This window comes from Phenylobacterium kunshanense (assembly GCF_003254525.1).
Lineage (GTDB): Bacteria > Pseudomonadota > Alphaproteobacteria > Caulobacterales > Caulobacteraceae > Phenylobacterium > Phenylobacterium kunshanense.
Genome location: NZ_QFYS01000002.1, coordinates 491,453 through 600,692, shown reverse-complemented (window position 1 = coordinate 600,692; position 109,240 = coordinate 491,453). Strand labels below are relative to the sequence as shown.

Annotated in this window: 115 protein-coding genes and 1 other RNA gene (2 of these 116 cut by a window edge); 49 read left to right on the top strand and 67 right to left on the bottom strand. The window is 70.5% G+C overall.

What is annotated here, in order from left to right:
• Both DJ019_RS07320 and DJ019_RS07315 read left to right on the top strand, forming a co-directional pair.
• Positions 1–22, top strand: partial view of a M28 family metallopeptidase gene (locus DJ019_RS07320; protein WP_111275314.1) — the 3' end only. Its footprint begins 1,631 nt before the window's first position; 22 of the gene's 1,653 nt are visible here — the last part of the coding sequence; its start codon lies beyond the left edge, outside the window; its stop codon occupies positions 20–22.
• Between the two features lie 240 nt (positions 23–262).
• Positions 263–1,087 carry a DUF72 domain-containing protein gene (locus DJ019_RS07315; RefSeq protein ID WP_111275313.1) on the top strand — a complete coding sequence of 275 codons (825 nt, stop codon included), beginning with the start codon at positions 263–265 and terminating at the stop codon, positions 1,085–1,087.
• A gap of 6 nt (positions 1,088–1,093) precedes the next feature.
• Here DJ019_RS07315 and DJ019_RS07310 read toward each other — a convergent pair whose 3' ends face one another.
• The gene (locus tag DJ019_RS07310) at positions 1,094–2,575 is read right to left on the bottom strand and encodes a sensor histidine kinase (RefSeq protein WP_111275312.1); all 1,482 of its coding nucleotides are present in this window, start codon (positions 2,573–2,575) and stop codon (positions 1,094–1,096) included.
• A 185-nt stretch (positions 2,576–2,760) separates the two neighbouring features.
• Positions 2,761–3,069 carry an energy transducer TonB family protein gene (locus DJ019_RS07305; RefSeq protein WP_111275311.1) on the bottom strand — a complete coding sequence of 103 codons (309 nt, stop codon included), beginning with the start codon at positions 3,067–3,069 and terminating at the stop codon, positions 2,761–2,763.
• Positions 3,070–3,241: 172 nt separating this feature from the next.
• Between DJ019_RS07305 and DJ019_RS07300 the strand changes: the two genes are divergently transcribed.
• From DJ019_RS07300 to DJ019_RS07250, 11 genes are all read left to right on the top strand, one after another.
• Positions 3,242–5,197 (top strand): methyl-accepting chemotaxis protein, encoded by a 1,956-nt coding sequence (locus tag DJ019_RS07300; protein WP_111275310.1) that lies wholly within the window; start codon positions 3,242–3,244, stop codon positions 5,195–5,197.
• 161 nt (positions 5,198–5,358) lie between these two features.
• Positions 5,359–5,982 carry a TetR/AcrR family transcriptional regulator gene (locus DJ019_RS07295; protein WP_111275309.1) on the top strand — a complete coding sequence of 208 codons (624 nt, stop codon included), beginning with the start codon at positions 5,359–5,361 and terminating at the stop codon, positions 5,980–5,982.
• Positions 5,982–7,025: an alpha/beta hydrolase gene (locus DJ019_RS07290; protein ID WP_111275308.1), complete on the top strand. Its 1,044-nt coding sequence runs from the start codon at positions 5,982–5,984 to the stop codon at positions 7,023–7,025. Before DJ019_RS07295 ends, DJ019_RS07290 begins: the two co-directional genes overlap by 1 nt.
• On the top strand, positions 7,022–8,002 hold the full coding sequence (locus DJ019_RS07285; RefSeq protein WP_111275307.1) for an NADPH:quinone oxidoreductase family protein: 981 nt from the start codon (positions 7,022–7,024) through the stop codon (positions 8,000–8,002). The genes DJ019_RS07290 and DJ019_RS07285 overlap by 4 nt, the downstream gene beginning before the upstream one ends.
• Positions 8,002–8,493: a GNAT family N-acetyltransferase gene (locus DJ019_RS07280; RefSeq protein WP_111275306.1), complete on the top strand. Its 492-nt coding sequence runs from the start codon at positions 8,002–8,004 to the stop codon at positions 8,491–8,493. The genes DJ019_RS07285 and DJ019_RS07280 overlap by 1 nt, the downstream gene beginning before the upstream one ends.
• Positions 8,490–9,242, top strand: a complete 753-nt coding sequence (gene map, locus DJ019_RS07275) for a type I methionyl aminopeptidase (RefSeq protein WP_111275305.1) — start codon at positions 8,490–8,492, stop codon at positions 9,240–9,242. The genes DJ019_RS07280 and map overlap by 4 nt, the downstream gene beginning before the upstream one ends.
• Positions 9,243–9,321: 79 nt before the next feature.
• Entirely contained in the window at positions 9,322–9,456 is a 135-nt protein-coding gene (rpmH, locus tag DJ019_RS07270; protein ID WP_068877158.1) for a 50S ribosomal protein L34, read from the top strand.
• Between the two features lie 22 nt (positions 9,457–9,478).
• The gene (gene rnpA, locus DJ019_RS07265) at positions 9,479–9,847 is read left to right on the top strand and encodes a ribonuclease P protein component (protein WP_111275304.1); all 369 of its coding nucleotides are present in this window, start codon (positions 9,479–9,481) and stop codon (positions 9,845–9,847) included.
• 41 nt (positions 9,848–9,888) lie between these two features.
• Entirely contained in the window at positions 9,889–11,679 is a 1,791-nt protein-coding gene (yidC, locus tag DJ019_RS07260) for a membrane protein insertase YidC (protein WP_111275303.1), read from the top strand.
• A gap of 59 nt (positions 11,680–11,738) precedes the next feature.
• Positions 11,739–12,335, top strand: a complete 597-nt coding sequence (gene yihA / locus DJ019_RS07255; RefSeq protein ID WP_240606413.1) for a ribosome biogenesis GTP-binding protein YihA/YsxC — start codon at positions 11,739–11,741, stop codon at positions 12,333–12,335.
• Between the two features lie 107 nt (positions 12,336–12,442).
• Positions 12,443–13,585 (top strand): acyl-CoA dehydrogenase family protein, encoded by a 1,143-nt coding sequence (locus DJ019_RS07250; protein ID WP_111275301.1) that lies wholly within the window; start codon positions 12,443–12,445, stop codon positions 13,583–13,585.
• Between the two features lie 27 nt (positions 13,586–13,612).
• Here DJ019_RS07250 and DJ019_RS07245 read toward each other — a convergent pair whose 3' ends face one another.
• Positions 13,613–14,884 (bottom strand): Xaa-Pro dipeptidase, encoded by a 1,272-nt coding sequence (locus tag DJ019_RS07245; RefSeq protein ID WP_111275300.1) that lies wholly within the window; start codon positions 14,882–14,884, stop codon positions 13,613–13,615.
• 108 nt (positions 14,885–14,992) lie between these two features.
• On the opposite strand from DJ019_RS07245, the gene argB reads away from it, so the two are divergent.
• From argB to dapD, 3 genes are all read left to right on the top strand, one after another.
• Positions 14,993–15,907 carry an acetylglutamate kinase gene (argB, locus tag DJ019_RS07240; RefSeq protein WP_111275299.1) on the top strand — a complete coding sequence of 305 codons (915 nt, stop codon included), beginning with the start codon at positions 14,993–14,995 and terminating at the stop codon, positions 15,905–15,907.
• A gap of 163 nt (positions 15,908–16,070) precedes the next feature.
• Positions 16,071–16,733, top strand: coding sequence for a pyrimidine 5'-nucleotidase (locus DJ019_RS07235; RefSeq protein ID WP_111275298.1), 663 nt, complete (start codon positions 16,071–16,073; stop codon positions 16,731–16,733).
• A 1-nt stretch (position 16,734) separates the two neighbouring features.
• Positions 16,735–17,565 (top strand): 2,3,4,5-tetrahydropyridine-2,6-dicarboxylate N-succinyltransferase, encoded by an 831-nt coding sequence (gene dapD, locus DJ019_RS07230; protein ID WP_111275297.1) that lies wholly within the window; start codon positions 16,735–16,737, stop codon positions 17,563–17,565.
• Positions 17,566–17,609: 44 nt separating this feature from the next.
• On the opposite strand, the gene DJ019_RS07225 is transcribed toward dapD, so the two are convergent.
• Together DJ019_RS07225 and DJ019_RS07220 are read right to left on the bottom strand one after the other, a co-directional pair.
• The gene (locus DJ019_RS07225; protein WP_111275296.1) at positions 17,610–18,068 is read right to left on the bottom strand and encodes a cupin domain-containing protein; all 459 of its coding nucleotides are present in this window, start codon (positions 18,066–18,068) and stop codon (positions 17,610–17,612) included.
• A 7-nt stretch (positions 18,069–18,075) separates the two neighbouring features.
• Complete coding sequence (locus DJ019_RS07220) at positions 18,076–18,552, bottom strand: cupin domain-containing protein (RefSeq protein WP_111275295.1); 477 nt, start codon at positions 18,550–18,552, stop codon at positions 18,076–18,078.
• A gap of 42 nt (positions 18,553–18,594) precedes the next feature.
• Here DJ019_RS07220 and dapE point away from each other — a divergent pair, with 42 nt between their 5' ends.
• The gene (gene dapE, locus DJ019_RS07215; protein WP_111275294.1) at positions 18,595–19,740 is read left to right on the top strand and encodes a succinyl-diaminopimelate desuccinylase; all 1,146 of its coding nucleotides are present in this window, start codon (positions 18,595–18,597) and stop codon (positions 19,738–19,740) included.
• 9 nt (positions 19,741–19,749) lie between these two features.
• On the opposite strand, the gene DJ019_RS07210 is transcribed toward dapE, so the two are convergent.
• Positions 19,750–20,580, bottom strand: a complete 831-nt coding sequence (locus tag DJ019_RS07210) for a TIGR00266 family protein (RefSeq protein WP_111275293.1) — start codon at positions 20,578–20,580, stop codon at positions 19,750–19,752.
• A gap of 129 nt (positions 20,581–20,709) precedes the next feature.
• On the opposite strand from DJ019_RS07210, the gene ftsY reads away from it, so the two are divergent.
• Both ftsY and DJ019_RS07200 read left to right on the top strand, forming a co-directional pair.
• Positions 20,710–21,654, top strand: a complete 945-nt coding sequence (gene ftsY, locus DJ019_RS07205; protein WP_111275292.1) for a signal recognition particle-docking protein FtsY — start codon at positions 20,710–20,712, stop codon at positions 21,652–21,654.
• On the top strand, positions 21,651–22,232 hold the full coding sequence (locus DJ019_RS07200; protein WP_111275291.1) for an inner membrane-spanning protein YciB: 582 nt from the start codon (positions 21,651–21,653) through the stop codon (positions 22,230–22,232). The genes ftsY and DJ019_RS07200 overlap by 4 nt, the downstream gene beginning before the upstream one ends.
• A 4-nt stretch (positions 22,233–22,236) precedes the next feature.
• Here DJ019_RS07200 and DJ019_RS07195 read toward each other — a convergent pair whose 3' ends face one another.
• The 6 genes from DJ019_RS07195 to DJ019_RS07170 all read right to left on the bottom strand — a co-directional run bounded on the left by DJ019_RS07195 (position 22,237) and on the right by DJ019_RS07170 (position 24,912).
• Positions 22,237–22,425, bottom strand: a complete 189-nt coding sequence (locus tag DJ019_RS07195) for a hypothetical protein (RefSeq protein ID WP_133255258.1) — start codon at positions 22,423–22,425, stop codon at positions 22,237–22,239.
• Positions 22,426–22,533: 108 nt separating this feature from the next.
• Positions 22,534–22,788 carry a hypothetical protein gene (locus DJ019_RS07190; protein WP_133255257.1) on the bottom strand — a complete coding sequence of 85 codons (255 nt, stop codon included), beginning with the start codon at positions 22,786–22,788 and terminating at the stop codon, positions 22,534–22,536.
• 61 nt (positions 22,789–22,849) lie between these two features.
• Positions 22,850–23,365 carry a DsbE family thiol:disulfide interchange protein gene (locus DJ019_RS07185; RefSeq protein ID WP_111275288.1) on the bottom strand — a complete coding sequence of 172 codons (516 nt, stop codon included), beginning with the start codon at positions 23,363–23,365 and terminating at the stop codon, positions 22,850–22,852.
• Entirely contained in the window at positions 23,362–23,514 is a 153-nt protein-coding gene (gene ccmD, locus DJ019_RS07180; RefSeq protein WP_111275287.1) for a heme exporter protein CcmD, read from the bottom strand. The genes DJ019_RS07185 and ccmD overlap by 4 nt, the downstream gene beginning before the upstream one ends.
• A 2-nt stretch (positions 23,515–23,516) precedes the next feature.
• Positions 23,517–24,245 (bottom strand): heme ABC transporter permease CcmC, encoded by a 729-nt coding sequence (gene ccmC / locus DJ019_RS07175; protein ID WP_111275286.1) that lies wholly within the window; start codon positions 24,243–24,245, stop codon positions 23,517–23,519.
• 37 nt (positions 24,246–24,282) lie between these two features.
• The gene (locus tag DJ019_RS07170) at positions 24,283–24,912 is read right to left on the bottom strand and encodes a Spy/CpxP family protein refolding chaperone (protein ID WP_111275285.1); all 630 of its coding nucleotides are present in this window, start codon (positions 24,910–24,912) and stop codon (positions 24,283–24,285) included.
• A gap of 151 nt (positions 24,913–25,063) precedes the next feature.
• Between DJ019_RS07170 and DJ019_RS07165 the strand changes: the two genes are divergently transcribed.
• Positions 25,064–25,510 carry a nuclear transport factor 2 family protein gene (locus DJ019_RS07165; RefSeq protein WP_111275284.1) on the top strand — a complete coding sequence of 149 codons (447 nt, stop codon included), beginning with the start codon at positions 25,064–25,066 and terminating at the stop codon, positions 25,508–25,510.
• On the opposite strand, the gene ccmB is transcribed toward DJ019_RS07165, so the two are convergent.
• The gene (ccmB, locus tag DJ019_RS07160; protein WP_111275283.1) at positions 25,507–26,172 is read right to left on the bottom strand and encodes a heme exporter protein CcmB; all 666 of its coding nucleotides are present in this window, start codon (positions 26,170–26,172) and stop codon (positions 25,507–25,509) included. The genes DJ019_RS07165 and ccmB overlap by 4 nt on opposite strands.
• Positions 26,169–26,771, bottom strand: coding sequence for a heme ABC exporter ATP-binding protein CcmA (ccmA, locus tag DJ019_RS07155; protein ID WP_111275282.1), 603 nt, complete (start codon positions 26,769–26,771; stop codon positions 26,169–26,171). The genes ccmB and ccmA overlap by 4 nt, the downstream gene beginning before the upstream one ends.
• Positions 26,772–26,969: 198 nt before the next feature.
• On the opposite strand from ccmA, the gene acnA reads away from it, so the two are divergent.
• The 3 genes from acnA (at position 26,970) to DJ019_RS07140 (ending at position 31,101) form a co-directional block, all read left to right on the top strand.
• Positions 26,970–29,660 (top strand): aconitate hydratase AcnA, encoded by a 2,691-nt coding sequence (acnA, locus tag DJ019_RS07150; protein ID WP_111275281.1) that lies wholly within the window; start codon positions 26,970–26,972, stop codon positions 29,658–29,660.
• Positions 29,661–29,792: 132 nt separating this feature from the next.
• A complete protein-coding gene (locus DJ019_RS07145; RefSeq protein WP_111275280.1) occupies positions 29,793–30,488 on the top strand; it encodes a DUF1223 domain-containing protein in 696 nt (231 codons plus the stop codon).
• A 277-nt stretch (positions 30,489–30,765) separates the two neighbouring features.
• Entirely contained in the window at positions 30,766–31,101 is a 336-nt protein-coding gene (locus DJ019_RS07140; RefSeq protein WP_111275279.1) for a DUF2794 domain-containing protein, read from the top strand.
• 65 nt (positions 31,102–31,166) lie between these two features.
• Here DJ019_RS07140 and DJ019_RS07135 read toward each other — a convergent pair whose 3' ends face one another.
• Positions 31,167–31,913 (bottom strand): Bax inhibitor-1/YccA family protein, encoded by a 747-nt coding sequence (locus tag DJ019_RS07135; protein WP_111275278.1) that lies wholly within the window; start codon positions 31,911–31,913, stop codon positions 31,167–31,169.
• A 114-nt stretch (positions 31,914–32,027) separates the two neighbouring features.
• Between DJ019_RS07135 and thpR the strand changes: the two genes are divergently transcribed.
• Positions 32,028–32,561: an RNA 2',3'-cyclic phosphodiesterase gene (gene thpR / locus DJ019_RS07130; protein WP_111275277.1), complete on the top strand. Its 534-nt coding sequence runs from the start codon at positions 32,028–32,030 to the stop codon at positions 32,559–32,561.
• Here the strand turns inward: thpR and DJ019_RS07125 are convergent.
• Positions 32,558–32,950 (bottom strand): DUF2237 family protein, encoded by a 393-nt coding sequence (locus DJ019_RS07125; protein ID WP_111275276.1) that lies wholly within the window; start codon positions 32,948–32,950, stop codon positions 32,558–32,560. The genes thpR and DJ019_RS07125 overlap by 4 nt on opposite strands.
• A gap of 60 nt (positions 32,951–33,010) precedes the next feature.
• Here DJ019_RS07125 and DJ019_RS07120 point away from each other — a divergent pair, with 60 nt between their 5' ends.
• Both DJ019_RS07120 and DJ019_RS07115 read left to right on the top strand, forming a co-directional pair.
• On the top strand, positions 33,011–33,877 hold the full coding sequence (locus DJ019_RS07120) for an HpcH/HpaI aldolase/citrate lyase family protein (protein ID WP_111275275.1): 867 nt from the start codon (positions 33,011–33,013) through the stop codon (positions 33,875–33,877).
• Positions 33,874–34,440 (top strand): hypothetical protein, encoded by a 567-nt coding sequence (locus DJ019_RS07115; protein ID WP_111275274.1) that lies wholly within the window; start codon positions 33,874–33,876, stop codon positions 34,438–34,440. The genes DJ019_RS07120 and DJ019_RS07115 overlap by 4 nt, the downstream gene beginning before the upstream one ends.
• On the opposite strand, the gene DJ019_RS07110 is transcribed toward DJ019_RS07115, so the two are convergent.
• A complete protein-coding gene (locus tag DJ019_RS07110; RefSeq protein ID WP_111275273.1) occupies positions 34,418–35,200 on the bottom strand; it encodes a dienelactone hydrolase family protein in 783 nt (260 codons plus the stop codon). The genes DJ019_RS07115 and DJ019_RS07110 overlap by 23 nt on opposite strands.
• A 41-nt stretch (positions 35,201–35,241) precedes the next feature.
• Entirely contained in the window at positions 35,242–35,778 is a 537-nt protein-coding gene (locus DJ019_RS07105) for a DUF2939 domain-containing protein (protein WP_338066070.1), read from the bottom strand.
• A 155-nt stretch (positions 35,779–35,933) separates the two neighbouring features.
• Between DJ019_RS07105 and DJ019_RS07100 the strand changes: the two genes are divergently transcribed.
• Positions 35,934–37,100, top strand: coding sequence for a pyridoxal phosphate-dependent aminotransferase (locus DJ019_RS07100; protein ID WP_205854101.1), 1,167 nt, complete (start codon positions 35,934–35,936; stop codon positions 37,098–37,100).
• Positions 37,101–37,166: 66 nt separating this feature from the next.
• Here the strand turns inward: DJ019_RS07100 and infB are convergent, their stop codons facing one another.
• The 6 genes from infB to DJ019_RS07070 all read right to left on the bottom strand — a co-directional run bounded on the left by infB (position 37,167) and on the right by DJ019_RS07070 (position 45,942).
• Positions 37,167–40,154 (bottom strand): translation initiation factor IF-2, encoded by a 2,988-nt coding sequence (gene infB, locus DJ019_RS07095; RefSeq protein WP_111275272.1) that lies wholly within the window; start codon positions 40,152–40,154, stop codon positions 37,167–37,169.
• A 67-nt stretch (positions 40,155–40,221) separates the two neighbouring features.
• On the bottom strand, positions 40,222–40,887 hold the full coding sequence (locus DJ019_RS07090) for an RNA-binding protein (RefSeq protein WP_111275271.1): 666 nt from the start codon (positions 40,885–40,887) through the stop codon (positions 40,222–40,224).
• Positions 40,888–40,908: 21 nt separating this feature from the next.
• Positions 40,909–42,594 (bottom strand): transcription termination factor NusA, encoded by a 1,686-nt coding sequence (gene nusA, locus DJ019_RS07085; RefSeq protein WP_111275270.1) that lies wholly within the window; start codon positions 42,592–42,594, stop codon positions 40,909–40,911.
• Positions 42,595–42,605: 11 nt separating this feature from the next.
• Positions 42,606–43,151 carry a ribosome maturation factor RimP gene (rimP, locus tag DJ019_RS07080; protein WP_111275269.1) on the bottom strand — a complete coding sequence of 182 codons (546 nt, stop codon included), beginning with the start codon at positions 43,149–43,151 and terminating at the stop codon, positions 42,606–42,608.
• 182 nt (positions 43,152–43,333) lie between these two features.
• The gene (locus DJ019_RS07075) at positions 43,334–45,427 is read right to left on the bottom strand and encodes a TonB-dependent receptor (protein WP_111275268.1); all 2,094 of its coding nucleotides are present in this window, start codon (positions 45,425–45,427) and stop codon (positions 43,334–43,336) included.
• Between the two features lie 110 nt (positions 45,428–45,537).
• Positions 45,538–45,942 carry a DUF2946 family protein gene (locus tag DJ019_RS07070; RefSeq protein WP_111275267.1) on the bottom strand — a complete coding sequence of 135 codons (405 nt, stop codon included), beginning with the start codon at positions 45,940–45,942 and terminating at the stop codon, positions 45,538–45,540.
• Between the two features lie 184 nt (positions 45,943–46,126).
• On the opposite strand from DJ019_RS07070, the gene ppa reads away from it, so the two are divergent.
• On the top strand, positions 46,127–46,663 hold the full coding sequence (gene ppa / locus DJ019_RS07065; RefSeq protein WP_111275266.1) for an inorganic diphosphatase: 537 nt from the start codon (positions 46,127–46,129) through the stop codon (positions 46,661–46,663).
• 28 nt (positions 46,664–46,691) lie between these two features.
• On the opposite strand, the gene trmB is transcribed toward ppa, so the two are convergent.
• The 7 genes from trmB to miaB form a co-directional block, all read right to left on the bottom strand.
• Positions 46,692–47,366, bottom strand: a complete 675-nt coding sequence (gene trmB, locus DJ019_RS07060) for a tRNA (guanosine(46)-N7)-methyltransferase TrmB (RefSeq protein WP_111275265.1) — start codon at positions 47,364–47,366, stop codon at positions 46,692–46,694.
• 107 nt (positions 47,367–47,473) lie between these two features.
• Positions 47,474–48,694 carry a methionine adenosyltransferase gene (gene metK / locus DJ019_RS07055; protein ID WP_111275264.1) on the bottom strand — a complete coding sequence of 407 codons (1,221 nt, stop codon included), beginning with the start codon at positions 48,692–48,694 and terminating at the stop codon, positions 47,474–47,476.
• An 89-nt stretch (positions 48,695–48,783) separates the two neighbouring features.
• Positions 48,784–50,358, bottom strand: a complete 1,575-nt coding sequence (gene lnt / locus DJ019_RS07050; RefSeq protein WP_111275263.1) for an apolipoprotein N-acyltransferase — start codon at positions 50,356–50,358, stop codon at positions 48,784–48,786.
• A complete protein-coding gene (locus tag DJ019_RS07045; RefSeq protein ID WP_240606390.1) occupies positions 50,359–51,201 on the bottom strand; it encodes a hemolysin family protein in 843 nt (280 codons plus the stop codon).
• 43 nt (positions 51,202–51,244) lie between these two features.
• A complete protein-coding gene (ybeY, locus tag DJ019_RS07040) occupies positions 51,245–51,658 on the bottom strand; it encodes an rRNA maturation RNase YbeY (protein ID WP_111275515.1) in 414 nt (137 codons plus the stop codon).
• A gap of 53 nt (positions 51,659–51,711) precedes the next feature.
• Positions 51,712–52,671 (bottom strand): PhoH family protein, encoded by a 960-nt coding sequence (locus tag DJ019_RS07035; RefSeq protein WP_111275261.1) that lies wholly within the window; start codon positions 52,669–52,671, stop codon positions 51,712–51,714.
• Positions 52,668–53,999, bottom strand: coding sequence for a tRNA (N6-isopentenyl adenosine(37)-C2)-methylthiotransferase MiaB (gene miaB, locus DJ019_RS07030; RefSeq protein ID WP_111275260.1), 1,332 nt, complete (start codon positions 53,997–53,999; stop codon positions 52,668–52,670). Before miaB ends, DJ019_RS07035 begins: the two co-directional genes overlap by 4 nt.
• A 98-nt stretch (positions 54,000–54,097) precedes the next feature.
• Between miaB and DJ019_RS07025 the strand changes: the two genes are divergently transcribed.
• Positions 54,098–55,306 (top strand): MFS transporter, encoded by a 1,209-nt coding sequence (locus DJ019_RS07025; protein ID WP_111275259.1) that lies wholly within the window; start codon positions 54,098–54,100, stop codon positions 55,304–55,306.
• Between the two features lie 7 nt (positions 55,307–55,313).
• Here the strand turns inward: DJ019_RS07025 and DJ019_RS07020 are convergent, their stop codons facing one another.
• From DJ019_RS07020 to mutS, 10 genes are all read right to left on the bottom strand, one after another.
• Complete coding sequence (locus DJ019_RS07020) at positions 55,314–55,685, bottom strand: Fur family transcriptional regulator (RefSeq protein ID WP_111275514.1); 372 nt, start codon at positions 55,683–55,685, stop codon at positions 55,314–55,316.
• A 72-nt stretch (positions 55,686–55,757) separates the two neighbouring features.
• Positions 55,758–56,213, bottom strand: a complete 456-nt coding sequence (locus tag DJ019_RS07015; protein ID WP_111275258.1) for a GNAT family N-acetyltransferase — start codon at positions 56,211–56,213, stop codon at positions 55,758–55,760.
• Positions 56,210–56,848, bottom strand: coding sequence for a tRNA (adenosine(37)-N6)-threonylcarbamoyltransferase complex dimerization subunit type 1 TsaB (gene tsaB / locus DJ019_RS07010; RefSeq protein ID WP_240606412.1), 639 nt, complete (start codon positions 56,846–56,848; stop codon positions 56,210–56,212). Before tsaB ends, DJ019_RS07015 begins: the two co-directional genes overlap by 4 nt.
• A gap of 34 nt (positions 56,849–56,882) precedes the next feature.
• Positions 56,883–57,455 (bottom strand): NifU family protein, encoded by a 573-nt coding sequence (locus DJ019_RS07005; RefSeq protein WP_111275256.1) that lies wholly within the window; start codon positions 57,453–57,455, stop codon positions 56,883–56,885.
• Between the two features lie 46 nt (positions 57,456–57,501).
• The gene (locus DJ019_RS07000) at positions 57,502–57,978 is read right to left on the bottom strand and encodes a universal stress protein (RefSeq protein WP_111275255.1); all 477 of its coding nucleotides are present in this window, start codon (positions 57,976–57,978) and stop codon (positions 57,502–57,504) included.
• A gap of 55 nt (positions 57,979–58,033) precedes the next feature.
• Positions 58,034–59,068, bottom strand: a complete 1,035-nt coding sequence (gene trpS, locus DJ019_RS06995; protein ID WP_111275254.1) for a tryptophan--tRNA ligase — start codon at positions 59,066–59,068, stop codon at positions 58,034–58,036.
• A 126-nt stretch (positions 59,069–59,194) separates the two neighbouring features.
• Complete coding sequence (gene murJ / locus DJ019_RS06990) at positions 59,195–60,841, bottom strand: murein biosynthesis integral membrane protein MurJ (protein WP_111275513.1); 1,647 nt, start codon at positions 60,839–60,841, stop codon at positions 59,195–59,197.
• 85 nt (positions 60,842–60,926) lie between these two features.
• The gene (locus tag DJ019_RS06985) at positions 60,927–63,746 is read right to left on the bottom strand and encodes a [protein-PII] uridylyltransferase (RefSeq protein WP_111275253.1); all 2,820 of its coding nucleotides are present in this window, start codon (positions 63,744–63,746) and stop codon (positions 60,927–60,929) included.
• 150 nt (positions 63,747–63,896) lie between these two features.
• Positions 63,897–64,484, bottom strand: a complete 588-nt coding sequence (locus DJ019_RS06980; protein WP_111275252.1) for a chloramphenicol phosphotransferase CPT family protein — start codon at positions 64,482–64,484, stop codon at positions 63,897–63,899.
• A 4-nt stretch (positions 64,485–64,488) separates the two neighbouring features.
• Positions 64,489–67,173 carry a DNA mismatch repair protein MutS gene (gene mutS / locus DJ019_RS06975; RefSeq protein WP_111275251.1) on the bottom strand — a complete coding sequence of 895 codons (2,685 nt, stop codon included), beginning with the start codon at positions 67,171–67,173 and terminating at the stop codon, positions 64,489–64,491.
• Positions 67,174–67,252: 79 nt separating this feature from the next.
• Between mutS and DJ019_RS06970 the strand changes: the two genes are divergently transcribed.
• Positions 67,253–67,801: a GNAT family N-acetyltransferase gene (locus DJ019_RS06970; RefSeq protein ID WP_165843917.1), complete on the top strand. Its 549-nt coding sequence runs from the start codon at positions 67,253–67,255 to the stop codon at positions 67,799–67,801.
• 22 nt (positions 67,802–67,823) lie between these two features.
• Here the strand turns inward: DJ019_RS06970 and truA are convergent, their stop codons facing one another.
• Entirely contained in the window at positions 67,824–68,564 is a 741-nt protein-coding gene (truA, locus tag DJ019_RS06965; protein WP_111275249.1) for a tRNA pseudouridine(38-40) synthase TruA, read from the bottom strand.
• On the bottom strand, positions 68,564–69,490 hold the full coding sequence (gene fmt / locus DJ019_RS06960) for a methionyl-tRNA formyltransferase (protein WP_111275248.1): 927 nt from the start codon (positions 69,488–69,490) through the stop codon (positions 68,564–68,566). The genes truA and fmt overlap by 1 nt, the downstream gene beginning before the upstream one ends.
• Positions 69,491–69,593: 103 nt before the next feature.
• Between fmt and DJ019_RS06955 the strand changes: the two genes are divergently transcribed.
• Positions 69,594–69,884 carry a hypothetical protein gene (locus tag DJ019_RS06955; protein WP_111275247.1) on the top strand — a complete coding sequence of 97 codons (291 nt, stop codon included), beginning with the start codon at positions 69,594–69,596 and terminating at the stop codon, positions 69,882–69,884.
• 3 nt (positions 69,885–69,887) lie between these two features.
• Here the strand turns inward: DJ019_RS06955 and DJ019_RS06950 are convergent, their stop codons facing one another.
• The 5 genes from DJ019_RS06950 to DJ019_RS06930 form a co-directional block, all read right to left on the bottom strand.
• A complete protein-coding gene (locus DJ019_RS06950; protein WP_111275246.1) occupies positions 69,888–70,397 on the bottom strand; it encodes a peptide deformylase in 510 nt (169 codons plus the stop codon).
• A gap of 76 nt (positions 70,398–70,473) precedes the next feature.
• Entirely contained in the window at positions 70,474–71,685 is a 1,212-nt protein-coding gene (locus DJ019_RS06945) for a DNA recombination protein RmuC (protein ID WP_111275245.1), read from the bottom strand.
• 32 nt (positions 71,686–71,717) lie between these two features.
• Positions 71,718–72,320 (bottom strand): recombination mediator RecR, encoded by a 603-nt coding sequence (recR, locus tag DJ019_RS06940; RefSeq protein ID WP_111275244.1) that lies wholly within the window; start codon positions 72,318–72,320, stop codon positions 71,718–71,720.
• A gap of 2 nt (positions 72,321–72,322) precedes the next feature.
• Complete coding sequence (locus tag DJ019_RS06935) at positions 72,323–72,649, bottom strand: YbaB/EbfC family nucleoid-associated protein (protein WP_111275243.1); 327 nt, start codon at positions 72,647–72,649, stop codon at positions 72,323–72,325.
• A 147-nt stretch (positions 72,650–72,796) separates the two neighbouring features.
• Positions 72,797–74,605, bottom strand: coding sequence for a DNA polymerase III subunit gamma/tau (locus DJ019_RS06930; protein WP_111275242.1), 1,809 nt, complete (start codon positions 74,603–74,605; stop codon positions 72,797–72,799).
• Positions 74,606–74,824: 219 nt separating this feature from the next.
• Between DJ019_RS06930 and DJ019_RS06925 the strand changes: the two genes are divergently transcribed.
• Complete coding sequence (locus DJ019_RS06925; protein WP_111275241.1) at positions 74,825–75,355, top strand: FxDxF family PEP-CTERM protein; 531 nt, start codon at positions 74,825–74,827, stop codon at positions 75,353–75,355.
• A gap of 85 nt (positions 75,356–75,440) precedes the next feature.
• On the opposite strand, the gene ffs is transcribed toward DJ019_RS06925, so the two are convergent.
• Positions 75,441–75,539: signal recognition particle sRNA small type (ffs, locus tag DJ019_RS06920), an RNA gene on the bottom strand.
• Between the two features lie 152 nt (positions 75,540–75,691).
• Here ffs and DJ019_RS06915 point away from each other — a divergent pair.
• Positions 75,692–75,955 (top strand): hypothetical protein, encoded by a 264-nt coding sequence (locus tag DJ019_RS06915; RefSeq protein WP_111275240.1) that lies wholly within the window; start codon positions 75,692–75,694, stop codon positions 75,953–75,955.
• Positions 75,956–75,984: 29 nt separating this feature from the next.
• Here DJ019_RS06915 and infA read toward each other — a convergent pair whose 3' ends face one another.
• A complete protein-coding gene (gene infA / locus DJ019_RS06910) occupies positions 75,985–76,254 on the bottom strand; it encodes a translation initiation factor IF-1 (protein WP_111275239.1) in 270 nt (89 codons plus the stop codon).
• Positions 76,255–76,346: 92 nt separating this feature from the next.
• Positions 76,347–76,556: a cold-shock protein gene (locus DJ019_RS06905; RefSeq protein WP_111275238.1), complete on the bottom strand. Its 210-nt coding sequence runs from the start codon at positions 76,554–76,556 to the stop codon at positions 76,347–76,349.
• Between the two features lie 251 nt (positions 76,557–76,807).
• Here DJ019_RS06905 and DJ019_RS06900 point away from each other — a divergent pair, with 251 nt between their 5' ends.
• On the top strand, positions 76,808–76,996 hold the full coding sequence (locus tag DJ019_RS06900; protein ID WP_111275237.1) for a hypothetical protein: 189 nt from the start codon (positions 76,808–76,810) through the stop codon (positions 76,994–76,996).
• Between the two features lie 13 nt (positions 76,997–77,009).
• On the opposite strand, the gene yghU is transcribed toward DJ019_RS06900, so the two are convergent.
• Complete coding sequence (gene yghU, locus DJ019_RS06895) at positions 77,010–77,888, bottom strand: glutathione-dependent disulfide-bond oxidoreductase (protein WP_111275236.1); 879 nt, start codon at positions 77,886–77,888, stop codon at positions 77,010–77,012.
• A 132-nt stretch (positions 77,889–78,020) separates the two neighbouring features.
• Here yghU and nudC point away from each other — a divergent pair, with 132 nt between their 5' ends.
• On the top strand, positions 78,021–78,947 hold the full coding sequence (gene nudC, locus DJ019_RS06890; RefSeq protein WP_111275235.1) for an NAD(+) diphosphatase: 927 nt from the start codon (positions 78,021–78,023) through the stop codon (positions 78,945–78,947).
• 4 nt (positions 78,948–78,951) lie between these two features.
• On the opposite strand, the gene DJ019_RS06885 is transcribed toward nudC, so the two are convergent.
• Together DJ019_RS06885 and DJ019_RS06880 are read right to left on the bottom strand one after the other, a co-directional pair.
• On the bottom strand, positions 78,952–79,794 hold the full coding sequence (locus tag DJ019_RS06885) for a prephenate dehydratase (RefSeq protein WP_111275234.1): 843 nt from the start codon (positions 79,792–79,794) through the stop codon (positions 78,952–78,954).
• Positions 79,791–80,537 carry a 3-deoxy-manno-octulosonate cytidylyltransferase gene (locus tag DJ019_RS06880; RefSeq protein WP_111275512.1) on the bottom strand — a complete coding sequence of 249 codons (747 nt, stop codon included), beginning with the start codon at positions 80,535–80,537 and terminating at the stop codon, positions 79,791–79,793. Before DJ019_RS06880 ends, DJ019_RS06885 begins: the two co-directional genes overlap by 4 nt.
• A 127-nt stretch (positions 80,538–80,664) precedes the next feature.
• Between DJ019_RS06880 and DJ019_RS06875 the strand changes: the two genes are divergently transcribed.
• A complete protein-coding gene (locus DJ019_RS06875; RefSeq protein ID WP_111275233.1) occupies positions 80,665–81,393 on the top strand; it encodes a c-type cytochrome in 729 nt (242 codons plus the stop codon).
• A gap of 61 nt (positions 81,394–81,454) precedes the next feature.
• Here the strand turns inward: DJ019_RS06875 and DJ019_RS06870 are convergent, their stop codons facing one another.
• From DJ019_RS06870 to DJ019_RS06840, 7 genes are all read right to left on the bottom strand, one after another.
• A complete protein-coding gene (locus DJ019_RS06870; RefSeq protein WP_111275232.1) occupies positions 81,455–82,291 on the bottom strand; it encodes a C40 family peptidase in 837 nt (278 codons plus the stop codon).
• The gene (locus tag DJ019_RS06865) at positions 82,288–83,664 is read right to left on the bottom strand and encodes a leucyl aminopeptidase family protein (RefSeq protein WP_111275231.1); all 1,377 of its coding nucleotides are present in this window, start codon (positions 83,662–83,664) and stop codon (positions 82,288–82,290) included. Before DJ019_RS06865 ends, DJ019_RS06870 begins: the two co-directional genes overlap by 4 nt.
• A 50-nt stretch (positions 83,665–83,714) precedes the next feature.
• On the bottom strand, positions 83,715–84,230 hold the full coding sequence (locus DJ019_RS06860; protein ID WP_111275230.1) for an A24 family peptidase: 516 nt from the start codon (positions 84,228–84,230) through the stop codon (positions 83,715–83,717).
• A gap of 123 nt (positions 84,231–84,353) precedes the next feature.
• Positions 84,354–84,539 carry a Flp family type IVb pilin gene (locus DJ019_RS06855; RefSeq protein ID WP_111275229.1) on the bottom strand — a complete coding sequence of 62 codons (186 nt, stop codon included), beginning with the start codon at positions 84,537–84,539 and terminating at the stop codon, positions 84,354–84,356.
• Between the two features lie 208 nt (positions 84,540–84,747).
• Positions 84,748–86,211: an MFS transporter gene (locus DJ019_RS06850; RefSeq protein ID WP_240606389.1), complete on the bottom strand. Its 1,464-nt coding sequence runs from the start codon at positions 86,209–86,211 to the stop codon at positions 84,748–84,750.
• 73 nt (positions 86,212–86,284) lie between these two features.
• On the bottom strand, positions 86,285–87,472 hold the full coding sequence (locus tag DJ019_RS06845; RefSeq protein WP_111275228.1) for a pyridoxal-phosphate-dependent aminotransferase family protein: 1,188 nt from the start codon (positions 87,470–87,472) through the stop codon (positions 86,285–86,287).
• Between the two features lie 16 nt (positions 87,473–87,488).
• Positions 87,489–88,262, bottom strand: a complete 774-nt coding sequence (locus DJ019_RS06840; protein ID WP_111275227.1) for a tyrosine-protein phosphatase — start codon at positions 88,260–88,262, stop codon at positions 87,489–87,491.
• Positions 88,263–88,382: 120 nt separating this feature from the next.
• On the opposite strand from DJ019_RS06840, the gene DJ019_RS06835 reads away from it, so the two are divergent.
• Entirely contained in the window at positions 88,383–89,732 is a 1,350-nt protein-coding gene (locus DJ019_RS06835) for a M24 family metallopeptidase (protein ID WP_205854100.1), read from the top strand.
• Between the two features lie 3 nt (positions 89,733–89,735).
• On the opposite strand, the gene DJ019_RS06830 is transcribed toward DJ019_RS06835, so the two are convergent.
• Positions 89,736–91,181 (bottom strand): AMP nucleosidase, encoded by a 1,446-nt coding sequence (locus DJ019_RS06830; RefSeq protein ID WP_111275226.1) that lies wholly within the window; start codon positions 91,179–91,181, stop codon positions 89,736–89,738.
• A 102-nt stretch (positions 91,182–91,283) separates the two neighbouring features.
• Between DJ019_RS06830 and DJ019_RS06825 the strand changes: the two genes are divergently transcribed.
• The 8 genes from DJ019_RS06825 (at position 91,284) to DJ019_RS06790 (ending at position 99,122) form a co-directional block, all read left to right on the top strand.
• Complete coding sequence (locus DJ019_RS06825) at positions 91,284–92,531, top strand: dicarboxylate/amino acid:cation symporter (protein ID WP_111275225.1); 1,248 nt, start codon at positions 91,284–91,286, stop codon at positions 92,529–92,531.
• Positions 92,532–92,768: 237 nt separating this feature from the next.
• Positions 92,769–93,821: an aspartate-semialdehyde dehydrogenase gene (locus DJ019_RS06820; RefSeq protein WP_111275224.1), complete on the top strand. Its 1,053-nt coding sequence runs from the start codon at positions 92,769–92,771 to the stop codon at positions 93,819–93,821.
• 32 nt (positions 93,822–93,853) lie between these two features.
• A complete protein-coding gene (gene rlmH, locus DJ019_RS06815; RefSeq protein WP_111275223.1) occupies positions 93,854–94,318 on the top strand; it encodes a 23S rRNA (pseudouridine(1915)-N(3))-methyltransferase RlmH in 465 nt (154 codons plus the stop codon).
• Positions 94,318–95,160 (top strand): murein hydrolase activator EnvC family protein, encoded by an 843-nt coding sequence (locus tag DJ019_RS06810; protein WP_111275222.1) that lies wholly within the window; start codon positions 94,318–94,320, stop codon positions 95,158–95,160. The genes rlmH and DJ019_RS06810 overlap by 1 nt, the downstream gene beginning before the upstream one ends.
• Before the next feature lie 73 nt (positions 95,161–95,233).
• The gene (locus DJ019_RS06805) at positions 95,234–96,625 is read left to right on the top strand and encodes a S41 family peptidase (RefSeq protein ID WP_111275221.1); all 1,392 of its coding nucleotides are present in this window, start codon (positions 95,234–95,236) and stop codon (positions 96,623–96,625) included.
• 132 nt (positions 96,626–96,757) lie between these two features.
• The gene (locus DJ019_RS06800) at positions 96,758–97,885 is read left to right on the top strand and encodes a divergent polysaccharide deacetylase family protein (RefSeq protein ID WP_240606388.1); all 1,128 of its coding nucleotides are present in this window, start codon (positions 96,758–96,760) and stop codon (positions 97,883–97,885) included.
• Positions 97,882–98,370, top strand: coding sequence for an RNA pyrophosphohydrolase (locus DJ019_RS06795; RefSeq protein WP_111275220.1), 489 nt, complete (start codon positions 97,882–97,884; stop codon positions 98,368–98,370). The genes DJ019_RS06800 and DJ019_RS06795 overlap by 4 nt, the downstream gene beginning before the upstream one ends.
• On the top strand, positions 98,370–99,122 hold the full coding sequence (locus DJ019_RS06790; RefSeq protein WP_111275219.1) for an alpha/beta fold hydrolase: 753 nt from the start codon (positions 98,370–98,372) through the stop codon (positions 99,120–99,122). The genes DJ019_RS06795 and DJ019_RS06790 overlap by 1 nt, the downstream gene beginning before the upstream one ends.
• A 6-nt stretch (positions 99,123–99,128) precedes the next feature.
• On the opposite strand, the gene DJ019_RS06785 is transcribed toward DJ019_RS06790, so the two are convergent.
• The 3 genes from DJ019_RS06785 to DJ019_RS06775 are packed head-to-tail and all read right to left on the bottom strand — an operon-like array spanning position 99,129 to position 100,436.
• On the bottom strand, positions 99,129–99,557 hold the full coding sequence (locus DJ019_RS06785) for a Dps family protein (RefSeq protein WP_111275218.1): 429 nt from the start codon (positions 99,555–99,557) through the stop codon (positions 99,129–99,131).
• 20 nt (positions 99,558–99,577) lie between these two features.
• Positions 99,578–99,769 (bottom strand): DUF2061 domain-containing protein, encoded by a 192-nt coding sequence (locus tag DJ019_RS06780; RefSeq protein WP_111275217.1) that lies wholly within the window; start codon positions 99,767–99,769, stop codon positions 99,578–99,580.
• A gap of 52 nt (positions 99,770–99,821) precedes the next feature.
• The gene (locus tag DJ019_RS06775; protein WP_111275216.1) at positions 99,822–100,436 is read right to left on the bottom strand and encodes an SAM-dependent methyltransferase; all 615 of its coding nucleotides are present in this window, start codon (positions 100,434–100,436) and stop codon (positions 99,822–99,824) included.
• A gap of 168 nt (positions 100,437–100,604) precedes the next feature.
• Here DJ019_RS06775 and DJ019_RS06770 point away from each other — a divergent pair, with 168 nt between their 5' ends.
• Together DJ019_RS06770 and DJ019_RS06765 are read left to right on the top strand one after the other, a co-directional pair.
• Positions 100,605–100,955: a hypothetical protein gene (locus tag DJ019_RS06770; protein WP_111275215.1), complete on the top strand. Its 351-nt coding sequence runs from the start codon at positions 100,605–100,607 to the stop codon at positions 100,953–100,955.
• Positions 100,956–101,033: 78 nt separating this feature from the next.
• Positions 101,034–101,594: an alpha-ketoglutarate-dependent dioxygenase AlkB gene (locus DJ019_RS06765; RefSeq protein ID WP_111275214.1), complete on the top strand. Its 561-nt coding sequence runs from the start codon at positions 101,034–101,036 to the stop codon at positions 101,592–101,594.
• Between the two features lie 153 nt (positions 101,595–101,747).
• Here the strand turns inward: DJ019_RS06765 and DJ019_RS06760 are convergent, their stop codons facing one another.
• Both DJ019_RS06760 and DJ019_RS06755 read right to left on the bottom strand, forming a co-directional pair.
• Positions 101,748–102,953 carry an acetyl-CoA C-acyltransferase gene (locus tag DJ019_RS06760; protein ID WP_111275213.1) on the bottom strand — a complete coding sequence of 402 codons (1,206 nt, stop codon included), beginning with the start codon at positions 102,951–102,953 and terminating at the stop codon, positions 101,748–101,750.
• 90 nt (positions 102,954–103,043) lie between these two features.
• Positions 103,044–105,125 (bottom strand): 3-hydroxyacyl-CoA dehydrogenase NAD-binding domain-containing protein, encoded by a 2,082-nt coding sequence (locus tag DJ019_RS06755; protein ID WP_111275212.1) that lies wholly within the window; start codon positions 105,123–105,125, stop codon positions 103,044–103,046.
• Between the two features lie 164 nt (positions 105,126–105,289).
• Here DJ019_RS06755 and DJ019_RS06750 point away from each other — a divergent pair, with 164 nt between their 5' ends.
• Positions 105,290–106,066 carry an SDR family oxidoreductase gene (locus DJ019_RS06750; protein ID WP_111275211.1) on the top strand — a complete coding sequence of 259 codons (777 nt, stop codon included), beginning with the start codon at positions 105,290–105,292 and terminating at the stop codon, positions 106,064–106,066.
• A 199-nt stretch (positions 106,067–106,265) separates the two neighbouring features.
• On the top strand, positions 106,266–109,240 hold the 5' portion of the coding sequence (locus tag DJ019_RS06745) for an intermembrane phospholipid transport protein YdbH family protein (RefSeq protein WP_111275210.1). Its footprint extends 1 nt past the window's final position; only the first 2,975 of its 2,976 coding nucleotides appear in the window; its start codon is at positions 106,266–106,268; the stop codon is cut by the window's right edge — 2 of its three bases fall inside, at positions 109,239–109,240.

The following is a 109,240-nucleotide window of genomic DNA, read 5'->3' as shown; positions in this document are numbered from 1 at the left end:
GACCGCCGCCCAGCGGAAATAGGCGGCGGTCAAGGTAGCAGCGAAAACAAGTTCGCCTTCCACGGTAGCGCTGGGAACCGGCGGCAAGCTTCGCCGCTTGGGAGGGCGGCGGGCTTAGTTCCCTGTCCCTCGATGCCCGCCCGGACGCCCCCGGCCGACACGTCACCACGGCCGGGGGCGCCCGCAACCCGCGCTCCAGAACATCTTGAGAACGCGCATCATCGCCGCTAGCCTCCGCGCGGAAAGCGTCGAGGAGACGAGCATGGCCGAAGCGGGCCGGATCCGGTGCGGGATCGGGGGATGGACGTTCGAGCCCTGGCGGGGCGTCTTCTACCCGCCGAAGTGGCCGCATGCGCGCGAGCTGGAGTACGCCAGCCGCCGGCTGACGGCGATCGAGATCAACGGCACCTACTATTCCAGCTTCAAGCCCGAGAGCTGGGCAAAGTGGCGCGCGGCCACGCCGGACGGGTTCAGGTTCTCGGTGAAGGCCAGCCGGTTCTGCACGAACCGCAAGGTGCTGGCGGACGGCAGGGACTCCATGGCGATCTTCCTGGGCCAGGGGCTCACCGAACTGGGCGACCGGCTGGGACCGATCCTCTGGCAGTTCATGCCGACCAAGAAGTTCGACTATGACGATTTCGCCGGCTTCCTCGACCTGTTGCCGGAGAAGGTCGGGGACATGACCGCGCAGCATGTGGTCGAAGTGCGGAACGGCACATTCAACGACCCGAAATTCATCGGCCTCTGCCGCGATCGCAACGTCGCGATCTGCAATTCCGAGAACGAGAACTACCCGTTCATTCCCGACATCACCGCCGACTTCGTCTACCTGCGCCTGCTGTCGGCCGACGACGAGATTCCCACCGGTTACGACGAGGCCGACCTCGACCTCTGGGCCGATCGGTTCAAGGCCTATGCCGAGGGCCGCGTGCCGGGCGACTTCACGCCCATCGACCGCACGGGGCCGCCCGAGACCCCGCACGAGGTCTACGCCTTCGTCATCCACGAGGGGAAGGTGCGGGCGCCGGCGGCGGCCCAGGCGTTCATCCGCCGGGTCGACCCGGAATTCCGGCCGCCCGCCGACTGACCGGCCTCAATGGGCGCCCACCCCGTGGGCGGCGTCGGCGCCCGGCTGCGGGACGGCCGGCTCCTCAGGCTCCAGGTCCAGTGGCGCGCGGATGTGGCAGCAGACGCCCGCGGGGTCGAACCGGATCTGCACCTCGCCGCCCAGCTCGTGGGCGAGCCCCCGCTCCAGCAGGCGTGAACCGAAGCCCCGGCGCGCCGGCGGCGTCACCCGCGGCCCATCCGCCTCGCGCCAGTCGAGGACGAGTCGCGGCGGCTGCGAGCGTGAGTCCACCCGCCACCTGATCTCCACCTGTCCGCCGTCCACCGAGAGCGCACCGTACTTGACCGCATTGGTCGCCAGCTCGTGCGCGCCCATCGCCAGGGCCAGCGCCATCTTCGGCGAAATCCGCAGATCGGGCCCGCCCAGGGTGACGCGGCCGCGGCCGTGCGGCGCCATCGTCCGCTCCAGGATGGTGCGCAGCGACGCCCCCGCCCAATGCTCGCGGGTCAGGATGTCGTGCGTCCAGGCCAGCGCCATCAGGCGCTCCTCGAAATCGGCCAGCGAGGCGGGGTCCGCGGCCCGGCCCAGGCTCTGTCGCGCCACGGACTGCACCGTGGCCAGCATGTTCTTCACCCGGTGGTTCAACTCGTGGATCAGCAGCTTCTGGCGCTGCTCGGCCCGGCGGCGCTCGTCCACCTCGCGCTGAAGCTTGGCCGCGGAGACCTTCTGGTGGGTGACGTCGAGGGTGACGCCCACCACCCGCACGGGCGCCCCGTCCGCGCGGCGTTCCACCACCGCGGCGCTGGTCCGCAGCCAGCGATGGCCGCCGTCGGCGGCGGCGACCCGGAACTCGGCCTCGGCCCGTCCCGCCGCCGGCAGGGTCTCGAGCGCCGCGATGATCACGGGCAGATCGTCCTCGACCACGAAGCTGCGCCAGTCGGCCAGGACCTCGTCGTCGGTCACCGTCGGCGGAAGTCCGATCAGCGCCCGCGCGGCGCCCACGTCGAGCCAGCGGAGGTTGCGCGGAATCCGCCATTCCCAGGTCGCGGCGCGGGCGGACTGGTGCGCCAGGCGCAGGCTGTCGTTGGCGGCCCGTAACCGGTGCTCCTTGCGTCGCAGCGAGCGCTCGCTGCGCTCACGCGATGTGACGTCGCGCAGCAGGAATGCCATGCCGCCCGAGGTGCGCAGGCCGCGAACCTCGACCCATTCATCGTCGGCGGCGGGCCTCGCCACCACGAACTCCACGGAGGCCCCGTCACGCAGGGCGCTACGGAACCGCAGTTCCAGCGTCTTGTCCCCGAGTGGCTGGAGCAGTTCGCAAAGATCGCGGCCGAGGAACTTTTTCCGGCCCAGGTGAAGGAATGCGGTCGCGGGGGCGTCGCAAAAGACGATCCGGCCGGCCGGATCGCACGCGATCACGCCGTCGCCGCCGGTGTCCGCCAGCAGCGCCTCGCCGATCCATTGGGCGAGCAGGCGCTGATCAGCCTCCTCGCGCGTCGTGGCCGCCATCCGATCCCTCGCCGCGGCCCCCCTCGCAGCGCAGCATGCCGCAAAGCGCCGCCTTGCGGGGGTGGCGGAATGTCGCAGGGCCGCTTGTCCGCCAGATTCATGGGCCCCGACGAAGAGTCGCCGGCAAAAGAAAAGGCGCCCCACAGAGCAGGGCGCCTTCGCTGTGTTGGGTTGTTTGGCGGGGCTTACGCGCCGCCCGGGAACCGCATCGGGATCTTCACGTCGCCCGACTTGTCACCGATCGGCATGGCTTCGGCGACGCACAGGGCGGCCTTGTCGAAACCCTTGCCCGGGGCGCTGTCGGAAACCACCGAGCAGCCCGCGAGCTTGCCGCCGGCCGCCGTGCACTGAAGCATGACAGTCGCGGAATCGCGGGTGTTGGCGTTCTTGGTCAGGCACTTGGCCATGCTTTCCTGGAACGACGCGGCGCCCGCAGCGCCGGTAAGCGCAAAGCTCAGAGCAATACCACCAATAAGAGAGATCGCTTTCTGCATCCCCACCTCCTGTTAGAGAAACAATGATTGGGGGAAATACCGGGCAGCGGTTAACGAAGCCTGATCTCCCAAAAAATTCGCTTAGGTGAGAATCCGTTAGGGACCTTCGTTCAGCATGCACATGCTAACGGGGGTCTGCCCCCCAAGCAGAGGAACTCGGGGGACGGCTTTAATGAAGCGTTTTAGACTCGATGACTTGCCGTTGATGGTAAAGGTGGGCTTCGCGCCCGTCCTTGCCCTCGTGATGCTGGCGGTCCTGGCCACCACTGCGGTGGTCCTGCAACAGAACCAGATGCGCGAGTTGGACCAGGTCGTGAAGACCGACATGCCCAACAGCCTGCGCATGCAGCGCATTTCCGAGCGCATCACCAATGTTCATGGCGAGCTCTACTTCCTGCTGACCCACCAGGCGGCGCAGATCGAAGCTGAGAAGATCCCTGAACAGAGCAAGGCCCTGATGGCGGAAGTCGACGCCATCACCAAGGAAGTCGGCGTCGCCCGTGCGGCCGCCACGCCGGCCCAGCGCCCCGCCTACGACAAGCTGATCAAGGACCTGAAGGAGACGCGCGACGCGCTCGACATCATCATGTCGATGATGAGCGTCGACTTCGCCTCGGCCGCCGGCTTCGCCGCGCCGTTCGAAGATCAGTACAAGAAGATGAACACCAACCTGAAGTCGATCGTGACCGCGACCCAGAAGGCCACCGACGAACAGGCCGCCGCCGCGGGCGAACGCTCGAAGGCCGCCCAGTCGATGACCATCGTGGCCTCGCTGGCCACCCTGGCCCTGACCGCGGCGATCGCCGCCTTCCTGGTGCTGAACCTGCGTCGGGCCGTGCAGCGCATCGCCGGCGCCACCGAGCGCCTGTCGCGCGGCGAGAACGACATCGACCTCGACAAGCTGGAACGTCGGGACGAGCTGGGCGCCATCGTGAAGTCGCTCACGGTGTTCCGAGACAACCAGCTCCACCTGGAGCAGATGCGCCGGGATCAGGAAGAGCAGCGCGCCGCCGCCGAGGCCAGCCGCCGCGAATCCGCCGCCCTGGCCGAGGCTTCGGCCGAGGAGCAGGCCCGCGTGGTCACCTCGCTGGCCGGCGCCCTGGAACGCGTCGCCGCGGGGGACCTCACGGTCCGCCTCTGCGAAGCCTTCCCGGGCGGCTACGAGAAGCTGCGCAACGACTTCAACGACGCCTTGGCCAAGCTGGAAGTGGCCCTGGCCGCGATCGCCGGCGCCACCTCGGGCATCCGCTCGGGCGGCAACGAGATCGCCCAGGCCACCGACGACCTGTCGCGCCGCACGGAGCAGCAGGCCGCCACCCTGGAGCAGACCGCCGCGGCGCTCGACGAGATCACCGCCACTGTCCAGCGCTCGGCCACGGGCGCCAACCTGAGCCGCGAGGCCGTCGCCGCCGCCAAGACGGAAGCGGAGCGCTCGGGCGAGGTGGTGAGCCGCGCCGTCGCCTCGATGAACGAGATCGAGAAGTCGGCCAAGGAGATCAGCCAGATCATCGGTGTGGTCGACGAGATCGCCTTCCAGACCAACCTGCTGGCGCTGAACGCCGGCGTCGAGGCCGCACGGGCCGGCGACGCGGGCAAGGGCTTCGCGGTCGTGGCCTCGGAAGTCCGGGCCCTGGCCCAGCGCTCGGCGGAATCCGCCAAGCAGATCAAGAGCCTGATCTCGACCTCCAGCTCGCAGGTGGCCGAAGGCGTGAACCTGGTCGGCGAGACCGGCCAGGCGCTGCACCGGATCATCACCCACGTGGACGAGGTCTCGAAGCTGGTCAGCGAGATCGCCGCCTCCGCCAAGGAGGAAGCGACCGGGATCGCCGAGGTGAACACCGCGGTGAACCAGATGGACCAGGTCACCCAGCAGAACGCGGCCATGGTGGAAGAGACCACCGCGGCCAGCCGCATGCTGGCGGGCCAGACCGAAGAACTGTTCGGCCTCGTGTCGCGCTTCCAGGTCAACGAGACCGCGACGGCGGCTCCGACCGTCACGGCCCGCGCCCCCGTGTTCGCCTCGTCCGCCGAGGCGGAGCCGGAACCGCGCGCCAAGGTGGCCGCCCCGGCGTTCCGCACCGCGGGCGCCACGGCTCTGGCCGCCGACGACGACTGGACCGAGTTCTAAGGTCCAGCCGACACCCCGTTCCTCGAAGGGCCGGAGCCACCCCGCTCCGGCCCTTTTCTTTTTGGCTCCGGCTTTGGTTCTGGCGTTTGCGGAATGTCAGTTGGCGACCGGACCAAAGGCTCTAATATGACGCCCGTCAGTTTTGGGGCGCCGAGAGTCGTATGTCGCAAGTCGCTTATCTTCCCGTGGGCAAGCGGGAGCAGACAAAGGTCCAGAATCGCCAGGCGATCCTGGACGCGGCCCGGGAGGTCTTCGGAGAGCTGGGCTACGAGTCGGCGACGGTCCGCGACATCATCCGACGCACCGGCCTCGCCGCCGGCACCTTCTACAATTACTACCGCTCCAAGGAGGAGGTGTTCACCGCCCTCGCCGATGATGGCGCCCGGCGTTTCGCCCCGATCCTCAAAGGGCTGCGCAGCAAGGGCTATCCGCTGGAGGCGTTCGTCCGCGAAGCCATCGTCGCCTACTTCGGGTTCATGGCCGACGAGCACGTGAGCTGGGCGGCCCGGCGGCCCGCCGGCGAGCAGCATCCGCACATCCAGGGCGAGACGCCCGAGATGGCCGCCGTCTACGCCGAGGTGAAGGACGCCATCGAGGGCGCCATCGCCGAGGGCAGCAGCCCGCTGGCCGACGCCGACTACATGGCCGCGTCCTGCATCGCCGTGGCCCGCGAGGTCTGCGACCGCATGCTGATGCGCCGGCCCATCGACACCGCCTCCGCCGCCGACTTCGCGGTTTCCATGATCCTCAACGGCATAGGCGGCCTGCCCGGGGCCCGCGCCTGATGGCTTCCGCCGCCGTCCAGCGCTTCGTCGCCCGCACGATCCTGTCCCTCCCCTCACCGCTGCTGCGGCTGATGAGCGGCGGCGCCGCCGTCTACAGGGCCGGGCGCACGCTCGATCCGCGCCTCCAGTTCCTGGCCCACCAGGCGCGCAACCAGCCGCCGATGGACACCCTGTCCCCTGAGGAGGCCCGCCGCGGCGAGACCCAGGCGATCAGCGCCGTCACGGGCGACCTGGAGCCCGGCGTGCGCTGGGAGCCGCTGAACGTGCCCGGCCAGGTCAGCGACGTGCCGGCCCGCCTCTACCGGCCCGAGCCGCAGGACCCGTCCGCGCCGATGATGGTCTGGGCGCACATGGGCGGCGGGGTGATCGGCAGCCTGGACACCAGCCACTGCTTCGCCGCCCTGCTGGCGCGCATCACCCGCGGACCGGTGCTGTCGGTGGACTATCGCCTGGCGCCCGAGCACCGCTTCCCGGCCGGCTTCGAGGACGTGCTGGGCGCCTACCGCTGGGCGCGCAACAGCGCCGAGCACTACGGGGCGACCGGCGTCGCCATCGGCGGCGATTCCATGGGAGGCAACTTCGCGGCCATCCTCTGCCAGGAGCTGAAGCGCCTGGGCGAGCCGCAGCCGCGCATGCAGCTCCTCGTCTATCCCTGCACGGACGTGGCCTCCGAGAGCGAGTCCATGACCGTCTTCGGTGACGCCTTCCCGCTGAACCGGGCGATGATGGACTGGTTCATGGGCCACTACCTGGGCCCCGACGACGATCCGGCCAGCCCGCGCCTCTCGCCGCTGCGGGAGAAGGACCTCACCGGCCTAGCGCCCGCGGTGATCGCCACCGCCGGCTTCGACCCGCTGGTCGACCAGGGCGAGGCCTACGCCAAGGCGCTGAAGGCCGCTGGCGTGACGGTGCGGTACCGTTGCTACGACAGCCTCACGCATGCGTTCGCGGCCTTCACCGGCGCGATCCCGGCGGCCGACGCGGCCTGTCGCGAGATCGCCGGCCTGGTGCGCGACACCTACGAGGAGACGCGCCCCGCATGAGAGCCCTGGTCGTCGAGGAACTCCTGCCGGACTACGCCGGCGTCCATGTGAGGGAGATCCCGACGCCGGAGCCGGGCCCGGGCGAGGTCCGGGTGAAGATCCTGGCCGCGGCGGTGAACTTCCCCGACCTGATGCAGACCCGCGGCGAGCACCAGCACAAGCCGGCGCTGCCGTTCATCGGCGGCATGGAGATGGCCGGCGTGGTCGACGCCGTCGGCGAGGGCGTCACCGCCTTCAGCCCCGGCGACGAGGTCTGCTCGGGCGGGCGCGGCGTCTTCGCCGAATATGCCGTGTTCCCCGCCGCAGCGCTGCAGAAGAAGCCCAAGGGCCTGACCTTCGCCCAGGCGGCCGGCTATCCGGTGGCCTACCTTACCGCCTACGTCGCCCTGAAACGCTGCGCGGACGCGAAGGCCGGCGAATGGGTGCTGGTGCACGGCGCGGCCGGCGGCGTCGGACTCGCAGCGGTCGACTACGCCAAGGTGCTGGGCTGCAAGGTGATCGCCGCCTCGGCCTCGGACGAGAAGCTGGCGGTGATCCAGCGCGAGTACGACGTGGACGCCACCGTGAACGTCACCGGCGGCTTCCGCGAGCGGGTGAAGGAGATCACCGGCGGCCGGGGCGCGGACGTGATCTACGACCCCGTCGGCGGCGATGTCTTCGACGAGTCGATCCGCTGCATCGCCTTCGGCGGTCGCATCCTGTCGATCGGCTTCACCTCGGGCCGGCTGCCCACGCTGCCGGTCAACATCGCCCTCATCAAGGGCTTCTCGGTCCACGGCGTCCGCGCCGGCGAATACGGCCGCCAGTTCCCCGAGAAGGGCCGCGAGAACACCGCCGCCATCTGGAAACTGGCCGAGGACGGCCTGGTGAAGCCCCGCGTCGACCACGAGTACGCCCTCGCCGACTGGCGCGAGGCCTACGAGACGCTGGCCCAGCGCAAGGTGGTCGGCAAGACGATCATCCGGCCGGATCTGTGATGCGAATCCGCGACGCCGCCCCAGAGGACGTCGCGGACATTGTGATCCTCGCCGAGGCGCGACGACGGCAGTACGAATGCTGGCAGCCGGTCTTCTGGAAGAAGGCGGAGAACTCCGCCGACGTGAGCGCCGCCTTCCTCGGCCAGCTCGTCGTCAATCCGGCGGTGGTCACCCGCGTCGCGGTACAGGACGGTCGGCTGGACGGCTTCCTCATCGCGTGGAAGACGCCCTCGCCGCCAGTGTACGCGCCCGGCGGCGACACCTTCACCGTCGATGACTTCTGCGTCCGCACGCCTGAACTCTGGCCCACGGTGGGGCGGGCGTTGTGGAACGACTGCATGGCGATCGCCCGGGCGGCCGGTTGGCGGCAGGTCGTGGTGGTGAGCGGTCACCTCGACGCCGCCAAGAACGCCATGCTCAGCCAGACCGGCCTGACAATCGCCTCGAACTGGTGGACTCTGCCGATCGATCCGGAGAGTGGTGAAGCATGACCATCGGCAGCGAAGAAGAACTGGAACAGCTCAAGGCCGCGGGCCGCGTCGTAGCGCGGACGCTGAAGGCCATGGGCGAGGCGCTGGAGCCCGGCATCACCACCCGCGAGTTGGACGAGATCGGGCGGAAGATGCTGGAGGACGCCGGCGCGCGCTCGGCGCCGCAGCTCACCTATGACTTCCCGGGCGCCACCTGCATCTCGGTGGGCCCCGACGTGGCGCACGGCATCCCGGGCGACCGCGTGGTCCAGGCCGGCGACCTGATCAATATCGACGTCTCGGCCGAACTCGACGGCTTCTTCGGCGACACCGGGGCCTCGTTCGCCGTGCCGCCGGTCAGCAAGCGCGTGGAGCGCCTGTGCCGCGACGGCCGCCGGGCGCTCTGGACCGGCATCAGGGCCGTGCGCCCCGGCGCCTCGCTGGGCGAGCCCGGCCGCCAGATCGAGGCCTTCGCCCGGAAGAACGGCTACAGCCTGGTCCGCAACCTCGCCAGCCACGGCGTCGGCGCCTCGCTGCACGAGGAGCCCACCGAGATCCCCACCTGGCACGAGCGCCGCGAACGCCGCCAGATCACCGAGGGCCTGGTCTTCACCCTGGAGCCCTTCCTGTCGCTCGGCGCCGACTGGGTGGAAGACGCCAATGACGACGGCTGGACCCTGCGGCCGCCGGGCGGCGAGGCCACCGTTCAGTACGAGCACACGCTGGTGGCCACGCGGAACGGGCCGATCGTGGTGACGCTGGCGGACTGAACCGACCCCACGGTGGTTGACAGCAACCCGCCCATCCACTATCCACCGCGCCTCGATTTTCGACCCCGGAGCTTTCGTCGTGAAGCGCACTTTCCAACCGTCTCGCCTCGTGCGCGCGCGCCGTCATGGCTTCCGTCTGCGCATGTCCACGAAGAACGGCCAGAAGATCCTGGCGCGCCGCCGCGCCAAGGGCCGCAAGCGCCTCAGCGCCTAGGACCGCCCTGTAAGGTGTCCGCATGGCGGACGCCGGGACCACCCTTGAACGATTGAAGAAGCGCAGCGAGTTCCTCGCCTGCGCCCAGGCCCCCTCCTGCGCGAAGGGGGCCGTCGTCGTGCAGGCCAGGCCGCGCGGCGACGACGACCCGAAGGTGCGGGTCGGTTTCACCGCCACCAAGCGCATCGGCGGCGCCGTGCAGCGCAACCGCGCGAAGCGGCGCATGCGCGAAGCCGCGCGGCGCATTGTGCCCGAGCTGGGCCAGCCCGGCGTCGACTATGTGTTCATCGCCCGGGGCGGGGTCATCACCCGTCCCTGGCCCCGTTTGCTTGACGACGTGAAAAGCGCGCTGATAAGGCTCGCCGCCGACGGCGCGCGCCCCCAAGTGTAGACGGCCCCGCCTTTCCCCTTCGACGGACCGCGTCCCCCGATATGCCAGACCAGAACAACCGCAACACGATCATCTTCGTCGTGTGCGCGTTCCTGATCCTCATGATCTACCAGTTCGCCGTCATCGAGCCGGCGAACAAGAAGCGCGCCGAGGCCGCGCGGCAGCAGGCGCCCGCAGGGGCGACCCTGGCGAAGCCGGGGGCGCCGCTGGCTGCGCCGGTGGTGACCCGGGAGGCCGCCGTGGCCGCCGCGCCACGGGTGCCGATCGCCACGCCGTCGGTGAAGGGCTCGCTGTCCCTGCGCGGCGCGCGGATCGACGACCTCTTCCTCACCCAGTACCGCGAGAAGCTGGACAGCCCGGCGCCGGTCGAACTGCTGCGGCCTGAGGGCACGCGCTATGCCCAGTTCACCGAGATCGGCTGGACCGGCGCCAACGTGCCCGGGCTGCCGAACGCCAATACGGTGTGGACCCTGGCCAGCGGCTCGACCCTGGCGCCCGGCCAGCCGGTGACCCTGACCTACACGAACGGCCAGGGCCTCACGTTCACGCGCGTCATCTCGGTCGACGACAAGTTCATGTTCACGGTCACCGACACGGTGGCCAACCGCGGCCCTGTCCCGATCACCCTGGCGCCCTACGGCTCGGTCCAGCGTCAGGGCGTGCCGGCGACCCTCGGCCGGAACTCGGTCGTGCACGAAGGCGGGATCGGCTGGCTCAAGGAGCGCCGGAACCTCAAGTACGGCAAGTGGCAGAAGGACGGCTCCAGCCCGTCCTACGCCTCCACCGGCGGCTGGATCGGCATGACCGACCACTACTGGCTCACCGCCATGATCCCGGCCCAGAACGAGCAGATCGAGGGCCAGTACCGCCTGACGAAGGTGGGCAGCACCAACCTGCTCGACGCCAACTTCATCGGCCAGCCGCGCACCATCGCGCCCGGGACCCAGGTCTCGGCCACCACCCGCGTCTTCGCCGGCGCCAAGGCCGCGCCGGTCCTGGAGAGCTACCAGGACAAGCTGGGCGTGGCCCACCTGGACGAGGCGATCGACTGGGGCATGCTCTGGTTCCTGACCCGCCCGATCCACACCTTCCTGAGCTTCATCCATGGCCACGTCGGCAACATGGGCGTCGCGATCCTGCTGCTGACCGTCGTGGTCCGCCTCGTCTTCTTCCCGCTTGCCAACAAGCAGTACGAGTCGATGACCAAGATGAAGAAGGTGCAGCCGGCGATGGAGGAGCTGCGCAAGAAGTTCAAGGACGACCCGCAGAAGCAGCAGCAGGAGCTGCTGGCTCTCTATCAGCGCGAGAAGGTGAATCCGCTGGCCGGGTGCCTGCCGATCTTCCTGCAGATTCCGGTCTTCTTCGCCCTCTTCAAGGTCCTGACGGTCAGCCTGGACATGCGCCACGCGCCGTTCATCGGCTACATCCGCGACCTGTCCGCGCCCGATCCGACGACGGTGTTCAACCTGTTCGGCCTGATCCCCTGGGATCCGGGTACGATGCCGATGATCGGCAGCCTGTTCGCCTACGGCACGCCCCCCGGCTTCCTGCACATCGGCGCCCTGCCGATCCTCTACGGGATCACCACCTGGCTCACGACGGCGATGAACCCGCCGGCGCCGGATCCGATCCAGCAGCGGATCTTCCAGCTCATGCCGCTGATCTTCACCTTCATCATGGCGCAGTTCGCGATCGGCCTGCTGGTCTACTACACGTGGTCCAACATCCTGACCGCCCTGCAGCAGTACGTGATCATGCGCCGGTTCAAGGTGGACAATCCGATCGACCAGCTGATCGGCAAGATCACCGGCAAGTCCAAGGCCGTCGGGTGACCGAGCCCCCCCAGGCGGCCGAAGGGCCCTTCGACGCCGAGGCGCTGGAGCGCGCGCGGGTGTTCTTCGCCCACCCGGTGCGCTTCCTGATGGGGGCGGTCCAGATGACCGGCCTGCCCCCGGACGACCTGCCGGAGGTCGCCTTCGCCGGCCGCTCGAACGTGGGCAAGTCCTCGCTGATCAACGCGGTGACCGGCCGGACCCACCTGGCCCGCGCCTCCACCGCGCCGGGCCGCACGCGCGAGATCAACTTCTTCGTCTGCGACGAGCAGCTCCGGCTGGTCGACCTGCCCGGCTACGGCTTCGCCAAGGTCAGCCGCGGCGAGAAGAACAAGTTCCAGAACCTGGGCCGGGCCTATCTGCGCGGCAGGCCCAATCTGAAGCGCGCCTACCTGCTCATCGACAGCCGTCACGGGCTGAAGGACGTCGACCTGGAGGCCATGGAGGCGTTCGACCTGGCGGCCGTCAGCTACCAGATCGTCCTGACCAAGACCGACAAGCTCAACGCCCGCGACGTCGCCCAGGTCACCGCCGAGACCCTGCGCAAGATCCAGAAGCGCCCCGCCGCCTTCCCGCGCGTGGTCGCCACCTCGTCGGAAAAGGGAACCGGCATCCCTGAACTCCGCGCCGAGATCCTCGAGGCCTGCGCGATCTAGGTTCGTCCACGAACCACGCGAACCACACGAACCCGGCTCTGCCCCACCCGCTAGGCGGACGCTGCGTCAGGGCGCTAACTGGCGGCGGCTCAATCCAGGGAACCGCCATGCTCCAGACCGACAACCGCGCCGTCTACGACGAGGACATGAACCTCTTCCGCGACCAGGTCCGGAAGTTCTTCGACAAGGCGCTGACGCCCCACCTCGACCGCTGGGAGGAAGAGGGGCTGGTGGACCGGGCGTTCTGGCGCGCCTGCGGCGAGGCCGGCCTGCTCTGCCCGACCGTGCCGGCCGAGTACGGCGGCCTCGGCCTCGACTTCCGCTACAACGCCGTGATCGACGAGGAACTGGCCTATGCGGGCTCGTCGGCCGGCATCACCCTGCAGTCCGACATCGTCGCCGAATACATCGTCGAGTACGGCTCGGAAGAGCAGAAGCTGGAATGGCTGCCCAAGATGGTCTCGGGCGAGGCGATCACCGCCATCGCCATGACCGAGCCGGGCACGGGCTCCGACCTGCAGGGCGTCCGCACCACGGCCAAGCGCGACGGTAATGAGTACGTGATCAACGGCTCGAAGATCTACATCACCAACGGCCAGAACGCCGACCTGGTGATCGTGGTGGCCAAGACCAACCCGGACGCCGGCTCGAAGGGCATCTCCCTGATCCTGGTCGAGGCCACCCGCGCCGGCTTCAAGCGCGGCCGCAACCTGGACAAGATCGGCCAGAACAGCGCCGACACCTCCGAGCTCTTCTTCGAGGACGTGCGCGTCCCGATCACCAACTGCCTGGGCGAGGAGGGCAAGGGCTTCGTCTACCTGATGAGCCAGCTGCCGCAGGAACGCCTCGGCATCGCCGTGTCGGGCCAGGCCGGGGCCCAGCGCGCCTTCGACGAGGCGGTGAAGTTCACCAAGGAGCGGAAGGCCTTCGGCCAGACCGTGTTCGACTTCCAGAACACCCGCTTCACCCTGGCGGGCCTGAAGGCCAAGCTGCAGGCCGGCTGGGCGCATCTCGACTGGGCCATCGCCCGCCACCTGGAAGGCAAGCTGACCGCCGCCGAGGCGTCCGCCGCCAAGCTCTTCCACACCGAGCTGCAGTGGGAGATCTGCGACGCCGCGCTCCAGCTCCATGGCGGCGCCGGCTACATGAACGAGTATCCGATCGCCCGCCTCTGGCGCGACGCCCGCGTCCAGCGGATCTACGGCGGCACGTCCGAGATCATGAAGGAAGTGGTCGCGCGGACCATCTGACCGCGCGACGTCCGTGACGCGGCGGCCTCAGGGCTGCCGCTTCACTACCTCGCCGCCCTTCATCACGAACACCGGCTTCTCCAGCACGGTGACGTCGGCCAGCGGGTCGCCCTTCACGCCGACCATGTCGCCAAAGCGGCCGGGCGCGACCTGGCCGACCTCGTTCGCCTTGCCCAGGGCCTCGGCGGCGTTGACCGTGGCGGCCTGGATCGCCTGCAGCGGCGTCGCCCCGTAGCGCACCATCACCGCCAGTTGCTTGGCGTTATCGCCGTGCGGGTAGATCCCGGCGTCGGTGGCGAACACGTGGCGCACGCCGGCCTTCAGGCTCTTGCGGAAGCCCTCGCGCTGGACCTCGCCCACCTCGCGGTCCTTGGCGAGGTTCGCCTCCAGCACGCCGTTCTTCTTGCCCTCGGCCTGGGTGTAGTCGGTGTTGTAGATGTCCATGGCGAACCAGGTCCCCCGCTCCTTGGCGAGGCGGATGCCTTCGTCGTCCACCAGGCTGACGTGCTCGATGGTGTCGATCCCGGCGCGGATCGCGTCCTTGATCCCGGCGGCGCCGTGGGCGTGAGCGGCGACCTTCATGCCGGCCATGTGCGCTTCATCCGCAACCGCCTTCATCTCGTCGAGCGTGAGCTGCTGGGCGCCCACCGAGACGCCGCGCGAGAACACCCCGCCCGTCGCGCAGATCTTGATCACCTGGGCGCCGAACTTCTTGGCCTGCCGCACCTTGGCGCGGGCCTCGTCGGGGCTGTCGATGGTGTAGGGGCTCTTCTCGGCCATCGACGGCGGGAAGAAGGTGGAGTCGCAGTGGCCGCCCGTGGCGCCCAGCGCATAGGCCGCGCTGACGATCCGCGGGCCCGGGATGTAGCCGCCGTCGATCGCCTCACGCAGGCCCACGTCGGCGTAGAACTCGGACCCCACGTTGCGAACGGTGGTGAAGCCGGCCTCCAGCGTGTCCTTGGCGTGGCGGGTGGCGACGGCGGTCCAGAAGGCGTCGGAATATTCGAGGTAGTTGTAGCCGCCGATGCTGGCCACGCTGGTCAGGTGGACGTGCATGTCGATCAGGCCAGGGAGCAGGGTCACGCCGGGCAGGTCCACCCGCTCCGCGCCGGCCGGCGGCGCGTCGCCCGCCTTGCCGACCGAGGCGACCTTGCCGTCGACGATCACCACCATGGGCTGGTCGACGTAGCGCCCGCTCGCCGGATCCAGCAGCCGGTCGGCGGTGACCGCCACCGTCTTCGCGTCTGCAACGCCTGCCAGCAGCGCCGCACTCAGCGCCAGACCCCAAACTCGCCGCATCCTGATACTCCGTCCGATTGTCGCGATACCGCTTAGCACGCGCCCCGCTTGATGACAGAGGGGCGAGCCTCCGCTATCGGGTCCGGCGCGAGTTTCGAGGACGGTGCATTGAGCGAAGACACGGAAGCGCAGGGCTGGGCGACGGCGAAGACGCTGGCCGAGGCGCTGCCCTACATCCAGATCTACGACCGCGAGACCGTGGTCATCAAATACGGCGGCCACGCCATGGGCCAGGAAGAGGTCGCCAAGCTCTTCGCCGCCGACGTGGTGCTGCTCAAGATGCTGGGCCTGCACCCGGTGGTCGTGCACGGCGGCGGCCCGCAGATCAGCCGGATGCTGGAGCGCGCTGGGGTGAAGTCCACCTTCATCGACGGCCTGCGCGTCACCGACGAGGCGACCATGGAGGTGGCCGAGATGGTCCTGTCGGGCGCCATCAACAAGGAGATCGCCAACTGGATCACCCTGGCCGGCGCCGAGGCCGAGGTCCGCGGCGTGGGCCTGTCGGGCAAGGACGGCCGCCTCATCACCGTCGAGAAGGCGGTGCGGACCAAGAAGGACCCGGACAGCGAGATCGAGAAGGTCGTCGACCTGGGCTTCGTGGGTGAGCCGAAGGTGATCGACACCACCCTCATCGAGGCCCTGATCGGCGCCGAGGAGGACTACATCCCCGTGATCGCGCCCATCGGCGTGTCGGTGGAAGGCCAGACCTACAACATCAACGCCGACACCGTGGCCGGGGCCATGGCGGGAGCGCTGGAAGCCAAGCGCATGCTGCTGCTGACCGACGTGGCCGGCGTGCTCGACAAGGACGGCCAGCTCATCCGCCAGATGACCGTGGCCGAGGCCCGGGCCGCCATCGAGTCCGGCGTCGCCACCGGTGGCATGATCCCGAAGCTGGAAACCGCCATCGACGCGGTCGAGGCCGGGGTGGAAGCCGTGGTCATCCTGGACGGCCGCCGCCCGCACGCCATGCTGGTCGAGCTGTTCACCGAGCACGGCTCGGGCACGCTGATCTGCCGATGACGGGCCACCGCCCCCTCCACCCCTTCGGGGTCCCCCTCCCCCGCGTCGCAGGGGAGGTTTGCGGCCTCGATGGCTCTGTAACCTCCCCCATTCATGGGGGAGGGGGACCGCGGAGCGGTGGAGGGGGCGGTGTAGCCGCCCGGAGGATCGGAGCCCGCTCGCGATGATCGCCGACCTGCGCCATGTCGACACCTGGCTGTTCGACCTGGACAACACCCTCTACCCGGCCGAGTCCGGGTTCATGGCGGCGATCGTCGACCGGATGACCGACTTCGTGGAGCGGGTCACCGGCCTGCCCCGCGACGAGGCCTTCCGGCTGCAGAAGACCTACCTCGCCGAGCACGGCCTGACGCTGAAGGGCATGATGCTGAACCACGGCGTCGATCCCGCTGAGTTCCACGCGATCTTCCATGACATGTCGCTCGAGGCCCTGGCGCACGACGCCGACCTGCTGGCGGCGCTGCAGCGCCTGCCGGGGCGCCGGCTGATCTTCACCAACGCCGACGACGTCCACGCCCAGCGGGTGCTGAAGCATCTGGGGCTGGACGCCCTGTTCGACGATGTCTTCCACATCGGCTCGGCCGGCTATGAGCCCAAGCCCAGCCCGGCGGCCTTCGCGAAGATGGGCGAACTGCACGGCATCGACCCCGGCGTCACCGCCTTCTTCGAGGACTCCGAGCGCAATCTCGCGCCCGCCGCCGACCTGGGCATGACCACCGTGCTCGTCGGGCCGCACGCCCCGACCTGCGCCGCCCCGTTCGTCCACCATCGCACCGAAAAGCTCGCGCCGTTCCTGAGCGGCGCCCACCTGAGAGAGGTCGCCTGACATGATCGACGCCCTGAAGCCCGTGATCGAGGAAGCCTGGGCGGCCCGCGACACGATCACCACCTCCACCACGGGCCACTTCCGCGACGCCGTGTTCGAGACGCTCGACGCGCTGGACAGCGGCAAGCTGCGCGTGGCCGAGCGCGGCGCGGACGGGACCTGGACGGTCCATCAGTGGGCCAAGCAGGCGATCCTGCTGTCGTTCCGCCTGTCGCCGAACCGGCTGATGGAAGCCGACGTCCCGGGCCCCTTCTGGGACAAGGTGCCGGGCAAGTTCCAGGGCTGGACGCCCGCCCACTTCGAGGCCGCCGGCTTCCGCGCCGTCCCCGGCTGCGTGGTCCGCAAGGGCGCCTTCATCAACAAGGGCGTCGTGCTGATGCCGTCGTTCGTCAACATCGGCGCCTACGTCGACGAGGGGACGATGGTCGACACCTGGGCGACCGTCGGCTCGTGCGCCCAGATCGGCAAGAACGTGCACATCTCCGGCGGCGCCGGCATCGGCGGCGTGCTGGAGCCGCTCCAGGCCAATCCGACCATCGTCGAGGACAACTGCTTCATCGGCGCCCGCGCCGAGGTGGCGGAGGGCGTGATCGTCCGCGAAGGATCGGTGCTGTCCATGGGCACCTTCATCACCTCCACCACCCCGATCATCGACCGCCGCACGGGCGAGACCTTCCTGGGCGAGGTGCCGCCCTACTCCGTGGTCATCCCGGGCTCGCGGCCGAACGCCCACGACCCGTCGCTGCCCTCCACCTACTGCGCGGTCATCATGAAGCGCGTGGACGAGCGCACTCGCAGCAAGACCAGCATCAACGAGCTGCTTCGGGACTGACAGGGAAGACGGTTCACCCCTCAGGGGGCAACCAGGCGCCGCTCCTATGCTCTCGGATACGGCGTCCCGTCGCGGTGATGGTAGCCCTCGGGCCCCGTCACCATGTCGATGTCCGGATAGTCGCAGTCGTCGTTGTCGGGCTTGCGCGAGCCCACTTCCAGATAGACCGCATCCCGCGCCGAACGGTTCTGCAGATGGTGGCCGTTCGGAACGCCGGCCTTCCAGGCGGCGCAGTCGCCGGCCCGCAGGACGGTTTCGCCCTCGTCCTCCACCAGCACCACCTCGCCCTCCACGATCCACACGAACTCGTCCTCGTGCGTGTGCCAATGGCGCTGGCTCGACCAGCCGCCGGGCGCCAGTCGGGTGAGGTTCACGCCGAAGTCGGTCAGGCCCGCGGCGTCTCCCAGCTTGCGCCAGGACTGCAGCAGGCAGGCCTCGCGGAACGGTTCCGGATAGCTGCTGCCGCTCCGCGCCTCGACGGCGTCGATGTCGATCTTGGGCATGGGTCCCTCAGCGTTTTCGGCCGTCTTCGTCGGCGTAGGGCGTGCCGTCCCGGTGGCGATAGATGTCGTCGGGGCCGACGATCATGTCGAGCCCCGGATAGTCGCAGGCGTCGACGCCCGGCCGCCTGGACCCGACCTCGAGCAGCACCGCCTCGGCGTCCGACCGGTTCTGGATGCAATGCCCGTTGGCCACGCCGCCCTTGAAGCCCGCGCAGTCGCCGGCGCGCAGGACGGTCTCGCCCCCGTCCTCCACCAGTACGACCTCCCCCGACACGACCCTGACGAACTCGTCCTCGACCGTGTGCCAGTGCCGCTGTGCGGTCCACACGCCGGGCGCCAGCCGGATCAGGTTCACCCCGAAATCCGTCAGCCCGGCCGCGTCGCCCAGTTTCCAGCGGCGCCGTTCCCGGCACGGCGCGTCGAACGGCGGCGGATAGGCGCTGCCGAACCGTGTCGGCGCCGTCTCGCTGTCTATCTTCGGCATGATCCCCTCGCCTCTCCCGTCATTGCTAGGTAAGGCGAACGCATGCCCGCCGCCATAGACGCCGTCGAACTCACCCGCGACCTGATCCGCCGCCCGTCCGTCACGCCCGCCGACGCCGGCGCCATGGCGATCGTCGAGGAGGTCCTCTCCGGCCTCGGCTTCCGCTGCCGGCGGATGAAGTTCGGCGAGATCGAGAACCTCTACGCCCGCTACGGCGCGGCCGGCCCGAACCTCTGCTTCGCCGGCCACACCGACGTGGTGCCGGTGGGCGACTCCGCCGCCTGGTCGAAGGACGCCTTCGCCGCCGAGGTGGTGGACGGGCTGCTGATCGGCCGCGGCTCCGTGGACATGAAGAGCGCCATCGCCGCCTTCGCCGCCGCCGCCGCCGACGCCATCGCCGCGGGCAGGGTGACGGGCTCGATCTCGTTCCTGATCACCGGCGACGAGGAGGGCGTGGCCACCGACGGCACCGTCAAGGTGGTCGAGGCCCTGGCGGCCGAGGGCGAGGTGATCGACCACTGCATCGTCGGCGAGCCGACCTCGGCCGAGACCTTCGGCGACATGGTCAAGGTCGGCCGGCGCGGCTCGATCAACGCCGAGATCGTGGTCGAGGGCGTGCAGGGCCACGTGGCCTATCCGCACCGCGCCGCCAACCCGGCCCGGCCGCTGATCAAGATGCTCACCGCCCTGCAGGAGCGGAAGCTGGACGACGGCTATCCCGAGTTCCAGCCCTCGAACCTGGAAGTCACCATGATCGAGATGCCGAACACGGCCACCAACGTCATTCCCGGCGTGGCGCGGGCGCGGCTGAACATCCGCTTCAACCCGAACCACACGGGCCGCCAGCTCGCCGACTGGTTCGACCTGGAGGCGTGGCGCGCCTCGGTGGACTTCCCCGGCAAGATCACCGTCACCTCGTCCATCAGCGGCGAGGCGTTCCTGACCGAGCGCGGCGCCTTCACCGACCTGGTCGCCGCCGCCGTGGCCGACGTCACCGGCCGTGAGCCAGAGCTGAGCACCAGCGGCGGCACGTCGGACGCCCGCTTCATCCGCGCCCTGTGCCCCGTCATCGAGGTCGGCTTGGTCGGCAAGACCATGCACCAGGTGGACGAGCGCGCGCCGGTGGCCGAGATCCGCACGCTGCAGCAGGTCTACGCGCGGATCATCGACCGGTACTTCGCGGCCTGACGGTCCGGGCTAGTTGTTGCCGCCGATCAGGTCGCCCAGCCCGCCGAGGACCGAGCCCTCGCCGCGGTTGCCGCCCGTGCCGCCCGCTGCGGCCAGCATCCGGCCCGCGAGGCGCGAGAACGGCAGCGACTGGATCCAGACCTTCCCCGGACCGCGCAGGCGGGCGAAGAACAGGCCCTCGCCCCCGAAGAAGACGCTCTTCACGCCGCCGGCCATGACGAGATCGAAGTCGACCGTCGGGGTGTAGGCGGCGAGGCAACCGGTATCCACATGGATCTCCTCACCTGCCTTCAGCTCGCGCTCGACCACCGTCCCGCCCATCTGGACGAACACCCAGCCGTCGCCGTCCAGCTTCTGCATGATGAAGCCTTCGCCGCCGAACAGGCCGGTCATGACCCGGCGCTGGAAGGCGATGCCGATCTGGACGCCCTTGGCCGCGGCGAGGAAGCTGTCCTTCTGGCAGATCAGCGTGCCGCCCACCTGCGCCAGGTTCAGCGGCAGGATCGCCCCCGGCGTCGGCGAGGCGAAGGCGACCTTCGCCTTGCCCTGGCCCTGGTGGGTGAAGACGGTGGTGAACAGGCTCTCGCCGGTGATCAGCCGCTTGCCGGCGCCCAGCAGCTTGCCCATGAAGCCACCGCCCCCGCCATCGGAGCCGTCGCCGAACACCGTGGTCATCTGGACCGTGGAGTCCTTCCAGACCAGGGCGCCGGCCTCGGCCACGGCGCTCTCGCCGGGGTCCAGCTCGATCTCGACGAACTGGAGTTCCTGGCCCTTGATCTCGAAGTCGATGTCGTCGGCGACGCCGGCCTGGCGGTGGTGAACCCACGGGCTCTGGGACATTTTGGAGAAGCTCCTTGCTGAGTCGGCTCTATCTAGCGCCAGGATCTGGCGGCGGCAGCCGCAATCCGCTTCTGCGGGCTGGCTCCGCCCCCATTTCCACAGGCTCCGTCACCCTCTAGAACCCCGTTCATGTCAGAACCCAAACGCGGCTGGTTCCAGCGGCTTACCCAGGGCCTCACCAAGTCCTCGAAACAGATGGGCGACCAGATCGCCCAGGTCTTCGTCGCCAAGGCGCCGCTCGACCAGGCCAAGCTGGACGAGCTGGAGGAGATGCTGATCGAGGCCGACCTTGGTCCGCATTCCGCCGCCCGCATCACCGAGCGCTTCGCGGCCGAGAAGTTCGGCAAGGACGTGGACGAGCGCGAGATCCGCGAGGCGCTGTCGGCGGCGATCGGCGACGAGCTGTCGGGCCGCCAGGGCGAGTTCGATCCGCTGTCCGGCCCGCGCCCCTACATCGTCCTGTTCATCGGCGTGAACGGATCGGGCAAGACCACCACCCTGGGGAAGATCGCCACCGACCTGCGCCGCCGCGGCGCCAAGGTGCTGGTGGTGGCCGGCGACACCTTCCGCGCCGCCGCCGTCGAGCAGCTCAAGGTCTGGGCCGAACGGGCCGGCGCCGACTTCATGGGGCGGCCGACCGGATCCGACGCCGCGGGCCTCGCGTTCGACGCGGTGCAGAAGGCCCGGGACGAAGGCTACGACGTCGTGCTGATCGACACGGCCGGGCGCCTGCAGAACAAGGCCGGCCTGATGGAGGAACTGCTCAAGATCATCCGCGTGGTGAAGAAGATCGATCCCGAGGCGCCGCACGAGACGCTGCTGGTCCTGGACGCGACCGTGGGGCGTAACGCCCTGGCCCAGGAAAACATCTTCGGCAACCAGATCGGCGTCTCGGGCATCGTCATGACCAAGCTGGACGGCACCGCCCGCGGCGGGGTGCTGGTGCCGGTGGCCCAGGCGTCGGACAGCCCCATCAAGCTGGTCGGCGTCGGAGAGGGCGTCGACGACCTGCAACCCTTCGACGCGCGCGCCTTCGCCCGCACGCTCGTCGGCCTCGAGGAGTCCGCGCGATGAGCGCCGAAAGCCGCCGCCACTGGGTCCGCTGGTTCGTGGACTACGCGCCTCTGGTGGCGTTCCTGGCCGCCTATCTGGTCCTGCGCGACCTGCAACAGGCCACCTGGGCCCTGGTGATCGGCTCGGCCGCCGCCCTGGCCGTGGGCTTCGCGGTTGAGAAGCGCATCGCGCCGCTGCCGCTGATCGCGGGCGGCGCGGGGCTCGCCTTTGGCGCCGCATCGATCTTCTTCCACGACCCGCGCATCCTCAAGATCAAGCCGACGATCATGAACGGGGCCTTCGGCCTGATCATGCTGGTGGGCCTGCTGATGCGGAAGCATCCGCTGAAGCTGGTGCTGGGCGAGGCGTTCCAGATGCCGGAGACGGCCTGGCGGACCCTGACCATCAACTACATGCTGCTGTTCTTCGGCCTCGCGATCCTGAACGAGTTCGTCTGGCGCACGCAGCCCGACGCGGTGTGGGTGCTCTTCCGCTTCCCCGGACTGATGATCCTGACCGTGGTCTTCACCCTGACCCAGGTGCCGATGTTGATGCGCTACGCGAAGCCCGAGGACCTGCCCCCGCCGCCGACGGAATAGGCGGCTATTTGGGAAGCACCACGTTGGCCGGGCGGAGGTGCGGGGTGTTCAGACGCCGATAGTCGGGGTCCGGAAGGCCGCCGACGATCAGGCCTAGAATTCCCGGCCCATCCAGCGCGGCCGGTGGAGGTTCGCCGTAGAGCTCGCGCCAGAGAGCGGCGGCCTCTTCGTAGATGCGCTTATCCCGTCCCATGGTGTTCGCCCTGGCGGTCATGACGGTAAAACCGCTGAGCGCTTACGGCGTTCCCCTATAAATTGTAGTTAACTTCGGAACTTAGGGCGGCGACTTGGCGAAAAGGCTTCAGACACGGATGTCGATCAGCGATCCGGGGCGCAGGATCTTCTGCGGCTGGTCGGCCGGCGCGGCGGCTACGGACGCGGCGCGCTGGACCTGGGCGGCCTGAGGCGCGGCTGCGGCGGCTGGCGCCGCGGCGCCCTGGGCCTGGCTGAGCGCCGCCTGGAAGAACGCCCGCTGCGCCGCCGCCTTGCCGGTATCCTGGCGCTCGCCGCCCGTCAGGGTGGAGAGGGGCAGCATGTTGGGGCGGATCGGGTTCACGGGGCGCGCAACATGGTTAACGAGGTTGAGGCCAACCTGCCCCGGCTTGTTCAACGCAAGGTTAACGCGCGAGCTTCGCCAGACGCTCTGCGTCGGCCTCGGTCAGGGGGCCGGTGTGTTTGGCCAGCACCTGGCCGTCGCGGCCGACCACATAGGTCTCGGGGACACCGGTGACGCCGAACTCGACGCCGGCCCGTCCGTCCCGGTCCACCAGGGCGACGCCGAACGGATCGCCGAGGCGCGTCAGGAACGCCTGGCTATTCGGGGGCGCGTCCTTGTAGGCCACGCCGACGATCCGCACGCCCCGGCCCTTCAGCCCCATCAGCACCGGGTGCTCGATCTCGCAGGGCGCGCACCAGGAGGCGAAGAAGTTGACGATCATCGGCCCCTCCGCCGCCAGGGCGCGAATGGCCACCGGCTTGCCCTCCCTGAGGGTCGGCAACGTGAGGTCGGGAACAGTCTTTCCGACCAGCGCCTGAGGCTGGACCTGGGGATCCCGCTTCAGGGCGTAGAAGTAGAACAGCCCGCCCAGCGCCAGCAGGGCGACCAGCGGCAGGATGGCGAGCCAGCGGCTCAAGCCTCCTCGCTCCCCTGGCGGCTCAGTTCCTCGAAGCGCCGACGCCAGCGGCGGGCGTGACTGAGCGAAAGACCGACCATGGCCGCGAACACCACAGCGGTGATCACGAACGAGGGGACGATGAATTCGGCGTACTTGAAGTCGAACATGCTCAGCCCCGCGCCGCCCGCACGGCCGCCGCCTCGGCCCGGCGTCGCCAGACCTCGCCACGGATACGCACCAGCCAAAGCGAGCCGAACGCCGACATGTAGGCCAGGCCCATGATCAGCAGCGGCCAGAGGAAGACCGGGGCAAGGGTCGGGCCGTCCCCGCGGAACACGGAAGCGCCCTGGTGCAGGGTGTTCCACCAGTCGACGCTGAACTTGACGATCGGCAGGTTGATCGCGCCCACCAGCGCCAGGATCGCCGCCGCCCGCGCGGCCTTGGCCTCGTCATCCAGCGACGCCCTGAGGGCGATGTAGGCCAGGTAGAGCAGGAACAGCACCAGCACCGACGTCAGGCGCGCGTCCCACACCCAGTAGGCGCCCCACATCGGGCGGCCCCACAGGGCGCCGGTCACCAGGGCCAGGAAGGTGAAGGCCGCGCCAAGCGGCGCCGCGGCCTGCGCCGCGCAGTCGGCCAGCACATGCCGGAAGATCAGCGACAGGAAGCTCGCCACCGCCAGGCAGACGTAGACGAACATCGACAGCCACGCGGCCGGCACGTGGATGTACATGATCCGGACCGTCTGGCCCTGCTGATAGTCGTCGGGCGCGGTGAACCCGAGCCACAGGCCGATCACCGCCAGCACGACCGCGATGACGCCGAACATCGGCGCGGCCCATCGCGAGAAGGCCATGAAGCGTTCAGGATTGGACAGGAAGGCGGGCGCCCAGCTCATGCCAAGGCCATAGAGTCCACGCGCCCGCCGGGCAAGGTCAGAGGCCGTCGCGCGGTGGCTTCGGAGGCTCGGGCGGTTGCGGCGGCTCGGGCGGCAGGGGCATGCGGTGCGCCACCTTCATCGGGTGGGGCAGCATCATGGGCCCCATGCTGGGTCCCACCATCATCAGCATCGGCAGGGCGTCGAACGCCTTCTTCTGCTTGGCGTCGAGCTGGCCATAGAACGTGCGGATGGCCGCGATCCTGCGGCTGGCCGCCGCCTGCTGTTCGGCGAGCCTCGCCTGCATGTCGTCGAGCCGCTGCAAGGTCGTCCGCGTCTCGTCCCGGTCGAATTTCACCATGTGGTCGCGGTGTGCGCCCTCGGCCGGCTTCGTCGCGTCGATGAACGCCTTCAGCGCCGGCTCCTGGTCGGGGCGGAGTTGCAGGATGTCCTTGAGGTGCTCGGCGTGGCCGCCGCGGCCGACGTAGACATGCCGCCCGTGGCCGTCGCCGCGGTAGATGCGGACCTCCCGGCGTTCTTTTCGCTCGGCGTCGTCCGACCGCTTCGCAGCGGCCTGGCTGTCCGCCGTGGCCTCGCGTTCGGCTTCGGCGGGGCCAGCGGCGATCGCGGCGCCGGCGGAGAGGATGAGGGCGGCTCCGGCCAGGAGCCAGGTCTTGGGCTTCGACATCTGTCGCTCGTCTCCCGTGTCTCGAGTTCCCTTCGAGCGCCAAGCTCAAGCTCAGCATGGGGCGGAAAAACGGCGCTCGGGATTAAGCTTTCTTCATGTGCCTCCGACCGCCGGACACGTCATAGGGCGCAGCTTCGAGGAGACCCGAAACATGCTCGCAGCTCTGTTCGCCGCCGCGGCCGTCGCCGCCGCGCCGGCCCCCGCAACGACCCCCATGGACCCGGCCGCCGTGAAGGCCATCGAGTCCGCCGCCTACGACTACGTGGACGGCCAGCTTGAGGGCGATCCGGCGCGCGTCGCCCGCAGCCTGCACCCGGACCTGGCAAAGCGCGCGGTCCGCACGGGCGGCGACGCCGACGAGACCCTGGCCCTGCGCCGAATGACCAAGGACGAGCTGGTCGACCTGACCAAACAGGGGGTCCTCAAGACGCCGCGGGACCAGTGGAGCCGGTCGGTGCGCGTCCTGGACATCACCGGGAACGCGGCCGTCGCCCGGGTCGAGACGCCCTGGTTCGTCGACTACTTCCACCTCGGCCGCTTCGGCGAGCGCTGGGTGATCGTCAACGCGCTCTGGTACCCGAAACCCCGGGAGCGCTAGCTCAGCGCGTTCCGGCACGCCGCCGCCATCGCGATCGGCCCGAAGGCGACCGCCGCGGCGGCATAGGCGCCCAGCAGGGCGAAGCCGCTGGTCCACGTGAGGCCGCTGGCGAAGGCGTCGAGGGCTCCGCCGCCGAAGATCACGGGCGGCACGAACAGCGGCAGGACGATCACGGCGGTGAGCAGCCCGCCACGCCGTGCGCCCAGACTGAGCGCCGCGCCGATCCCGCCGACGAAGGCGAAGGCGATTCCCCCCAGCAGCGCGCAGGCGAAGACCAGCGGCGCCATGGAAGGGTCGGCCCCGAGTCCGATCGCCGCGATGGGGGCGGCCAGCGCCAGTGGCGCGCCGGTGGCCAGCCACTGGCCCAGGCACTTCACGAAGCAGGTCAGCTCCAGCGGCGTCGGCGAGAGCAGCAGCAGGTCCAGCGCGCCGTCCTCGTAGTCGCGCTCGAACAGACGCTCCAGCGACAGCAGCGAGGCGAGCGCCAGGGCGACCCAGGCCGCGCCTGGGGCGATGGCGGCGAGGCGTTCGGGTTCCGGCCCGATCGCGAGGGGCAGGAAGGTGGCGACGCCGGCATAGAACCCGACGGCCACGAGCGGTCCTCCGCCGCGGCCCCAGGCCAGGGCGACCTCGCGGGACAGCAGCGCGCGCAGCCGGCTCATGGCGCGAGCTCCAGGCTGAAGGTGGGCAGGGGCAGCGGATCGTGCACCGCCGCGAGGATCAGGCCGCCGCCGTCGATGTGCCGGCGCATCAGCCCCCCGAACGCCTCGCGCCAGCGGGCGTCCAGCGGGCTCAGGGGCTCGTCCAGCAGCCACAGCGGGCGCGGCGCCGCCAGGAGCCGCGCCATGGCGAGTCGGCGACGCTGCCCGGCGGAGAGCCTGCGGACCTCGAGATCGAGGAGCGGCATGAGCTCCAGTTCCTGGGCGGCGTCCTTTGCCGAAGCCGCCGTGCCGCCGCACCACCCCGTCCAGAAGTCGAGCTCCTCCCGCGCCGTCCGGGCGGGCTTCAGGCCGTCGGCGTGGCCGACGAAGTGCAGTCCCTCTCCCCGCACCTCCAGCGGATCGACGCCGCCGAAGCCGATCTCGCCGGCCTCCAGACGCACCAGCCCGGCCACAGCGCGCAGCAGGCTGGTCTTGCCCGAACCGTTCGGGCCGGTCAGGGCGCAGGCCTGCCCGGCCTCCAGCGCAAGCGAGACGCCCTCGAACAGCAGCCGTCCGCCCCGGCGGATCGCCGCATCCCTGATCAGAAGCTCGCGGATCACCCCTTCACCCAAGCTTTTGAGAAGCCGCGCCGTCCCGCGCATGGACGGAGCCGTAGCCGGGAGCTATGAAGCGGCGGCCGCCGCCCCCGGAGGGGACCAACGCCGCGCGGGGACGAACGCTGTGTGTCCGTCTCTGATTGAGCGCGCGAACCGTCCAGGGTGTGTGAGCGGCAGGGAACAGAGAAAGGATCTCCCCTCATGGCGTCTGTCGACAGCCTGAAGACCCGCCGCCTGCTGACGGTGGGTGACAGGACCTACGCTTACTACAGCCTCCCGGCCGCCGAGGAAGCCGGTCTTTCCGGCATTTCGCGTCTGCCGATCTCGATGAAGGTCCTGCTGGAGAACCTTCTCCGCAACGAGGACGACGACACGGTCAAGGCCGAGGACCTGAAGGCCGTCGCCGCCTGGCTGCAGAACAAGGGCTCGGTCGAGCACGAGATCAGCTTCCGCCCGGCGCGGGTGCTGATGCAGGACTTCACCGGCGTTCCGGCCGTGGTCGACCTCGCCGCCATGCGCGACGCCATGACCAAGCTCGGCGCCGACCCCGAGAAGATCAACCCGCTGAACCCGGTCGACCTCGTCATCGACCACTCGGTGATGATCGACTACTTCGGCACTCCCAAGGCGTTCGGCCAGAACGTCGAGCGGGAGTACGAGCGCAACATGGAGCGCTACAACTTCCTGCGCTGGGGTTCGTCGGCCTTCAACAACTTCCGCGTCGTGCCGCCCGGCACCGGAATTTGTCACCAGGTCAATCTTGAGTATCTCGCTCAAACCGTGTGGACCAACGCCGACGAAGGCCAGGAAGTGGCCTATCCGGACACCGTGGTCGGCACCGACAGCCACACCACCATGATCAACGGCCTGGCCGTGCTGGGCTGGGGCGTCGGCGGCATCGAGGCCGAGGCGGCCATGCTGGGCCAGCCGATCCCGATGCTGATCCCCGAGGTCATCGGCTTCAAGCTGGACGGCGTGCTCTCGGAAGGCGTCACCGCCACCGACCTGGTGCTGACCGTCACCCAGATGCTCCGCAAGAAGGGCGTGGTCGGCAAGTTCGTCGAGTTCTACGGCCCCGGCCTGGCGCACATGACGCTGGAAGACCAGGCGACGATCGCCAACATGGCCCCGGAATACGGCGCCACCTGCGGCTTCTTCCCGGTCACCCGCGCGACCATCGACTACCTGGCGGCCACCAACCGCGACCCGGCCCGCGTCGAGCTGGTCGAGGCCTACGCCAAGGCCCAGGGCATGTGGCGCGAGCCGACCGATCCGGAACCGGTCTTCACCGACACCCTGGTGCTGGACCTCGGCACGGTCACCGCCTCGCTGGCCGGCCCGAAGCGTCCGCAGGACCGCGTGCTGCTGACCGACGCCTCGTCCGAGTTCAAGACCGCCCTGGCGAACGACTTCGGCAAGGCCGACACGGTCACGGAGCGCTACAAGGTCGAGGGCGAGAACTACGACCTGGGCAACGGTGACGTGGTCATCGCCTCGATCACGTCGTGCACCAACACCTCGAACCCCAGCGTGCTGATCGCCGCCGGCCTCGTCGCCAAGAAGGCGGTCGAGAAGGGTCTGAAGGTCAAGCCGTGGGTGAAGACCTCGCTGGCGCCCGGCTCGCAGGTGGTCACCGACTATCTGAAGGCCGCGAAGCTGGACAAGAGCCTCGACGCCCTGGGCTTCAACCTGGTCGGCTACGGCTGCACCACCTGCATCGGCAACTCGGGCCCGCTGCCCGAGCCGGTGTCGGAAACGATCCAGAAGAACGACCTGGTCGCCGTCTCGGTGCTGTCGGGCAACCGCAACTTCGAAGGCCGCGTGAACCCGGACGTTCGCGCCAACTACCTCGCCTCGCCGCCGCTGGTGGTGGCCTACGCCCTGGCCGGCTCGATGCAGATCGACCTCGCCAACGACCCGCTGGGCGAAGGCAAGGACGGCAAGCCCGTCTACCTGCGCGACATCTGGCCGTCCTCGGAAGAGGTGGCGACGCTGCAGCGCAAGCACGTGACGAACAAGATGTTCGCCACCCGCTACGCCGACGTCTTCAAGGGCGACAAGAACTGGCAAGGCATCAAGATCAAGGGCGGCCAGACCTACAACTGGGACATGGGCTCGACCTACGTCGCCAACCCGCCCTACTTCGACGGCCTGGAGATGGAGCCCAAGCCCGTGACCGACATCGTCGAGTCGCGGATCCTCGCCGTCTTCGGCGACTCCATCACCACCGACCACATCTCGCCGGCCGGCTCGATCAAGGCCACCTCTCCGGCGGGCGTGTACCTGCGTGAGCGCCAGGTGCCGCAGTCCGAGTTCAACTCGTACGGCGCGCGTCGCGGCAACCACGAAGTGATGATGCGCGGCACCTTCGCCAACATCCGCATCCGCAACCGGATCACGCCCGAGATCGAAGGCGGCGTGACGAAGCACTTCCCGTCCGGCGACGAGATGTCGATCTACGACGCGGCCATGCGCTACCAGGGCGAAGGCCGTCCGCTGGTGGTGTTCGCCGGCAAGGAATACGGCACCGGCTCGTCGCGCGACTGGGCGGCCAAGGGCACGAAGCTGCTGGGCGTCCGCGCCGTGGTGGCCGAGAGCTTCGAGCGCATCCACCGCTCGAACCTGGTCGGCATGGGCGTGCTGCCGCTGCAGTTCCTGCAGGAAGGCTGGCACAAGCTGGGCCTGACCGGCGAGGAGATCGTCACCATCCGCGGCCTGACGGAGCTCGCGCCGCGCAAGCAGCTGATCGTGGAGATGTACCGTCCGAGCGATGGCCGCATCGCCCGCTTCCCGGTCCGCTGCCGGATCGATACCCCGACCGAGCTGGAATACTTCAAGCACGGCGGCGTCCTGAACTACGTCCTGCGCAGCCTGGCCAAGCCGGCCGCGTAAGGCGTCCCGAGACGGATGCGAGGGGCGGCCGCAGCGATGCGGCCGCCCTTTTCGTTTCGGCGTCGCAACGTCGCGCGCAACTCACGCCTTCTTGAGATTTACAGCCCCCGGAACACGCCCTAAGTCGGGGCGATGCGGAAGGCCGCGCTTATCAGCCTGATCCTGCTCGCCTGGCCGGCGGGCGCGGCGGCGGCCCGGCCTCCGGTGCTCGTGGAGCTGTTCACGGCCCAGGGCTGCGGGGCCTGCGCCGAGGCCAACGCCTATGTGGCCAAGCTCGCCGAGCGGCCCGGCGTGGTCGCGCTGACCTTCTCCGTCGACTACTGGGACTACCTGGGCTGGACCGACACCTTCGCCAGCCCCGGATTCGCCAAGCGCCAGCAGGCCTATGTGGCCCGTCTGAAACTGCGCGAACCCTACACCCCACAGGTCGTCGTCGACGGGCATGAGCAGGCGCAGGGCCAGAAGGCCGCGGAAGTCGACCGACTGATCCGGGCCGCGGTCGCCGCGCCCCGCAATCCGCCGGACATGCGCTTCATCGGATCCCGCCGCGCCGACGTCGGATCCGGCCGCGCGCCGCGCGGCGGCGCCGAAGTCTGGATGATCCGGTACGATCCCCGCACGCAGGAGGTCACCCCGAAGGCGGGCGAGAACCGTGGAGAGGCTGTGACGCACCGGAACGTGGTGCGCCAGATCGAGCGGCTCGGAACCTGGCGCGGCCGGCCTCAGGCCTATCGGCTGCCGGCGATGTCCGAAGAGGGGCTGAAGACCCTCGTCGTGGTCCAGGCCCCGCGCGGCGGCCGCGTCCTGGGGCTCCTGCAGCAGCCCTGACAGGCAACGACCCGCGCAGTCGGGGACGTCTGCGCGGGCCTCGCATTGGGGATATGGAGAGAGTGTCGGTTGGCCGGAACGCCGATCCAGGGGGGCTGGGGGGGCTGTTCAGGATCCGGGACCAGCGACCTTTCGGGCCAACCGACCCTGCCAATATCGGAGCGGCTTCTGGCCGCCGATGGACGGAAATGAGGTCATTTCGCGGCGCGTGCCCCTCCGGGGTACGCCTGCAATTCGCTCTGGTCCGACGCAGAAATTTCATACAGGCTCTTCGCCGATGGCACTCGACCCGAGCCACTCGGTCCCGCGTCAGGCGGGCGTCTTCTTCGAACGGCGCGAGCTGGAGCGCCTCCTCCGCCTCTATGGACGGATGGTCGCCGCGGGCGAGTGGCGCGACTACGGCATGGACAGCCTGCGCGACTGCGCCGTCTTCTCGGTCTTCCGGCGGACGTCGGAGGCGCCCCTCTATCGCATCGAGAAGCGCCCGGCCCTGGCCCGCAAGCAGGGCGCCTGGGCGGTGGTCGGCGAGGGCGGGCACATCCTGCGCCGCGGCCATGAGCTGGACCAAGTGCTGCGCTTCTTCGACAAGGGCCGCTTCTCGGTCGTGGAATAGGACCGTGAAATAGAAAAGGGCCCCGGATCGCTCCGGGGCCCTTCCTGTTTCGATCCGCGATCAGATCAGCGACGATCGCCGAAGAGCTGCAGCAGGAATTGGAACAGGTTGATGAAGTTGATGTAGAGGCTCAGCGCGCCGAAGTTCGTCGCCACGCCCATCGCGGCCTGGTCGCCGCCAAGGTCGTAGTAGGTCATCTTCAGGCGCTGGGTGTCGAAGGCGATCAGGCCAGCGAAGATGAACACGCCCACCACGCTGATCAGGAACTGCATCATCGAGTTCTGGAGGAACAGGTTCACCAGCGACGCGATGACGAGGCCGATCAGGCCGATGAACAGGAAGCTGCCGAAGCCGGTCAGGTCCTTCTTCGTCGTGTAGCCGAACAGGCTGAGACCGCCGAAGGCCGTGGCCGTGATCAGGAACGTCGAGGCGATCGACTGGCCCGTGTAGACGAGCGTCAGCCCGCCCAGGCCGGCGCCGATCAGCGCCACGATCGTCCAATAGTAGATGCCCGAGCTGCGCGGGGTCGCGTTGCGCAGCGCGAACATGCCGAAGAGGATCACGCCCAGCGGAGCGAAGGCGACGATCATGCCCAGCATGGTCATGCCCCAGCCGCGCGCGGTCTGGACGTACAACAGGTCGCGGACGGGCGGGAACTGGCCGGTCAGGTACGCGAGGGCGGCCGACAGGACCAGGCCCAGCGCCACCTTGTTGTAGACTCCCAGCATGAAGCTGCGGAGGCCCGCGTCCACCGACATGTCGGCGCGGTCCGCCGGGACCGTGCGCGCGTAGCCGCGGTTGAAGTCGCTCATGAGAGCAAAGCCCTTGGTTTGCGCGTCGCAAGTCGGACGCACGCGGAATATCGGGGTCCGGGGGGCAAGTGACAAGGCCTGCCCGATCACGTCCGGGTCAGGTTAGTCTGCGGCATGATCCGTCTCTTCGCCGCCGTCGCCATACCGCCCGAGATCGGACGGGGACTTCTAACCCGCCAGGCCGGCATCGAGGGCGCCCGCTGGCGACCGCTCGAGGCCTTCCATGTGACGCTCCGCTTCTACGGCGAGGTGCGCCAGGACGTGGCCCGTGACCTGGACGCCGCGCTCATGGACGTCCGCGGCCGGCCCTTCGACATCGTGCTGGAGGGCGCCGGCGCGTTCGGCGAGGGCGCCGACGTCAACGCCGTCTGGGCCGGCGTCGCCGAGAGCGCCGAGCTGCGACGCCTGGCCGAGGCCTGCGAGACCGCCGCGCGCCGGGCAGGCCTCAAGCCCGAGAAGCGTCGCTACCGGCCGCATGTGACGCTCGCCTACCTGCGTCGCCCGGATCTCGCCGAGGTCGGCGCCTGGGTCCAGGCCAACAACCTGCTGCGCTCTCCCCCGATCTCCGTCGACCGCTTCGGCCTCTATTCCAGCACCCTGGGCGGCGAGGGTTCGCACTATCGGCTCGAGGCGGAGTATCCGCTCTAGCCCGGGACCGCGTAGTCCTTGAGGATGCCGAGCGGCACGATGGCCAAGGTCTCCTCGTGGGTGCTCTCGAGCACAACCTGGGGCGCGGCGCCCGCGTCGAGCGCCTCCTTCCACCGCGGGGCGCAAAGGCACCAGCGGTCGCCCGGCTTCAGGCCCGGAAAGCCCAGGTCCGGCCGCGGCGTCGACAGATCGTTGCCGACGCGGCGGGAGAATTCCAGGAAGTCGGCGGTCATCACCGCGCAGACCGTGTGCATGCCGAGGTCGTGAGGACCGGTCTCGCAACAGCCGTTGCGGAAGAACCCGGTCACGGGGTCCAGCGAACAGGGGACCAGTTCGCTGCCCAGCACGTTCCTGGCGCCGGCGTCATAGCGGATCGGGCGTGTGGCCATGCCCCCATCCTAAACGCTAAGACTGCCGTACAGCCAAGGCGAGAAGGAGCCCTAGCCCCGATGACGTCCGCCCGCCCCCGCCGCAGCGCCCTCTACCTGCCGGCCTCCAACGCCCGTGCGGTGGAGAAGGCCCGGGCCCTGGCCTGCGACGTGGTGATCCTGGACCTTGAGGACGCCGTCGCGCCGGACGCCAAGGACGAAGCCCGAGCGGGCGCGGTCGCCGCGGCCCGGGCCGCCGGCTTCGGCCCGCGCGAGCTGGTGATCCGCGTCAACGGCCTCGACACCCCCTGGGGCGAAGCCGACCTGGCCGCCGCCACTGAGGCCCGACCCGATGCGGTGCTGATCCCCAAGGTCTCCAGCCCGGACGACATCGCCGCGGCGCGGGCGCGGGCGCCGTCCGATATCCCGCTCTGGGCGATGATCGAGACCTGCGCCGCCATGTTCCGGCTGGAAGCGCTGGGCGCCGCCTCCAGGCATGCGGGCGTCGCCGCCTGGGTGATCGGCTCCAACGACCTCGCCAAGGAGATGCGTTGCGCGCTGGACGCCGAGCGGGCGCCGCTGGCGACGGCCCTCTCATTGAGCCTGATGGCGGCCCGGGCGCACGGCCTCACGATCCTGGACGGCGTCTACAACGATATCGCCGACGCCGACGGCCTGGCCCGGCAGTGCGCGCAGGGCGCGGCGCTCGGCTTCGACGGCAAGACCCTGATCCACCCCAGCCAGGTGGATGCGGCGAACGCCGCCTTCTCTCCGGACGCGGACGCCGTCGCCTGGGCGCGAACCGTCGTCACGGCCTTCGACGCCCCGGAGGCCGTGGGTCGCGGCGTGATCAAGGTCGAGGGCCGGATGGTCGAGCGCCTGCACCTGGAGCAGGCCCGGCGGCTGATCGCGGTCGCCGACGCCATTGAGGCGCGGACCGCGGGATGAGGGGCCGCGTCGGCTCTCTGGTCGCTCTTGCGACCCTGGCCGCCACGGCGGCGCAGGCGCAGGTCGCCGAGCCCGACGCCATCGACGCTCTCCTGCGGCCGCCAGTGGAAGCCGCGCCGCCCGAGCCCCGTCCCAGCTCCGGCAGGCCGGTCTTCATCCACGAAACGGGCCGCACGCCCGACGGCCCCGCCAGCGCGGCCGATCTGGCCTATGATGGTCGGCTGCGAACGTCCGCCGCCTCGGCCCGAGGATTCCAGGGACCGCTGGAAGGCGGCTGGACCCTTTCGGCGGGTGGGCGGGACCTGTTCGCCCTGCAGCTCGTCGACAGGGCCGGCGGGGTGGAGGGCGCCTGGCGCGACCTGCGCCGCCCGGGTGCGCTGGATGCGTCCGGCCTCGTCGAGCCGGCCGAGCGGACCGGTGGCGACCTGGTCTTCCGGTTCGCCGGCGCGGTCCTGGTGCTTCGCACCGCCGAAGGCGGCTGGTCGGGCGAACTGACGGAGGCTGGCCGCACGGAGGCGGCGCGGCTCCTTCGCCGGGCGCCTACGCCCCCGTCCGCACCTTGAAGAACTGGATCACCCGCTGCTCGGCCGCCTTCGTCGGCCCGTCCTCCTTCAGATGGAGGGTCAGGACCGAATGGGGTGGGATGAACGAATCCGCGGCGTCGGCGTCGTCCAGCTCGATCGCTTCGAAGCGGTCGCCGAACTCGCGGCGATAGGTGTCGAACCGCGCATCGGGAACCAGCTTGTCCGAGGTGAACCGAAGACCGATCACCGACAGGTCTTCCGCGTCCAGCCGCCGCTTCACGCAGCGGATCTCCTCGCCCGACAGCCCGATGGCCGCCGCCCCGGCCCGGCCCGCCGGCAACGAAGGCTGGGACAGGACCGGCGCCACGACGCTGGGGTCGGTCATCATCGCCAGGGCGAAGCCGCCGGTGAAACACATGCCCACAGCCCCCACGCCCTTGCCGCCGCATTCGGCGTGGGCCTTCCGGGCGAGGGCTCGCAGCCAGTCGACCACCGGGCTCGAGCGGTCACCGCGCCAGATGTAGAATTCGCGCCTGACGCAGATCACGCCCAGCATGGTGGTCATGGCGTAGCCGCGCGACGCGGGTTTGCCCGGCGTTCCGAACAGGCTGGGGCAGAAGACGGTCATGCCCTCGGCCGCCACGCGGTCGGCGAAGCGGATCACCTGGGGATGCAGGCCCGGGATCTCGTGCATGATCACCACCGCGGGGCCCGATCCCTTGCGGTAGACGGGAAAGGTCCGCCCGTCGTGCGCGAAGTCGAACACCTCGTAGCCCGCCAGCGCCGCGTCGTAACTCATCACTGAATCTCCCCCTGCCCCCAGGGTGGAGCTTAGGCGGATCAGCGCTTGATCCGCAGCATGGAAAGTTCGCCCTCGAAACCCGAGAGCCTCCAGCGGCCATCCGGCGCCTCGGTGAACATCAGCAGGCAGGGGCCGTCCTTCTTCGTCACGGCGCAGACCCGGCCGTCCGGCAGCTTGCGCAGCATGGCCGAGATGGCGACCGGGCCCGGGATCTTCGTTCGCGGATCGTAGCCGTAGTATTCGGCGACCCCCCGGAAGACGCCGGGCTGCACCATCGTCTCGCCCGCCAGCTCGGCGAGGCTTGGCGCGAGGACGGCGGCCAGGGCGGCCGGGATACGGCTGTCCTTGCGCGCCTCGGCGACCAGCCGGTCCTCGATCTCGCGCTTCAGGGCCGGACGGTCGACGAGGCGGTCGAACGTCGCCTGGTCGCCATCGCGGATGGCGATCAGCAGCGCGTGCACGTCGCCGGCCGCGTCCAGCTTCTCCACCGTCGCGCAGGCGGCGAGGGCCAGGGCTGTGATGCCGATGAGGATGCCGCGCACGTTCCAGGTCTCCCGTTCAAGCTGGGCCATCATCGGCCTGCGAGTCCGAACCGCAGATGAACGGTCGGACGGGCGCTTCGTGCCACGCGCTTAGGCGCCTTGCGATCGGCACGGCGTGGCGGACACGCCACCGCTTGCCCCGACGGCCGAAAGGGCGCGCTATGGGCTGAGGCGGAGGGGAGCTCGACATGATGGATCTGCAGAACGACGATGTCCGGGCCGATCTGTCGGCGCGCGGCTATTCGCGCCGAGCGATCGGACGCGTGTTCTCGCTCCTCGCGGCGGGCGCGGCGGTGGGGCCGCTGGTCGCGCCGGCGGCCTATGCGCAGACGAGCGCCGCGGGCGCCGGGCCCAGGCCGCAGCCCAAGGCGCTGATCGGCGCCAACGAGTGCTGGGAGGGGCCGCTGGAGCCGGGCGCGCGCGCCGCCGCCGCGGCGATCTCGGGCGGCAACCGCTATACCGGCTCGGAGCGCGCGGACTTCGTCAACGCCCTGGCCAGCATCGAGAACGTGCCGCCCGCCTATGTCATGGCCTGGCCCGGCTCCAGCGATCCGCTGTCGCGGATCATCGTCACCTATTGCTCCCCCACGCGCGGCCTGGTCACCGCCGACCCGACGTTCGAGCTGGCCGAAAGCGTCGCGAAGTACATCGGCGCGCCGGTGAAACGCGTGCCGCTGACCGCGGACCACGCCCATGACGTGAAGGCGATGCTGGCGGCGGACCCGAACGCCGGGATCTACTACGTCTGCACCCCCAACAATCCCTCGGCCACCCTGACCGGTCTGAAGGACGTGGAGTGGCTGCTGGCCAACAAGCCGGCCGGCTCGATCGTGCTGCTGGACGAGGCCTACATCCATTTCAGCGACGCCCCAGCCGGCGCCTACCTGGCCGCCCAGGACAAGGAGATCATCGTCCTGCGCACCTTCTCCAAGCTGTTCGGCATGGCCGGGATGCGCCTCGGCGCGACGATCGCGAAGCCCGCGCTGATGATGAAGACCATGCGCTACGACGGCGGCATGGTCAGCTACGCCCTGCCCACACCCTCCGTGGTCTGCGGGACCGCGAGCCTGCTGGCGGGCGACCTCATCCGCCAGCGGCGCGCGGAGATGCTCAAGGTCCGGGCCGATACGCTGGCCTTCCTGGACAAGCGCGGCCTGGCCTATGTGCCGCCCCAGGCGAACTTCTTCATGGTCGACTGGAAGAAGCCGGCGGCGGAGGTGCGCAAGGCGATGGCCGCCGAGGGCGTCGACATCGGCCGGAGCTGGCCGATCTGGCCCACGCGATCGCGGATCACCATCGGGTCGGCGGCCGAGATGGATGCGTTCAAGCGCGCTGTCGTCACCCTGAACCTGTAGGCCGGATGCGAAAGGGCCTCCCCCGTCGCCGGAGGAGGCCCGATCACTTGAGCGTCGCGCGGCGCCTTAGAGGCTGCGCTTGACCTCTTCGAGGTTGAAGCACTCGATGATGTCGCCGGCCTTGATGTCCTGGAAGCCGGCGAAGGCCATGCCGCACTCCTGGCCGGACGGCACTTCGTTGACCTCGTCCTTGAAGCGCTTGAGCGTCTGCAGGACGCCCAGTTCCAGCACCACCACGTCCTGGCGGATAATCCGGACGCGGGCGCCCTTGCGGACCACGCCCTCGGTGACGCGGCACCCGGCCACGCGACCAATCTTGGTGATGTCGAAGGCCTGGAGGACCTCGGCGTTGCCCAGGAAGGTTTCGCGCTGGATCGGCGCCAGCATGCCCGAAAGCACGCCTTTGATGTCGTCGATCAGGTCGTAGATGATCGAGTAGTAGCGGATCTCCACGCCTTCACGCTCCGCCAGCGCCTGCGCCTGCTTGGAGGCGCGGACGTTGAAGCCGAGGATCGGCGAGCCGGCGCCCTTGGCCAGCATGACGTCGCTTTCGCTGATCGCGCCGGCGCCGGACAGGATGATCCGCGCGCGGACCTCCTCGTGAGCCAGTTTCTCCAGCGAGCCGACGATGGCCTCGGCCGAGCCCTGCACGTCCGCCTTGATGATCACCGGCAGCTCGGAGACCTTCTTGTCCGCGAGCTTGGCCATCATTTCGGCGAGGCTGGCGCCCTGGACCGGGGCCCCGGTCTTCTCGCGCTTCACCCGGATGCGGTACTCGGTCAGCTCGCGGGCGCGGGCTTCGTTCTCGACCACGGCGAAGGGCTCGCCCGGATCGGGCGTACCGTCCAGACCGAGGATTTCCACGGGCACCGAGGGACCGGCTTCGTCGAGCTGTTCGCCGCGCTCGTTCAGCAGCGCGCGGACGCGGCCGAAGTTGGCGCCGGCCACGACGATGTCGCCGCGCCGCAGCGTGCCGCGCTTGACCAGCACGGTCGAGACGGCGCCCCGGCCGCGATCCAGCTTGGCCTCGATGACAAGGCCGTCGGCCGTCCGGTCGGGATTGGCCTTGAGGTCCAGGATCTCGGCCTGCAGCAGGATCGCCTCGATGAGGTTGTCCAGGCCCATCTTCTGGGTCGCGGAGACCTCGACCGCCTGGGTTTCGCCGCCCAGGCTTTCCACCACGATCTCGTGCTGGAGCAGCTCGTTGATCACGCGCGTCGGGTCGGCGCCGTGCTTGTCGATCTTGTTGATGGCTACGATGATCGGGGCGCCGGCCGCCTTGGCGTGCTGGATGGCCTCGATCGTCTGCGGCATGACGCCGTCGTCGGCCGCCACCACCAGGACCACGATATCGGTCACGTTGGCGCCGCGCATCCGCATGGCGGAGAAGGCCGCGTGGCCAGGGGTGTCGAGGAAGGTGACCTTCTGGCCGCTCTCCAGCCGAACCTGATAGGCGCCGATGTGCTGGGTGATGCCGCCGTGCTCGCCCGACACCACGTCGGTGGACCGCAGGGCGTCGAGCAGCGAGGTCTTGCCGTGGTCGACGTGACCCATGATCGTGACCACGGGCGGCCGCGGGACCAGGTGATCGTCCACGTCCTCGGCGCCGATGAAGCCTTCTTCGACGTCGGCTTCGGACACGCGCTTCACGGTGTGGCCGAATTCGGTGGCCACCAGCTCGGCGGTGTCGTTGTCGATCACGTCGTTGATCTTCAGCATCACGCCCTGACGCATCAGGAACTTGATGATCTCGACGCCGCGCACGGCCATCCGGTTGGCGAGTTCGCTCACCGTGATGACGTCGGGGATGACGACTTCGCGGGCCACGCGGGCCTGCTCGACGGCGCCGCCCTTGCGCTTCTCACGCTCACGCTCACGGGCGCGGCGCACCGAAGCGAGCGAGCGCATCCGCTCGGCGCCCTCGGCGTCGCCGGCGACGGTCTGGATGGTCAGGCGGCCTTCACGGCGCATCGGCGCGCCCTTGGCGCGGCTGATGGCCTTGCCCGGGCCGGCGTCGCGGCGGCGGTCGTCCTCGTCCGGACGGCGGTCCATGACCGCGCCGCCGGGGCGCGGAGCCTGGCGGGCGGCGCGCTGGATCTCAGGCGTCGCCGGAGGCGCAGCCGGGCCGACGCGCGGGCCACGGGGGCCACCGGGACCGCCGGGGCCACGCGGTCCACCGGGAGCCGGGCGCGGCGCCAGGGCCGAATATCGGACGGTGCCGCTGCCTTCGGGGCGCGGCGCGCCGCCCTGCGGGCGGTCGTCACGGCGCGGGCCGCGGTCGTCGTCGCGGCGCGGCGGACGCGGGCCGCGATCATCCTGGCGGGGCGCCCGCTGGTTGAAGGTCGCACCCTCGAAGCGGCTGCCGGCTGGCGGACGGTCGGGGCGATAGGTGGTGGTGGACGCGCGGTCGTCGCGACGATCCGGCGACGGCTGGTAGGTGCGGGTCTGTCCCTGCGCCGGGCGCGAAGTGTCGGCCTGCGGCGGGCGCGGAGCGGGGGCCGCCGCCTGAACCGGCGGCGCGGCGGTCGGAGCCGGAGCCGGGGTCGGGGCAGGCGGGACCGACGGCGTCGGCGCCGGCGTCGGGGCGGCGGGCGCAGCGGCCTGAGGCGGCGGCGCAGCGGCCTTTTCCGCGGCGGCCTGCTGCGCGGCGGCGGCAGCGGCGGCGCGGGCGGCGGCCTCGGCCTCGGCCCGGGCGCGGTCCTCACGGGCGCGGCGTTCGGCCTCCTCCTGCGCCTGACGGGCGCGGGCGGCCTCGATAACGCGCTGGCGAGCCGCGCGCTCCTCGGGCGACAGGCCATCGTTCGGCGGCGCGGGGCGCTGCCCCTGCGGCGCGGCGGCCGGACGTTGCGGCTCGAACACACGACGTTCGGCGGCGGAGGGCGCGGCCAGATTGCCGCCCGGAGCGCCATGCGGCCGGGACCGCTTGGTCTCGACAACCACCGTCTTCGTCCGGCCGTGGCTGAAGCTCTGCTTCACCGTGCCCGAGCTGACCGACCCGCCGGTGCGGGGCTTCAGGGTCAGGGGCTTACGGCCGTTGTCGTTCTCGTCGCTCATTCGCTCGCTTTACTCACCGGCCAGGCGGATCCTGGCCCCATCTATCAACATCGAAGGGCGGAAAGCCTCACGGCTCCCGCTTGGCCTCGACAGGCTCCTCGCGCCAATCCTCAGGAAGGAGCGGACTAAACCCCTCCAGGCGGCGGACATCCTCGGCCCAACGCCCGGCGGCTCGCCCCGCAAGGAAGGCGGTGTGTATCACATTCTCCAGCCCCAAGGCCAAACCCAATTCGGCCGACGTGAAGACGCCGACCACGCCGGGCTGCGGAGACTGCTTGCGGGCCAGGGACATGATCTTGCGCCGGCCGTCCGCCGCGCCGTCGGACGCTTCGATCAGCCAGACCGCCTTGCCCGATTGGATTGCGGAGGAAACCTTCTCGAACCCCGAGGTAAGCTCGCCCGCCCGTCGCGCAAGTCCCAGGCCCGACAAAAGCCGTGCGTGAAGGAGTCGCGCCACCTGATCGGCGAGGTCCGGCGCGGCCTTCAGCGGCGCCTTGGCCGAGCGGGCGAAGAGGCCCTTCTTCGCCGCCGTCGCCACTGAGGCCCGGTCGGCGGCGACCCAGATCCCCCGGCCCGGCAGCTTGCGCGCGAGGTCGGGCACGACCTGGCCGTCCGGCCCCGCCACGAAGCGGATCAGCCGCGCCTCGTCCATCACCTCGCCGGAGACGACGTCGCGCCGTTCGCGGGACGCCTCGGCGAGGGTGGCGTGGGCCTTAGCGGCTGAGCTCTCCATGGCGGGTCACCTCTCCGACCCTTAGGCGTCTTGGGCTTCGCCGGCGGCTTCCGCCTCGGCGAAGTCTTCGGCGGTCGGCTCGACGGCTTCCGGCTCTTCCGGGGCCTCGACCCAGCCCATGGCGATCCGGGCGCGCATGATCAGCAGCTCGGCGTCCGCGGGCTCCAGGCCGAAGTTCTCCAGGATGCCCGGCTCGCGCACGCGCTCGCCGTTCTTGTTCTCGAACCAGCCGCGCAGGTCGTCCGGCACCAGCCCGGCCAGATCCTCGACCGACTTCACGTCGCCCTCGCCCAGGGCCACGGCCATCGGCAGGGTGATCCCCTCGATCTCGAGCAGCCCGTCCTCGACGCCCAGCTCGCGGCGCTTGGCGTCGTACTCGGCGGCTTCCTTCTCGAGGTAGTCGCGGGCGCGGGCCTGGATCTCCTCGGCGGTGTCCTCGTCGAAGCCCTCGATGGCGGCCACTTCCGAGTTGTCCACGTAGGCCACGTCCTCGACGCTGGCGAAGCCTTCGGTGACCAGCAGTTGGGCGATGACCTCGTCCACGTCCAGGGCTTCCTGGAACAGGGCCGTGCGCTCGGTGAACTCGCGCTGGCGGCGCTCGCTCTCCTGGCTCTCGGTCATGATGTCGATCTGCCAGCCCGTCAGCTGCGAGGCGAGGCGGACGTTCTGGCCGCGGCGGCCGATGGCGAGCGAGAGCTGCTCATCCGGGACCACCACTTCGACGCGCTCGTCCTCCTCGTCCATCACCACCTTGGAGACCTCGGCGGGCGCCAGGGCGTTCACGATGAACGTCGCCTCGTCCGGGCTCCACTGGATGATGTCGATCTTCTCGCCCTGCAGCTCGGCCACCACCGCCTGCACGCGCGAGCCGCGCATGCCGACGCAGGCGCCGACCGGGTCGATCGAGCTGTCGTTGGAGATGACCGCCATCTTGGCGCGGCTGCCCGGGTCGCGGGCGACGGCGCGGATCTCGATGACCCCGTCGTACACTTCCGGCACTTCCTGGGCGAACAGCTTGGCCATGAAGCCGCCGTGGGCGCGCGACAGCAGGATCTGCGGGCCCTTGGTCTCGCGACGGACGTCGTAGATGTAGCAGCGGATCCGGTCGCCGATGTTGAAGTTCTCGCGCGGGATCGACTGGTCGCGGCGCATGATGCCCTCCCCGCGGCCCAGGTCGACGACGACGTTACCGTACTCGACCCGCTTCACGGTGCCGTTCACGATCTCGCCGACGCGATCCTTGTATTCCTCGTACTGGCGCTCGCGCTCGGCGTCGCGCACCTTGCCCATCACCACCTGGCGGGCCATCTGGGTCTGCACCCGGCCGAACTCGAACGGCGGCAGCAGCTCCTCGTAGATCTTGCCGACCACCGCGTCCTTGTCGCGGCGCTTGGCGTCCGCGAGGCGCAGGATGCCCGGGGGCTCCTCGAACGGCAGCTCCTCGCCGGTTTCCGGATCGACCCCGCCCCCGAACTGGGCGTCGTCGGCGACCACGGTCACCACGCGCTTGATGGTGGTCTCGCCGGTCTTGGGATCGATATGCACGCGGATGTCGTGCTCGGCGCCATAGCGCGAGCGGGCGCCCTTCTGGATCGCCTCTTCGATCGCCTCGATGACGATCTCCTTGTCGATCGCCTTCTCGCGGGCCACGGCCTCTGCGATCTGCAGGAGCTCGAGGCGGTTGGCGGAAATGCCCGTCACGCTCATGGGTCGTTCCTCTAGTCGGAAGTCTGTTGGTCTTCGGCCGCGAGACGGGCCGCGCGGGTCTCGGCGCCCTTCTTCATCAGCTCGTCGTTCAGCACCAGCTTGGCGTCGATGATCCAGGCGAAGGGAACCAGGGCGGTTTCCTCCTCCCCTTCCAGGTCGATGGCCACCTGGCCGTCCTCGACCCCGGCCAGGACGCCCCGGAAGCGCTTCCGGCCCTCGGCCAGGCGATCCAGCTCCAGCCGCGCCTCGTAGCCCTCGAAGGCCTCGAAGTCCTCCAGCCGGGTCAGCGGCCGGTCGATCCCCGGCGAGGAGACCTCCAGCACATACTCGCCCGAGATCGGATCGGCGGCGTCCAGCACCTCGGAGATCGCGCGCGACAGGCGGGCGCAGTCCTCGACGTTCATGTCGCGGTCCGAAGGGCGCTCGGCCATCACCTGCAGCTTCCGACGCTCGGCGCCGCCCATCAGGCGCAGCCGCACGATGCCGTACCCCGCGGCCTCGGCCACCGGGTCGAGCAGGTCGATCAGCTTCAGGTCTTCCGCAGTCTTCCCACGCATGGGAACCCCGGCCTCCGGCAAAGAAAAAAGCGGTCGGGCCGGAGCCCGCCGCTTGAAAGCGCCATCCAGCGCTATCAGCGATGTTGGCCACACATATAGCGGGCGATGAGGGCGTTGTCAGCCCCGTCTTCAGGTCCGCCGAATTCCGGGCGCAGGCGTGGCCCGCGCCCGGAGCCGCGCGACTACCGCGCCAGCGACACGCGGACGAAGGCGCTGCGGCCGATCCCCGGCAGCCGGGCGCCGAGCGGCACGTCCGAGCCGTCGATCTGGTTGTAGCCGGCCAGGTGGTCCGAGTAGCGGCGGTCCAGCAGGTTCTCCACGCCGGCCGACACCCGCACGCCCTCGCGCACCTTCCAGTCGCCGTAGAGCGCCAGAAGCCCGTAGCCGCCCGTGCGCCGTTCCGAATTGGTCCGGGACACCTTCGACTGGTCGGCCACCAGGCGCGTTTCCGCCGTGACGGACCAGCGGTCGGCGTCGTAGGTCAGCGCCGCCGTCAGGCTGGGCGGCGAAATCCGGTAGAGATCGTCGGGAACGTCCCGCCGTTCGCCGCGGACGTAGGACGCCACCGCGTCGATCCGCCAGGCGGCTGACAGCTTCACGCCCCCCGCCACATCGAAGCCATAGAGCCTGGCATCGACGTTGGCGAACCGCAGCGGCGTGGGATCCCCGCTCATGGCCGCCACCCGTTCCTGCAGCGTATCCGCAACGCCCGGGGTCGCATCGAATGGCGCGCCCTGGATGTAGTTGTCGACCTCGCGCACGAAGACCGTGGGCCGCAGGTACGCCCGCCGGCCGGCGTAGTCGAAGCCGACCTCGGCGATCCAGGCCACCTCCGGCTCGAGGTTCATGTCGCCGACGTAGATGTTGCCGTCGGCAAGGCCGCCGCTGGTGTTGGTCGGCAGCCAGCCGTACCGCTCCACATAGCCTGCGACCCGGGTCTTGCGCGCCAGGGTGAGGCGCCAGGCGAGCCCCTTCCGGGGCGCCGTCCAGAGCCGCGCCACCGCATCGACGGTCGTGTCCTCGCGGCTGCGGTCGGCGGCGTTGAACGCGGCGGCCAGCGCGACCGGGCCGGCGGCGAGCGCGGGGCCCAGGACCGCGCGTCCGGCCTCCGCCTCGTGCCGGTCGATCCGCATGCCGAACTCGCCGTGGAGCGCCCCGACCGGCCCCGTCCACTCCGCATGGGCGCCCGCGCGGCGCGTCTCGACGTCGGGCAGGCTGGTCACCAGGAAGGCCGGGTTCGCGGGATTGGTGATGACCACGTTGCGGTCGAGGTCTTCCGCATCGAGCCCCACGCGAAGCTTGCCGCCGGCCAGCGGCGCGGTGGCCGCGACCTCCGCGGCGCGGGTCACGGCCTCGGCCAGCGACTCCCGGCGGTTCATGGCCGTGGGCGAAGGCCGCAGGTCGAAGTTGTTCATGCCGTGGCCCACGTCGGCGTAGCTGAACGCCGCCTCCAGGCCGATCCCGCCCAGCTCCGCCCGGTAGCCGAGGCGGGCGAAATCGGTGCTGAAATAGCGGATATCCATCGGGAACGGCGGATTGCCGGTAGGGTCCGTGTGCTGGTGGCGAAGGTCCAGCGCCAGCTCGTGAGGGCCAGCCCGGAGGCCCGCCGATATGCCATAGACGCTGCGCTCGTACCGCGAGCCACGGATCGTCCCGCCCGGGAACTCGGCGTCTTCGCCCTTCTCGTAGGAGCCGAGCAGGTTGACGCGCCAGCTCTCCGTGGCGAGGCCGGCGACGCCGCCCGCCGAGTAGCTGTCGTCGGCCGAACGGGCCTCGGCCGACAGGTCGTAGCCCAGCCGGGCTTCGGGCCCATCGGCGAAGTCCAGGCGCTTGAAGACCGCGTTCATGCCGCCGGCCAGGCCCGGGCCGGCGCGCACGGGGCTGACGCCGCGATCCACCTCAAGGGCCGCGACCAGGGCCGTCGGCGCATAGTGGAACGGCGGATCCATGAGGTTCGGTCCACCCGAGGCGAACCGCTGGCCGTCGACCCGCAGGTTCAGGCGATGGCCGAACAGGCCGCGATACTGGGCCTGGCCCGAAAGGGCGCCGTTGCCGATCCGGGCGCCGCCCGGCACGCGGGCCAGCAGCGCGGTGGGATCGGGACCGGCCAGCGCGGTCGGCTCCAGGCGCTCGCTGGTGGTGGTGACGGCCGGACCCCGCGGCGCGGTCACCACGATCACGTCCACGAGGGGGTCGGCGGCCTCATCGGCGAGGGCGGTCATGGGGAAGGCGCCGAGCGCCAGGGCGGCGCCCGAGGCAAGAAGGCGAAGTTTCATGGCGGTATGATCCCCGGCGCGCCGGTCGGGGCGCCGTTTCATGCTGTCTGGAGGGGAAGGACCGCGGGGTGTCGCGATCCCATGCGCAGCCGCGCGCCGAGGCGCGGGCGTCAGATCAGCAGGATGGGCGGGCCGCGGGCGGGCGGCGGCGGGGCCGCGAGGCCACGCCCGGGCGCCAGATGGACCGCGCGGTCGGGCGCGGCTGGCGCGACGCGCGCGAAAGTCTGCGGGATGAGCTCGACCGACGGGGGCGTGGCCAGTTGCGCCGTGGCGGAGAAGGCGCACGGCGCGCTGTCGGCCGCCACGCCATCCGTGTCGCCCGACGGCGGGGCTTCCGCCGGGACCGTGACCATGCCCTGCGCCGTGCAGAGCACCAGGGCGAACGGCGTCTCGTCCGTCGGCTTGCCCACCATGAAGCCCGGCGGAACCAGCACCCGCAGCATCACGGCGATCGCAGCGAGGGCGAGCCATGCGCTGTGGAGGGAAGTCCCTCGATGACGGGCGGCGACGGTCACGGTCGCGCTCCTAGCCCACATCGGGCGGCGTGTCTTTGAGGCGCGACAAATGGCGCGGGGGTCCGGAAATTCCCCGCCGAGACAGGTTTTGGGGCTCGGACCCCGCCCGTGCTCTTTCCCTCAGCGGGGCTTTGGTCCAGAGAGCGGCCCTGAATTTGTGTGTGCTTCGAAAGGCCTCCTCCCCATGGACCTCTCCAAGATCCCCGTCGGCGAGAACCCGCCGTACGACGTGAACGCCGTCATCGAGATCCCGCAGGGCGGCGAGCCGGTGAAGTACGAGCTGGACAAGGAGTCCGGCGCGATCTTCGTCGACCGCTTCCTGCACACGGCGATGTTCTATCCCGGCAACTACGGCTTCATCCCGCACACCCTGGCGGACGACGGCGACCCGATGGACATCATCGTGGTGGGTCCGACCCCGGTGGTGCCCGGCGCGATCATCCGCGCCCGTCCGGTCGGCGCGCTGATCATGCGCGACGAGGCCGGCGGCGACGAGAAGATCCTGGCCGTGCCGGTGGACAAGCTGCACCCGTTCTACGTGGGCGTGGATTCCTGGCGCTCGCTGCCGGCCATCCTGACCGAGCAGATCGCCCACTTCTTCAAGCACTACAAGGACCTGGAGAAGGGCAAGTCGGTCGAGATCGTTCGCTGGGCCGACGCCGCCGAGGCCGCCGAGCTGATCAAGGAGTCGATCGAGCGCTACCAGGCCAAGGGCGCCTGACGAGAAGTAGCTCCCCCGCCCGGGGGAGCTACGCCCTCACGAAATCCAGGAACACGGGCGCGCAGTCGCCCAGCCGCTTTTCCTCGTAGCGCGTGGTGACGTGGTCGGCGGGCGGTATGCGCCAGTCGTCCGCGCGGCCCGCCGTCCATCGGAACGCGGGGTTCGCCGTGATCCGCTCCAGCGCCCAGTCCACATAGTCCGCCCAGTCGCTGGCGAAGCGCAGGGCCCCGCCGGGCTTCAGCACGCGCGCCAGCTCGGCCACCGTGTCGGCCTGCACCAGGCGGCGCTTGTGATGCCGCGCCTTGGGCCAGGGGTCGGGGAAGAGGATGAACACGCGGGCGATGCTCGCGTCCGGCAGGCGGGCGATCAGCTCGCGCACGTCGCCGTCGTGGATTCTCACGTTGCCGAGGCCCTGTTCGTCCACATGCCGCACGGCGCTGGCGACGCCGTTGGTGAAGGGCTCGGCGCCGAGGATCAGGACATCGGGGTGGCGTCCGGCCTGGGCCGCCATGTGTTCGCCGCCGCCAAAGCCGATCTCCAGCCAGGTCTCGCGCGCGCCCGGCATCAGGACCGCGGGCTCCGCGGGGCCGGGGGGCACGCGCAGCTCCGGCAGGCGGGTTTCCATCAGCGCGGCCTGGCGTGGCTTGATCGGCCGCGACTTCAGCCGTCCGAAGGAGCGCAGCGGGGGATGCTGTTCGGTCATTCGCTCAATGTCCCGGGGGCAACCTGAACGTCAACGCCGGCGCACTGATGCCAGGCGCCGGCGTCCATAGAGGCCCGGGATAGCCCCGGGGATGACGTTCGATCGGATCAGGCCAGCTTGCGCAGCTCGTCGGCCAGGTCGGTCCGCTCCCACGAGAAGCCGCCCTCGTTGTCGGGCTGGCGGCCGAAGTGGCCGTAGGCCGCGGTGCGGGCGTAGATCGGGCGGTTGAGCTGCAGGTGCTCGCGGATCGCGCGGGGCGTGGCGCCGCCGATCATCTCGGGCAGGGCCAGTTCCAGCTTGGCCGGATCGATCTCGCCCGTGCCGTGGGTGTCCACGTAGAACGACAGCGGCTCGGCCACGCCGATCGCGTAGCTGATCTGGATCGTGCACTTCTTGGCCAGGCCCGCGGCGACCACGTTCTTGGCCAGGTAGCGGCAGGCGTAGGCGGCCGAGCGGTCGACCTTCGTCGGGTCCTTGCCCGAGAACGCGCCGCCGCCGTGCGGAGCCGCGCCGCCGTAGGTGTCGACGATGATCTTGCGGCCGGTGAGGCCGGCGTCGCCGTCCGGACCGCCGATCTCGAAGCGGCCCGTCGGGTTCACCAGCCACTTGGTCTTCTTGGTGATCAGGCCGGCCGGGATGACCTGCTCGATCAGCGGCTGGATCACGCCCTGGAGACGCTTGGAGTTCACCGTCTGCAGGCCGATGCGCTTCTTGTGCTGGTGCGAGACGACGATCTTCAGGATCTCGACCGGCTGGCCGTTCTCGTAGCGGATCGTGACCTGGCTCTTGGCGTCAGGCTCCAGCACCGGGCATTCGCCCGAGTGGCGCGCGTCGGCCAGGCGCTTCAGGATATTGTGCGAATACTGCAGCGTCGCCGGCATGAACTCCGGCGTCTCGTCGCAGGCGTAGCCGAACATGATGCCCTGGTCGCCGGCGCCTTCGTCCTTCTTGTCCGTGGCGTCGACGCCCTGGGCGATATGGGCCGACTGTTCGTGCAGGTGGCAGGCGTACTTGGCCTTGGCCCAGTGGAAGCCCTTCTGCTCGTAGCCGATGTCCTTGATCGCCTCGCGGACCTTGGGCTCGAGCGAGCGGACGATGTCCTTGGTCATCGCCTTGTTCTCGGCCTTGGAGGCGCCCGGCTTGCCGGCGCGCACTTCGCCGGCGAGGACGATGCGGTTGGTCGTCACCAGGGTCTCGCACGCCACGCGGGCCTGCGGTTCGGCGCTGAGGAAGGCGTCGACGACGGTGTCCGAAATCCGGTCGGCGACCTTGTCGGGATGGCCTTCGGACACGCTTTCGCTGGTGAAGATGTAGCTGGAACGGCTCAAGACAGGGCTCCGAAATGGGTCGATGGGCGCGGCGGCCTGCAATCTGCGGGCCAGCCTATAAAGAAATCTTTATATGATGCCAAGCCGCGTCAGCCGGGTTCGCCGCGCTGGCGACGCCGGCGGCCCGCGATCCAGGCTCCGGCCGACAGCAGCAGCAGGCCCGCGAACGGCCCTTCGCCCCAGCGGCTGTATGGCGTCGGCGCTGCGGGCGACGGAAGTCGGGCGTCGATCACCCCGAACTCGCCCAGGCCGAGGCGCTTGCCGGGCAGGATGCGGCCCTGCGGATCGATCACCGCCGAGACGCCCGTCGGGGTGGCGCGGACCATGGGCAGGCCTTGCTCGATGGCCCGGTAGCTGGCGATGTTGAGATGCTGCCAGGGCCCGCTGGTGCGGCCGAACCAGGCGTCGTTCGACACGTTGAGCAGCCAGGCGGGCCGCGCTCCGTTGCGGCCGAAGCCCGGGAACAGCGCCTCATAGCAGATCAACGCCTGCAACGGCGGCATGCCTGCGCTCGTCAGCGGGCGCGGCGGCGGGCCCGGGGTGAAATCCTCGGGCATATGCACCAGGGCGCGGATTCCCAGCTTACCGGCCAGGTCGCCCAGCGGCAGGAACTCGCCGAACGGCACCAGCCGGTGCTTGTCGTAGACGCCGGTGACCCGCAGGGCCATGTCCTCGCGCCGGAACGCCACCAGGGTGTTGAAGTAGCGGTAGCCACCCTGCCCATCGGGCTCGGCCCGGTTGGCGCCCATCAGCAGCGACTGGCCGGGACGGACGGCGTCGCGCAGGCGCGTCGCGTACGGCGAGCCCGGCGCGATCAGGTCGTCGATCACCGCCGGCAGCGCGCCTTCGGGCCAGATCACCACGTCCGGCGCCCGGGCCGCCGGCCGGACGGAAAGCCCCAGATAGGCGTCGAAGACGAGGCCCAGGTTCTCCGGCTTCCATTTCTCCTTCTGGTCGATGTTCGCCTGGACGATGCGGAGCACAGGCGCGTCCGGGGCGTAGAGAGGCCGCGGCGCGGCCGCCAGCCGGCCCGCGCCGCCGGCATAGAGCGCCGTCAGCGCGATGCCCGTCGCGACCATCACCCCCGCCTGGGCCAGCCGGCGGACAGGCAGCATGAGCAAGGCCGGCGCCGAGGCCAGCGCCAGAGTGATCCAGGTCAGGCCATAGGCGCCCACGAGGGCGGCGGCCTGCGATGGCGGACTGCCGGCCCGCCAGCTCTCGCCGACCAGGTTCCAGGGAAAGCCCGTGAGGATGTGGCCGCGCAGCCACTCGGCGGCGGCGAAGACCCCGGCGAAGACCAGCGGCTTCCAGGCGCTGCGGGGCCTCAACGCCCGATAGGCGAGGCCAGCGGCGCCCCAGAACAGCGCGAGGCCTCCGCCCATCAGGACGACGGCGAAGGGCGCCATCCAGCCGTGGATCTCGGGCTCCACGAGGAACGGCTCGGCGATCCACCATGTGGAAAGGCCGAAATAGCCCAGCCCTGCCAGCCAGCCGAGCCCGAACGCCGACCGCAGCGGCCGCTCGCCCTGGATGGTCTCCAGCCGCAGCAGCAGCACCGCATAGCCCAACAGGCCCAGGATCAGGCCGAACGGCGGATGGGCGAGCCCCGCGGCGAGGCCGGCCAGCAGCGCGGTCGCCGGCGCATACCCGCGGGCGCGACGCACTCAGGCCTCGGCGCGTTGGACGGGCGCGGCGGCGCGGCGGACGCGGACGCGCTTCACCCGCCGTGGATCGGCCGCGAGCACCTCAAGCTCAAAGCCGTCGGGATGCTCGATGACCTCGCGCTTCTGGGGCACCCGGCCGGCGAGCGCGTTGACGAGGCCGGCGACCGTGTCGATCTCCTCGTCCAGGTCCGCCGGGGCCAGGTCGACACCCTCGCCGATCGCGTTCTCCAGCTCTTCCAGGGGCGCGCGGCCGTCGACGACCCAGCCATCGTCGTCGGCCAGGATCGGCTGGTAGCCTTGACCCGCCTCCTCGTCATGCTCGTCGGCGATCTCGCCCACCAGCGTCTCGAGCAGGTCCTCCAGCGTGACGATGCCATCGACCCCGCCGAACTCGTCGATGACCAGCGCCATGTGGGTCCGCCGCGCGCGCATGTTGGTCAGAAGCTGGGCGGCCGGCATGGACGGCGGGACGTAAAGCACCTCGCGGACGAGGTGCCGGCGCCCCGCGAGGATGTGGTCGTCCGGCTTCGGCTGGCGCGACTTGGCCGCCAGCAGCTTGAAGATGTCCTTCACGTGGACGACGCCGACGGGCTCGTCGAGCGTCTCCTTGTAGACCGGCATCCGGCTGTGCTCGGCTTCGACGAAGCGGGCCACCACCTCGGCGAAGGTGCAGTTGCGTTCGATGGCCACGATGTCGCCGCGCGGCTTCATGACGTCCTGGACGCGAAGATTCTCAAACGCACGGGCGTGGCTGACCAGCTCTCCGCCCGGCGAATCCTCCGGCTCGGCAATCTCGTCTGCGGCCGCCTCGGCGGTTCGCCGGAAGAGGTCGAATAGTCCCATGAGCCCGCGCCGCTCTCGGCCCGGGCTGCGTCGACTGGGAGGTTCAGAGTCGTTCATGCTCTCCTTCACCGGCCGCATAGGGGTCAGGGACGCCTAGCCCGGCCAGCACCGCACGCTCGAGGCTCTCCATGGCCTCGGCTTCATCATCGCCGATGTGATCGTATCCGAGAAGATGCAGAACGCCATGCGCCACCAGGTGCTGCAGGTGGTGCGCCAGCGGCTTGCCCTGTTCGGCCGCCTCCCGTGCGCAGACGCCATAGGCCAGGGCGATGTCGCCCAGGTGGAACTCCGGGTTCCTCGGCGCCGGGAACGACAGCACGTTGGTGGGGGAATCCTTGCTCCGGAAACGGGCGTTCAGGTCCCGGACCGCCTCGTCGTCGGCCAGTAGTATGGTCACGCCCTCATGCGCCGCGCCCTCGGCGTCCAGGGCCGCGAGCGCCGCGCCGCGCGCCAGCATCTCGGCCTGGGGCAGAGCCGCAAGCCAGGTCTCGTCCTCGATCTCGACGTCGATCACACCGTGCGCCCGCGCTTGGCCGCGTCGGCGTCGTAGGCGCGCACGATCCGCTCCACGAGCGGGTGGCGCACCACGTCCTCGGACGCGAACCGGACGACGCCGATCCCCTTCACGCCCTCCAGCAGGCCGACGGCGTGCGCGAGGCCGGAATCCCCGGGATTCGGCAGGTCGATCTGGGTCGGGTCGCCGGTGACCGCCATGCGCGAGCCTTCGCCCAGGCGGGTCAGGACCATCTTCATCTGCGCGCGGCTGGCGTTCTGCGCCTCGTCGACGATGACGAAGGCGTGGCTCAGCGTACGGCCCCGCAGGAAGGCGATCGGCGCCACCTCGATCTCGCCCTTCTCGCGCCGGCGGCGGAGCTGTTCGGCGCCCAGGATGTCCGTCAGCGCCTCCCAGACCGGCGCCATGTAGGGGTCGACCTTCTCGTTCATGTCGCCGGGCAGGAAGCCCAGGCGCTCGCCCGCCTCCACCGCCGGGCGCGAAACGATCAGCCGGTCCACCGCGCCACGCAGCAGCATGCCCGCGCCATGGGCGACGGCGAGGAAGGTCTTGCCCGTGCCGGCGGGGCCGAGGCCGAACACCAGCTCGCAATCGGAGAGGGCTTCCAGGTACTTCGCCTGGGTGCGGGTCTTGGGCGCGACCTGGCCGCGCCGGCCCACCGGCAAGGTCCCACCCGCGCCGCCGCCGCCAGCACCCGTGCGGGCCTCGCCGATCGCCACGCGGATGTCCGCCTCGTTGATCTCCAGGCCCTGGTCGGCGCGCCGCGCGATCGCCTGCACCGCCTTCTTGGCCTGGCCGCGCGACTTGGCGTCGCCCGACAGCGAGACCCCGCCGCCGGGCGTCTCCATGAGCACGCCGAAGGCGTCCTCGATCAGCGCCGCGTGGCGGCTACCGGCTCCCGAGACCGCGCGGACGGCGGCGTCGGACAGGGCGATGAATTCGGGTGCGCGGCTCACGCCGTCTCCAGTTCCAGCACGCCGGCCAGGCTGTTCCTGGCGGCGCTGTCGATCTTCACCGGAACGATCTGCCCCAGCATCCGATCCGGAGCCGTGACGTGGACCGCCTGCAGGTAGGGGCTCTTGCCGACAAGCTGGCCGGCATGCCGGCCGGTCTTCTCGAACAGCACCGGCAAGGTCCGCCCCGCCTGCGCGGCGTTGAACGCCTGCTGCTGCTCGTCGATCAGCGCCTGCAGCCGCTGCAGCCGCTCGTCCTTCACCGCCTCGGCCACCTGTCCGGGCATGGCGGCGGCCGGCGTGCCGGGGCGGCGCGAATACTTGAACGAGAAGGCGCTGGCGTAGCCCACCTCGCGGATGAGCTGCAGCGTCGCCTCGAAGTCGGAGTCGCGCTCTCCCGGGAAGCCCACGATGAAGTCGCCGCTGATGGCGATGTCTGGACGCGCCGCGCGGATCCGCTCGATCAGCCGCAGGTAGCTCTCCGCCGTATGCGCCCGGTTCATCGCCTTGAGGATCTTGTCGGATCCCGCCTGCACGGGCAGGTGCAGGTAGGGCATCAGCGCCTCGACCTCGCCGTGGGCGGCGATCAGTGCCTCGTCCATGTCGCGCGGATGGCTGGTGGTGTAGCGGATGCGGTCCAGGCCCTCGATCCGGGCCAGTCGCCGCACGAGTCCCGCGAGCCCGCCTTCGCCCGCATAGGCGTTGACGTTCTGGCCCAGCAGGGTGACCTCGCGCACGCCCTTGGCGGCCAGCGCCCGGGCCTCGGCCTCGATCGCCTCGACGGGCCGGCTCCATTCGCCGCCGCGGGTGTAGGGCACCACGCAGAACGTGCAGAACTTGTCGCAGCCCTCCTGCACCGTCAGGAACGCCGACACCCCGCTCGGGCGTCGCTCGGTGGACAGGGCGTCGAACTTCTCCTCGGGGGCGAAATCCGCGGCCAGCCGCTCGCCCCGGGCCCGATGCGCGCGGGCGATCAGCTCGGGGAGCTGGTGATAGGCCTGCGGTCCGACGACCAGATCCACGGCCGGCTGACGGCGCATGATCTCCTCGCCCTCGGCCTGGGCGACGCAGCCCGCCACGGCGATGGTCATGCCGCCCGGCCGGTCCTGCTTCAGCCGCTTGAGCTGGCCCAGCTCGGAATAGACCTTCTCGGTCGCCTTCTCGCGGATGTGGCAGGTGTTGAGCACCACCAGGTCCGCCTCGGCCGGCTCATCGGTCATGCCATACCCCAGCGGCGCAAGGACGTCGGCCATGCGCTCGCTGTCGTAGACGTTCATCTGACAGCCGTAGGTCTTGATGTAGAGGCGCTTCTGGGGCGCGGTCTCGGACATGGCCGGCGTTATGGGGTCGCGAGGGGGCCGGCGCAAGGCGGCAGGCGGCAGGCGGCAGGCGGCTTCCCTAGCGGGGCCGCAGCGCGGTAGACCAACCCATGGCCCGCGCCCGCCAGCGACTCCGGTCCGTGCCCCGGGGAGTCTGGGTCCTGGGGTTCGTCTCGCTGTTCATGGACGTCTCGTCCGAGATGGTCCACGCCCTGATGCCCGCGCTGCTGGTCGGCACGCTGGGCGCCAGCGTCGCCCTGCTCGGCCTCATCGAGGGCGTCGCCGAGGCCACCGCCGCCGTGACCAAGGTGTTCTCGGGCTGGATTTCCGACCGGCTGGGACGACGCAAGCTGCTGGCCGTGATCGGCTACGGTCTCGCCGCGCTGACCAAGCCCGTGTTTCCCCTGGCCGCAACGCCGTTCGAGGTGATGGGCGCGCGGTTCCTGGACCGGATCGGCAAGGGAATCCGCGGCGCGCCGCGGGACGCCCTGGTGGCCGACATCACGCCGCCCGCGGTGCGCGGCCTCGCCTTCGGCGTACGCCAGGGCCTGGACACGGTCGGTGCCTTCCTCGGGCCGCTGCTGGCCATCGGGCTGATGCTGGCGCTGGCGGGCGACCTCCGGCAGGTGCTGGCCTGGGCGGTGGTCCCGGCCCTGATCGCCGTCGCCCTCCTGGTGCTGGGTCTGGAAGAGCCCGACCGGGCTCAGGCCGTGGACACCCCGCGTCCGCCCCCCATCCGCTGGTCCGACCTGAAGGGCCTGGACGCCGCCTTCTGGACCGTGGTCGCCGTCAGCGTGGTCTTCACCCTGGCCCGTTTCAGCGAGGCCTTCCTGATCCTGCGCGCTCAGGACGCGGGGTTGCCTCTCGCCTTCGCGCCGGCGGTCATGGTGGCGATGAACGTGGTCTATTCGCTGGTCTCGGCGCCGGCCGGCGGCTTCTCGGACCGGGTCGATCGCCGACTGCTGCTGCTGGCGGGCCTGGGGGTGCTGGTCCTGGCCGACCTGGCGCTGGCGTTCCTGGACAGCGTCGCCGGAGTGTTCCTGGGCGTCGCGCTGTGGGGGCTGCACATGGGCCTGACCCAGGGCGTGCTCAACGCCATGGTCGCAGACGCCGCCCCCGAACGCCTGCGCGGCTCGGCTTTCGGGCTGTTCAACCTGGCCAGCGGGGTGACGATGCTGGCTTCCAGCGGCCTCGCCGGTCTTCTGTGGAGCCTCTACGGCCCTCCGACCACCTTCCTCGCGGGCGCGGGCTTCGCCCTGCTCGCCGCCCTGGGGCTGGGCGCCACCGTCCGCCGGCGGCGGGACGGCCTCGCGGCCTGACGGCGGTCTATTCCTCGATCGGCATCCCGTAGAGCTCCAGCCGATGGTCCACCAGCCGGTAGCCGAGCTTGCGGGCGATGGCTTCCTGCAGCGCCTCGATCTCGGCGTCGACGAACTCCACCACCTTGCCGGTCTTCATGTCGATCAGGTGGTCGTGGTGCTCGTCGGTATGCTCCTCGTACCGCGAGCGGCCGTCGCGGAAATCGAGCCGGTCGATGATCCCCGCTTCCTCGAACAGGCGCACCGTCCGGTAGACCGTGGCGATGGAGATGTGCGGATCCACGGCATGGGCCCTGCGGTGCAGTTCCTCCACATCGGGGTGGTCGGTGGCGCTCGAGAGCACGCGCGCGATGACGCGGCGCTGCTCAGTCATGCGCATGTTCTTCTCGAGGCAGAGTTTCTCGATGCGATCCGACACGGGCCCTCTCTCCGATTTGCCGTAAGGATAGGTCTAGTGGGCTGCGGATGTAAGGTCGAGACGCATCACCAGCGCGTCGGCCCGGCCGGCCGCGCCACGATCGTAGTACCCCTTGCGCAGGCCCGTGCGGACGAACCCCAGGCCCTCGTAGAGCGCCACCGCCCCGCCGTTGTCCACGTCGACCTCCAGGAACATCTCGCCGGCCCCGGCCACCCGCGCCGCGCCGATGGCGGCGGTCATCAGCGCCAGCCCCACGCCCCTGCGGCGGGCCCAAGGGGCCACGCCCACGGTCAGGATCTCGGCCTCGCCGCCGACGGCGCGGCAGATCAGCACGCCGGCCGGATCCTCGTCGCTCACCAGGAAGCCGAAGATCCCCTGCGATTCCAGCAGCCCTTCGAAGTCGGACTCGTCCCAGGGCGTATCGAAGGCCTGGGCGTGCACCGACGCCATCGCCGGCGCATCGTCAGGCGTTGCGGCCGCCAGGTTCATGGATCGCGACCGCCGGGCAGCTTGGCGTCGGGCGCGCGCAGGTACAGCGGGCGCAGAGGGCCGGGCGACCGCGCAGCCGCCAGCTTCGCCACGTGACGGGCGTCGCAGCCGTCCGGCGTGCGGACGTCCGCTCCGCGGGCCGCATCGGCCAGCAGCGGCGCGCCGGAGCCGATCAGGGTGAGGGGCCGGCCCATCGACAGCTCGGCCAGGCGCGCGGCCGCGGTTCCCAGCGGCAGCACGTCCGGCGCCATGAGCGCGTGGCCGTCCTCGAAGACCTGCAGGTAGAGCTGGTCGCGGCGGGCGTCGATGGCCGCGGCGACGAGCCCCCCCGCCTCCGCCGCCAGGGCCTCCAGAGCGCCGACGCCGACGGCGGGGATCGCCAGGGCCGACCCCAGCCCCTTGGCGAACGCGACGCCGACGCGCAGCCCGGTGAACGAGCCCGGGCCCACGGTGGCGCCGATCCGCTCCAGTTGCTCGAAGGTCAGCCCCGCCTCGGCCATGACCGACTGGACCATGGGCGCCAGCCGCTCCTGGTGGCCCCGCGCCATCGCTTCGGACGCATGCGCGAGCACGGTCCCGCCGTCGAGCACGGCGACCGAGCAGGCGTTGAGGCAGGTGTCGAGCCCGAGGACGATCATCGCCCCTCGGGTAGCCGGTTCGCGCGCGCCGTCAAAGCGCCTGTTCGACCGCGGTCACTTCCGGGACGTAGTGCTTCAGCATGTTCTCCACGCCCTGCTTCAGCGTCGCCGAAGAGGATGGGCAGCCCGAACAGGCGCCGCGCATGTTGAGCCAGACCACGCCGGTCTCTACGTCGAAGCGGTTGAAGAGAATGTCGCCGCCGTCCTGCGCCACGGCCGGCCGGATGCGGGTGTCGAGCAGGTCTTTGATCTCGGCGACGATCTGGGCCACGTCGCCTTCGTAGACGCCCTCGTCGTGGCCGCCCTCCGCCTCCCCACCCTCAAGGAGGAGCGGCCGGCCGGACGTCAGATGGTCCATGATCGCCGCGAGGATCAGCGCCTTCACATGCGCCCAGTCGACGGCGGCGTGCTTGCCCACCGTGATGAAGTCCGGGCCGAAGAACACCCGGCTGACGCCGGTGATCTCGAACAGCTCCGCCGCCAGGGGCGAGGCGGCGGCGGCCTCCGGATCGCGGAAGTCCCGCGTTCCTTCGCCCAGCACGGCGCGGCCGGGGGCGAACTTCAGGACGTCCGGGTTCGGAGTGGCTTCGGTCTGGATGAACATGCCGCAGATGTGGCCCCGCGGCCCCGCGCGCGCAAGCGCGTCGATGTCACGCCAGGATCGCGATCTCGTCGTCGGTGAGATCGCCGGGAACGATGGTGATCGGCACCTTGCGGCTGCCCCACTTCACGCCTTCCTTGGCGATGCTGCTGACCAGCGGGCCCGGCCCGCGTCCGCCGACGGCGGCGGCCAGCACCAGGATCTTGATGTCGGCGTCCTCGGTCAGCACCTGCCTCAGCGCCGCCCGCGTCGAATCGGCCTCGACGATCAGGAACTCCGGCGGCAGGCCCGTCTCGGCCTGGACGTATTCGGCCGGCTGCTGAAGCGCGGTCTCGGCCTCCTGCCGCTGCTGGCGGGCGATCTCCTCGCGGACACCCGACCAGTGCTCGAACACCGCCGGCTCGATCACCCGCAGCAGGGCGACGTAGCCGCCGGTGGACCGCGCCCGCCGGCAGGCGAAGCGCAGCGCAGCGTCGAACTCCGGGGAGTCGTCCGCCACCACCAGGAACTTGCGCCGCGTCGTCATGCGCGGAACCTGCGCTGCAAGTCGCGTCGGAGCAAGCGCCAGGAGGGGCGACGGCTCAGCCGCCCCAGAAGCCCACCAGCTTCTTCACCTCGGCCATCGTCGGCGCCGCCAGGGCGCGGGCCCGCTCGGCGCCGTCGGCCAGGACACGGTCGATCTCCGCAGGATCGGCGAGCAGCCGGCGCATCTCGCCGCCGATGGGCGCCATGACCGAGACCGCCAGGTCGGCGAGCTTCGGCTTGAAGGCGCCGAAGCCCTGGCCCGCGAATTCCTTCAGCACCTCGGCCTCGGTGACGCCGGCGAGGGCGGCATAGATGCCCACCAGGTTGCGCGCCTCGGCCCGGCCTTCCAGCCCTTCGGACGTCTCCGGCAGCGGCTCGGCGTCAGTGCGCGCCTTGCGGACCTTCTGCGAGATCGCGTCGGCGTCGTCGGTCAGGTTGATGCGCGAATAGTCCGACGGGTCGGACTTGCTCATCTTGGCCGCGCCGTCCCGCAGGCTCATCACCCGCGCGCCGGGGCCCTGGGTCAACGGATCGGGCAGCGGGAAGAAACCGGGCGCCTCGAAGTCGTTGTTGAACTTCTGGGCGATGTCCCGGGTCAGCTCCAGGTGCTGCTTCTGGTCCTCGCCGACCGGCACCTTGGTGGCCTTGTAGATCAGGATGTCGGCCGCCTGCAGCACCGGGTAGGTGTAGAGCCCGACGCTCGACCGCTCCTTGTGCTTGCCGCTCTTCTCCTTGAACTGGGTCATCCGGTCCAGCCAGCCCAGGCGGGCGACGCAGTTGAACACCCAGGCCAGTTCGGCGTGCTCGGGCACCGCCGACTGGGCGAAGATAGTGGCGACCTTCGGGTCCAGGCCGGTGGCCAGGTAGGCGGCGGCGATCTCCCGCACCTGGTCCTTCAGCTTCTTCGGGTCCTGCCACACGGTGATCGCGTGATAGTCGGCCACGAAGATGAAGGTCGGGATCTCGTGCTGGAGCCTGGCGAACTTCGCCAGGGCGCCCAGGTAGTTGCCCAGGTGCAGGTCGCCCGAGGGCTGGACGCCGGAGAGCACGCGTTCGGGGCCCGCGTAGGGGGCCGGAGCTTGGTCGGTCATGATGGGTGGCTTCTGTAGGATAGGGACAGGCGGGCGCAAGCCCGGTTTCGCGGGATCAGGCGGTCAGCGCCATCGCCAAGTGTTCAGTCCGAAAGCCATGGCCGGCGGCATAGACGGCCGGCGGCGTCAGGACAAGTCCGGAGCCGCCGGCGCGGGATCGCCCCTGCGCCGCCGGAGCGCCGCCTTGAACTCCGCCGGCGTCACCCCGCCGAAGGCGAACAGCAGCGCCGGATAGAGCGCGAGCCCCGCCGTGCAGATCAGCACGATCGAGATCTCCTTCACGCCATGCGGCAGGACCGCCGCGATGGTCGCCTCGATCTCGGCGCGGAACAGGTTGGCCAGGAAGAGCACCCCGCCCAGGGCCGCGCTGGCCAGGGCCACGCGGGTGATCTTGAACACCGCCCGCGGCGTGGGCCGCCAGACGCCCCGGCGGGTCAGCGAGACCCACATCTGCAGCACGCTGATCCAGGCGGCGACGCTGGTGGCGATGGCCACGCCGGTGAAGCCGATGGCGTAGAACAGGGCCACGCCCAGCACGATGTTCACACCGACCGAGATCAGCGAGAACCGCATCGGCGTCTTGGTGTCCTGGCGCGCGAAGAACGCCGGCTGCAGGATCCTGAGCAGCACGAAGGCCGGCACGCCCCAGCCGTAGTGGAACAGCAGCTCGCCCGTGGCGACGGCGTCGGCGGCCGTGAACTGGTCCCGCGTGAACAGCCCGTCGATCAGATAGACCGGCAGGGCCATCAGCGCCGCGGCCGCCGGCAGGCTGAACGCCAGGGCGAAGACCAGCCCCTGGTCCATGGCCGCCTGGGCGTCGCCGTGGTCGTCCTTCTGCAGGGCCTGCGACAGGCGCGGCAGCAGCGCCACGCCGATCGCCACGCCCACGAGGCTCATGGGGAGCTGGTAGAGCCGATCGGCCACGTTCATCCAGACCCGCATCCCGGCGATCTGAGAGGCCAGGATGCCCGAGATGAAGATGTTGATCTGGGTCGCGCTGTTGGCGATCACCGTCGGGATGGCCAGCTTCACCAGCGACCGGATCTCCGGCGTCAGCCGGGGCCGGATCAGGCGCAGCCGCGCGCCCGTGCGGGCCGCGCCCCACCAGCAGACGCCGGCCTGGCCGATCCCGGAGACGACCACCGCGCCCGAGGCCCACCACGCCGCCTGCACAGGGTCCTTCTGCGGCAGCACCACCGCCAGCATCACGAGGTTCAGGATCGTGGGATAGGCGGCCGAGACGATGAAGCGCCCGTGCGCGTTCAGGATGCCGGAGAACAGCGCCGCGATGGCCATGCACGGCAGGTAGGGCATGGTCACCTGGGTCAGCATCCAGGCCAGCCGGAACTTCTCCGGCTCGTCCGCATAGCCCGGGTTGATCAGGTACATCAGCCACGGCATGGCGAGCTGGGCCGCGAGCATCACGGCCACGGTGGCGACGGCGACGGTGGCCAGCGCGTCGGCCGCGAAGCGATCGGCCTCGGCCTCGCCGTCCGCGGCGAGCTTGCGCGTGTAGGCCGGCACGAACGCCGCGGCGAAGGCGCCCTCGGCGAAGATCCGTCGGAACAGGTTCGGGAACGCCAGGGCCGTGTAGTAGGCGTCGGCGGCGATGGTCTGGCTCGCGCCCAGCCGCGCGGTCACCACCAGGTCGCGGACCAGGCCCAGGACCCGGCTGACCAGCGTGAAGCCCGAGAAGATCGCGGACGAACGCAGCAGCCCGCCACGCCCGCTGGGCTTCTTCGGGGCGGGCGTCGGGGCGGAGGTCTCGGTCACGGGGTCTTGGTTCGGCTGCGTCGGGCAGGCCGTCAACCTAGCCGCTCCGCCCGTCGCACAGGTGTGGAATCTTGATGCAGCCCGCCTACCGCGCGACGCTGGCCCGCGCCCGCTGCAGGTTGCTTCGGCGGCCCTGGGCGCTTTCGGCCTCGCTGTCGGCCAGGGCGCCCAGCAGCGCCTGCTTCAGCGCATTGCCCTTCCGGGCGTCGGTCAGCTTTTCGCCGTTCTCGTCCACCACATAGAAGGCGTCGACCGCCCGCTCGCCATAGCCGTCGATGTGCGCCGACGTGATCGAGAGGCCGGCGTCGGAGAGCGTGCGGGCCAGCCTCGCCAGGAGGCCTGGCCGGTCGCGGCCCGAGGCCTCGACGACCGTCGAGTCCTCCGAGGCGTCGTTGTCCAGCATCACCGCCGGGGTGATCGCGAAGGCCGCGGTGCGGCCGAGGTCGGCGCGGCGCGGCTCGCGGGCCTGGACCTCTCCCCGCGCGGCGGCGGCCAGGCTTTCGGCCAGGCGAGGCAGCAGCCGGGCGTCGTCCGCGCCATAGGGCTGGCCGGCCGCGTCCTGGATGTAGAAGACGTCGAGCGCGCTGCCCGAGCTGGACGTGAAGACCCGCGCGCCGACCACATTGGCCCCCGCGCCAGTGATGGCCTCCGCCAGGTCGACAAACAGGCGCGGCCGGTCGTCGGCGGCCACCACCACTTCCGAGGCGTTGAGATCGGCCCGCACCCGGCCCTCCGCCGCGGCCCCGCCCGCCGCCGCCGCCTGGACGGCGAGGCGGGCGTGGATCAGCACCTCCCTCTCGTCGAAGGCGGTGAAATAGGCGTCCTCCATGGCGTCGCCCCAGGCCTCGGCGGCGGGCTCCACCTTGGAAAGGCGCACGCGGGCGTCGTAGGCCGCGTTCTCCTGGTAGCGCTTCAGCGCCGCCGCGGCGTCCGACCCACGGCCGCCACGGAACACCGCCTCGGTGGCGGCGTAGAGCTCGCGCATGAGCTGGCCTTTCCAGCCGTTCCAGACGCCCGGTCCGACGGCGCGGATGTCGGCCACCGTCAGCACCAGCAGCAGGCGAAGGCGCTCGGGGCTCTGCACGATGCCGGCGAAATCGGCCACCGTGCGCGGGTCAGAGATGTCGCGCTTCTGGGCGTAGTCGCTCATCACGAGGTGGTGTTCCACCAGCCAGGCGACCAGCTCGATCTTGGACCGCTCCAGGCCCAGGCGTTCGCAAGCCTGGCGCGCGGCGCGGGCGCCCGCCACCTCCTGCCCGCCAGCCCCGCCCTTGCCGGTGTCGTGCAGCAGCATGGCCAGGAACAGGGCCTCGCGGTCGGCGATCAGCGGCATGATCTGCACCGCCAGCGGATGGTCGTCGGCCAGCCGTCCCGCGGCGATGTCGGCGATCACGCCCACGGCCCGCAGGGTGTGCTCGTCCACCGTGTACGAGTGGTACATGTTGAACTGCATCTGGGCGACGATGCGGCCCCACTCGGGCATGTAGCGCCCCAGCACCCCGGCCTCGTTCATCAGCGTCAGGGTCGTGCGCGGATCGCGGCCGCGGGCCAGGATGTCGAGGAACACCTTCGCGGCGTGCCGGTCCCGGCGCACCGCCGAGGTGATCAGGTTGACCGATCGCGAGGCGGCGGTGAAGGCGTCCGGGTGCAGGTCCAGGTTCCGGGTGTCGGCGATCCTGAACAGCCGCAGCAGGTTGACCGGGTCGTGCTCGAAGATGTCCGGATCGACGTCCAGGCGCCCGCCCACCTCGTGGAAGCCGGGCTCGTCCAGCGGCTTGCGCTTGACCTGGCGGCCCGGGATGAACCGGCTGATCCCCTTGGGCGCCGTCTTGACCTGCTCGGCCTCCAGCTTGGCGGCGAACACCCGGGTCAGGGCGCCCACGTCCTTGGCGATCAGGAAGTAGCGGCGCATGAACCGCTCCACGGCCGGCGCATCGCCCCGGTCGCCATAGCCCATCCGCCGCGCGATCTCGGGCTGCAGGTCGAAGCTCAGCCGCTCCTCCGGCCGGCCGGTGGCGAAGTGCAGGTGGCTGCGCACGGCCCAGAGGAAGTCGAAGGCCTTGATGAAGGTCCGCACCTCGCGGCGCTCGAACATCTCCATCTGCATCACGCGCTCGATGGTCTCGCCGGGATGCAGGTACTGGGCGATCCAGAAGAGGGTGTTCAGGTCACGCAGGCCGCCCTTCCCCTCCTTCACGTTCGGCTCGACCATGTAGCGGCTGGCGCCGGCGCGGGCGTGACGGTCGTCCCGCTCCTTCAGCTTGGCGGCCACGAACTCGGCGCCCGTCCCCTTCACCACCTCGCCACGGAACCGGCGCACCAGTTCCTCGGCCAGCTCCTCGTCGCCCGTCAGGCGCCGCGCCTCCAGGATCGAGGTGCGGATGGTGAAATCCTCGCGGGAGAGCTTGATGCACTCCTCGATGGTCCGCGAGGCGTGGCCCACTTTGAAGCCCAGATCCCACAGGGCGTAGAGCATGAACTCGATCACGCTCTCGGTGTGGGCCGTCTGCTTGTAGGGGCGCACGAACAGCAGATCGATGTCGGAATAGGGCGCCAGCGTGCCACGGCCGTAGCCACCCACGGCCATCAGCGCCAGGCGCTCGCCCTCGGTGGGGTTGCGGGCCCGGAACACGTGCACTGTCGTGAAGTCGTAAAGCGCCGAGACCACCTCGTCGGTCACGCCCGAGAGCAGGCGCGCGGTCTCGATCCCGCCGGCCCCGTTCTCCAGCCGCTCCTTGGCGATCATCCGCCCGCGGAACAGCGCCGCCTTCAGGACGTCCAGCGCCGCCTTCCGCTGCGCCGCCTCGTCACCCAGGTTCTCCAGCGCCGCCGCCGAGAGCTGCGCGCGCAGCCGCACGCCGTCGACGACATATTCAAGGCGGGTGGGCTTCAGGCGCGTGGGCATGGCTGCAGAGGCATATAGGCGAGTTCGTTAACAGGCGCAGGCGCCGCCCGCGAAATCTCCCTCCTACCGCTCATCCCCGCGTAGGCGGGGATCCACGCGGAAGCTGACGCCGGAATCCGAAGGCCGACTCGCGCTGGGCCGAACCGGGGATCAGGCGCCGCGCAGCCGCTCAAACGCCGAGACGCCCCCCCGGGTCGGCAGCCAGACGGCGATCTCGTCGGCCAGCGCCTCCGCCGACGTCGCCGTGCTGTCGACCTCGAGGTCGTAGAGTCCGTGGGCATGGACCAACTCGTGCATCGACCGCGCCTGGCCGGGCGCCCGGTCGCCGCGGGCCCGCTCGCGCCGCTCCAGCTCGGCGAGGTCGCAGCTTACTCCGACGAAAGCCACGTCCACGCCCACCAGGACGTCAGTCCAGTCCGTCAGCATCGCCGGCTCCAGGACCACTTCGTCGAGGATGATCCGCAGTCCCGCATCGACGGCTGCCCGCATCATCCGTCGCCAGGCCGCCAGCAGTCGACGCCCCTCGGAGCCGATCAACAGGACAACCGCGCCATCGGCGCGTGTGACGAACTGGAAGCCTTCTGGGTTGTCGTGCCATCGCAGCGGCGCGCGCTGGATCGGATCATCGACGCCGAAAAGGACGTAACCGTCCGGAAGCCGCGCCTGCAACGCCTTCGCCAACGTCGATTTCCCCGCCGACGTGCTGCCGTTCAGGAAGATCACGTCCGGCGGCGACATCCCCTTACCCCATCAGCCCTTTCAGCCGGTACAGCGCGTCCAGCGCCTCGCGGGGGCTCATGCCGTCGGGGTCGAGGGCGGCGAGGGCTTCCTCGGTCTTGCTGGGGCCATACTTCGCCTCGGGCTCGGCCACGGCGGCGAAGAGGGGGAGGTCGTCGAGGTTGGCGGGGCCGGCGGCCTCCTTCTCCAACCGCTCCAGCACCTGCTTCGCGCGCGCCACCACCGGCGACGGGACGCCGGCCAGCTTGGCGACCTGGACGCCGTAGGAGCGGTCGGCGGGACCCGGGCCGGCCTCGTGCAGGAAGATCAGCTCGCCATTCCACTCCTTGGCCTTGAGGCTGAGGTTGGAGACGTGCGCCAGCCGCCCCTCCAGCACCGCCAGCTCATGGTAGTGGGTGGCGAACAGCGCCCGGCAACGGTTGGTCTCATGCAGCGCCTCGGCGCAGGCCCAGGCGATGGCCAGGCCGTCGTAGGTGGCGGTGCCCCGGCCGATCTCGTCCAGGATCACCAGGCTGCGCGGCGTCGCCTGGCTGAGGATCGCCGCGGTCTCGACCATCTCCATCATGAAGGTGGAGCGCCCCCGCGCCAGGTCGTCCCCGGCGCCGACGCGGCTGAACAGCCGGTCCACCACGCCCAGCCGCAATCGCTTCGCCGGCACGAAACAGCCGGCCTGCGCCAGGACGGCCAGGATCGCGTTCTGCCGCAGGAAGGTCGATTTACCGGCCATGTTCGGGCCGGTGACGATGGACAGCCGCGCCGCGCCAACGCCCGCCCCGTCGAGCCGGCAGTCGTTGGGGGTGAAGGCCTCGCCGGCTCGCCGGACCGCCGCTTCGACCACCGGATGGCGCGCCGCCTCGGCCTCGAAGGCGCTGGAGCGATCGACGACGGGGCGGGTCGCGCCGACATCGTCGGCCCATTCGGCAAGCGCCGACGCCACGTCCAGCACCGCCGCCGCCTGGGCCGCAGCCTGGATGGGCGCCGCGACGCCCGTCGCCGCCTCGCGCCAGGCCTCGAAGGTCTCGATCTCTATGGCCAGGGCCCGCTCGGCCGCCTGGGCGATCTTCGCGTCCAGCTCGGCCAGCTCCACGGTCGTGAAGCGCACCTGATTGGCCAGGGTCTGGCGGTGGATGAAGGTCGCGTTCAACGGCGGCGCCATCAGCGGCTCGGCCGCCTTGGCGGTGCACTCGACGAAATAGCCCAGCACCGCGTTGTGGCGGATCTTCAGGGCGACGCCGCTTTCGCCGGCCAGCCGGGCCTCCAGCGCCGCGACCACCCGCCGGCTGTCGTCGCGCAACGCCCGGGCCTGGTCCAGCTCGGGACGGATCCCCTCGGCGACGAAGCCGCCGTCGCGCGCCTGGGCCGGCAGCTCGTCGCCCAGGCCTTCGGAGAGCAGCGCGCGGAAGGCCGCGAGCTCCGCATGCAGCGGCAGGGTCAGGGCCCGGAGCGCCTGGGCCACCTCCTCCGGTGGCTGCACCAGCGGGTCGCGCAAGCTGGCGAAGAGCTCGGTCACGGCCTCGCCGATGGCCAGGCCGTCGCGCACCGCCCCCAGGTCGCGCGGCCCGCCGCGCCCCAGCGCCAGCCGCGACAGCGCCCGCGCCATGTCGGGCATGCCCTTCAACGCCTCGCGCAGGCGCTGGCGCTGGGCCCGGTGCTCGCAGAACCAGGCCACCGCGTCGAGCCGGGCGTCGATCGCCGCCGGGTCCAGCAGCGGCCGGGCCAGCCGCGAGGCCAGCAGGCGCGCGCCGGGCGCCGTCACCGTCCGGTCGATCGCCGCCAGCAGCGAGCCGTCGCGCGATCCGGTCGTCGTCCTCTCGATCTCCAGGCTCGTCCGCGTGGCCGGGTCGATGACCATCACGTCGGCCTCGCCCGCCCGACGCGGCGCGGAGAGCGCGGGCAGCTTGCCGGCCTGCGTCGTCTCCAGATGCGCCGCGATCAGGCCGAGCGCCGAGACCTCGGCCCCCGAGAGCTGGCCGAAGCCGTCCAGGGTCTCGACGCCGTACAGCCGCTTCAGCCGCGCCTCGGAAGCGCCCGGTTCGGCCAGGGCGCTCGGCATCGGCTGGACGAAGCCCCCCGCGCCCTTCAGCGCCGCCGACACCGCCTCGTCGGCAAAGAGCCGGTCGGGGACCAGCACCTCGGAAGGTCCCAGCGCCGCCAGGGCCGAGGCCAAGCCCGCGACGGTCACCGCCAGGCATTCCACCTCCCCGGTGGAGAGCTCGACGCTCGCCACCGCCGCGCCGCCGGCTCTCACGGAGACGGCCGCCAGCCGGTTGGCGCCGCGCGCGTCCAGCAGGCCGTCCTCGGTCAGGGTGCCGGGCGTCACCACCCGCACCACGTCGCGGCGAACCACGGACTTGGAGCCGCGCTTCTTGGCCTCGGCCGGATCCTCGAGCTGCTCGCAGACCGCGACCTTGAACCCGGCGCGGATCAGCTTGGCGAGATAGGCCTCCATGGCGTGGGCGGGCACGCCGGCCATGGGGATCGGCTGGCCCCCGTGCTGGCCGCGGGCGGTCAGGGTGATGCCCAGGGCCGCCGCCGCCTTCTGCGCGTCCTCGAAGAACAGCTCGTAGAAGTCGCCCATGCGGAAGAAGACCAGGGCGTCGGGCTGGCGCGCCTTGGCGTCGAAGAACTGCGCCATCACCGGCGAGGCGCCGGTGGCGTCTGGCGTGGAGGTGGGAAGCGGCGCGTTCATCAAGCGGGCGACGCTAGAGGATGCGGCTGAGTCCCGCACCCCCTTGAACGCCGCCAGCCAAGCGCCAAGCTGTGGATGGATGGCGCAAGGCAGTGTGCAGTCGGGGTTCGTCGTCTTTCCCGCCGGTCCGGCGGACGCCGAGGCGTTGGCGCGCGTGCACGTGGCCGCCTGGCGACAGACCTACCCGGGGCTCTTGCCCGAAGCCTACCTCGCCCGCATGTCCGAGGCCGCGCACGCGCGCCGCTTCGCCCGCCGCCTGCTCCAGCCCGGCCCTGACGACGTGACGCTCGCCGCCGCCGACCGGTGGGGGCTCGTGGGCTATGCAGAGGCCGGGCCCTCCCGCCGCGGCGTCCCCGGCGAAGCCGAGGTCCAGACGCTCTACCTGCTGCGCCCCGCCCAGGGCCGCGGCCTTGGCCGCCAGCTCCTCGCCGAAACCGCCCGCGCCCTCGCCGCCCACGGCGCCCGCTCGCTGGTGATCTCCGTCCTGCGCGACAATCTCCGCGCCCGCGCCTTCTATGAGCACCTGGGCGGCCAGGCGGAACCGGCGCGCCTGGAGCCCGGCCCCGGCGGCGCGCGCCTCTATGAGGTGGCGTACTGGTGGCCGGATATCCGTGACGTGGCCGGGTAAGGCGAGATCGCCTTACCCGCGTTCAGTCGTAGACGACGCCGGTGAGGTAGAGCCCCTCCGCCGGCGCGACCGGGCCACAGGCGCGGCGGTCGCGCGCGTCCAACGCCGCCTGCACGTCGGCCCGGGTCCAGCGCCCGACGCCCACCTCGGCCAGGGTGCCGGTCATGCTGCGCACCTGCCGGTGCAGGAACGAGCGGGAGGCGAACTCCAGGATCACCTCTGCGCCCTCGCGTCGGACATTGGCCACGTCCAGGGTCTTCACGGGCGACTTCGCCTGGCAGGCCAGGTCGCGGAAGGTCGTGAAGTCGTGGTGACCCACCAGCACCTGCGCCGCCTCATGCATGGCCTCGGCGTCGAGAGGCTTCTTCACGTGCCAGACCCGGCCCTGGTCCAGCGCGGGCGGCGCCATGCGGTTGAGGATGCGGTAGCGGTAGCGGCGCCCGGTGGCAGAGAAGCGGGAGTGCCAGTCGCCCTCCGCGACCGACGCCTCCAGGACGGCCACGGGGTCCGGCATCAGGTGGAAGTTCAGGGCGTTGCGCACCGTGTCGGCGGGCCAGTCCTTGGCGAGGTCGACGTGCGCCACCTGGCCCGTGGCGTGGACGCCGGTGTCGGTGCGGCCTGCGGCGCCGACCCGGATCTCCTCGCCACAGAACTTCTTCACCGCCCGCTCCAGCGCGCCCTGCACCGACGGCAGGTCGGCCTGGGCCTGGAAGCCGTGGAACGGCCGGCCGTCGTATTCGATGAGCAGGCGGTAGCGGGGCATCAGGGCAGCTTCGTCCCGGCCGGCACGGGGTTGCCGCGCAGGAAGGCCTCGGCGTCCTGCGGACCCTTGCCCTCGCGCTGTACCCGCAGCAAACGCACCGCGCCCTCGCCGGTCCCGATCAGCAGGCGGTCGTCCAGGGACACGCCCGGCGCCCCGTCCACATCCTCGAAGGCCGACAGCAACGCCTTCACCCGCACCGGCCCTTTCTCCGTCGGCAGTTCGAACCAGGCGCCAGGAAAGGGCGAGAGCCCGCGGATCTTGCAGTCCAGCACCGGGCCGGGCTTCGTCCAGTCCAGGCGCGAGAACTTCGGGCTGATCTTCTTCGCGTAGGTGACGCCCTCCTCGGCCTGCGGCGTGGCGACGGCGGTCCCGGCCGCGATATCCGCCAGCGTCCGCACGATCAGGTCGGCGCCCGCGGCGGCCAGCCGGTCGTGCAGCGTCCCGGCGGTCTCCTGCGCGTCGATCCGCACCGTCGCGGTGGAGAGCACCGGGCCCTCGTCCAGCCCTTCGGTCATGCGCATGACCTGAACGCCGGTGACCTTGTCGCCGGCCATGATCGCCCGCTGGATCGGGGCCGCGCCGCGCCACCTGGGCAAGAGCGAGGCGTGGACATTGTACGAGCCCAGCCGGGGCGCATCGAGCACCGCCGCGGGCAGGATCTGGCCGAACGCCACGACCACCGCCGCGTCGAGGCCCAGCGCCGCGAAGGCCTCGATCTCGGCCGGGTCGCGCATCGAGGCCGGCGTGCGAACGGGAATCCCCCGCGCCTCGGCGAAGGCGTGCACGGGCGAGGGCTTCAGCTCGTGCCCGCGACCGCGGGGCGCCGGCGGCTGGGAATAGACGCAGGCCACCTCGTGCCCGGCCTCCACGATGGCGGCGAGGGCGGCGACGGCGAAATCAGGAGTGCCGAGGAAGGCGAGGCGCATGGCGGGGGTTTAGCCGCGCCGGGCGCTCAAGGGAACTTGGGCCACCTGGGGAACTTGGCGACAAGCGGGACCGTTCTGCCGCCGACGTCTGGAGAACCCGACCATGAGAACCCTCGCCATCGCCGCCGTCCTGGGCCTCGGCCTCGCCGTCGCCGCCTGCTCCGAGGCCGAGCGCCGCGACGCCGGAAACGACCTCGAAGCCGCCGCCGACAAGGTTGGGGCGGAAGTGAAGGACGCCGTGGACAGTCCCGAAGTCAAGGAAGTGGGCGCCGAGATCAAGGACGCGGCGGGCGACGCCGGCCAGGTGATCAAGGACGCCGCCAAGGGCGCGGCCGAAGGCGCCCGCGAAGGCGCGGCCAAGGTCGAGGCGGAGAGCGGGGACGCGGCGAACTGAGGCCTACGCGGCCCGCGTGAGCTTCTTGACCTTCTTCACCGCCTGCTCGCGCTTCAGCCGCGACAGGTGGTCGATGAAGAGGATGCCGTCGAGGTGATCCATCTCGTGCTGGATGCAGACGGCGAAGAGGCCGTCGGCGTCTTCCTCGACCTGTTCGCCCTGGTAGTTGAGGTAGCGCAGCTTCACGCGCGCCGGCCGCTCCACCTCGTCGAAGTATTCCGGCACTGACAGGCAGCCCTCCTCGTAGGGCGCCGTTTCGTCCGAAGCCCAGAGGATCTCCGGGTTCACGTAGTAGCGGGGCTGCTTCTCCTCGCCCTCGCGGGAGAGGTCCATGACGATGACGCGCTTGGGCACGCCGATCTGGATCGCTGCCAGGCCGATGCCCGGCGCGTCGTACATCGTCTCCAGCATGTCATCCATCAGCGCGCGCAGGTCGTCGTCGACGGCCGCCACGGGCTGGGACACCTGCTTCAGCAGCGGGTTGGGGACGGTGATAATCTCGCGGAGCGCCATGGCGCCGAGGTAAGTGGCCCATTCCTGAGCGTCAAGGTAGGACAACCGCCCCGCGACCCCAGGCCGCCGGCGCGCCTCAGCTCTCGGCGGCCAGCCGCACCGTCGGCTGTTCGTCGCTCGTCAGCTTGGCCAGCGGTCGAACCGCGACCTCGACCGGCGACAGCTCGGCGATGTCCTTGCCCTCGTGGTCGACCTTCAGGTCCTCGAAGCGGCGCGCCTGGGTCAGCACCTGGGTCTCCAGCGAGCCGACCATCTGGTTGTACCGAGTGACCGCCGCCTCCAGCGCCTTGCCCACCGAGCCGGCGTGCGCGCCCATCACGGCGATGCGCTTGTAGAGCTCCCGGCCCAGGTCGGCGATCTTGCGGGCGTTGGCCGCCTGGTCCTCCACCCGCCAGCCGTAGGCCACCGCCTTGCAGAGTGCGAAGAGGGTCGAGGGCGTCACGATCACCACGCGCCGGTCCATCGCCTCGCTCATCAGGTCGGGCGCGCGGTCCAGCGCCGCCGCCAGGGCCGAATCCAGCGGCACGAACATCGCCACGAAGTCGGGCGAGGCGTCGAACTGGTCCCAGTAGGCCTTGGCCGACAGGCCCTGGATATGGCCGCGAACGCTCTGGACGTGGCGCAGGCCCGCGGCGTCGCGGCCGAGGTCGTCAGCGGCGTCCTGCAGCTCCAGGAAGGCGTTCAGCGAGCACTTGGCGTCGATCACGAACACCCCGCCGCCCGGCATCCGCACGGTCACGTCAGGCCGACGCCGCCCCTCCTCGGTGTCAGTCGAGGTCTGCTCGTCGAAGTCGTAGCGCTTGGAGAGGCCCGCCGCCTCCAGCACGTTGCGCAGGGTCTGCTCGCCCCAGCGTCCCTGCACGCCCGCGCCGCGCCGCAGGGCCGCCGACAGCTTGCGGGCCTCGTCCTGGGTCGCGGCCGAGGCGGCCAGCATCTGGGCGATCTGCTCCTTGAGGCCGCCCTGTTCCTCGGCCCGCTGCTTCTCGACGGCGGTCACCTGTTCCTGGAACTTCTGCAGGCTCTCGGCGACCGGCTTCAGCTGCGCTTCAAGGCGGGCCTGCGCCAGTTGCTCGCGGTTGCGGACCTGCTCCTCGTTCCGGCGTAGGATCTCCTCGGCCACGCTGGCGGCCGACTGGGTGAGCTGGGCCTGCACCAGGTCGCGCTGTTCCTCGATCAACTTCGCCCGCAGCATCGCCGCCGCGGCGCGTCCCCGCTCGCGCACGGCCCAGATCAGGGCGCAGGCGGCCACGAACACGCTGACGATCGAGAGGAAGAGCAAGCCGTTCATGCTGCGTTCTTACCGCAGCCGGCGAGTCGGCGCTATGCCGGCCGGCGGGCCCGCATGGCCTGGGCGATGGTGCCGTCGTCCAGCCAGTCCAGCTCACCGCCCACCGGCACCCCGCGGGCCAGCATGGTCACAGACACGCCGGCGCCCGCGAGCCTGTCGGCCAGGTAGTGGGCCGTGGTCTGCCCGTCGACCGTCGCCGGCAGGGCGAGGATCACCTCGCGCACGCCCTCCTCGGCGGCGCGCGACACCAGCGGGCCGATACGCAGCGCGTCGGGGCCGACGCCGTCCAGCGCCGAGAGCAGGCCGCCCAGCACGTGGTAGCGGCCACGGAAGGCGCCGGCCCGCTCCATGGCCCAGAGCGCGCCCACCTCCTCCACCACGCAGATCAGCGTCCCGTCCCGCGCCGGGTCGGCGCAGATGGCGCAGGGGTCCTGGGTGTCGAGCGAGCCGCAGACCTGGCAGGTCTTCACCCGCGCCGCCGCCTCCGACAGCGCGTCGGACAGCGGCAGCAGGAGTTGCTCGCGGCGCTTCAGCAGGGCCAGCGCCGCCCGCCGGGCCGAGCGGGGCCCCAGCCCCGGCAGCTTGGAGAGCAGGCCGATCAGGCGCTCGATCTCGGGTCCGGCGGAGGCGGCCAAGGTCAGAACTTCGGCATGCCCGGGATGTTCATGCCCGCCAGCGGACCGGCGGCCTCGCGCATCACCGCCGCCTGCTGCTCGTCCAGCCGGCGCTTGGCGTCGGCATGCGCGGCCACGATCAGGTCCGAGACCACCTCGCCCTCGCCCGGCGCCATCAGGCTCTCGTCGATGTCCACGCGCGCCAGCTCGCCCGTGCCCTTCAGCTTCACCTTGACCATGCCGCCGCCGGACGTGCCCTCGACCTCGATCGCCGCGATCTTCTCCTGCGCCTCGGCCATGCGCTGCTGCATGGCCTGCGCCTGCTTCATGATCGAACCGAGGTCTTTCATACCGATACTCCCTGCGCGCCAAAGGCGCTGAATCTAGGAACCACAGACAACGCAGAAAACACAGAAGGCGGCTGAGGCAAGCGTCGCTCCCTCACTTCGGCGCCCTTCTGCGTCTTCCGCGGGTCATATCCACCGCAGCTGAGCCGCCTATTCGTCGCCGTCGTCATCCTCGGGCGGGGGCGCTTCGGCGGCGGTCGGCTCGGGCTGGAGGGCCTGGCGGATGCCGATGATCTCGGCGCCCGGGAAGGCGGCCATCACGGACTGCACGAACGGATGCGCCTCGATCTCGGCCCGCGCCTCCCGCTCCTCGCGCTTCTGCTTTTCCCACAGGCTCTCGGCCCCGCCGCCGCCCTGGGTCGAGAGCAGCCAGCGCTCGCCCGTCCACTCCTTGAGCCGCATCACCAGCCGCTGGGCGAGGTCTGAGGGCGCGCCGGGCGCGGGCTCGTACTCGATGGCGCCGGGCCGGAAGCTGATCGGCCGGATGAAGCGCTCCACGTCCAGCTTCAGCCGGATATCGCGCCGCCGATCGATCAGCGCCAGCATGTCGGCGAAGGACTTGAGGTTGGCCGAGGGCTCGAGGCTCGCGGCCGTCGCGGGCATCGGCTGGCGGGCGACCGCCGAGACCATGCCGCCGCCGCTGGCCTGGGCGCCGCCGCCGCCACCGCCGCCAGAAGGACCGCCGCCAGGCCCGCCCGTGAGCGGCTCGCCCGACTGAAGCCGCTTCAGCGCCTCCTCCGGGCCAGGCAGGTCTGCGGCATAGGCCAGCCGGATCAGCGCCATGTCCACCGCCGCCGCCGCGTCGGGCGCGCGCCGCACCTCGTCATAGGCCTTCAGCGTGAGCTGCCAGATGCGCGACAGCGCCCCGGCCGAGACCGCCGCGCCCACAGCCGCCAGCCGCAGCGCCTGCTCCTTCGGCATCACCAGGGCCGCCGGGCCGATGGCCTTGGCCACCGAGGCGCCGTGGGTGTGGTCCAGCAGGTCCATCACCACCTGGTCCGGGTTGGCCCCGTAGCCATACAGCGTGCGGAACGTCTGGATCGCCGCACCGGCGTCGCCGCGCATCACCTGCTCGAACAACTCGATGGTCTGCGCCCGGTCGGCCAGGCCCAGCATGTCGCGGATGGACGCGGCGGTGACCGTCTGGCCCGGCTCGGCCTGGACGATGGCCTGGTCCAGCATCGACTGGCCATCGCGCACCGAGCCTTCTGCAGCCCGGGCGATGAGCATCAGACCCTCGGCCTCGACGCGCGCGCCTTCGTTCTCGCAGATCATCTCCAGGTTCTTGACCAGCACCTCGGGCTCCACGCGGCGCAGGTCGAACCGCTGGGTCCGAGAGAGGATGGTCACCGGCACCTTGCGGATCTCGGTGGTGGCGAAGATGAACTTGGCGTGGGGCGGCGGCTCCTCCAGCGTCTTCAGGAGCGCGTTGAACGCCCCCGTCGACAGCATGTGGACCTCGTCGATGATGTAGACCTTGTAGCGGGCCTCGACGGGAGCGTAGCGCACACCGTCCAGCAGCTCGCGGATGTCGTTCACCCCGGTGCGGCTGGCGGCGTCCAGCTCCAGCACGTCCATGTGCCGCCCCTCGATGATGGCGCGGCAGTGCAGCCCCTCTTCCTTGAAATCGAGGGTCGGGGCGTGGATCTCGTCGGTCTCGTAGTTGAGCGCCCGCGCCAGCAGGCGCGCGGTCGTCGTCTTGCCCACCCCGCGGACGCCGGTGAGCATGAAGGCGTGGGCGATGCGGCCCGAGGCGAACGCGTTGCGCAGCGTCCGCACCATGGCCTCCTGGCCATAGAGGTCGTCGAACGTCCGGGGCCGGTATTTCCGCGCGATGACCGTGTAGGCGGCCGACTGTTCCGGGGGCGGGGCCGGCGGCGGACCGCCGAACATGTCGCCCGTGTTCGGGTCCCGCTCGGGCGGCAGGTCGGAATCGTGGAGGTCGAAGTCGTCGCCCATGAGCCCATGTAACGGGAGGCGCCCGGCGCGGGAAAGGGGGGCCAGCGCCGCGCGCGCGATTCCGCGACATGGGACGCCGATCGCAGTCGCCTCCAGCGCGAAATCGGGCGGCGCGATCCAGCGTCACCATGAATATTTTTAATCAGTTTTATTATTACTGGACTCTTGCCATGGGCCCCGCCAAGGGTGGGCCCGCGCTCGCGCAACCGGAGTCCCAGTATGAAAAGCGTTCTAGCCCCTGTCGTGGCAGCCCTCGCCGCGGCCGTCTCCCTGACCGCGGCCGGCGCTCAGGCGGCGACCTACATCAACTACGGCCCGACCGGCGCCGACGGCGGGTTCACAATCACCTTCGGCAACACCGGCATCACCGGGTCCAGCTTCACCGACGTGTTCGATCTCGCCCTGCCGACCGGGCGCGGCGACTTCGTCATCACCTCGACCATGAGCGGCGGCTCCCAGAACATCACCTGGAGCAGCGTGGCCTTCAACGGCGACGAGTTCTCGGCCGGCGTGATGGGCTGGAACGAATTCCGATTCCTGAACGGCGTCGAGCTGACGCTGGGAGAAGGCCAGCAGCTGGTCCTCAAGGGCGCCAGTGGCGGCAACGCCTCGTACAGCGGCGTCATCACCTTCATGCCCGCCGCCCCGGGCGCCGTGCCCGAGCCCGGCGCCTGGGCGCTGATGATCCTGGGCTTCGGCGGCGCCGGCGCCGTGCTTCGGCGCGCCCGCGGCCGCGCAGCGTTCGCCTGATCGTTCACCAGCGTTCCGCGATCAGTCGAGCAGACGCCCCGGTCCCCACGGCCGGGGCGTTTTGCTGTCGGAATGCAGTGGGGGAAGGTGGAGACCGGACAACGACCCGAGCCGTGACCCGTTGTGGCTGCTGCCTTCCGGCCCTGACCAGGTTGGCGGGGCGTTCGTCCGCCGCCGATCTCCGTGGCGGCATATGGAGGATCGGAGCGGCGGGAGCAAGTGGCGTGACGCCGCGTCGCGCAGCTTGGCCCTTGGAACTCCCGCCGGACTTGCCGGTTTCCGCGGCGGGTCTGGGCAACAACAACAGCGCGCCCTTAGCGGCGCGGAGCAATCGCCGTGCGTCCCGAGGCCATATTCAAAGTCGAACCCTATGGCGGCAAGTGGGCCGTGGTCTGTGAAGACGAACCGCTTGTCGTGACCGAAACCGAGGCGGACGCCGCCCGTCTGGCTCAGGGCGCGCTCGTCACCCTCGCGCCGGCTCGCCCGCCCAGGCCCTCGCGGCCAGCGGCTATGGTCGAGCCTCGCAGCTTCTCAGCAGAATCCGACGACGGGCCAGGGCCGTTCGGCTTCCCCGTGACGGAAACGGGCGACGGCCGCTGAGCGGCCTTCGCAGCGGCCCCGAGGGCGCGCTACCGGCGGAACGGGCGGCGCGGCGGTCCGCCGCCGACGCGCGGCGCGGCGTCGCGATGGCGGAAGATGATCCGGGCGCGATCCATGTCGTAGGGGGTCATCTCGACCGTCACCTTGTCGCCGACCATCGAGCGGATGCGGTTCTTCTTCATCTTGCCGGCGGTGTAAGCCAGCACTTCGTGGTCGTTTTCCAGGCGAACGCGGAAGCGGCCCTCGGGGAGCAGCTCGGTGATCTCGCCTTCGAATTCGATGAGTTCTTCTTTGGCCATCAGGTCCTCGCTACGGCGTCATCGGGAAACGCAAACGGGCCGGCTTCCGCCGGCCCGTCGCATCTGAAGGCGGCCGTGAGGCCGCCGGCGGATCAGACCGCCTGCAGCTGGCCGGCCGACATCTTGCCCGAGCGGCGGTCCTGCTCGAGGACGAAGCCGATGGTCTGGCCCTCGTTGAGGGTGCCCAGACCCGCGCGTTCGACAGCGCTGATGTGCACGAACACGTCGGCCCCGCCTTCGCTGGGCTGGATGAAGCCAAAGCCCTTTTGGGCGTTGAACCACTTCACGGTTCCGGTTTGCATGATAGTCCCCTTCCGGACATGAGGCCTCACGCCGACGATCGGCGTGACGATCAAATTTTCGGAGAGGTCGAAGAGCAGATTTCCGCCACGGATCCTTGAAACCGGCAGAACGTCAGCAAACCAAAACGAGGATTTGACGCCCATAGAGTGGGCTTTCAGGGCCGCCAAAGCAAGAGGCCTGCGACAGAATGCGATCCGAAAGGGGTCTCGCGGCGGGCGCATCCTTGCGCGGCGTCGCGCGTTGAATAGGCATGCAGAACCGTCTCACCGCGCTCGAGCGCGCGTTCGAACTGGCCCGGTCGGGCGAGTGTCATGGCACCGACGAGATCCGCAAGCGCCTGAATTCAGAGGGCTATTCCGGTCAGCAAGTCACGGGGCCGACACTGTTGCGCCAGCTCCGTGAATTGTGCGCCAAGGCCAGGATCGAAGCCGAAGCCTGACCCGCGGGCCGGCCTAGCCGGCCAGCGCCTTGTCGATGTCGGCCGCGTCATGCCGCTCGGCGAGCGTCTTCTCGCCCTGGACCCGATTGACGATGCGGCCGCGCTTCACGGCCGGCCGCGCCGCGATCTCGTCGGTCCAGCGCTGGACGTGCTTGTAGTCCTGGACCGACAGGAACTCGCCCGCCTCATAGACCAGGCCCTTGGCGAGCGCGCCGTACCAGGGCCATACGGCGATGTCGGCGATGCTGTAGTCCTCGCCGCCCAGATACCGGCTGTCGGCCAGCCGGCGGTCGAGCACGTCGAGTTCGCGCTTCACCTCCATGGCGAAGCGGTCGATGGCGTATTCGATCCTGAACGGCGCGTAGGCGTAGAAGTGGCCGAAGCCGCCGCCCAGGTAGGGCGCGGAGCCCACCTGCCAGAACAGCCAGGACATCACCTCGGCCCGCTTCGCCGGATCGGTCGGCAGGAAGGCCCCGAACTTCTCCGCCAGGTGCACGAGGATCGCGCCGGATTCGAAGATGCGGATCGGGGTCGGGCCGCTGCGGTCCATCAGCGCCGGGATCTTGGAATTGGGGTTCACATCCACGAAGCCGGACGAGAACTGGTCGCCCTGGCCGATGTTGATGAGCCAGGCGTCGTACTCCGCGCCCTTGTGCCCGAGGGCCAGCAGCTCCTCGAACATCACGGTCACCTTCACGCCATTGGGGGTGCCCAGGGAGTAGAGCTGGAACGGATGCTTGCCGACCGGCAGGTCCTTGTCGTGGGTCGGGCCCGCGATCGGCCGGTTGATGTTGGCGAAGCGCCCCCCGCTCTCCTTGTTCCATTGCCAGACCTTGGGCGGCGCATAGTCGGCCGGGTGATTGGGCGGCGGTTTCGCGGCGTCGTTGGCCATCTTGGCGGGCTCCCCTATGTCGCCGGCTCGCGCAGTCGCGGCCGGGCGCTTGTTCCGATGTGGCGCCGTCCGGCGCATTTCGCCAGCCTTCGCCGCCTCGACGGTTTCTCAACGGGGCCCTAGAAGGGCTGCATGGCGCTCTCCTTCTTCCAGAACACCTTTGCCGGCAATCCGCTCGACCGGGCCAGCGACCGGCGATCCGACACGGCCTGGCTGGCGAGCCAGCTGGCCTCGTCCGACAGCCTCGGGCTCGCCCTGTGGAACGGCAAACCCTTCGTCGAGAAGACCAAGGACGGCGGCGTGCAGATCGCCTATCTGCCGGCGCGCCTGGTGAGTGAGCTCGCCGGCGGGCCCGAGCGCCTGCTGTTCATGGGCCTCTGGAAGGAGACCGCGGTCTTCGCCGTCGACCTCGAGGGCTCCAGCGACCCCGCCCATGGCCCGCTGCAGGGGCTCGGCGAGTTCGCCGACCTGCGGCAGGTGGCGCTTCAGCTTCCCGCCACCGACGCCGGCATCCTGGCGACCGCCAAGTCGATGTTCGAATGGCGCCGCCGCCATCAGTACTGCGCCGCCTGCGGCAAGCCCTCCGACGCCAAGGACGGCGGCTGGAAGCGCCAGTGCCCGGCCTGCGAGGCCGAACACTTCCCGCGCACGGACCCGGTGGTGATCATGCTGCCGACCCACGGCGAACGCTGCATGCTGGGCCGCCAGGAGATCTGGCCGAAGGGCATGTTCTCGGCCCTCGCCGGCTTCCTGGAACCGGGCGAGAGCATCGAGGAGGCCTGCGCCCGCGAGCTGGCCGAGGAGGCCGGCCTGCGCACGCGCACGGTCCGCTACCACTCGACCCAGCCCTGGCCCTATCCGTCCTCGCTGATGATCGGCCTGATCGCCGAGGTGGAGGACGACGAGGGCACGCCCGACCAGACCGAGCTCTCCGAGATCCGCTGGTTCACCCGCGAGGACGCGCGCCGCCTGCTCAAGGGCGAGATCGACGGCGTCTTCTGCCCCCCGCCGCTGGCTATCGCCCACCAGCTCCTGAAGGCGTGGGCCGAGGAGGGCTAGGTCTTCAGCGGCTGCGGAACGGGTCGGCCGGATAGACGCCGAGGATCTCGAAGCGCTCCGAGAAGAACCTGAGCTCCTCGAAGGCCCGGGCCAGGCCGATGTCCTCGGGCCGGCCGTCGACCTCGGCGTAGAAGAACGTCGCCGTGAACAGGCCGTTCTCCATGTAGCTCTCCAGCTTGGTCATGTTCACGCCATTGGTCGCGAACCCGCCCAGGGCCTTGTAGAGCGCCGCCGGCAGGTTCTTCACCCGGAAGATGAAGCTGGTCACGCAGGGCTGGGTGAAGGGCGGCGGCGGCGGGTCCTTCTCCGCCGTCATCACCAGGAACCGCGTGGTGTTGTTGTGCTCGTCCTCGATGTCCCGCATCAGGATCTCCAGCCCATAGAGCTGGGCCGCCAGGGCGGGCGACACCGCCGCCTTGGTCGGATCGGGATTCTCGGACAGCTCCTTGGCCGCCGCGGCCGTGTCGCCGCTGCCCTGGGTCTTCAGCTTCAGCCGGCGCAAGGTCTTGCGGCACTGGCCGAGGGCGATCGGCATCGAGACGGCCGTGGTCACCTGCTCCAGCTTCACGCCCGGATTGACCATGAGCTGGAAGTGGATCGGTTTGAACCGCTCGCCGATGATCTTGAGACCCGACGACGGCAGGAGGTGGTGCACGTCGGCCACGCGCCCGGCGATGGAGTTCTCCACCGGGATCATGCCGAGCTTGCAGTCGCCCGACTTCACCGCCTCGAAGGCGTCCTCGAAGCTGGCGTGCGGGACGGGCTCGTACTCGGGAAAGAACTGCGAACAGGCCTCATGGCTGTTGGCGCCGAGCTCGCCCTGGAAGGCGATGCGGGGCTTGGTCATGAGGGTCCCCCGATGGTGTCTGCGAAGTGGCGTGCGGCGGCCAGGTCGGCCGGCGTGTCCACGGAGATCGGCGCCGCGTCGGCCACGGCGGCCCAGATGGAAAGTCCCAGCTCCATCGCCCGGAGCTGTTCGAGCTTCTCGCGCCGCTCCAGCGGCGACGGCGGCGCGGCGTTGAACCGCTGCAGCGCCTCGCGCCGGTAGCCGTAGATGCCCACGTGCCGCCACACCGGCGCGTCGCCGTACAGGGTGGAGCGGGTGAAATAGAGGGCCCGGCCGATCCGATCGCCGGGCGGCATGGCCAGCACCGCCTTCACCACGTCGGAGTTCGACCGGTCAGCGGGCGTGGCCTCGGGCGCCACCAGGGTCGCTATGTCGCACTCCGGCCGTTCGGCCAGCAGGCTGGCGCAGGCCGTGATCACGTCGGGCTCCACGAACGGCATGTCGCCCTGCAGGTTGATCACCACGTCCCGCTCGCCGCGCGGGTCCAGCACGTCCAGCGCCGCCAGGATCCGATCCGAGCCCGAGGGCAGGTCCGGGTCGGTCAGCACGGCGCGCCCGCCCGCCGCCTCCACCGCGTCGACGATCTCGGGATCCCCGGCCGCCACGGCCACCGGTCCGACGCCGGCGGCCTCGGCCTGGCGCAGGACGCGCACGATCATCGGCGCGCCGCCGATGTCCGCGAGGGGTTTGCCCGGCAGACGGGATGCGGCCAGGCGCGCCGGGATGAGGACGATCGGGTTCATCGGCATGTGAGGGCGGTTGCGCGAGCGCCGGTAGCGTGTAAGAGAGCCGCACGCAATAAGGGGCGGGATTCCCGCGCGTCCCGCGGGCGCAAGTCCGCTGGCCGATGAGAGGCGTGACTAGGGGATTATGAGCGACCTGACGTTCAACAAGATCGCCGGCGCGGTGCTGGCGACCGGCCTGGCCATCGTCGGCCTTCGTGAACTCAGCGCGGGCGTGTTCGCGCCCGAGCAGCCGGAAAAGGCGGGCTACGCCGTCGAAGTCGCCGAAGAGGGCGGCGCGGGCGGCGGGGCGGTCGAGCTGCCGCCGGATTGGGGCACGCTGCTGCCGGTCGCCGACGTGGCGGCGGGCGAAGCGGCCTTCGCCAAGTGCAAGTCCTGCCACACGGTGGACCAGGGCGGCGCCAACGGCACCGGTCCGAACCTGTTCGGCGTCGTCGGCGCCAAGCCAGCCGCGCATGCGGGCTTCGCCTATTCGCCGGCCATGACCGCCCACGCGGGCGCTGCGCCGGTCTGGACCTACGATGAGCTCGACGCCTTCCTGAAGGCGCCGCAGAAGCACGTCGCCGGCACCAAGATGACCTTCGTCGGCCTGAAGAAGCAGGAAGAGCGGGTCGCCGTGATCGCCTACCTCAGCAGCAAGGGCGGCAAGCTGCCCGTGCCGGCTCCGGATCCGGCCCGCCAGCCCGGCGCGGCGGCGGCTCCGGCCGCGGGCGACGCTGCGGCTCCGGCGGCGGAAGGCGCTCCGGCCGCGGCCGATGCGGCGCCGGCCACCCAGGGCGCCGCGGGCCAGGGCGAAGCCGCTCCGGCGGCGGCCGCGGCTCCCGCGCAGAAGTCGGCGCCGGCCCCCAAGGGCTGAGCCGGACGACAGATCAGATGGAGATGGCCGGGCGATGTCCCGGCCATTTTCGTTTCAGGGGTCAGTCAGGGCGGCGGAAGGCCGTGGGCTCGCCGGCGCCGGCTGCGCGAATCCGGTCGACCGCCTCGGCCAGCGGCTCGACCACCGTCGCCATGTGATGGCCGTTGGCGTGGACGATGCGTCCCTCGCCGACGCCCAGGGCCACGTGGCCCTTCCAGAACACCAGGTCGCCACGCCGGAAGTCGTCCGCGACGATCGGCGCGCCCAGCGCCTGCTGCTGGTCGGTGTCGCGGGGACAGGCCCGACCGCAGGCGAACAAGGCCTGCTGCACCAGTCCCGAACAGTCCAGGCCCAGGCTCTCGCGGCCGCCCCACAGGTACGGCGCGCCCACGAACCGCTCGGCCACCGCCGCCCAGTCGTCTTCGAACAGGCCGATCGGCGAGAGGTGATCGGCCGCCATCCAGCCCGCACCCGTCACCTTGGCGAGGCGCCCCTCGACGGCCTCGACCGTCACCAGGCTGTTGATCGAATAGGGGCCCGAGGCACGCGTCTTGATGCTGGCCTCGGCGAACGCATAGGTCCGGAGGGCGGAAACCCGGTGGGTCGGCATGGCGCCGGCGGGCTGCAGCGTCGCGGCCTCCACGAAGCCGACGTAGCCGTCGCGGGCGGCCTGGCCGAACACCCACGCGCCCTCTTCCTCCAGCACCTCGAACCGCTCGCCGAACAGGACCTGGTCCATCTGCTCGGCGTTGCCGTCCGGGCCGGCGCGGAGCGCCGCGGCCGGGGCCATGCAGCTCATGGCCTTGGGATCGAGATAGACCTCGGCCTCCAGCACCCCTTCCAGGCTGCGGGCCGCGATCCCGTCGCGCCAGGGCGTGATGCGGGGATCGTGCTTCATGCGAAACGCTCGCGGATCATGCGGTAGAGACCGCGGATGGCCTGGGCCTCCGCGCCTGCCGGGAATCCCGGCCGGCCCTTGGGGTTCCAGGCGAAGATGTCGAGGTGGACCCAGGGGCCCTTGGGCGCGAACCGCTGGAGGAAGAGGGCCGCGGTCACCGCGCCCGCCTGCGCCCAGCCGTCCGGGTCGTTCTTGATCTCGGCCACGTCGCTGTCCAGCGCGTCGGCGTAGGGCTTCCACAGCGGCATGCGCCAGAGAGGGTCCGATTCCGCCGTCGCCGCAGCCTCGATCTGCGCGGCCAGCTCATCGTCGTCGGTGAAGAACGGCGGCAGCTGCGGGCCCAGGGCGATCCGCGCCGCGCCGGTCAGGGTGGCCATGTCGATGGTCAGCGCCGGCTCCAGCTCCGCCGCCCGGGTCAGGGCGTCGGCCAGGATCAGCCGGCCCTCGGCGTCGGTGTTGCCGACCTCGATCGAGACACCCTGACGCGAGGCGATCACGTCGCCCGGCCGCATGGCGTCACCGGAGATCGCGTTCTCCACGGTGGGCACGAGCACCGCCAGGCGCACGGGCAGCCCGGCCGCCATGATCATCCGGCCGAGCGCCAGGGCGTGGGCGGCGCCGCCCATGTCCTTCTTCATCAGGCGCATGCCGGCCGACGGCTTGATGTCGAGGCCGCCGGTGTCGAACACCACGCCCTTGCCGACGATGGCGACCAGCGGCTTGGCGGCGTCGCCCCACATGATCTCGATGAAGCGCGGCGCGCGGGCCGGATCGGCGGCGCGGCCCACGGCGTGCACCGCCGGATAGCCGGCTTCCAGCAGCCCCTCGCCCTCGATCACCGTGACCTGGCCGCCGTGCTGCTCGGCGATCTCGCGGGCGATGGTCTCGATCTGGCGCGGACCCATGTCGTTGGCCGGCGTATTGACCATGTCGCGGGCCAGGGCGCAGGCGTGCGCCACCTGGCGCGCCTCGGCGACGTCGCAGCCCTCGACCAGCAGGCGCGGGCGCTCGCCATCCTTCTTCTTGTACCGGTCGAAGCGGTAGCTCCCCAGGGCGAAGGCCAGGGCGATCCGGTCGGGCGACACGCCGGCAGGCGCCTCGGCAAGACGATAGACGCCGGCGGGCAGTTTCGCGGGCAGCGCGCGGAAGGCGTCGACCTTCGGCGTCTCGCCCAGTCCGAACAGCACCCGGGCCACCGCGCCGGCAGCGTCGGGCACGAGGAGAAGCTGGCCGGACTTGCCCTTGAACTCGGCCGTCCGCGCCAGGGCCGCGGCAAAGGCGTCGGCTTCCAGCGCCTTGGCCGTTTCGGCCTCGGTCAGCGCATGAATCGGCGTCGCGACGCCGTCGAAGGTGTCCAGGATCACGTCAGACATGCGCTCGCCTCATCGGCGTGCATGTCGTGGTTGGGAGACGCCGCCGCAACTCAGAGCCCCAGGACCGCGCCGAACGGCGAGGCCGACAGGGTGACCAGCGCGCCGATGCAGATCGCCACGCCATAGGGCACGGGCTCGCCCGGTTCCGCCAGGCGCGCCACCCACGGCGGTCCCATCAGGGCGAGCGGGCGGAAGAGCGCCGAGCGCATCAGGATCAGCACGCCCGCCAGGCCGCCGCCGGCCAGGGCCGCGGTCAGCAGGAACCCGGTCAGGGCCGGCCAGCCGATCCAGAGCGAGGCCGCCGCCAGCAGCTTGGCGTCGCCGCCGCCGACCCAGCGCAGGGCGAACATCGCCATGCCCGCGGCCAGCACGCCGACGCCGACGCCCACATGCAGGCCGATCGCCGGCAGCGGCAGCCCCACGGCCAGGGCGGCGAGCGGAAACAGCACGACCAGCGCCGCCGAGATCCAGTTGGGGATCGTGTACGACATCGCGTCGCGCAGGGCGGCCGCAACGACCAGCGCCGGGAAGGTCAGGACGAGGATGGCGACAAGGAACGAAGGCATCGGACGAAACCCTTTGCTCCATCATGCCTAACCACGCGTGAACGGAGCGTTGCAGCCAAGCTTGAAAGCAAAAGGCCCCCGGCGTTTCCGCCGGGGGCCCTGGAAGCGTCAGACGCTCGCGATTTACGGCGTGCCGCTCGTCGCGGTGTCCACGTCGTCGCTGATCTTCTCGAAGGCGGTGTTCAGGCTGCCGCCGACGGCTTGCAGCGCGCCGACGAGCACGACGGCGATCAGAGCGGCGATCAGGCCGTACTCGATGGCGGTGGCGCCGGATTCGTCCTTCAGGAAGCGGGTCATGAACTTCGACATTGGGCTCTCTCCATTCTAGCGAGCAGACTGTGGGGGGCCTCAAGCTCTTGCCTGCTCGCCCCTAAGAACACGCCCAATGTCCCCCATCGCGTTTAAGGCGCCATGAATCCACATTACTAATAAATCTACATGGTTTACCGTTGTTAATCATTTACCGCGGGAAACCATGCGCAGAATTACGCACATTTTTCCGTTTGGATTCAACAGTTCAACGCGACGCCAAGGTCCAGCTCCGGCCGCCGCCCCGCACGAAGAACAGCCCGACAAGGCCCAGGCCCAGCAGTAACAGCAGCATTGCGAAGCCGCCCTGTTGCGTGCCGGTGAGCGCGGTTCCCTGGTTCACCAGCGTCGGCGCCAGCCAGGCGGTGGCCACGCCCGACAGCGCGTAGACCCCGAAGAAGGCCCCGGTCTGGTCCGGCGGCGTCAGGCGGGTCAGCAGGGTGCGGCTGGAGGCGTACTGGGCGGTGATGAAGATGGCGTAGGTGCAGCCGATGCCGGCGAACACCAGGTCGGGCAGCGTCGAGAACACCGGGCTGTCCCACACTGCCACGCCCGGCGTCACCGGCCAGAGGTAGGCGATCAGGTCCGGTCGCATGCCCAGCGTCAGGGCCAGGCCGGCCATGGCGCAGGAGATCTCGATCCTGAGCGCGTTCTTCGGCCCGACCCCGGCGTCCAGCCAGCGCCCGACGAAGCCGCCCAGCACCGCGAACACGCTGAGCAGGATGCCGAAGGCCAGCATCTCCAGCGCGCCCCACTTCATCACGCCGACCGCGAACACCCCGATGTAGACCAGCACCCCGTTCATGCCGTCGACGAAGAACATCCGCGAGCCGATGTAGACCGCCGCGTCGCGGTACCGGCTGACCGTCCGCAGCATGCTCCACAGCTCGGCCGCGCCCTCGGCGAGCGCCTGCAGGGGGCGCCGGCCGGTCGGCGCGGCGTCCGGCGTGAACAGGAACAGCGGGATGGAACCCACCAGCAGAAGGCCGGCGGCCATCCAGGCCACCACCCGCTCGGGCTCGTGCGCCGCCGGGTCCAGGCCGAACAGCGGCTGCGCGGGAACCCAGCTCCAGTCCACGGTCCCCGGCAGGGCGAAGGCCCAGAAGGTGAAGCTGAGCGCAAGCACCGAGAACAGGTTGCCGAGAGAGAGCGCCAGCCCGGACGCGCGGTGCGCGCTGCGCAGGCCCGCCGCCCGCACCAGCAGCGAATTGTGCAGGATTTCGGAGTAGCCGAAGAGGATCTGGGCGCTCATCACGCACAGCATGGTGGCCTCGACCGACAGGCCCGAGCCGTCGGGCCTGGCCCACCACAGCGCCGCGGTCAGCGGGACCATCAGGCCGACCACCAGGGCCAGCCACCCCTTCCGCCGGCCCAGCTTGTCGATGGAGGCGCCGATGAACGGCGCCGTCGCCAGCACGACCCAGCCGGCCCACTGGTTCCAGCGGGAGATGACCTCCTGGCCCTTCACCGGGTCGCCGACCATCACGCCCGCCACATAGGGCATGAAGACGTAGATGATGATCAGGATGACGATCGGGTCGCGCCCGCCCTGGAACACGGCCCAGGCGAGCCCACCCCGGTTCAGGCGGTCGTCACCGCCATAGTCGGCCTCCAGCGGCGGATCGACCACCGCCGCGGCGCCCTGGATCTCGGGCGCGATCGGATCCTTCAACGACGTCTCCCCTCTTCACGACGGCTCTTGTCGGCCGTTGCGCCCACCGTAGCGGCGGCGGAGGGGTTGTCGACTACTGCTGCAGCCGGCCCTCGGCGGCGGCCAGGACCGCGCGGGAGTCCACCGACACGCCCTGCGCATTCAGCGCGTCGCACAGGGCGGTCAGGCACAGCCGCACGTGCCACGGCGTCGCCGACTCGCCCATCAGGCCGATGCGCCAGACCTTGCCCTTCAGCGGCCCCAGGCCCGCGCCGAGCTCCAGGTCCCAGGCCTTGAGCACGTGGGCCCGCACGGCGGCCTCGTCGACCCCATCGGGCACGATCACCGTGTTGAGCATCGGCAGCCGCCACTTCGGCTCGACCAGGAACTTCAGGCCGGCCGCCTCGATCCCCGCCGCCAGCGCCTCATGCATCCGCGCGTGGCGCACCGTGGCCGCCTGCACGCCTTCCTCGAACAGCACCACGAGGGACTCGTGCAGGCCGTAGAGCGCGTTCACGGGCGCGGTGTGGTGATAGGTCCGGCCGCCGCCCCCGCTTCCTTCCGGGCCGCCCCAGTAGGCCATGAGCAGGTTGAAATCGAGCAGCCAGTTGCGGACCTTCTCCTTGCGCCCAGCGATGGCCGCCTGCGCCGCCTTGCTGAGGGCGATGGGGGAGAGTCCGGGCGGCGCGGACAGGCACTTCTGGGTGCCGGAATAGATGACGTCGGCGCCCCAGGCCGCGGCGTCCACCGCGATCCCGCCCAGCGAGGTCACGCAGTCCACCACCGACAGCGCCCTGTGCTTGCGCGCCAGGCCGCAGAGCGTGGCCGCATCGCTGCGGACGCCGGTGGACGTCTCGGCGTGGACGAAGGCCAGCAGCTTGGTCGGCGCCTCGGCCAGCGCCGCCTCGACCCGGGCGGGATCAACCGGCTGGCCCCACTCGTGCTCCACCGTGACCACCGTCGCGCCGGCGCGGCCGGCCATGTCGGCCATCCGCCCGCCGAACACGCCGTTGATGGCGACCACCGCGCGGTCCCCCGGCTCCAGCAGGTTCATCATCGCCGCCTCCATGCCGGCGGTGCCGGGCGCGGGCAGCGGGACGCAGGCGTGGTCCGGGGCGTTGAACAGCCGCTGCAGCGCCCCCTTGATCTCCTCCATCAGCGACTGGAAGGCGGGATCCAGGTGGCCGATGGTCGGCCGCGCCAGGGCGGCGAGGACGCGCGGGCTGACGTCGGACGGGCCCGGCCCCATCAGGACCCGGCGGGGCGGCTGGAAAGTCTGCATGATGTCTCCGGTGGCGTCAGCCCAGCAGGCGGTCGTGGATGCGGCCCCGCACGTGGTCGTCGAGGCCCAGCACCTCGTCGAGGTAGCCGTCGAGCGAGCCGTGGGCCGCGAGGATCACTTCGAAGGCCTTGGCCATGTATTCGGCCTCGACCCGCATCGCGGTCATCAGCGCCTCGTCCGAGGCCTCGCGGCCGGTCTGCTCGCGCACGACCTCGCGGATCGTGGGCAGGCGCTTCTGCAGCCGCTCCTCGTCGTTGGTCAGCAGGTAGTCGGCCACGATATCGTCGTCGTGCACGCCGGCCACGTGGTGGGTCAGGGCGCAGAGGATGCCGGTCCGGTCCTTGCCGGCCGCGCAGTGCACCAGCACCGGACCTTCCGTCTGGGCCAGGGCCTGGAAGTAGCGCCGATAGAGATCGATGTGCCGGCGCTGGAACGGCAGCTTGTCGTAGTAGTCCAGCATGTAGGCCCGGAACGACTGGGGGGTCAGGTCCGAGGTCTGGATGAACGTCGCCCACTCGTCGGCGGTGTCCTGGCCGATGTCGTTCTCGATCACCTGGGCGGCGTGGCCGGCCCAGCGGCGGTTGGGCTCCCGCTCCCGCTCGTTGGTCCGGCGCAGGTCCACGACCACCGCGAGGCCCAGTTCGGCCAGCTTGCGCAGGTCCTCGTCGGTCGCCTTGCCGTGGTGGGCCGACCGGTAGAGCAGGCCGCGCTTCAGCCGCCGCCCCCGGGCGTCGTAGTCACCGAAGTCCCGGAAGTTGTCGATGCCTTCGAAGGCGATGCGGCGCGTCATGCCGCGTCTTCTAATCGTTCTCCGTGCAAGTTTCGAGGCGCCGCGGCGTCATCCGCCGGCGACGGCTTCACGCGGCGCGGGAACGCGGGCAGGACTGCTCCGCCATCCGTGAGGACCGTCATGACCATCAGCCGCTGGGCCGCCGCCCTCGCCCTCCTCGCCACGCCGTCCCTTGCGGCCGAGCCGCCCGCGATCCCCATGTCGCAGGTTGAGGCGGCGCACCCCGCCCTGCCGCCGCTCCTCACCCTTCGCGACCGCGCCGCCGTCGAGGACGCCCTCCTCACCGAGCGCCTCCAGACCGTCGTCCCGCGCCTGATGCGCGAGGAGGGGATCGACATGTGGGTGCTGGTCGCCCGCGAGTATCTGGAGGACCCGGTCCTCGCGACCATGCTGGACGCGAAGAGCCTGCGCGCCCGCCGCCGGACCATCCTGGTCTTCTTCGATCCCGGCGAGGGCCGGCCGGTCGAGCGCCTCACCGTCAGCCGCTATGGCCTGCCCGGCATGTTCGAGGGCGCCTGGAAGCCGGAGCAGCAGCCCGACCAGTGGAAGGCCCTGGGGGATCTGATCGCCGCGAAGAACCCGAAGAAGATCGCCCTGAACGTCTCGGCCCTCACCGCCTTCGGCGACGGCCTGACCGTGAGCCAGCGCGACGGCCTCATGGCCGCGCTCCCGGCCCCCTACCGCGACCGGATCGTTTCCGGCGAGCGGCTCAGCGTCGGCTGGCTGGAATCGCGCATCCCGGCCGAGATGAAGCTCTACCCGGGCGTCGTCCGTCTGGCCCACGCCGTCCTCGCCGAGGGGCTGTCGGGCCAGGTGATCAAGCCGGGCGTGACGACCACCGACGATGTCGCCTGGTACTTGCGCGAGCGGCTGTCCCGCCTGGGCGTCGCCACCTGGTTCCACCCGTCGGTCGGCGTGCAGCGCCAGGGGGCGAAGGGCATGCTCGACGGCGACACGGTCATCCAGAAGGGCGACCTCGTCTGGACCGATTTCGGGGTCACCTACCTGCGGCTCAACACCGACACCCAGCACCTCGCCTATGTCCTGAAGGATGGAGAGACCGAGGCCCCGGCCGGGCTGCGCGCCGGCCTCGCCGCCGCCAACCGGGTGCAGGACGCCGTGACCGCCTCGTTCAAGGTCGGGCTCAGCGGCAACGACATCCTCGCCGCCGCGCGCGCCAAGGCCATCGCCCAGGGGCTCGACCCGTCGATCTACTCCCACCCGCTGGGCTATCACGGTCACGGCGCCGGGCCCGCCATCGGCTTCTGGGACAACCAGAACGGCGACGAGCGCGGCGCGGCCAAGGTGTTCGCCCACACCGTCTGGTCCATAGAGCTGACCGCGACCCACGCCGTGCCCGAGTGGGACGGCCAGAAGGTCGCCTTCCGCACCGAGGAGGACGCCTATTTCGACGGCAAGGAGGTCCGCTACCTCGACGGCCGCCAGACCGAACTCACGCTGATCAGGTAGCCGTCAGCGGAACGGCGGCTCGTCGAAGCTGCGCAGCTTGCGCGAGTGGAGGCGGGCGCCTTCCTCGCGCAGCAGGTCGATGGCCGCGAGGCCGATCTGCAGGTGCTGGCCGATCGCGCGGTCGTAGAAGGCGTTGGCCTGGCCCGGCAGCTTGATCTCGCCGTGCAGCGGCTTGTCGGACACGCAGAGCAGCGTCCCGTAGGGCACCCGGAAGCGGTAGCCCTGGGCCGCGATGGTGGCGCTCTCCATGTCGATCGCCACCGCCCGGCTCTGGTTGAAGCGCAGGGCGCTGGAGGAATACTTCAGCTCCCAGTTCCGGTCGTCGGTGGAGACCACCGTGCCGGTCCGCAGGCGGCGCTTCAGGACCTCTCCGGTCTCGCCGGTCACCTTCTCGGCCGCGCCGTTGAGGGCGAGCTGGATTTCGGCCAGGGCCGGGATCGGGATCTCCGGCGGCAGCACCTTGTCCAGCACGTGGTCGTCGCGCAGGTAGCCGTGGGCCAGGACGTAGTCGCCGATCTTCTGGCTGCCGCGCAGCCCGCCGCAGTGGCCGATCATCAGCCAGGCCTGCGGGCGCAGCACGGCGAGGTGGTCGCACACCGTCTTGGCGTTCGACGGGCCGACGCCGATGTTGACGAGCGTGATGCCGGCCCGGCCCGGCGCCATCAGGTGGTAGGCCGGCATCTGGTGCTTGCGCCACGCGCCCGCGGCCACGGCCGCCTCGGGATTGGGCGTGTCGGCCGTCACCAGCACATGGCCGGCCGCCGACAGCGCCGTGTAGGGCCCGCCCGCCTTGAGCTGCCGGCAGCCCCAGGCCACGAACTCGTCCACGTAGCGGTGGTAGTTGGTGAACAGGATGTACTGCTGGGTGTGCTCGGCGGGCGTGCCGCTGTAGTGCGACAGCCGCGCCAGCGAGAAATCGGTCCTGAGGCCGTCGAACAGGGCCAGGGGGCGCGGCTCGTCCGCCTCGGCCATCCACGACCCGTCGGCCACCTCGTCGCCGATATAGGCCAGCTCGGTGGTCGGGAAGTGCCGCGCGATCTCCACCGACGAGATGTCGGCCATGGCGAGGTCCGCCGGATCGAGCACATAGGGAAACGGGATCTCCTGGCGGGATCGTCCCACCGAGAGCTCGATGTCGAAATCCTCCTGCAGCAGCGAGAGCTGCTCGACGAGGTAGTCGCGGAACAGGTCGGGCCGCGTGACGGTGACCGCATAGGCGCCGGGGGCGGGGATGCGCGCATAGGCCCGGCTGGTGCGGGGATAGGCCAGGCCGTGCGGCCAGGTCAGCCTGAGTTCGGGATAGACGAACGCGCCGCTCTGGCGGACCGCGGGTTCGGGCGGCGGTCCGCCCGACAGGAAGGTCTTGAGGGAGGTTCGGAGACTGTCGACGCTCTTGCGGTATTCAGTCTCCAGCCGATCGACGATGCCGGCTGCTTCTTGCTTCTTCATCGGGCGCCTTATAGCCGCCGTGTGTGACGGTTGGCGAATCCGCCGTTTACGTTCCGACGCAGTTTAGCGACAAAGACGCTCCAATTTTCGGCCGGGGTCTGCATGAACCGTCTCTTCACCGCCCTCATCGTGGGCTCGATGATCCTCGGCGTCGCCGTGGGCTGGGGGATCAACGTCAGCCTGCCGGCGGCGGAGGCGGCGAACTGGGCCGCCAACCTCTCGATCATCACCGACATCTTCCTTCGGCTGATCAAGATGATCATCGCCCCGCTGGTCTTCTCCACCCTCGTGGTCGGCATCGCGCACATGGGTGACGCCTCGGAGGTCGGCCGCGTCGGCGTGAAGACCATGGGCTGGTTCATCGTCGCCTCGATCTTCTCCCTGACGCTGGGCCTGATCATGGTCCACATCCTCCAGCCCGGCGCGGGGGTGTCGTTCGCCTCGGAGGCCGGCGCCGCCGCGACCACGGTCGACATGTCCAAGTTCACGCTGAAGGAGTTCGTCACCCACCTGGTGCCGAGCTCGATCGTCGACGCCATGGCGAAGAACGAGATCCTGCAGATCGTGGTGTTCTCGGTGTTCGTCGGCGTGGCGGTCTCGGCCGTCGACGACCGCGCCCCGCAGGTGCTGGCCGTGGTCGAGCAGATCGCCCAGATCATGCTGAAGGTCACCGGCTATGTGATGAAGACCGCGCCCCTGGCGATCTTCGCGGCCCTGGCGGCCAGCATCGCCACCAAGGGCGTCGGCGTGATCTTCACCTACGCCAAGTTCGTCGGCGGCTTCTACCTGTCGCTCGGCATCCTGTGGGCGATGCTGATCCTGGCCGGCGTGCTCATCGTCGGACCCCGCATGCTCAAGCTGATCGCCCAGATCCGCTCGCCGACCCTGCTGGCCTTCTCCACCGCCTCGTCCGAGGCCGCCTACCCGCGCACGCTCGAGGAACTCCAGAAGTGGGGCGTCAGCCGCAAGGTGGCCAGCTTCGTCCTGCCGCTGGGCTACTCGTTCAACCTCGACGGCTCGATGATGTACTGCACCTTCGCGACCCTGTTCATCGCGCAGGTCTATGGGATCGAGCTGACCATCGCCCAGCAGATCACCATGCTGGGCCTCTTGATGGTCACGTCGAAGGGCATGGCCGGCGTGCCGCGCGCCTCGCTCGTGGTGATCGCCGCGACCCTCACCTACTTCCAGCTCCCCGAGGCGGGCATCGCCCTGATCCTCGCCGTCGACCACCTGCTCGACATGGGCCGCTCGGCGACCAACGTGGTCGGCAACTCGGTCGCCTCGGCCGTGGTCGCCAAGTGGGAAGGTCAGATCGAACAGCCGGAGGCCGAGCCCGCCCGGGCGTGACGCGACGCGGCGTCACGCTTTACAGCCGCGCTCCCGGCCGCTAGAGGGCGTGGCGATGACCGCTGTCATGACCATTATTATGACCACCCTGAAAACGACCCGCCGCGGCGGGGCGTCGACGGGTGCGTGCATGGTCTAAGAGCCGACAGCCGCACACCCCGAGAGCCCCGCCGACGCGCGGGGCCCCGTCATCCGACCCGGCATCCCCGCGCCTCCGCCTGAACCAGGAGACGCACCATGACCTTCCAGAGCTTCCGCCGAGCCCATCCCAACGTCGCCATCGTCGGCGCCACCGGCGCCGTGGGCGTCGAGCTGATCCGCTGCCTGGAGGAGCGGAACTTCCCGCTCTCCCGCCTGAAGCTCCTGGCCTCGCCCCGGTCGGCCGGCAAGCAGATGAGCTTCCGCGGCCAGCCGCTGACCGTCGACGCCCTGGACGACGCCAGCTTCGACGAGGTGGACCTGGCCTTCTTCTCGGCCGGCAGCGGCACGTCCAAGGCCTATGCCCCGAAGGCGGTCGCCGCCGGCGCGGTGGTGGTCGACAACTCCTCGGCCTTCCGCATGGACCCGGCCTGCCCGCTGGTGGTGCCCGAGGTGAACGCGGACAGCCTCGCGGCTCATCGCGGCGTGGTCGCCAACCCCAACTGCGTCGCCATCATCGCCGCCGTGCCGATCGCCCCGCTCGCCCAGGCGTTCGGCCTGAAGCGCGTACAGATGGCCACCTACCAGGCCGCTTCCGGCGCCGGCGCCGCGGCCATGGAGGAGCTGCGCGCCTCCACCGAGGCCGCGCTCCGTGATGCGTCGTACGAGCCCCGCGTCCTGCCGCACCCCTACGCCTTCAACCTCTTCAGCCACAACGCCGAGGTCGACCTGGAGACCGGCTACAACGGCGAGGAGGAAAAGGTGATCGCCGAGTGCCGCCGCATCCTGGACCGCCCGGAGCTGCCGGTGGGCGTCACCTGCATCCGCGTGCCGGTCCTGCGCGCCCACGCCATCGCCATGACCCTGGAGTTCGACCGGCCCGTTTCGCCGGATGAGGCCCGCGCCGTGCTGGCCAAGGCGCCCGGCGTACGGATCGTCGACGACCGCGCCGCCAACCACTTCCCCATGCCCTCGGAGGCGCAGGGCCAGGGCGACGTGCTGGTGGGGCGCATCCGCCAGGATCTGTCCGACCCCTCGGGCCGTTCGCTCGCCCTGTTCGTGGCCGGCGACCAGCTCCTGAAGGGCGCGGCGCTCAACGCCGTCCAGATCGCCGAACGCCTCTTCGCCCAGGCGACGGCGGCGGTGGCGTAGCCCGGCGGGGATCGTGCTATGGCGGCGGGGTCGTGAAGATCGCCATCGTCGCCATCGGCCGCCTGGCCCGCTCGCCCGAGACCGAGCTCGTGAAGCTCTACGTCGAGCGCGCCACCGCGGCCGGCCGCGCCCTGGGTCTCGGTCCCGTGGAGGTGATCGAGGTCGAGGCGCGCAAGCCCGGCAAGGCCGCCGAGGCCGAGGCCCTGCGCCCGCACCTGGCCGACAGCCACGTCATCGCCTGCGACGAACGCGGCAAGGCCCGCGCCAGCCGCGCCTTCGCCGAGGAGATCGCCGTCCTGCGGGATCGCGGCGTCCGGCGCCTCGTGTTCCTGATCGGCGGCGCCGACGGGCTCGATCCCGACCTTGTGAAGTCCGTCCAGGGCACGCTGGCCTTCGGTCCCCAGACCTGGCCGCACGCCCTGGCGCGGGCGATGCTGTGCGAACAGGTCTGGCGGGCTGTCTCCATCCTGGCCGGATCACCGTATCATCGGGACTGATGCAGCGGATTCTCACCCTCGGACTCCTGGCGGCGGGCCTCGCCGGCGCGGCCGCCATGGCCACCACCACCGACCGGCTGGCGCGCCTCAACGCCGCGGAGACCGAGCTCACCGTCGAGCAGGGGGTGAACATGCACCGGCTGTCGCGCCTGCTGTCGGTGCTGGAGCAGCTCAAGCGCGACCCGCCGCCGGCCCTGCTGGTCTCGCCCGAGGACGCCCGCGACGCGGTCCGGGCGGCCATCCTCGTCAAGGCGCTGACGCCGGACCTGCAGGCGCGGGCCCAGGGCTATGCGGAGGGCGCGTCCGAGGTGATGCGCCAGCGTCGCCTCGCCGCCGCCCAGAGCGAGGCCCTGTTCGAGCGCGACAGCCTGGCCGCCGACGCCCTCCCGACCCCTGAGGAGACCGCCCTGCGGCTGAGGGGGGCGGTCCCCCCCGACGCGCCGGTGGCGCTGACCCCGCCGGCGCGGCTGGTCCTGCCGGCCGCGGGCGAAGTCGTGCGGCGGTTCGGCGATCCGATCGCCGGAGGCGGCCGCTCCAACGGCCTCACCCTGGCGGCGGCCAAGGGCGCGCGCGCCGTCAGTCCCGGGGCAGGCGTCGTCCAGTACGTGGGCCCCGTAAAAGGTTGGGACGTCATCATCATATTAAGACTAGCCGGCGGATATCATCTCGTGCTTGCTGGTCTGGAGAGAACATCGGTTCAGGTCGGACAATCCGTCACGGAGGGCCAGCCTGTCGGTTGGGCTAACGATGGTCGGCAACGGGCCTCCGAACTCTACCTGGAGGTCCGCGAGCAGGGTTCACCCGTCGACCCGAGCCGATGGTTGAACAAGAAAGCGGGCTGAAGCGGCCTCAAAACCGTCTCCAGCGTGCTCCATAAGCGGCTCCAAGGTCGCGTAAGGGAGACTGAGGCAGGCTATGAAGAAGTACATCCTGATCGGTGCGTCGGCGTTCGTGCTCGGCGCGGGGTCCATGGCCTATGTCAGCCAGCAGGCGCTCGCCTCGGCTCAGCCGCGGGCCAAGACCTACAGGATGCTCGGCCTCTTCGGGGATGTGCTGAACACCGTCGAGAACCAGTACGTCACCGACGTCGACGACACGAAGCTGATCCAGGCGGCCATCGACGGCATGCTGACCAGCCTCGACCCGCACTCGGGCTACCTCGACCCGGAAGACTTCGACGACATGCGCGATCAGACGCGCGGCGAATACGGCGGCCTCGGCATCGAGGTCACCAGCGAGGACGGCGTGGTCAAGGTGATCGCGCCGATGGACGGCACGCCCGCCGCCAAGGCCGGCATCAAGGCCGGCGACTACATCACCGCCGTGAACGGCGAGAGCGTCCTGGGCCTGACCGTCACCGAGGCGGTGAAGCAGATGCGCGGCCGGCCGGGTGAGGCGGTCCAGCTGACCATCGCCCGCGAGAAGTCGGATCCGTTCGACGTCAAGCTGGTGCGCGAGGTCATCAAGCCGCGCAACGTGACGGCGCGCCTGGAAGGCGACAACGCGGTCATCCGCATCGCCAGCTTCAACGAGAAGACCACCGACGAGACCGAGGCCGCCTTCGCCGACATGAAGGCCAAGAACCCCAATCTGAAGGGCGTGATCCTCGACCTCCGCCGCAATCCCGGCGGCCTGCTCGACCAGGCGGTCGGCGTCTCGGACCTGTTCCTCGAAGGCGGCGAGATCGTCAGCCAGCGCGGCCGCGACGCCCGCGATGTGGAACGCTACAACGCCCGTCCCGGCGACATCACCGGCGGCCTGCCGGTCGTCGTGCTGATCGACTCGGGCTCGGCCTCGGCGGCCGAGATCGTCGCCGGCGCCCTCCAGGACCGCAAGCGGGCCGAGGTCGTGGGCCTCACCAGCTTCGGCAAGGGCTCGGTGCAGACCGTCATCCCCCTGCGGGGCGGCATCGACGGCGCGCTGAAGCTGACGACCGCGCGCTACTTCACCCCGTCCGGTCGCTCCATCCAGAAGACCGGGATCACGCCCGATCTCGAAGTGGCCGCCACCCGCGAGGAAGCCCAGATCATCGCCAACCGCAGCTACCAGTTCTCGGAGGCCTCGTTCCGCAACGCGCTGAACGCCGACGAGGGCAAGGTCCGCCGCGGCGCGCACGAGCCGGCCGAGGCGCCGCCCGAGGGCTTCGACGAGAAGAAGGACTTCCAGGTCGCCCGCGCCGTCGACGTGCTGCGCCACGGCTCCGTCGCCGCGACGCCGAAGCTGCCCAAGCCGACGGCCAAGCTCGCGGAGATCGTCTCCAAGGCCAAGGTCGCCGAGGTGAAGCCCCCGCCGGTCACCCAGAAGTAGGCCGACCACGGCTGACGAATGCGAAGGGCGGTCCCCAGGGGCCGCCCTTTTCGTTTCAGCCGCCTCCGCCGACCCGAAGGAGGGAAGCGTTAACCATGTTCGGCGAGCCTGCCGGGTGAGGAGTTCCCTGCCGTGGCCACGCTCGCCCTGCCCCGCCTGAAGGCGCCGACCATCGACGTCCGCGGCCTGGCCGCCAGCCCGGCGCTCAGGCTGGTCGCCGCCTCGATGGTCTTTCTGGTCGTCGCCTATGTGCTGGCGAGCCTGCTAGGACCGCCCGGCGGCGGCGCGGTCCGGGTGCGTCTGCCGCTGCAGGCCGAGCTCCGCGACGCGCCGGCCGGCTGGCTCCAGGCCCTGAAGCCCGTCCAGGGTGAAGCCCAGGTCCGCCACGACGTCGTCCGCCTGTCCGAAAGACCGCTGGCGCCCGGCGCGGCGGTGGCCATGAACGGCCCGCCCTCCGCGGGCGCCGGCCCGGCCTTCGCCGGCCAGGGCCTGCCCGTCGCGCCGATCACCGGCTTCTACGCGCCCGGTCCCGGCGGGCCCCTGCCGATCATCGCCCAGGACGGCCGGACCCCCGCCCAGGTCTATGCCCGTCCCTTCAAATCCAACGGCCGCCCGAAGGTGGCGCTGGTCGTCGGCGGCCTGGGGCTCAACGCCCGCGCCACCCGCCAGGCGATCGAGACCCTGCGGCCCGAGATCACCCTGTCTTTCGTGGTCTACGCCGAGGGGCTGCAGGGCTGGATCGACATGGCCCGGGCCCACGGCCACGAGGTGCTGCTCGAGACGCCGATGGAGCCGGTGGACTACCCCGACAACGACCCCGGCCCCTACACCCTGATGGCCGCGGGCCAGCCGCCCGAGACGGTGAAGAAGCTGGAATGGATCCTTTCCCGCGCCACCGGCTACTTTGGCCTGACCAACTATCTGGGCTCGCGCTTCCTCGCCACCGACCCGGCCTACAACGCCTTCGCCGCCGCCGTGAAAGGCCGGGGACTGGCGTTCGTCGACGACGGCTCGGCCGCGCGGCGGGGCGGCGGCATGCCGCGGGCGACCGCCGAGCGGGTCATCGACGACAAGGTCTCGGGCCCGGCCATCGACCAGCAGCTCCTGGCCCTGGAGGCCGGCGCCCTCCAGCGCGGCCAGGCGCTGGGCGCGGGGTTCGCCTACCCTGTGACCCTGGAGAAGGTTGCGCAGTGGGCCAATGAGGTGGAAACGAGGGGCTACCAGCTGGCTCCCGCCTCCGCCCTCACGGCCCTTAGATGACCGACCTCTCCCTCTACCGGCCGAACGTCGGCGTGGTGCTGTTCCATCCCGACGGCCGCGTCTGGCTGGGCCAGCGGGCGAAGACCGAACCGCCCTACAACTGGCAGTTCCCGCAAGGCGGCGTCGACGACGGCGAGGACCTGGAGGACGCCGCGCGCCGCGAGCTGCAGGAGGAGACCGGCGCCGTCAGCATCACCTACCTCGGCCGCACCGACGGCTGGCTGACCTACGACTTCCCCGCCCTGGTCGCCCAGGAGCTGCGCCGCGGCTGGAAGGGCCAGCGCCAGGTCTGGTTCGCCTTCCGCTTCGACGGCGACGAGTCCGAGTTCGACCTCGCCGCCCACTATCCGCCCGAGTTCGACGCCTGGCGGTGGGGCTATCTCGAAGAGGCGCCCGAGCTGATCGTCCCGTTCAAGCGTCCGGCCTATGACGCGGTCGCCCAGGCCTTCGCCACCTTTGCGGCGCGGAAGAGCGCGGCCGCCTGATGCCCACCGCGATCATGATCCACGGCGCCTTCTGCGCCGGCTGGGCCTTCGAGGCGTTCCGCGAGCCGTTCGAGGCCCGGGGCTGGACCGTGCTGGCGCCCGACCTGCCGGGCCATGAGCCGGGCGGCGGCGTCGCCGGCCTCTCCATGTCGGACTACGCCCGCAGCGTGGTGCGCCTCTGTGAAGGCCTGCCCGAGCCGCCGGTGCTGATCGGCCACTCCATGGGCGGCCTCGTCTGCCAGCTCGCCGCGCGGCGGGTGAAGCCGGCGGCCCTGGCCCTGCTCGCGCCCTCGCCGCCCTGGGGCGTCACCGGCTCCTCGATCGAGGAGGCGATCACCGCCTTCGGCGTCTCGGTCGCCGCCCCCTTCTGGTCGTCCAGCGTCACGCCCGATCGCCACCTCATGCGCCACCACAGCCTGGACCGCACGCCCAAGACGCGCCGCGACGCCGTGCTGGCCCGCATGCGGCCCGAGAGCGGCCGGGCGGTGCGCGAGGTGCTGAACTGGTGGCTGGACCCGTTCATGACCACCAGCGTCGGCGTCGGCGCCCTGCCTTGCCCCACCCTGGCCGTGGTCGGCGGCTCGGACGTCGTCCACCCGCCCGCCACCGTCCGCCAGACCTCCGAGCGCCTCGGCGCCCGCTTCCACTGCCTGCCGGGCATGAGCCACTGGCTGATCGGCGAGGAGGGCTGGGAGGACGTCGCCAGCCTCGTCCTCGACTGGCTCGAGGCGGAGACCCGCGTCAGCGCCTGAGCGCGGTCAGCCCAGCGACGCCCGCAGCATCCACGCGTGCTTCTCGTGCGCCTGGACGCGCGCGTCGATAACCGAGATCGTGACGTCGTCGGCGCCCTCCCGGGCGGCCTTGGCGGTGACGATCAGGGTCTCGTGATCGGCGATCAGCTCCTTCAGCATCGCCTGGGCGTCCTTCTCGGGATCGCCGTCGCCGATCGCGGACAGGTTGGCGAAGCTGCGGTAGCCCTGCGGCGCAAGCTCGCCCAGCGCCCGGATCCGCTCGGCGATCTCGTCGATGGCCGTCCACATCTCGGTGTATTGGGTCATGAACAGCGTGTGCAGCGAGGCGAAGGCCGGGCCGCGCACGTTCCAGTGATAGCCGTGCGTCTTCAGGTACACGGCGTAGGTGTCGGCCAGCAGCTTGGCGAGGCCGGCGGCGGTCTTGTTGTAAGGCATCCTGATGTCTCCCGGATGAGTCAGTGGGCGTGCGCCGGCGCGGCCCGCGACCAGGCGCGCTCGTGCAGGGCGAAGGCGATGGTCTGGAACACCGGTTCGATCAGCCCCACGGCCAGCGCCGCCTTCCAGTTCTGGGTCAGCGCATAGGCCACGGCGATGGCGACGGTCATGTGAACCAGCGACCAGCTGGCGGTCTTGGCGGCCAGGCGCATGACGGCCTCCTTGTTGCGAACTATTCTCAATATAGTTCGCGGCGATCGATCGTCAATTGTCCAAAGAAAATTCTTTTGGCGCCTCGCGCGGCCTGTCGACCTCCTCCGGCGGCATGCGCCACAGATAGATCGTGGTCCCGTTGCCGACCTCCACGACCCGTTCGGGAACCCAGCCCGGGATCTCGAACGCATGACTCACGATCCGGGCGCCATAGGGCAGCTCGGCGCGCAGCTTGGGCTTCAGGCGCTCGTTCAGGCGGGTGAGCAGGTAGAGCGTCACCACCGTCGCCTCGCGCAGGTCGGTCTCGAACAGGTCCTGCGTCCGGAAGGTCGCCAGGCCCTCCACCCCGGCCGCCCGCGCCCCGGCGCGAGCCTCGGCCACCAGCCGCGGATTGATCTCGATCCCGACGCCGCGCGTCCCGAACCGTCGGGCCGCCGCGATCGGGATGCGCCCGTCGCCCGAGCCCAGGTCGTAGAGCACATCCTCCGGCCCCACCTCCGCCAGGGCCAGCATGGCGTCCACCGTCTCCGCCGGCGTCGGCACGAAGATCACGTCCGGCGCTCCGCGCGGCCGGTCCGTGGGACGAAGCGAAGCGGTGTCCGCCGTCTGGCAGGCGGCAAGGCCCAGCGTCAGAGACGCCGCGACGGCCCACGCCAGTGCTCTCAAGCTCGACTCCCCGGCCGTCTCTCCTGACGCCCGAGCAGGCCACGGACCGCCCTCGCCCGGTGTTCACGCCTGCGTGATCGCAGCGTGCCGGGCCGTGAACCATCCGGCGGGTTCGGGGTTCTGGCCATCCGTCACGAGGGACAAGAACAAGTCCGAGGAGAGACGATCATGAAGACCCTCATCCTGCCCCTGGCCGCCGCCACCGCTCTTGCCGCCGGCGCCGCGTCCGCCCAGCCCTACCATGGCGGCTGGACCCCCATCGAGCGCCGCCTCGAGCGCCTCGACCACCGCATCGACCAGGGCGTCCGCTCCGGCCAACTGACCCCTGCCGAAGCCGAGCGCCTGCACCGCCAGTTCGAGCGGGTGGTGCGGATCGAGGCGCGCTACGCCCGCAACGGCCTGTCCAACTGGGAACGTCGCGACCTCGACCGCCGCTTCGACCAGCTCGCCCAGCAGATCCGCTGGGAGCGCCGGGATGGCGACCGCCGCTACGGCTGGAACGACTACCCGCGCTACTGATCGCGGGATCCGGACCTGAACGGCTGGCGGCGGGCGGGGCGACCTTCCCGCCGCCATCTTCATCTGCGATCGAAGCCCATGACGGCATCCCTGTTCGACATGCCCATCGGCCCGGACGGCCTCCTCCACCGGGACGAGTTCATCACCCCGGTCGAGGAGCGGGAGCTGCTGGACCGGCTTGAGGGCCTCTCCTTCGAACCTTTCCAGTTCCAGGGGTTCGAGGGCCGCCGCCATGTCGTCTCGTTCGGCCGACGCTACGATTTCAACGGTCCGGGCCTGGTGGACGCCGAGCCCCTGCCCGAATGGCTCCTGCCCCTGAGGGACAGGGCCGCCGCCTTCGCGGACCTGCCAGGCGAGGCCTTCGCGCACGTGCTGATCAACAAGTATCCGGTGGGCGCCCCGATCGGCTGGCATCGCGACCGGCCGGTGTTCGACAAGGTTGTCGGCGTCTCGCTGCTGAGCCCCGCGATCATGCGCTTCCGCCAGCGGGAGGGGGCCAGGTGGCGACGGACCGCCGTCGCGCTGGCGCCGCGCTCGGCCTATGTGCTGGACGGCCCCGCCCGCCGCGACTGGGAGCACAGCATCCCCGAGGCCAAGGCGCTCCGCTACTCCATCACCTTCCGCAACCTGCGGACATGAGAAGGGCCGCCCCGCGGACGGGACGGCCCCTGGGTCTTCGGAGAGCGAACCTCCGACTTCAGGATCAGAAGATCTCGAACAGGCCTGCGGCGCCCCGCTGAAATCGCTCAGCGATTTCAGCCATTCAGAGTTATGGGCGCCGCGGCCGGCCTCTTAGAAGATTTCAAAGAGGCCCGCGGCGCCCATCCCGCCGCCGACACACATGGTGACGACGCCGTACTTCGCGCCGCGACGCTTGCCCTCGTAGAGGACGTGGGCGGTGCAGCGGGCGCCGGTCATGCCGTAGGGGTGGCCGATCGAGATCGCGCCGCCCGAGACGTTGAACTTCGCCGGATCGATGCCGAGCTTGTCGCGGCAGTAGAGCGTCTGCGAGGCGAAGGCCTCGTTCAGCTCCCAGATGCCGATGTCGTCGATGGTCAGGCCGTTCCGCTCCAGCAGCTTCGGGATCGCGAAGACGGGGCCGATGCCCATCTCCTCGGGGCCGCAGCCGGCCACGGCCATGCCGCGGTAGGCGCCCAGGGCCTTCAGGCCGCGACGCTCGGCTTCCTTGGCCTCCATCAGCACCACCGCGGCCGAGCCGTCCGAGAGCTGGCTGGCGTTGCCGGCGGTGATGAACTTGCCCTGCTGGACGTAGCGGCCGCCCTTGAACACCGGCTGCAGCTTCTGCAGGTCCTCAAGCGTGGTCGACGGGCGGTTGCCCTCGTCGGCGCTGACGGTGATCTCCTTGTCGGCGGTCTCGCCGGTCTCCTTGTTGACCACCACCTTCATGATCGTGGTGACCGGCACGATCTCGTCGGCGAAGCGGCCCTCGGCCTGGGCCTGGGCGGTGCGCTGCTGCGACTGCAGGGCGTATTCGTCCTGGGCCTCGCGGCTCACGCCATAGCGCTCGGCGACGATCTCGGCGGTCTCCAGCATCGAGCAGCCCAGCTCGGGCACGTGCTGGTGCAGCCAGGCGTCGACCGCCATGAAGCGGTTCATCTTGTCGTTCTGCACGAGGCTGATGGACTCCAGCCCGCCGCCGACCGCGACCGTCGCGCCGTCGTTGATGATGTACTTGGCGGCCGTGGCGATGCCCATCAGGCCGGACGAGCACTGGCGGTCCAGCGTCATGCCCGAGACGGTGTTCGGCAGGCCGGCCCGCAGCGCCGCCTGGCGGGCGATATTGTTGCCCGTCGTGCCCTGCTGCATCGCCGCGCCCATGACCACGTCGTCGATCTCGGCCGGGTCGATGCCCGCCTGGGCGATCGCCGCCTTGATGGATTCCGCGCCGAGGGCCGCGCCGTAGGTGTTGTTGAAGGCCCCACGATAGGCCTTGCCGATGGGCGTCCGCTTGGCGGCGACGATGACGGCTTCACGCATGAGTGGTCGTATCCTGACGTTAGGTGAACCTGTGGGTGAAAAAATAGCGGGGCGGCCGGGGCCGCCCCGCTGGTGTGGATGGCGTTCGGATCAGCCCTTGAGGTCGCCGAACTTCTTGCCCTCGGCGGCCAGCTTCTCGAGCAGGGCCGCGGGCTTGAAGTCGTCGCCCATGGTGGCCTGGAACTCCTTCATCTTCTCCAGGACCTTGGCGGGGCCGCCGATCAGGTCGCCGTAGAACATCGGGCCGCCGCGATAGACCGGCCAGCCGTAGCCGTTGACCCAGACCACGTCGATGTCGCTGGCGCGGATGGCCTTGCCCTCTTCGAGGATCTTCACGCCCTCGTTGATCATCGGGAAGATGCAGCGCTCCAGGATCTCCTCGTCCGAGATCTTGCGCGGGTTCTTGCCGGTCTTGGCGATGAAGGCGTTGATCGCGTTCTCGGTGAACTCGCTCGGCTTGGCGTTACGGTTCTCGTCGTAGTCGTAGTAGCCCGCGCCCGTCTTCTGGCCGCGGCGGTCCGCCTCGCAGAGTACGTCGCGCAGGGTCTCGCCCTTCGAGTTCTCCTTCACCCAGCCGATGTCGAGGCCGGCGAGGTCGCTCATGGCGAACGGACCCATCGGGAAGCCGAAGTCGTAGAGCACGCGGTCCACGTCCCACGGCATCGCGCCTTCCATGATCAGCTTCTGGGCCTCGCGCTGGCGCTGGCTCAGCATGCGGTTGCCGATGAAGCCGGGGCAGACGCCGGCCAGGGCCGCGATCTTGCCGATCTTCTTGGCCAGCTTCATCGAGGTGGCGATGACGTCCTTGGCGGTCTTCTCGCCGCGGATCACTTCCAGCAGCTTCATCACGTTGGCCGGCGAGAAGAAGTGCAGGCCGATCACGTCCTGCGGCCGCTTCGTGACCGAGGCGATCTCGTCGATGTTCAGGTAGCTGGTGTTCGAGGCCAGGATCGCGCCCGGCTTGCAGATCGCGTCCAGCTTCGTGAACACGTCCTTCTTGATGTCCATCCGCTCGAACACGGCCTCGATGATGAGGTCGCAGTCGGCGAAGTCGTTCATGTCCAGCGAGCCGGTCAGCAGGCTCATGCGCTTCTCGGTCACCGCCGGGTCGGCGCCGCGCGAACGTTCATAGTTCTTGCGGATGGTGGCCAGGCCGCGGTCCAGCGCATCCTGCTTCAGCTCGACGATCACCACCGGGATGCCCACGTTGGCGAAGTTCATCGAGATGCCGCCGCCCATGGTGCCGGCGCCCAGGACGCCGACCTTCTTGATCTCGCGGAGCGGGGTGTCGTCCGGCACGTCCGGGATCTTCGCGGCGGTGCGCTCGGCGAAGAAGTAGTAGCGCTGGGCGGCCGACTGGCTGCCGGTCATCAGGCCCATGAACAGCTTGCGCTCGACGGCCAGGCCCTCGTCGAAGCTGGCGGAGTTCACCGCCGCCTCGATGCACTTGATGTTCGCTTCCGGCGCGTCGAAGCCGCGGAACTTGCGGGCGTTCTTCTTGCGGAACTCGGCGAAGATCTCGGGCTTGCCCTTGGCCGCTTCCAGCTTGGTGTTGTTCTCGCTGATCTTCACCAGCGGCTTGTTCTCGGCGACGCACTTGCGGGCGAAGGCGAGGGCGCCTTCCTTCAGCTTGCCTTCCTCGACCAGCTCGTCGACCAGGCCCAGGCTGGCGGCTTCCTTGGCCGGCACGTGGCGGCCCGAGGTCATCATCTCCAGGGCGTTCTCGACGCCGACCACGCGCGGCAGGCGCTGGGTGCCGCCGGCGCCCGGCAGCAGGCCCAGGGCCACTTCCGGCAGGCCCAGCTTCGCGGAGGGGACGGCCACGCGGTAGTGGGCGCAGAGCGCCACTTCCAGGCCGCCGCCCAGGGCCGTGCCGTGGATCGCGGCGATCACCGGCTTGGGCGAGTTCTCCATCATGTTCTGGACGTCCGGCAGGGACGCCGAGGGTTTGCCCGGCGCGCCGAACTCGCTGATGTCGGCGCCGGCGATGAAGGTGCGGCCGTCACAGATCAGCACGATGGCCTTGGAGTCCGAGGCCGCGGCGGCCTTGAAGCCCTCGAACAACCCGTCGCGCACATTGGCCGACAGGGCGTTCACCGGCGGAGAGTTCAGGGTGATGACGTCGACGTCGCCCTCGCGGGTGAGGGTGGTCACCGAATTGATCTCGGTCATGAGCTTCCTCGAATATGGCTGGCAGACCGCTCGTTCAAAAATCTGGCGGCCGTGAAATTCAAACGCGTGTTATAGGCCTCGGCAGGCGGGGCCAAGTCAATTCCCAGACGGGAATTCTATAGGGTGGAATCCCTGCCCCAACGAAAGGGAAGAGGACGACCCGGATGGCCGCAAATCTGTTTTCGCTCGAGGGCAAGGTGGCCCTGGTCACCGGTGGCTCGCGCGGCATCGGCAAGATGATCGCCCGGGGCTTCATCGAGGCCGGCTGCGCCCGCGTCTACATCTCCTCGCGCAAGGCGCCGGCGTGCCTCGAGACCGCCGAGGAGCTGGGCCCCAAGTGCATCCCGCTGCCGCAGGACGTCTCGACGGTGGAGGGCTGCCAGGCCCTGGCCAAGGCCTTCCTGGAACGCGAGGACAAGCTCGACATCCTGCTCAACAACGCCGGCGCCGCCTGGGGCGCGCCGTTCGAGGAGTTCCCGGAGAGCGGCTGGGACAAGGTGATGGACCTCAACGTCAAGTCGCCCTTCTTCCTGACCCAGGCCCTGCACGGCGCGCTCAAGGCCGCCGGCACGCCGCAGAGCCCGTCCAAGGTCATCAACGTCGCCTCGATCGACGGCATCCGCCTGAACCCGCAGGAGACCTATTCCTACCACGCCTCGAAGTCGGGCCTGATCTACCTGACCCGGCGCCTGGCCGCCCGGCTGATCGAGGACAACATCGCCGTCACCGGCATCGCCCCCGGCGCCTTCGCCTCCGAGATGAACCGCGTCGCCCGCGACCACGGCGACGAGGTGGCCAAGCGCATCCCCTCCCGTCGGATCGGCACGGACGAGGACATGCAGGGCGTGGCGATCTACCTGGCCAGCCGCGCCGGCGACTATGTGGTCGGCCAGACCATCGCGGTGGACGGCGGCGTCGCCCTGGCCCAGCTCGGTGTCTGAGGCGTCCGGCGGCCTGAGTCTTGCGTAGATGAGGGTGGAGGGGGGCTGGCTGTCTCTCGCAGTCGGCAGGCGGCTTAGCGTATTCGCCCGGGCCCGATCCCGCCCTCTCCGCCAATACGCTGGCGCCGCCAATACGCTGGCATCGAATGGCCGCATTGTGCGCTAAACAGGGCGAAGCTTCCGCGAGCCCTTCCCCGCCTTGACCGACCCCACGCCTCCGAAGACCAGACCGCTGCGCCTGATCCTGGCGCTCGTCGGCGTGGCCCTTGTGCTGCTGGCCGCCCTCACCTGGCTGAACCGGCGCATGCTGGCGCGCGAGGCGCTGACGGGGTGGCTCAGATCCAAGGGCGTCGCGTCCGAAGCCCAGGTCGAGGCGTTCGGCCCCTCCACCTTCGTCGCCCGCCTCCGGGTGGGCGATCCGGCCAATCCCGACTTCGCCGCCGAGCGGGTGGAGGTCCGTTACCGCCTGCGACTGACCGGCCTGGACGTCGTGTCGGTCACCCTTCGCAGGCCGGTGCTGCGCGCCCAGCTCCGCCGCGACGGCCTGCACGTGGGCGCGCTCGACCCGCTGGTGCAGGAATTCCTGCGCCGCCCGCCCCGGCCCGACGCCGCCAAGCCGCGGGTCGCCATCGACGACGGCATGCTCCATCTGGCCACCGACTATGGGCCGGTCCGCCTCACCGCCGACGCCCTGGTCGAGGACGCCAGGCTGAGGAGCCTCGCCGCGACCTCGGCCCCGGCGCGACTGCGCGGGCAGGGGTTCGACCTGGCGCTGGGCGCGGGAACCCTCAAGGCCGCCACTACCGGCGACCGCATCGACCTGTCGCTGTCCGCCCCCGCCGAGCGCGCGACCCTGGCCGGCGCGACCCTCTCGGACGCGCGCTTCAGCCTGAACGCCAAGGCGCCCTATCCCGACCTGGAGAAGCGGCGCGGCGACGGCGCGGTCTCGATCCGGGCGCTGCTCACCGCCGGAAGCCTCGCCGCGGGCGACCAGCGCCTCGCCGACGCGCGGCTCACCGCCGCCTTCGACGGTCAGGCCAGCGGCTGGATCCCGACGCTCGCGGTCGCCGGCGCCGGCCGCGCCGACCTCACCGCCAAGGGAGCCAGCCTGGGACAATCGCGGTCCGGCGCCGTCCAGGCCTCGGTCGCCGCCGACGACCTGCGCTGGGACCGCAAGGCCGGCGACCTCGTCACCGCCACCCTCCGCACCCGCGCCACGGCCGACGGGATCGTCGCCGGCGACCTCGCCCTGCCGCAGCTCGACGTGCGCGGCGGCGGGCCCCTGCGTGCGGGCCCCGCCGGCGTCCGGCTGGACGCCCGCCTGGCCGCCCAGGGTCGCGGACGCTGGTCGGGCCTTGGTCGCCCGCTGCCGGACGACAGCGCCGACATCGCCGCCATCAAGCGCGCGGCCCGGTCCTTCCGCATCTCCGCGCCCGACGTTCGCCTGGCGCTCGACACCGCCCGGCCCGCAGGCCTTCCGGCCAGCCTCGGCGCGCCGCTGCGCCTGCTGCCCGACAGCGGCGGCGAGGTGCGGCTGACCAGCCTCGCCGCGCCCGCCCGCCTCACCGTCTCCGGCGGCGGCCTGCCGGAGGTGGACGTCGCCGTCCGCCGGCTCGACCTCGGCCCCTCGCCCTTCGCCGACCTGACGGTGCGCGCCGCCCTCTCCGCCGGTCCCGTCCAGGACGGCCAGGTCGAAGCCGCCGGCCGCCTGCGCTTCGGCGAGGCCGGCGTGAGCTTCACGGCCGAGCGCTGCATCGCCGTCCAGGCCGAACGGCTGGAGTTGGGCGAGAACGACGTCGAAAGTCTGGCCGGCCGCCTCTGCCCCGCCGGCGGCCCGGTGTTCGCCATGCGCGACGGCGCCTGGCGCCTCGCCGGACGCGCCGAGGCCGTCACCGCGGCCATCCCCTTCGCCCAGGTGCGCGCGGACAGCGGCGCGGCGGCCATCACCGCCTCGGGCGCCGGCGCGCGCCTGACCGCCCGCGCCCAGGTCTCCACCGTCCGGCTCTCCGACACCACCGCCGAGCCGCGGTTCAACCCCCTGCGCCTGTCCGGCGACGCGTCGCTCTCCGGCGGCGTGCTCAAGGCCGACCTCTCCGCCCGCCTGCCCGGCGGCCCGACCATCGCCACGGCGCGGCTCTCTCACGACACCGCCGCAGGTAGCGGCGGCGTGGCCATCGAAACGCCCGAGCTCGCCTTCGCCGAGGGCGGCCTGCAGCCCGACCAGATCTCGCCCATGGCCGGCGCCCTCGGCTCGCCCGCCGTCGGCTCGGCGCGCTTCCAGGGCCGGTTCGACTGGACCGCCGACGGCGCCACCAGCGGCGGGACCCTGACCGTGCCGCGCCTCGACTTCACCAGCCCCGCCGGGCCGATCAAGGGCCTCAGCGGAACCGCCGTCTTCTCCAGCCTCGCGCCCCTCACCACCGCGCCAGGCCAGGAGCTGACGGTGGAGACCGTCGAGACCATCGTCCTCGTCGAGCACCTGCGCGCCCGCTTCGAGATCGCCGACAACCTGATCCGCGTCGCGGGCAGCGAGGCCGACGTCGGCGGCGGCCGCGTGCGCCTCGAGACCCTGGAGATCCCCCTGAGCCCCGGCGCCCCCAGCCGCGGCGTCCTCGTCGTCGAGGGGGTCCAGCTCCACGACCTCGTCGAGGCCTCGCCGTTCGGCGACAAGGTGGAGTTCGACGCGAAGGTCAGCGGCCGGATCCCGTTCGAGGCCAACGGCACGCGCATCCGCATCACCGGCGGCGAGCTCAAGGCCATCCAGCCGGGCCGCATCTCGATCAACCGGACCGCCCTGACCGGCGTCCAGGCCGAGGGCGAAATCAAGACTCCCGTCGAGGCGGCGCCCGCGCCCAACGACACCTTCACCGACTTCGCCTACCAGGCCATGGAGAACCTGGCCTTCGACAAGCTGGCCGCCACCATCTCCAGCCGCGACGACGGCCGCCTGGGCGTGCTGTTCCACATCATCGGCCGCCACGACCCGCCGCAGAAGCAGCGCATCCGCCTGACGCTCATGGACCTGATCCAGCGCAGGTTCCTGGGCCGCAAGCTGCCGCTGCCGTCGGGCACGGGCGTCAATCTCACCCTCGACACGACGCTGAACCTGGATGACCTGCTGGCCGACTACGCCGAATATCAGAAGGCCAGGAATTCAGCTCCGGTTCAGCCGTG

Coding starts and splice junctions, on each gene's coding strand:
- trmB (WP_111275265.1), bottom strand. CDS start 47,366: ATGACCGAACAGCATCCCCCGCTGCGCTCCTTCGGACGGCTGAAGTCG.
- DJ019_RS07090 (WP_111275271.1), bottom strand. CDS start 40,887: ATGGAGAGCTCAGCCGCTAAGGCCCACGCCACCCTCGCCGAGGCGTCC.
- DJ019_RS06885 (WP_111275234.1), bottom strand. CDS start 79,794: ATGACCAAGCCCCGCATCGCCTTCCAGGGCGAGCTCGGCGCCAACAGC.
- DJ019_RS07025 (WP_111275259.1), top strand. CDS start 54,098: ATGGCCCGCGCCCGCCAGCGACTCCGGTCCGTGCCCCGGGGAGTCTGG.
- DJ019_RS07170 (WP_111275285.1), bottom strand. CDS start 24,912: ATGTCGAAGCCCAAGACCTGGCTCCTGGCCGGAGCCGCCCTCATCCTC.
- DJ019_RS07115 (WP_111275274.1), top strand. CDS start 33,874: ATGAGGGGCCGCGTCGGCTCTCTGGTCGCTCTTGCGACCCTGGCCGCC.
- infA (WP_111275239.1), bottom strand. CDS start 76,254: ATGGCCAAAGAAGAACTCATCGAATTCGAAGGCGAGATCACCGAGCTG.
- DJ019_RS07280 (WP_111275306.1), top strand. CDS start 8,002: ATGCGAATCCGCGACGCCGCCCCAGAGGACGTCGCGGACATTGTGATC.
- DJ019_RS07305 (WP_111275311.1), bottom strand. CDS start 3,069: ATGCAGAAAGCGATCTCTCTTATTGGTGGTATTGCTCTGAGCTTTGCG.
- DJ019_RS07285 (WP_111275307.1), top strand. CDS start 7,022: ATGAGAGCCCTGGTCGTCGAGGAACTCCTGCCGGACTACGCCGGCGTC.
- DJ019_RS07075 (WP_111275268.1), bottom strand. CDS start 45,427: ATGAAACTTCGCCTTCTTGCCTCGGGCGCCGCCCTGGCGCTCGGCGCC.
- DJ019_RS06945 (WP_111275245.1), bottom strand. CDS start 71,685: ATGAACGGCTTGCTCTTCCTCTCGATCGTCAGCGTGTTCGTGGCCGCC.
- DJ019_RS07015 (WP_111275258.1), bottom strand. CDS start 56,213: ATGAACCTGGCGGCCGCAACGCCTGACGATGCGCCGGCGATGGCGTCG.
- dapD (WP_111275297.1), top strand. CDS start 16,735: ATGATCGACGCCCTGAAGCCCGTGATCGAGGAAGCCTGGGCGGCCCGC.
- dapE (WP_111275294.1), top strand. CDS start 18,595: ATGCCCGCCGCCATAGACGCCGTCGAACTCACCCGCGACCTGATCCGC.
- DJ019_RS07225 (WP_111275296.1), bottom strand. CDS start 18,068: ATGCCCAAGATCGACATCGACGCCGTCGAGGCGCGGAGCGGCAGCAGC.
- DJ019_RS06865 (WP_111275231.1), bottom strand. CDS start 83,664: ATGTCTGACGTGATCCTGGACACCTTCGACGGCGTCGCGACGCCGATT.
- ccmC (WP_111275286.1), bottom strand. CDS start 24,245: ATGAGCTGGGCGCCCGCCTTCCTGTCCAATCCTGAACGCTTCATGGCC.
- DJ019_RS06810 (WP_111275222.1), top strand. CDS start 94,318: ATGCAGCGGATTCTCACCCTCGGACTCCTGGCGGCGGGCCTCGCCGGC.
- DJ019_RS07125 (WP_111275276.1), bottom strand. CDS start 32,950: ATGGCCACACGCCCGATCCGCTATGACGCCGGCGCCAGGAACGTGCTG.
- DJ019_RS07145 (WP_111275280.1), top strand. CDS start 29,793: ATGCGGAAGGCCGCGCTTATCAGCCTGATCCTGCTCGCCTGGCCGGCG.
- nudC (WP_111275235.1), top strand. CDS start 78,021: ATGGCGCTCTCCTTCTTCCAGAACACCTTTGCCGGCAATCCGCTCGAC.
- rnpA (WP_111275304.1), top strand. CDS start 9,479: ATGGCGGACGCCGGGACCACCCTTGAACGATTGAAGAAGCGCAGCGAG.
- DJ019_RS06955 (WP_111275247.1), top strand. CDS start 69,594: ATGAGAACCCTCGCCATCGCCGCCGTCCTGGGCCTCGGCCTCGCCGTC.
- DJ019_RS07200 (WP_111275291.1), top strand. CDS start 21,651: ATGAGCGCCGAAAGCCGCCGCCACTGGGTCCGCTGGTTCGTGGACTAC.
- DJ019_RS06805 (WP_111275221.1), top strand. CDS start 95,234: ATGAAGAAGTACATCCTGATCGGTGCGTCGGCGTTCGTGCTCGGCGCG.
- DJ019_RS06760 (WP_111275213.1), bottom strand. CDS start 102,953: ATGCGTGAAGCCGTCATCGTCGCCGCCAAGCGGACGCCCATCGGCAAG.
- DJ019_RS06840 (WP_111275227.1), bottom strand. CDS start 88,262: ATGACGCGCCGCATCGCCTTCGAAGGCATCGACAACTTCCGGGACTTC.
- DJ019_RS06795 (WP_111275220.1), top strand. CDS start 97,882: ATGACCGACCTCTCCCTCTACCGGCCGAACGTCGGCGTGGTGCTGTTC.
- DJ019_RS07195 (WP_133255258.1), bottom strand. CDS start 22,425: ATGGGACGGGATAAGCGCATCTACGAAGAGGCCGCCGCTCTCTGGCGC.
- DJ019_RS06875 (WP_111275233.1), top strand. CDS start 80,665: ATGAGCGACCTGACGTTCAACAAGATCGCCGGCGCGGTGCTGGCGACC.
- DJ019_RS07135 (WP_111275278.1), bottom strand. CDS start 31,913: ATGAGCGACTTCAACCGCGGCTACGCGCGCACGGTCCCGGCGGACCGC.
- miaB (WP_111275260.1), bottom strand. CDS start 53,999: ATGTCCGAGACCGCGCCCCAGAAGCGCCTCTACATCAAGACCTACGGC.
- DJ019_RS06980 (WP_111275252.1), bottom strand. CDS start 64,484: ATGTCGCCGCCGGACGTGATCTTCCTGAACGGCAGCACGTCGGCGGGG.
- map (WP_111275305.1), top strand. CDS start 8,490: ATGACCATCGGCAGCGAAGAAGAACTGGAACAGCTCAAGGCCGCGGGC.
- DJ019_RS06930 (WP_111275242.1), bottom strand. CDS start 74,605: ATGGGCGACGACTTCGACCTCCACGATTCCGACCTGCCGCCCGAGCGG.
- DJ019_RS07105 (WP_338066070.1), bottom strand. CDS start 35,778: ATGATGGCCCAGCTTGAACGGGAGACCTGGAACGTGCGCGGCATCCTC.
- DJ019_RS06785 (WP_111275218.1), bottom strand. CDS start 99,557: ATGCCTTACAACAAGACCGCCGCCGGCCTCGCCAAGCTGCTGGCCGAC.
- DJ019_RS06835 (WP_205854100.1), top strand. CDS start 88,383: ATGACCATCAGCCGCTGGGCCGCCGCCCTCGCCCTCCTCGCCACGCCG.
- DJ019_RS07140 (WP_111275279.1), top strand. CDS start 30,766: ATGGCACTCGACCCGAGCCACTCGGTCCCGCGTCAGGCGGGCGTCTTC.
- DJ019_RS07290 (WP_111275308.1), top strand. CDS start 5,982: ATGGCTTCCGCCGCCGTCCAGCGCTTCGTCGCCCGCACGATCCTGTCC.
- DJ019_RS06825 (WP_111275225.1), top strand. CDS start 91,284: ATGAACCGTCTCTTCACCGCCCTCATCGTGGGCTCGATGATCCTCGGC.
- DJ019_RS07000 (WP_111275255.1), bottom strand. CDS start 57,978: ATGACGACGCGGCGCAAGTTCCTGGTGGTGGCGGACGACTCCCCGGAG.
- truA (WP_111275249.1), bottom strand. CDS start 68,564: ATGCCCCGCTACCGCCTGCTCATCGAATACGACGGCCGGCCGTTCCAC.
- nusA (WP_111275270.1), bottom strand. CDS start 42,594: ATGAGCGTGACGGGCATTTCCGCCAACCGCCTCGAGCTCCTGCAGATC.
- DJ019_RS07315 (WP_111275313.1), top strand. CDS start 263: ATGGCCGAAGCGGGCCGGATCCGGTGCGGGATCGGGGGATGGACGTTC.
- ccmB (WP_111275283.1), bottom strand. CDS start 26,172: ATGAGCCGGCTGCGCGCGCTGCTGTCCCGCGAGGTCGCCCTGGCCTGG.
- DJ019_RS07100 (WP_205854101.1), top strand. CDS start 35,934: ATGATGGATCTGCAGAACGACGATGTCCGGGCCGATCTGTCGGCGCGC.
- DJ019_RS06750 (WP_111275211.1), top strand. CDS start 105,290: ATGGCCGCAAATCTGTTTTCGCTCGAGGGCAAGGTGGCCCTGGTCACC.
- DJ019_RS06970 (WP_165843917.1), top strand. CDS start 67,253: ATGGCGCAAGGCAGTGTGCAGTCGGGGTTCGTCGTCTTTCCCGCCGGT.
- infB (WP_111275272.1), bottom strand. CDS start 40,154: ATGAGCGACGAGAACGACAACGGCCGTAAGCCCCTGACCCTGAAGCCC.
- DJ019_RS07110 (WP_111275273.1), bottom strand. CDS start 35,200: ATGAGTTACGACGCGGCGCTGGCGGGCTACGAGGTGTTCGACTTCGCG.
- trpS (WP_111275254.1), bottom strand. CDS start 59,068: ATGACCGACCAAGCTCCGGCCCCCTACGCGGGCCCCGAACGCGTGCTC.
- acnA (WP_111275281.1), top strand. CDS start 26,970: ATGGCGTCTGTCGACAGCCTGAAGACCCGCCGCCTGCTGACGGTGGGT.
- DJ019_RS06770 (WP_111275215.1), top strand. CDS start 100,605: ATGAAGACCCTCATCCTGCCCCTGGCCGCCGCCACCGCTCTTGCCGCC.
- DJ019_RS06820 (WP_111275224.1), top strand. CDS start 92,769: ATGACCTTCCAGAGCTTCCGCCGAGCCCATCCCAACGTCGCCATCGTC.
- yidC (WP_111275303.1), top strand. CDS start 9,889: ATGCCAGACCAGAACAACCGCAACACGATCATCTTCGTCGTGTGCGCG.
- DJ019_RS07310 (WP_111275312.1), bottom strand. CDS start 2,575: ATGGCGGCCACGACGCGCGAGGAGGCTGATCAGCGCCTGCTCGCCCAA.
- DJ019_RS06905 (WP_111275238.1), bottom strand. CDS start 76,556: ATGCAAACCGGAACCGTGAAGTGGTTCAACGCCCAAAAGGGCTTTGGC.
- DJ019_RS06855 (WP_111275229.1), bottom strand. CDS start 84,539: ATGTCGAAGTTCATGACCCGCTTCCTGAAGGACGAATCCGGCGCCACC.
- DJ019_RS07005 (WP_111275256.1), bottom strand. CDS start 57,455: ATGTTCATCCAGACCGAAGCCACTCCGAACCCGGACGTCCTGAAGTTC.
- rimP (WP_111275269.1), bottom strand. CDS start 43,151: ATGCGTGGGAAGACTGCGGAAGACCTGAAGCTGATCGACCTGCTCGAC.
- ppa (WP_111275266.1), top strand. CDS start 46,127: ATGGACCTCTCCAAGATCCCCGTCGGCGAGAACCCGCCGTACGACGTG.
- ccmD (WP_111275287.1), bottom strand. CDS start 23,514: ATGTTCGACTTCAAGTACGCCGAATTCATCGTCCCCTCGTTCGTGATC.
- yghU (WP_111275236.1), bottom strand. CDS start 77,888: ATGGCCAACGACGCCGCGAAACCGCCGCCCAATCACCCGGCCGACTAT.
- DJ019_RS06780 (WP_111275217.1), bottom strand. CDS start 99,769: ATGCGCCTGGCCGCCAAGACCGCCAGCTGGTCGCTGGTTCACATGACC.
- DJ019_RS07210 (WP_111275293.1), bottom strand. CDS start 20,580: ATGTCCCAGAGCCCGTGGGTTCACCACCGCCAGGCCGGCGTCGCCGAC.
- DJ019_RS06860 (WP_111275230.1), bottom strand. CDS start 84,230: ATGCCTTCGTTCCTTGTCGCCATCCTCGTCCTGACCTTCCCGGCGCTG.
- DJ019_RS06900 (WP_111275237.1), top strand. CDS start 76,808: ATGCAGAACCGTCTCACCGCGCTCGAGCGCGCGTTCGAACTGGCCCGG.
- DJ019_RS06755 (WP_111275212.1), bottom strand. CDS start 105,125: ATGACCGAGATCAATTCGGTGACCACCCTCACCCGCGAGGGCGACGTC.
- DJ019_RS06950 (WP_111275246.1), bottom strand. CDS start 70,397: ATGGCGCTCCGCGAGATTATCACCGTCCCCAACCCGCTGCTGAAGCAG.
- DJ019_RS06880 (WP_111275512.1), bottom strand. CDS start 80,537: ATGAACCCGATCGTCCTCATCCCGGCGCGCCTGGCCGCATCCCGTCTG.
- DJ019_RS07295 (WP_111275309.1), top strand. CDS start 5,359: ATGTCGCAAGTCGCTTATCTTCCCGTGGGCAAGCGGGAGCAGACAAAG.
- DJ019_RS07250 (WP_111275301.1), top strand. CDS start 12,443: ATGCTCCAGACCGACAACCGCGCCGTCTACGACGAGGACATGAACCTC.
- DJ019_RS06870 (WP_111275232.1), bottom strand. CDS start 82,291: ATGAAGCACGATCCCCGCATCACGCCCTGGCGCGACGGGATCGCGGCC.
- DJ019_RS07300 (WP_111275310.1), top strand. CDS start 3,242: ATGAAGCGTTTTAGACTCGATGACTTGCCGTTGATGGTAAAGGTGGGC.
- DJ019_RS06765 (WP_111275214.1), top strand. CDS start 101,034: ATGACGGCATCCCTGTTCGACATGCCCATCGGCCCGGACGGCCTCCTC.
- thpR (WP_111275277.1), top strand. CDS start 32,028: ATGATCCGTCTCTTCGCCGCCGTCGCCATACCGCCCGAGATCGGACGG.
- DJ019_RS07220 (WP_111275295.1), bottom strand. CDS start 18,552: ATGCCGAAGATAGACAGCGAGACGGCGCCGACACGGTTCGGCAGCGCC.
- DJ019_RS06925 (WP_111275241.1), top strand. CDS start 74,825: ATGAAAAGCGTTCTAGCCCCTGTCGTGGCAGCCCTCGCCGCGGCCGTC.
- DJ019_RS07020 (WP_111275514.1), bottom strand. CDS start 55,685: ATGCGCATGACTGAGCAGCGCCGCGTCATCGCGCGCGTGCTCTCGAGC.
- ftsY (WP_111275292.1), top strand. CDS start 20,710: ATGTCAGAACCCAAACGCGGCTGGTTCCAGCGGCTTACCCAGGGCCTC.
- DJ019_RS07245 (WP_111275300.1), bottom strand. CDS start 14,884: ATGCGGCGAGTTTGGGGTCTGGCGCTGAGTGCGGCGCTGCTGGCAGGC.
- DJ019_RS06935 (WP_111275243.1), bottom strand. CDS start 72,649: ATGAAAGACCTCGGTTCGATCATGAAGCAGGCGCAGGCCATGCAGCAG.
- DJ019_RS07045 (WP_240606390.1), bottom strand. CDS start 51,201: ATGGGACTATTCGACCTCTTCCGGCGAACCGCCGAGGCGGCCGCAGAC.
- DJ019_RS06830 (WP_111275226.1), bottom strand. CDS start 91,181: ATGAAGAAGCAAGAAGCAGCCGGCATCGTCGATCGGCTGGAGACTGAA.
- fmt (WP_111275248.1), bottom strand. CDS start 69,490: ATGCGCCTCGCCTTCCTCGGCACTCCTGATTTCGCCGTCGCCGCCCTC.
- DJ019_RS06790 (WP_111275219.1), top strand. CDS start 98,370: ATGCCCACCGCGATCATGATCCACGGCGCCTTCTGCGCCGGCTGGGCC.
- DJ019_RS07120 (WP_111275275.1), top strand. CDS start 33,011: ATGACGTCCGCCCGCCCCCGCCGCAGCGCCCTCTACCTGCCGGCCTCC.
- DJ019_RS07235 (WP_111275298.1), top strand. CDS start 16,071: ATGATCGCCGACCTGCGCCATGTCGACACCTGGCTGTTCGACCTGGAC.
- DJ019_RS07165 (WP_111275284.1), top strand. CDS start 25,064: ATGCTCGCAGCTCTGTTCGCCGCCGCGGCCGTCGCCGCCGCGCCGGCC.
- DJ019_RS06985 (WP_111275253.1), bottom strand. CDS start 63,746: ATGCCCACGCGCCTGAAGCCCACCCGCCTTGAATATGTCGTCGACGGC.
- ybeY (WP_111275515.1), bottom strand. CDS start 51,658: ATGCTGGCGCGCGGCGCGGCGCTCGCGGCCCTGGACGCCGAGGGCGCG.
- DJ019_RS06845 (WP_111275228.1), bottom strand. CDS start 87,472: ATGCAGACTTTCCAGCCGCCCCGCCGGGTCCTGATGGGGCCGGGCCCG.
- mutS (WP_111275251.1), bottom strand. CDS start 67,173: ATGAACGCGCCGCTTCCCACCTCCACGCCAGACGCCACCGGCGCCTCG.